The organism is Janibacter sp. FSL W8-0316 (genome assembly GCF_038004165.1).
Classification (GTDB): Bacteria; Actinomycetota; Actinomycetes; order Actinomycetales; family Dermatophilaceae; genus Janibacter; species Janibacter indicus.
In genome coordinates this window covers 2,761,467-2,872,677 of record NZ_JBBOQX010000001.1, presented here as the reverse complement: position 1 = coordinate 2,872,677, position 111,211 = coordinate 2,761,467, and the positions used below count along the sequence as shown (strand labels likewise).

115 protein-coding genes and 4 tRNA genes (2 of these 119 only partly in view) are annotated in these 111,211 nt (G+C 70.6%); 26 read left to right on the top strand and 93 right to left on the bottom strand.

Annotation, left to right across the window (positions count from 1 at the left end; genetic code table 11):
* Positions 1-696, top strand: partial view of an exodeoxyribonuclease VII large subunit gene (gene xseA / locus NYE39_RS14165; RefSeq protein WP_341013026.1) — the 3' portion only. Its footprint begins 537 nt before the window's first position; 696 of the gene's 1,233 nt are visible here — the last part of the coding sequence; its start codon lies off the left edge, out of view; the stop codon is at positions 694-696.
* Positions 697-722: 26 nt separating this feature from the next.
* Positions 723-956, top strand: coding sequence for an exodeoxyribonuclease VII small subunit (locus tag NYE39_RS14160; protein WP_185221590.1), 234 nt, complete (start codon positions 723-725; stop codon positions 954-956).
* Between the two features lie 183 nt (positions 957-1,139).
* Here NYE39_RS14160 and NYE39_RS14155 read toward each other — a convergent pair whose 3' ends face one another.
* The gene (locus tag NYE39_RS14155; RefSeq protein ID WP_341013025.1) at positions 1,140-1,832 is read right to left on the bottom strand and encodes a DUF4245 domain-containing protein; all 693 of its coding nucleotides are present in this window, start codon (positions 1,830-1,832) and stop codon (positions 1,140-1,142) included.
* 98 nt (positions 1,833-1,930) lie between these two features.
* On the opposite strand from NYE39_RS14155, the gene glpX reads away from it, so the two are divergent.
* Positions 1,931-2,950: a class II fructose-bisphosphatase gene (glpX, locus tag NYE39_RS14150; RefSeq protein WP_341013024.1), complete on the top strand. Its 1,020-nt coding sequence runs from the start codon at positions 1,931-1,933 to the stop codon at positions 2,948-2,950.
* Between the two features lie 4 nt (positions 2,951-2,954).
* Positions 2,955-3,917: a PfkB family carbohydrate kinase gene (locus NYE39_RS14145; protein WP_341013023.1), complete on the top strand. Its 963-nt coding sequence runs from the start codon at positions 2,955-2,957 to the stop codon at positions 3,915-3,917.
* A gap of 10 nt (positions 3,918-3,927) precedes the next feature.
* On the opposite strand, the gene NYE39_RS14140 is transcribed toward NYE39_RS14145, so the two are convergent.
* Genes NYE39_RS14140 through NYE39_RS14125 form a run of 4 tightly spaced genes read right to left on the bottom strand, consistent with a single transcriptional unit; the run spans position 3,928 to position 8,320 of the window.
* Positions 3,928-5,181, bottom strand: coding sequence for an ABC transporter ATP-binding protein (locus tag NYE39_RS14140; RefSeq protein ID WP_341013022.1), 1,254 nt, complete (start codon positions 5,179-5,181; stop codon positions 3,928-3,930).
* A 31-nt stretch (positions 5,182-5,212) separates the two neighbouring features.
* Positions 5,213-6,070 carry a carbohydrate ABC transporter permease gene (locus tag NYE39_RS14135; protein WP_341013021.1) on the bottom strand — a complete coding sequence of 286 codons (858 nt, stop codon included), beginning with the start codon at positions 6,068-6,070 and terminating at the stop codon, positions 5,213-5,215.
* A gap of 1 nt (position 6,071) precedes the next feature.
* Positions 6,072-7,013 (bottom strand): carbohydrate ABC transporter permease, encoded by a 942-nt coding sequence (locus NYE39_RS14130; RefSeq protein ID WP_433955653.1) that lies wholly within the window; start codon positions 7,011-7,013, stop codon positions 6,072-6,074.
* Entirely contained in the window at positions 7,010-8,320 is a 1,311-nt protein-coding gene (locus NYE39_RS14125) for an extracellular solute-binding protein (protein ID WP_341013020.1), read from the bottom strand. The genes NYE39_RS14130 and NYE39_RS14125 overlap by 4 nt, the downstream gene beginning before the upstream one ends.
* A gap of 164 nt (positions 8,321-8,484) precedes the next feature.
* On the opposite strand from NYE39_RS14125, the gene NYE39_RS14120 reads away from it, so the two are divergent.
* The 3 genes from NYE39_RS14120 to NYE39_RS14110 all read left to right on the top strand — a co-directional run bounded on the left by NYE39_RS14120 (position 8,485) and on the right by NYE39_RS14110 (position 10,488).
* Entirely contained in the window at positions 8,485-9,000 is a 516-nt protein-coding gene (locus tag NYE39_RS14120; RefSeq protein WP_341013019.1) for a beta-class carbonic anhydrase, read from the top strand.
* A gap of 64 nt (positions 9,001-9,064) precedes the next feature.
* A complete protein-coding gene (locus NYE39_RS14115; RefSeq protein ID WP_341013018.1) occupies positions 9,065-10,138 on the top strand; it encodes a Glu/Leu/Phe/Val dehydrogenase dimerization domain-containing protein in 1,074 nt (357 codons plus the stop codon).
* Positions 10,135-10,488, top strand: coding sequence for a nuclear transport factor 2 family protein (locus NYE39_RS14110; protein WP_072623799.1), 354 nt, complete (start codon positions 10,135-10,137; stop codon positions 10,486-10,488). Before NYE39_RS14115 ends, NYE39_RS14110 begins: the two co-directional genes overlap by 4 nt.
* Positions 10,489-10,579: 91 nt before the next feature.
* Here NYE39_RS14110 and glmM read toward each other — a convergent pair whose 3' ends face one another.
* Complete coding sequence (glmM, locus tag NYE39_RS14105) at positions 10,580-11,929, bottom strand: phosphoglucosamine mutase (RefSeq protein ID WP_341013017.1); 1,350 nt, start codon at positions 11,927-11,929, stop codon at positions 10,580-10,582.
* A gap of 115 nt (positions 11,930-12,044) precedes the next feature.
* Between glmM and NYE39_RS14100 the strand changes: the two genes are divergently transcribed.
* On the top strand, positions 12,045-13,181 hold the full coding sequence (locus NYE39_RS14100; protein WP_341013429.1) for a glutamate--cysteine ligase: 1,137 nt from the start codon (positions 12,045-12,047) through the stop codon (positions 13,179-13,181).
* A gap of 116 nt (positions 13,182-13,297) precedes the next feature.
* Here NYE39_RS14100 and rpsI read toward each other — a convergent pair whose 3' ends face one another.
* On the bottom strand, positions 13,298-13,807 hold the full coding sequence (gene rpsI, locus NYE39_RS14095) for a 30S ribosomal protein S9 (protein ID WP_341013016.1): 510 nt from the start codon (positions 13,805-13,807) through the stop codon (positions 13,298-13,300).
* Between the two features lie 30 nt (positions 13,808-13,837).
* A complete protein-coding gene (rplM, locus tag NYE39_RS14090) occupies positions 13,838-14,281 on the bottom strand; it encodes a 50S ribosomal protein L13 (protein WP_072623795.1) in 444 nt (147 codons plus the stop codon).
* Between the two features lie 230 nt (positions 14,282-14,511).
* On the opposite strand from rplM, the gene NYE39_RS14085 reads away from it, so the two are divergent.
* Together NYE39_RS14085 and lepB are read left to right on the top strand one after the other, a co-directional pair.
* The gene (locus NYE39_RS14085) at positions 14,512-15,075 is read left to right on the top strand and encodes a winged helix-turn-helix domain-containing protein (RefSeq protein WP_341013015.1); all 564 of its coding nucleotides are present in this window, start codon (positions 14,512-14,514) and stop codon (positions 15,073-15,075) included.
* 20 nt (positions 15,076-15,095) lie between these two features.
* Positions 15,096-15,791 (top strand): signal peptidase I, encoded by a 696-nt coding sequence (gene lepB, locus NYE39_RS14080; RefSeq protein ID WP_341013014.1) that lies wholly within the window; start codon positions 15,096-15,098, stop codon positions 15,789-15,791.
* A gap of 1 nt (position 15,792) precedes the next feature.
* Here the strand turns inward: lepB and truA are convergent, their stop codons facing one another.
* The 8 genes from truA to infA all read right to left on the bottom strand — a co-directional run bounded on the left by truA (position 15,793) and on the right by infA (position 20,663).
* The gene (gene truA, locus NYE39_RS14075) at positions 15,793-16,620 is read right to left on the bottom strand and encodes a tRNA pseudouridine(38-40) synthase TruA (RefSeq protein WP_341013013.1); all 828 of its coding nucleotides are present in this window, start codon (positions 16,618-16,620) and stop codon (positions 15,793-15,795) included.
* A 136-nt stretch (positions 16,621-16,756) separates the two neighbouring features.
* Positions 16,757-17,269, bottom strand: coding sequence for a 50S ribosomal protein L17 (gene rplQ / locus NYE39_RS14070; protein ID WP_341013012.1), 513 nt, complete (start codon positions 17,267-17,269; stop codon positions 16,757-16,759).
* Between the two features lie 59 nt (positions 17,270-17,328).
* Positions 17,329-18,363 (bottom strand): DNA-directed RNA polymerase subunit alpha, encoded by a 1,035-nt coding sequence (locus NYE39_RS14065; protein ID WP_084450031.1) that lies wholly within the window; start codon positions 18,361-18,363, stop codon positions 17,329-17,331.
* Positions 18,364-18,511: 148 nt separating this feature from the next.
* Positions 18,512-19,120 carry a 30S ribosomal protein S4 gene (gene rpsD / locus NYE39_RS14060; RefSeq protein ID WP_072623790.1) on the bottom strand — a complete coding sequence of 203 codons (609 nt, stop codon included), beginning with the start codon at positions 19,118-19,120 and terminating at the stop codon, positions 18,512-18,514.
* Between the two features lie 29 nt (positions 19,121-19,149).
* On the bottom strand, positions 19,150-19,548 hold the full coding sequence (gene rpsK / locus NYE39_RS14055; RefSeq protein WP_007928041.1) for a 30S ribosomal protein S11: 399 nt from the start codon (positions 19,546-19,548) through the stop codon (positions 19,150-19,152).
* Positions 19,549-19,622: 74 nt separating this feature from the next.
* Entirely contained in the window at positions 19,623-19,994 is a 372-nt protein-coding gene (gene rpsM / locus NYE39_RS14050) for a 30S ribosomal protein S13 (RefSeq protein ID WP_341013011.1), read from the bottom strand.
* Positions 19,995-20,221: 227 nt separating this feature from the next.
* Positions 20,222-20,335 carry a 50S ribosomal protein L36 gene (gene rpmJ / locus NYE39_RS14045; RefSeq protein ID WP_007928044.1) on the bottom strand — a complete coding sequence of 38 codons (114 nt, stop codon included), beginning with the start codon at positions 20,333-20,335 and terminating at the stop codon, positions 20,222-20,224.
* A 106-nt stretch (positions 20,336-20,441) separates the two neighbouring features.
* Positions 20,442-20,663: a translation initiation factor IF-1 gene (gene infA / locus NYE39_RS14040; RefSeq protein ID WP_007928045.1), complete on the bottom strand. Its 222-nt coding sequence runs from the start codon at positions 20,661-20,663 to the stop codon at positions 20,442-20,444.
* Positions 20,664-20,876: 213 nt separating this feature from the next.
* On the opposite strand from infA, the gene NYE39_RS14035 reads away from it, so the two are divergent.
* Positions 20,877-22,550, top strand: coding sequence for a BCCT family transporter (locus tag NYE39_RS14035; RefSeq protein WP_341013010.1), 1,674 nt, complete (start codon positions 20,877-20,879; stop codon positions 22,548-22,550).
* 67 nt (positions 22,551-22,617) lie between these two features.
* The gene (locus tag NYE39_RS14030) at positions 22,618-24,144 is read left to right on the top strand and encodes a CPBP family intramembrane glutamic endopeptidase (RefSeq protein WP_341013009.1); all 1,527 of its coding nucleotides are present in this window, start codon (positions 22,618-22,620) and stop codon (positions 24,142-24,144) included.
* A 12-nt stretch (positions 24,145-24,156) separates the two neighbouring features.
* Here NYE39_RS14030 and meaB read toward each other — a convergent pair whose 3' ends face one another.
* The 37 genes from meaB to rpoB all read right to left on the bottom strand — a co-directional run bounded on the left by meaB (position 24,157) and on the right by rpoB (position 57,437).
* Entirely contained in the window at positions 24,157-25,152 is a 996-nt protein-coding gene (gene meaB / locus NYE39_RS14025; RefSeq protein ID WP_341013008.1) for a methylmalonyl Co-A mutase-associated GTPase MeaB, read from the bottom strand.
* The gene (gene scpA / locus NYE39_RS14020; RefSeq protein WP_341013007.1) at positions 25,145-27,355 is read right to left on the bottom strand and encodes a methylmalonyl-CoA mutase; all 2,211 of its coding nucleotides are present in this window, start codon (positions 27,353-27,355) and stop codon (positions 25,145-25,147) included. Before scpA ends, meaB begins: the two co-directional genes overlap by 8 nt.
* Complete coding sequence (locus NYE39_RS14015; protein ID WP_072623784.1) at positions 27,352-29,226, bottom strand: methylmalonyl-CoA mutase family protein; 1,875 nt, start codon at positions 29,224-29,226, stop codon at positions 27,352-27,354. Before NYE39_RS14015 ends, scpA begins: the two co-directional genes overlap by 4 nt.
* 172 nt (positions 29,227-29,398) lie before the next feature.
* Positions 29,399-30,247, bottom strand: a complete 849-nt coding sequence (map, locus tag NYE39_RS14010; RefSeq protein WP_072623783.1) for a type I methionyl aminopeptidase — start codon at positions 30,245-30,247, stop codon at positions 29,399-29,401.
* A 3-nt stretch (positions 30,248-30,250) separates the two neighbouring features.
* Positions 30,251-30,814: an adenylate kinase gene (locus NYE39_RS14005; protein WP_072623782.1), complete on the bottom strand. Its 564-nt coding sequence runs from the start codon at positions 30,812-30,814 to the stop codon at positions 30,251-30,253.
* Positions 30,814-32,136: a preprotein translocase subunit SecY gene (secY, locus tag NYE39_RS14000; protein WP_072623781.1), complete on the bottom strand. Its 1,323-nt coding sequence runs from the start codon at positions 32,134-32,136 to the stop codon at positions 30,814-30,816. Before secY ends, NYE39_RS14005 begins: the two co-directional genes overlap by 1 nt.
* Positions 32,137-32,339: 203 nt before the next feature.
* A complete protein-coding gene (rplO, locus tag NYE39_RS13995; protein WP_341013006.1) occupies positions 32,340-32,825 on the bottom strand; it encodes a 50S ribosomal protein L15 in 486 nt (161 codons plus the stop codon).
* A 2-nt stretch (positions 32,826-32,827) separates the two neighbouring features.
* Positions 32,828-33,010 carry a 50S ribosomal protein L30 gene (gene rpmD / locus NYE39_RS13990; protein WP_072623779.1) on the bottom strand — a complete coding sequence of 61 codons (183 nt, stop codon included), beginning with the start codon at positions 33,008-33,010 and terminating at the stop codon, positions 32,828-32,830.
* Positions 33,010-33,675, bottom strand: coding sequence for a 30S ribosomal protein S5 (gene rpsE, locus NYE39_RS13985; RefSeq protein ID WP_072623778.1), 666 nt, complete (start codon positions 33,673-33,675; stop codon positions 33,010-33,012). The genes rpmD and rpsE overlap by 1 nt, the downstream gene beginning before the upstream one ends.
* A gap of 34 nt (positions 33,676-33,709) precedes the next feature.
* The gene (gene rplR, locus NYE39_RS13980; RefSeq protein ID WP_072623777.1) at positions 33,710-34,084 is read right to left on the bottom strand and encodes a 50S ribosomal protein L18; all 375 of its coding nucleotides are present in this window, start codon (positions 34,082-34,084) and stop codon (positions 33,710-33,712) included.
* A 3-nt stretch (positions 34,085-34,087) separates the two neighbouring features.
* Positions 34,088-34,624, bottom strand: coding sequence for a 50S ribosomal protein L6 (rplF, locus tag NYE39_RS13975; protein WP_072623776.1), 537 nt, complete (start codon positions 34,622-34,624; stop codon positions 34,088-34,090).
* Between the two features lie 12 nt (positions 34,625-34,636).
* Positions 34,637-35,035, bottom strand: coding sequence for a 30S ribosomal protein S8 (rpsH, locus tag NYE39_RS13970; RefSeq protein WP_072623775.1), 399 nt, complete (start codon positions 35,033-35,035; stop codon positions 34,637-34,639).
* 121 nt (positions 35,036-35,156) lie between these two features.
* On the bottom strand, positions 35,157-35,342 hold the full coding sequence (locus tag NYE39_RS13965) for a type Z 30S ribosomal protein S14 (protein ID WP_007924699.1): 186 nt from the start codon (positions 35,340-35,342) through the stop codon (positions 35,157-35,159).
* A 1-nt stretch (position 35,343) separates the two neighbouring features.
* Complete coding sequence (rplE, locus tag NYE39_RS13960; protein WP_072623774.1) at positions 35,344-35,916, bottom strand: 50S ribosomal protein L5; 573 nt, start codon at positions 35,914-35,916, stop codon at positions 35,344-35,346.
* Positions 35,917-35,918: 2 nt separating this feature from the next.
* Positions 35,919-36,257: a 50S ribosomal protein L24 gene (gene rplX / locus NYE39_RS13955; RefSeq protein WP_341013005.1), complete on the bottom strand. Its 339-nt coding sequence runs from the start codon at positions 36,255-36,257 to the stop codon at positions 35,919-35,921.
* Between the two features lie 3 nt (positions 36,258-36,260).
* Positions 36,261-36,629, bottom strand: a complete 369-nt coding sequence (rplN, locus tag NYE39_RS13950; RefSeq protein WP_068315433.1) for a 50S ribosomal protein L14 — start codon at positions 36,627-36,629, stop codon at positions 36,261-36,263.
* A 109-nt stretch (positions 36,630-36,738) separates the two neighbouring features.
* On the bottom strand, positions 36,739-37,002 hold the full coding sequence (gene rpsQ / locus NYE39_RS13945) for a 30S ribosomal protein S17 (RefSeq protein WP_257786372.1): 264 nt from the start codon (positions 37,000-37,002) through the stop codon (positions 36,739-36,741).
* Positions 37,003-37,025: 23 nt separating this feature from the next.
* Positions 37,026-37,253 (bottom strand): 50S ribosomal protein L29, encoded by a 228-nt coding sequence (rpmC, locus tag NYE39_RS13940; RefSeq protein WP_072623771.1) that lies wholly within the window; start codon positions 37,251-37,253, stop codon positions 37,026-37,028.
* Positions 37,253-37,672 carry a 50S ribosomal protein L16 gene (gene rplP, locus NYE39_RS13935; protein ID WP_072623770.1) on the bottom strand — a complete coding sequence of 140 codons (420 nt, stop codon included), beginning with the start codon at positions 37,670-37,672 and terminating at the stop codon, positions 37,253-37,255. Before rplP ends, rpmC begins: the two co-directional genes overlap by 1 nt.
* 1 nt (position 37,673) lies before the next feature.
* Positions 37,674-38,492 (bottom strand): 30S ribosomal protein S3, encoded by an 819-nt coding sequence (rpsC, locus tag NYE39_RS13930; RefSeq protein ID WP_072623769.1) that lies wholly within the window; start codon positions 38,490-38,492, stop codon positions 37,674-37,676.
* Positions 38,492-38,869, bottom strand: coding sequence for a 50S ribosomal protein L22 (gene rplV / locus NYE39_RS13925; RefSeq protein ID WP_418268673.1), 378 nt, complete (start codon positions 38,867-38,869; stop codon positions 38,492-38,494). Before rplV ends, rpsC begins: the two co-directional genes overlap by 1 nt.
* 32 nt (positions 38,870-38,901) lie before the next feature.
* Positions 38,902-39,183: a 30S ribosomal protein S19 gene (gene rpsS / locus NYE39_RS13920; protein WP_007924678.1), complete on the bottom strand. Its 282-nt coding sequence runs from the start codon at positions 39,181-39,183 to the stop codon at positions 38,902-38,904.
* 15 nt (positions 39,184-39,198) lie between these two features.
* Positions 39,199-40,035 (bottom strand): 50S ribosomal protein L2, encoded by an 837-nt coding sequence (gene rplB / locus NYE39_RS13915; protein WP_072623767.1) that lies wholly within the window; start codon positions 40,033-40,035, stop codon positions 39,199-39,201.
* 19 nt (positions 40,036-40,054) lie between these two features.
* Entirely contained in the window at positions 40,055-40,372 is a 318-nt protein-coding gene (gene rplW, locus NYE39_RS13910) for a 50S ribosomal protein L23 (RefSeq protein WP_226282960.1), read from the bottom strand.
* Entirely contained in the window at positions 40,369-41,022 is a 654-nt protein-coding gene (gene rplD, locus NYE39_RS13905) for a 50S ribosomal protein L4 (RefSeq protein ID WP_072623766.1), read from the bottom strand. The genes rplW and rplD overlap by 4 nt, the downstream gene beginning before the upstream one ends.
* Position 41,023: 1 nt before the next feature.
* On the bottom strand, positions 41,024-41,680 hold the full coding sequence (gene rplC, locus NYE39_RS13900; RefSeq protein ID WP_072623765.1) for a 50S ribosomal protein L3: 657 nt from the start codon (positions 41,678-41,680) through the stop codon (positions 41,024-41,026).
* Between the two features lie 11 nt (positions 41,681-41,691).
* A complete protein-coding gene (gene rpsJ, locus NYE39_RS13895) occupies positions 41,692-42,000 on the bottom strand; it encodes a 30S ribosomal protein S10 (protein ID WP_007924661.1) in 309 nt (102 codons plus the stop codon).
* Between the two features lie 394 nt (positions 42,001-42,394).
* Positions 42,395-43,489, bottom strand: a complete 1,095-nt coding sequence (locus NYE39_RS13890; protein ID WP_192911483.1) for a YihY/virulence factor BrkB family protein — start codon at positions 43,487-43,489, stop codon at positions 42,395-42,397.
* A 374-nt stretch (positions 43,490-43,863) separates the two neighbouring features.
* Positions 43,864-45,057, bottom strand: a complete 1,194-nt coding sequence (gene tuf / locus NYE39_RS13885; protein ID WP_192911482.1) for an elongation factor Tu — start codon at positions 45,055-45,057, stop codon at positions 43,864-43,866.
* Positions 45,058-45,167: 110 nt separating this feature from the next.
* On the bottom strand, positions 45,168-47,291 hold the full coding sequence (gene fusA, locus NYE39_RS13880; RefSeq protein ID WP_192911481.1) for an elongation factor G: 2,124 nt from the start codon (positions 47,289-47,291) through the stop codon (positions 45,168-45,170).
* Positions 47,292-47,379: 88 nt separating this feature from the next.
* Positions 47,380-47,850, bottom strand: coding sequence for a 30S ribosomal protein S7 (rpsG, locus tag NYE39_RS13875; RefSeq protein WP_072623757.1), 471 nt, complete (start codon positions 47,848-47,850; stop codon positions 47,380-47,382).
* Complete coding sequence (rpsL, locus tag NYE39_RS13870; RefSeq protein ID WP_007930014.1) at positions 47,850-48,224, bottom strand: 30S ribosomal protein S12; 375 nt, start codon at positions 48,222-48,224, stop codon at positions 47,850-47,852. Before rpsL ends, rpsG begins: the two co-directional genes overlap by 1 nt.
* Before the next feature lie 273 nt (positions 48,225-48,497).
* Positions 48,498-49,028 (bottom strand): GNAT family N-acetyltransferase, encoded by a 531-nt coding sequence (locus NYE39_RS13865; RefSeq protein ID WP_192911480.1) that lies wholly within the window; start codon positions 49,026-49,028, stop codon positions 48,498-48,500.
* Entirely contained in the window at positions 49,028-49,315 is a 288-nt protein-coding gene (locus NYE39_RS13860; RefSeq protein ID WP_072623755.1) for a hypothetical protein, read from the bottom strand. Before NYE39_RS13860 ends, NYE39_RS13865 begins: the two co-directional genes overlap by 1 nt.
* Before the next feature lie 88 nt (positions 49,316-49,403).
* Positions 49,404-49,679 (bottom strand): HU family DNA-binding protein, encoded by a 276-nt coding sequence (locus NYE39_RS13855; protein WP_072623754.1) that lies wholly within the window; start codon positions 49,677-49,679, stop codon positions 49,404-49,406.
* Positions 49,680-49,934: 255 nt separating this feature from the next.
* Positions 49,935-53,816 carry a DNA-directed RNA polymerase subunit beta' gene (locus tag NYE39_RS13850; protein WP_192911479.1) on the bottom strand — a complete coding sequence of 1,294 codons (3,882 nt, stop codon included), beginning with the start codon at positions 53,814-53,816 and terminating at the stop codon, positions 49,935-49,937.
* Positions 53,817-53,954: 138 nt separating this feature from the next.
* Complete coding sequence (gene rpoB / locus NYE39_RS13845) at positions 53,955-57,437, bottom strand: DNA-directed RNA polymerase subunit beta (protein ID WP_072623752.1); 3,483 nt, start codon at positions 57,435-57,437, stop codon at positions 53,955-53,957.
* Between the two features lie 367 nt (positions 57,438-57,804).
* On the opposite strand from rpoB, the gene NYE39_RS13840 reads away from it, so the two are divergent.
* Positions 57,805-59,061 (top strand): phospholipase D-like domain-containing protein, encoded by a 1,257-nt coding sequence (locus NYE39_RS13840; RefSeq protein WP_341013003.1) that lies wholly within the window; start codon positions 57,805-57,807, stop codon positions 59,059-59,061.
* 84 nt (positions 59,062-59,145) lie between these two features.
* Here the strand turns inward: NYE39_RS13840 and rplL are convergent, their stop codons facing one another.
* The 7 genes from rplL to NYE39_RS13805 all read right to left on the bottom strand — a co-directional run bounded on the left by rplL (position 59,146) and on the right by NYE39_RS13805 (position 63,286).
* Entirely contained in the window at positions 59,146-59,538 is a 393-nt protein-coding gene (gene rplL / locus NYE39_RS13835) for a 50S ribosomal protein L7/L12 (RefSeq protein ID WP_007929164.1), read from the bottom strand.
* A gap of 73 nt (positions 59,539-59,611) precedes the next feature.
* The gene (rplJ, locus tag NYE39_RS13830) at positions 59,612-60,232 is read right to left on the bottom strand and encodes a 50S ribosomal protein L10 (protein WP_072623749.1); all 621 of its coding nucleotides are present in this window, start codon (positions 60,230-60,232) and stop codon (positions 59,612-59,614) included.
* 310 nt (positions 60,233-60,542) lie between these two features.
* Positions 60,543-61,286, bottom strand: a complete 744-nt coding sequence (gene rplA, locus NYE39_RS13825; protein ID WP_072623748.1) for a 50S ribosomal protein L1 — start codon at positions 61,284-61,286, stop codon at positions 60,543-60,545.
* A 151-nt stretch (positions 61,287-61,437) separates the two neighbouring features.
* Complete coding sequence (gene rplK, locus NYE39_RS13820) at positions 61,438-61,872, bottom strand: 50S ribosomal protein L11 (protein WP_072623747.1); 435 nt, start codon at positions 61,870-61,872, stop codon at positions 61,438-61,440.
* 85 nt (positions 61,873-61,957) lie between these two features.
* Positions 61,958-62,827: a transcription termination/antitermination protein NusG gene (gene nusG / locus NYE39_RS13815; protein WP_072623746.1), complete on the bottom strand. Its 870-nt coding sequence runs from the start codon at positions 62,825-62,827 to the stop codon at positions 61,958-61,960.
* A gap of 73 nt (positions 62,828-62,900) precedes the next feature.
* A complete protein-coding gene (secE, locus tag NYE39_RS13810; RefSeq protein ID WP_072623745.1) occupies positions 62,901-63,158 on the bottom strand; it encodes a preprotein translocase subunit SecE in 258 nt (85 codons plus the stop codon).
* 55 nt (positions 63,159-63,213) lie between these two features.
* Positions 63,214-63,286: transfer RNA gene (locus tag NYE39_RS13805), tRNA-Trp, on the bottom strand.
* 158 nt (positions 63,287-63,444) lie between these two features.
* Here NYE39_RS13805 and NYE39_RS13800 point away from each other — a divergent pair.
* The 4 genes from NYE39_RS13800 to NYE39_RS13785 all read left to right on the top strand — a co-directional run bounded on the left by NYE39_RS13800 (position 63,445) and on the right by NYE39_RS13785 (position 67,914).
* Positions 63,445-64,746 (top strand): aminotransferase class I/II-fold pyridoxal phosphate-dependent enzyme, encoded by a 1,302-nt coding sequence (locus tag NYE39_RS13800; protein WP_341013002.1) that lies wholly within the window; start codon positions 63,445-63,447, stop codon positions 64,744-64,746.
* A 2-nt stretch (positions 64,747-64,748) separates the two neighbouring features.
* A complete protein-coding gene (locus NYE39_RS13795; protein WP_072623743.1) occupies positions 64,749-65,237 on the top strand; it encodes a DUF5709 domain-containing protein in 489 nt (162 codons plus the stop codon).
* A 65-nt stretch (positions 65,238-65,302) separates the two neighbouring features.
* Entirely contained in the window at positions 65,303-66,283 is a 981-nt protein-coding gene (locus tag NYE39_RS13790; RefSeq protein ID WP_445667076.1) for an adenosine deaminase, read from the top strand.
* Between the two features lie 137 nt (positions 66,284-66,420).
* Positions 66,421-67,914, top strand: coding sequence for a S8 family peptidase (locus tag NYE39_RS13785; protein WP_341013001.1), 1,494 nt, complete (start codon positions 66,421-66,423; stop codon positions 67,912-67,914).
* A 61-nt stretch (positions 67,915-67,975) separates the two neighbouring features.
* Here the strand turns inward: NYE39_RS13785 and NYE39_RS13780 are convergent, their stop codons facing one another.
* The 9 genes from NYE39_RS13780 to NYE39_RS13740 all read right to left on the bottom strand — a co-directional run bounded on the left by NYE39_RS13780 (position 67,976) and on the right by NYE39_RS13740 (position 73,092).
* A complete protein-coding gene (locus NYE39_RS13780) occupies positions 67,976-69,049 on the bottom strand; it encodes a UDP-N-acetylmuramate dehydrogenase (protein WP_072623740.1) in 1,074 nt (357 codons plus the stop codon).
* The gene (locus NYE39_RS13775; protein ID WP_072623739.1) at positions 69,049-69,474 is read right to left on the bottom strand and encodes a MaoC family dehydratase; all 426 of its coding nucleotides are present in this window, start codon (positions 69,472-69,474) and stop codon (positions 69,049-69,051) included. Before NYE39_RS13775 ends, NYE39_RS13780 begins: the two co-directional genes overlap by 1 nt.
* A 2-nt stretch (positions 69,475-69,476) precedes the next feature.
* Positions 69,477-69,923, bottom strand: a complete 447-nt coding sequence (locus NYE39_RS13770; RefSeq protein WP_072623738.1) for an FAS1-like dehydratase domain-containing protein — start codon at positions 69,921-69,923, stop codon at positions 69,477-69,479.
* 92 nt (positions 69,924-70,015) lie between these two features.
* Positions 70,016-70,186 carry a 50S ribosomal protein L33 gene (gene rpmG / locus NYE39_RS13765; protein WP_072623737.1) on the bottom strand — a complete coding sequence of 57 codons (171 nt, stop codon included), beginning with the start codon at positions 70,184-70,186 and terminating at the stop codon, positions 70,016-70,018.
* A 164-nt stretch (positions 70,187-70,350) separates the two neighbouring features.
* A tRNA-Met gene (locus tag NYE39_RS13760) sits at positions 70,351-70,424 on the bottom strand.
* Positions 70,425-70,463: 39 nt separating this feature from the next.
* Positions 70,464-70,536 (bottom strand) — tRNA-Thr (locus NYE39_RS13755).
* 119 nt (positions 70,537-70,655) lie between these two features.
* The gene (locus tag NYE39_RS13750) at positions 70,656-72,413 is read right to left on the bottom strand and encodes a choice-of-anchor I family protein (protein WP_341013000.1); all 1,758 of its coding nucleotides are present in this window, start codon (positions 72,411-72,413) and stop codon (positions 70,656-70,658) included.
* 57 nt (positions 72,414-72,470) lie between these two features.
* Positions 72,471-72,902: an acyl-CoA thioesterase gene (locus NYE39_RS13745; RefSeq protein ID WP_205703096.1), complete on the bottom strand. Its 432-nt coding sequence runs from the start codon at positions 72,900-72,902 to the stop codon at positions 72,471-72,473.
* A 104-nt stretch (positions 72,903-73,006) separates the two neighbouring features.
* Positions 73,007-73,092 (bottom strand) — tRNA-Tyr (locus NYE39_RS13740).
* 68 nt (positions 73,093-73,160) lie between these two features.
* Here NYE39_RS13740 and NYE39_RS13735 point away from each other — a divergent pair.
* Positions 73,161-73,655: a YajQ family cyclic di-GMP-binding protein gene (locus NYE39_RS13735; protein WP_072623735.1), complete on the top strand. Its 495-nt coding sequence runs from the start codon at positions 73,161-73,163 to the stop codon at positions 73,653-73,655.
* 61 nt (positions 73,656-73,716) lie between these two features.
* Here the strand turns inward: NYE39_RS13735 and NYE39_RS13730 are convergent, their stop codons facing one another.
* The 10 genes from NYE39_RS13730 to NYE39_RS13685 form a co-directional block, all read right to left on the bottom strand.
* Positions 73,717-75,066, bottom strand: coding sequence for an MFS transporter (locus NYE39_RS13730; RefSeq protein ID WP_072623734.1), 1,350 nt, complete (start codon positions 75,064-75,066; stop codon positions 73,717-73,719).
* Positions 75,067-75,170: 104 nt separating this feature from the next.
* Positions 75,171-76,832 (bottom strand): AMP-binding protein, encoded by a 1,662-nt coding sequence (locus NYE39_RS13725; protein ID WP_341012999.1) that lies wholly within the window; start codon positions 76,830-76,832, stop codon positions 75,171-75,173.
* Positions 76,833-76,847: 15 nt separating this feature from the next.
* Positions 76,848-80,045, bottom strand: coding sequence for a carboxyl transferase domain-containing protein (locus tag NYE39_RS13720; protein ID WP_341012998.1), 3,198 nt, complete (start codon positions 80,043-80,045; stop codon positions 76,848-76,850).
* A 16-nt stretch (positions 80,046-80,061) separates the two neighbouring features.
* Positions 80,062-81,258, bottom strand: a complete 1,197-nt coding sequence (locus tag NYE39_RS13715; protein WP_341012997.1) for an acetyl-CoA C-acyltransferase — start codon at positions 81,256-81,258, stop codon at positions 80,062-80,064.
* Positions 81,259-81,317: 59 nt separating this feature from the next.
* The gene (locus NYE39_RS13710; protein ID WP_341012996.1) at positions 81,318-82,421 is read right to left on the bottom strand and encodes an acyl-CoA dehydrogenase family protein; all 1,104 of its coding nucleotides are present in this window, start codon (positions 82,419-82,421) and stop codon (positions 81,318-81,320) included.
* Entirely contained in the window at positions 82,418-83,605 is a 1,188-nt protein-coding gene (locus tag NYE39_RS13705; protein WP_341012995.1) for an acyl-CoA dehydrogenase family protein, read from the bottom strand. The genes NYE39_RS13710 and NYE39_RS13705 overlap by 4 nt, the downstream gene beginning before the upstream one ends.
* Entirely contained in the window at positions 83,598-84,815 is a 1,218-nt protein-coding gene (locus NYE39_RS13700) for an acyl-CoA dehydrogenase family protein (protein ID WP_341012994.1), read from the bottom strand. Before NYE39_RS13700 ends, NYE39_RS13705 begins: the two co-directional genes overlap by 8 nt.
* Before the next feature lie 17 nt (positions 84,816-84,832).
* Positions 84,833-86,359: a class I adenylate-forming enzyme family protein gene (locus NYE39_RS13695; protein WP_341012993.1), complete on the bottom strand. Its 1,527-nt coding sequence runs from the start codon at positions 86,357-86,359 to the stop codon at positions 84,833-84,835.
* Positions 86,356-87,174: an SDR family oxidoreductase gene (locus tag NYE39_RS13690; RefSeq protein WP_236953423.1), complete on the bottom strand. Its 819-nt coding sequence runs from the start codon at positions 87,172-87,174 to the stop codon at positions 86,356-86,358. Before NYE39_RS13690 ends, NYE39_RS13695 begins: the two co-directional genes overlap by 4 nt.
* Positions 87,174-87,935: an SDR family oxidoreductase gene (locus NYE39_RS13685; protein WP_192911468.1), complete on the bottom strand. Its 762-nt coding sequence runs from the start codon at positions 87,933-87,935 to the stop codon at positions 87,174-87,176. Before NYE39_RS13685 ends, NYE39_RS13690 begins: the two co-directional genes overlap by 1 nt.
* A 107-nt stretch (positions 87,936-88,042) precedes the next feature.
* Between NYE39_RS13685 and NYE39_RS13680 the strand changes: the two genes are divergently transcribed.
* Positions 88,043-88,513 (top strand): MaoC family dehydratase, encoded by a 471-nt coding sequence (locus NYE39_RS13680; RefSeq protein ID WP_072623725.1) that lies wholly within the window; start codon positions 88,043-88,045, stop codon positions 88,511-88,513.
* Here the strand turns inward: NYE39_RS13680 and NYE39_RS13675 are convergent.
* Genes NYE39_RS13675 through NYE39_RS13665 form a run of 3 tightly spaced genes read right to left on the bottom strand, consistent with a single transcriptional unit; the run spans position 88,503 to position 90,975 of the window.
* Positions 88,503-89,012, bottom strand: a complete 510-nt coding sequence (locus tag NYE39_RS13675; RefSeq protein ID WP_341012992.1) for a thioesterase family protein — start codon at positions 89,010-89,012, stop codon at positions 88,503-88,505. The genes NYE39_RS13680 and NYE39_RS13675 overlap by 11 nt on opposite strands.
* Entirely contained in the window at positions 89,009-89,962 is a 954-nt protein-coding gene (locus NYE39_RS13670) for an NADPH:quinone oxidoreductase family protein (RefSeq protein WP_341012991.1), read from the bottom strand. Before NYE39_RS13670 ends, NYE39_RS13675 begins: the two co-directional genes overlap by 4 nt.
* Positions 89,963-89,973: 11 nt before the next feature.
* Complete coding sequence (locus NYE39_RS13665; protein WP_341012990.1) at positions 89,974-90,975, bottom strand: NADP-dependent oxidoreductase; 1,002 nt, start codon at positions 90,973-90,975, stop codon at positions 89,974-89,976.
* Between the two features lie 135 nt (positions 90,976-91,110).
* Here NYE39_RS13665 and NYE39_RS13660 point away from each other — a divergent pair, with 135 nt between their 5' ends.
* Positions 91,111-91,896 (top strand): SDR family oxidoreductase, encoded by a 786-nt coding sequence (locus NYE39_RS13660; protein ID WP_341012989.1) that lies wholly within the window; start codon positions 91,111-91,113, stop codon positions 91,894-91,896.
* Positions 91,897-91,946: 50 nt separating this feature from the next.
* On the opposite strand, the gene NYE39_RS13655 is transcribed toward NYE39_RS13660, so the two are convergent.
* Genes NYE39_RS13655 through NYE39_RS13640 form a run of 4 tightly spaced genes read right to left on the bottom strand, consistent with a single transcriptional unit; the run spans position 91,947 to position 95,583 of the window.
* Positions 91,947-92,627 (bottom strand): TetR/AcrR family transcriptional regulator, encoded by a 681-nt coding sequence (locus NYE39_RS13655; RefSeq protein ID WP_341012988.1) that lies wholly within the window; start codon positions 92,625-92,627, stop codon positions 91,947-91,949.
* 10 nt (positions 92,628-92,637) lie between these two features.
* Positions 92,638-93,669, bottom strand: a complete 1,032-nt coding sequence (locus tag NYE39_RS13650; protein ID WP_341012987.1) for a phosphotransferase family protein — start codon at positions 93,667-93,669, stop codon at positions 92,638-92,640.
* Positions 93,654-94,874, bottom strand: coding sequence for an acyl-CoA dehydrogenase family protein (locus NYE39_RS13645; protein ID WP_192911463.1), 1,221 nt, complete (start codon positions 94,872-94,874; stop codon positions 93,654-93,656). Before NYE39_RS13645 ends, NYE39_RS13650 begins: the two co-directional genes overlap by 16 nt.
* Positions 94,875-94,914: 40 nt before the next feature.
* Positions 94,915-95,583: an HAD family hydrolase gene (locus NYE39_RS13640; protein WP_072626090.1), complete on the bottom strand. Its 669-nt coding sequence runs from the start codon at positions 95,581-95,583 to the stop codon at positions 94,915-94,917.
* Positions 95,584-95,644: 61 nt separating this feature from the next.
* On the opposite strand from NYE39_RS13640, the gene NYE39_RS13635 reads away from it, so the two are divergent.
* From NYE39_RS13635 to NYE39_RS13625, 3 genes are read left to right on the top strand one after another with little or no spacing between them, the layout of a single operon-like run.
* Entirely contained in the window at positions 95,645-97,024 is a 1,380-nt protein-coding gene (locus NYE39_RS13635; RefSeq protein ID WP_341012986.1) for an MFS transporter, read from the top strand.
* Positions 97,025-97,032: 8 nt separating this feature from the next.
* Complete coding sequence (locus NYE39_RS13630; protein ID WP_072623718.1) at positions 97,033-97,845, top strand: enoyl-CoA hydratase-related protein; 813 nt, start codon at positions 97,033-97,035, stop codon at positions 97,843-97,845.
* 31 nt (positions 97,846-97,876) lie between these two features.
* The gene (locus NYE39_RS13625; RefSeq protein WP_072623717.1) at positions 97,877-98,479 is read left to right on the top strand and encodes a dienelactone hydrolase family protein; all 603 of its coding nucleotides are present in this window, start codon (positions 97,877-97,879) and stop codon (positions 98,477-98,479) included.
* 3 nt (positions 98,480-98,482) lie between these two features.
* Here NYE39_RS13625 and NYE39_RS13620 read toward each other — a convergent pair whose 3' ends face one another.
* From NYE39_RS13620 to NYE39_RS13610, 3 genes are read right to left on the bottom strand one after another with little or no spacing between them, the layout of a single operon-like run.
* Positions 98,483-99,442 carry a phosphotriesterase family protein gene (locus tag NYE39_RS13620; protein WP_072623716.1) on the bottom strand — a complete coding sequence of 320 codons (960 nt, stop codon included), beginning with the start codon at positions 99,440-99,442 and terminating at the stop codon, positions 98,483-98,485.
* Between the two features lie 55 nt (positions 99,443-99,497).
* Complete coding sequence (locus NYE39_RS13615) at positions 99,498-100,838, bottom strand: MFS transporter (protein WP_192911461.1); 1,341 nt, start codon at positions 100,836-100,838, stop codon at positions 99,498-99,500.
* Between the two features lie 28 nt (positions 100,839-100,866).
* Positions 100,867-101,391 (bottom strand): methylated-DNA--[protein]-cysteine S-methyltransferase, encoded by a 525-nt coding sequence (locus NYE39_RS13610; protein ID WP_072626089.1) that lies wholly within the window; start codon positions 101,389-101,391, stop codon positions 100,867-100,869.
* 79 nt (positions 101,392-101,470) lie between these two features.
* On the opposite strand from NYE39_RS13610, the gene NYE39_RS13605 reads away from it, so the two are divergent.
* Positions 101,471-102,460 carry an NADPH:quinone oxidoreductase family protein gene (locus tag NYE39_RS13605; RefSeq protein ID WP_341012985.1) on the top strand — a complete coding sequence of 330 codons (990 nt, stop codon included), beginning with the start codon at positions 101,471-101,473 and terminating at the stop codon, positions 102,458-102,460.
* Positions 102,461-102,537: 77 nt separating this feature from the next.
* On the opposite strand, the gene pepN is transcribed toward NYE39_RS13605, so the two are convergent.
* Positions 102,538-105,015 carry an aminopeptidase N gene (pepN, locus tag NYE39_RS13600; protein WP_341012984.1) on the bottom strand — a complete coding sequence of 826 codons (2,478 nt, stop codon included), beginning with the start codon at positions 105,013-105,015 and terminating at the stop codon, positions 102,538-102,540.
* A 134-nt stretch (positions 105,016-105,149) separates the two neighbouring features.
* Between pepN and NYE39_RS13595 the strand changes: the two genes are divergently transcribed.
* Positions 105,150-107,468, top strand: coding sequence for a molybdopterin cofactor-binding domain-containing protein (locus tag NYE39_RS13595; RefSeq protein WP_341012983.1), 2,319 nt, complete (start codon positions 105,150-105,152; stop codon positions 107,466-107,468).
* Between the two features lie 10 nt (positions 107,469-107,478).
* The gene (locus NYE39_RS13590; protein ID WP_072623712.1) at positions 107,479-107,955 is read left to right on the top strand and encodes a (2Fe-2S)-binding protein; all 477 of its coding nucleotides are present in this window, start codon (positions 107,479-107,481) and stop codon (positions 107,953-107,955) included.
* 24 nt (positions 107,956-107,979) lie between these two features.
* Here NYE39_RS13590 and htpX read toward each other — a convergent pair whose 3' ends face one another.
* The 3 genes in view from htpX to NYE39_RS13575 are tightly spaced (at most 24 nt apart) and all read right to left on the bottom strand, a layout consistent with a single transcriptional unit that may run on beyond the window.
* On the bottom strand, positions 107,980-108,831 hold the full coding sequence (htpX, locus tag NYE39_RS13585) for a zinc metalloprotease HtpX (protein ID WP_072623711.1): 852 nt from the start codon (positions 108,829-108,831) through the stop codon (positions 107,980-107,982).
* A gap of 24 nt (positions 108,832-108,855) precedes the next feature.
* Entirely contained in the window at positions 108,856-110,352 is a 1,497-nt protein-coding gene (locus tag NYE39_RS13580) for a proton-conducting transporter transmembrane domain-containing protein (RefSeq protein WP_341012982.1), read from the bottom strand.
* A protein-coding gene (locus tag NYE39_RS13575; protein WP_341012981.1) for a complex I subunit 4 family protein crosses the window boundary here: on the bottom strand, positions 110,349-111,211 show its 3' portion. 622 nt of this gene lie beyond the right edge of the window; only the last 863 of its 1,485 coding nucleotides appear in the window; the start codon falls outside the window, past its right edge; its stop codon occupies positions 110,349-110,351. The genes NYE39_RS13580 and NYE39_RS13575 overlap by 4 nt, the downstream gene beginning before the upstream one ends.

Sequence of the window (111,211 nt, the reverse complement as noted above, 5' to 3'; positions counted from 1 at the left end):
GAGATCCGTCAGGTCGCCGTGCAGGGGCCGACGGCCGTGACCGAGGTCAGCGCGGCCATCGCCGAGCTCGACGCGATCGACGAGGTCGACGTCATCATCGTCACCCGCGGCGGCGGGTCGGTCGAGGACCTCCTGCCCTTCAGCAACGAGACGATGGTCCGGGCGGTCGCCGACGCCCGCACCCCCGTCGTCAGTGCCATCGGGCACGACGTCGACACCCCGATCCTCGACCTGGTCGCCGACGTGCGCGCCTCGACGCCCACCGACGCGGCCAAACTCGTCTGCCCCGACGCCGCCGCCGAGCGTGCCGGGGTGCTCGAGGCGCTCGGTCGTGCCCGGTCCGCACTCGCCGGGCTCGTCGAGCGCGAACGCCGCGGCCTGGTCCACCTGACGAGCCGTCCCGTGCTCACCGACCGCACCGCCTTCGTGAGGGCGCAGCGCGAGGTGGTCACCTCCCTTCGCCGCCGTGCGCACGGCCGGGTCGAGGCCCGGCTGCACCGCGAGCGCGACCGGGTCTCGCACCTGCGGACGCAGGCGCGGGTTCTCTCGCCCGCCTCCACCCTCGAGCGCGGCTATGCGATCGTCCAACGGCCCGAAGGGGAGGTCGTCGCCTCCCGCACCGACCTCGGGGTCGACGACCTGCTGCGGGTGACGGTCGCCGACGGCGACTTCGCCGTCCGGGTCACCGACTCGTGACCCCGCCCCCACCTAGAGTGGTCGCCATGGCCACCGACCCGCAGCCCGAGCAGGAGCAGCCCGACGTCGCCGACTTGTCCTACGAGGAGGCGCGGCAGGAGCTCATCGAGCTCGTGGCCCGGCTCGAGGGCGGCCAGGCCGGTCTCGAGGAGTCGATGCGCCTGTGGGAGCGGGGCGAGGCCCTGGCCGCGCACTGCGAGGCCTGGCTCGACAAGGCCGAGGCGAGCCTGGGGTCCGAGGGCACGTCCGACGAGGGCTGAGCCTGCCGTGACCGAGCGCCTGCACCGCGTCGCGATGGGGCTGCTCGTCGTCGACGGGCGGGTGCTGCTCGCACACCGTCCCGCTCATCACCGCGGCCCTGAACCACTGAGCAAGAGAAACCCCGGCTGCGCAAGGGTTTGAGACTCTTGCGAAGCCGGGGACGTTATCGGGTCACCCGGACATCATGAGGCGGGTGAGGTGCTGGCGCTCGGGCTCGACCCCGCCTTCGTCACCTTCGCGGGGGTGAGGTGCTCGGCGAACTCCTCGAGCTGCTCCCACGACCCGGTGCCGGTGACGAGGGTGGTCAGCTCGGTCCTGTCGTCGGGGACGTGGACGAGGCTGCGCTGGACCTTGCCCTCGCGGTCGCGCTGGACCCAGCGGGTGCCGTCCTCGGTCTCGATGCGCCCGATGACACGGCCCTGGTTGGTCTGGGTGTCGACCCAGTCCTGGCCGGGGTCGACGGCCTGCTGCACCGAGACGTACTGCGCGTCCGGGGTCGTGTAGCCGGCGTTCCACACCATGACATCGCCCTTGGACCGGGCATAGCGGACACTGGTCGCGACCCAGCCGTCGGGCAGGTCCTCGGCGTAGGCGAAGGGCTGACCGGCCTGACCCCCGCGGTACTGGGCGGCGGAGGCGACGTCGACCGACTCCGGCGTCACGCTGTTGGGGCGTGCGGTGACGAGGAAGAGCGCGAGGCCGATCCCGACGATGACGAGCATCGAGCGCATCATGTTGGCGCTCGTGCCCTTGGCATAGTGGCTCGCTCCCCGGGCCGGGACGCCCTGCTGGGCCGCGAGCTCCGCCGGGGTCGGCTCACGCTCGGGCGCCGACGTCGTGGGGGTCTCGGCCTGGTCGCCGGGGGCAGAACTCATGACGTCCATGGTCGCACGCGCCACAGGCGCGCCCGGACACCTCCCGGCGACCCGGCAGATAGGCTCGGCTCGTCGAGCCGCCGTCCCGGAGGAGAAGCATGAGCCAGGCCCAGACGTCCGCCCCCAGCGCCGGGGTGATGCACCCCGACCGCAACCTCGCGATGGAGCTGGTGCGGGTCACCGAGGCCGCGGCCCTGGCCGGTGGCCGCTGGGTCGGCCGCGGTGACAAGAACACCGCCGACGGCGCCGCGGTCGACGCGATGCGCTCGATGATCTCCAGCGTGCAGATGAACGGCGTCGTCATCATCGGCGAGGGCGAGAAGGACGAGGCCCCGATGCTCTACAACGGCGAGGAGGTCGGCGACGGCACCGGCCCCTCCTGCGATGTCGCCGTCGACCCCATCGACGGTACGACGCTCACGGCGAAGGGGATGACCAACGCCGTCTCCGTCCTCGCCGTCGCCGACCGGGGCACGATGTACGACCCGAGCGCGGTCTTCTACATGGACAAGCTCGTCACCGGCCCGGAGGCTGCCGACGTCGTCGACATCCGCCTCCCGGTCAAGGAAAACATCAAGCGGATCGCCAAGGCCAAGGGTCAGCAGCCCGAGGACGTCACCGTCGTCATGCTCGACCGCCCGCGCCACGCCGACCTGGCCGACGAGGTCCGCGCCGCGGGCGCGCGCATCCGCTTCATCTCCGACGGCGACGTCGCCGGCGCGATCATGGCCGCCCGTCCCGAGACCGGCATCGACCTGCTCCTCGGCGTGGGCGGCACCCCCGAGGGCATCATCACCGCCTGCGCGATCAAGTGCCTGGGTGGTGTCATCCAGGGGCGCCTGTGGCCGCGCGACGACGAGGAGCGCCAGCACGCGATCGACGCCGGCCACGACCTCGGCCAGGTCCTCACGACCGACGACCTCGTGCAGACCGACAACTGCTACTTCGTCGCCACCGGCATCACCGACGGCGAGCTGCTGCGCGGCGTGCGCTATCGCGCCGGGGGCGCGACCACCCACTCGCTCGTCATGCGCAGCAAGTCCGGCACGATCCGCACGGTCGAGGCCCACCACAACCTCACCAAGGTCCAGCGCCTCTCCCCCGAGCTGTCCTCCTGATCCGATGCCGGGCCGCCGCCGCTCCACACCGCCCGCCCCGACGCTCGTCATCGGCGAGTCCCTCGTCGACGTCGTCGTCGGGGCGGACGGCACGCGCAGCGAGCACGTCGGCGGCAGCCCGCTCAATGTCGCCGTCGGCCTCGCCCGGCTCGACCACCGGGTGACGCTGGCGACCCACTTCGGGCGTGACGCCCACGGCGCGGCCATCGGCGAGCACCTCGCCGAGGCCGGGGTCGACCTCGTGCCGGGCAGCGACCGGGCCGTCGACACCTCGGTCGCGACTGCCACGCTCGACGAGAGCGGCGCCGCGACCTACGACTTCGACATCGACTGGCGCCTGCCCGCGTTGCCGCAGGTGCCGGGCCATGTGCACACCGGGTCGATCGGGGCGCTGCTGCGGCCGGGATGCGTCGACGTGCTCTCGGCGATGTCCGGCGCGGCCCGCACCCACACGGTCTCCTACGACCCCAACTGCCGCCCGGCGCTCTTCCCCGACCCCGAGACCGCTCGCACCGAGATCGAGCGCCGGGTCGCCGTGAGCGACGTCGTCAAGGCGAGCGACGAGGACCTCGAGTGGCTCCTCGGGCGGCCCCTCGGCCACAACGACATCGCCGAGGTGCTGCGCTCCTGGTGCGACCTCGGCCCCTCCCTCGCGGTGTGCACCCTGGGCGCCGCGGGAGCCCTGGCGATCCTCCCTTCGGGCCGCCGGACCCTGCTGCGCGGCCGGCGCGTCGACGTCGTCGACACCGTGGGTGCCGGCGACTCCTTCATGTCCGGCCTGCTCTCCGGGCTGCTCGACGCGGGCCTGCTCGGCAGCGGCGACGTCAAGGGACGACTGCGCAAGGCGCGGGGCCGGGTCGTCTCCGCCGCGATCGAGCGCGGCATCGAGGCCTCGGCGATCACCGTGACGCGCGCCGGCGCACAACCACCGAGCCGCGCCGACCTCGGGGTCGACGCGGCTCGCTAGCGGTGCTGGATCAGCCGGCGTTGGCCGCCTCGCGGGCACGGGCCCGCTCGAGGCCGCGCTGGCGGTCCTCCTCCGACTGACGGGCGATATCGGCCGCCTTGGCGTCGTCACGGGTGAGGCAGTCACCGGTCTCCGGGTCGAAGACGTGCATCAGCGCGGGGTCGAAGACGAAGTGCCCGTCGTCGCCCTCGCGCACCCGCGAGCGCGGGTCGAGGTTGATGACCATCTGGGTGCGCATGCCCTCACCGTCGAGCTCCTTGTCGAGCTCGTCGAGCTTGTCCTTGACCGGCCCCTCGACGGTGAAGGGCACGTAGGCGTACTGCTCGTTGCCCAGCCACTCCGTCTGGTCGACGGGCGCGTCGAAGCGGATGCCGTCCGCCGGCACGTCACCGAGGTCGGAGTCCTTGATGTGCTCCGGGCGGATGCCGACGATGAGCAGGTCAGCGCTGCCCGCCCGCTCCCGCACGGCCGCGGGCACGGGCACGCGGCAGAAGGGCAGGACGAGCTCGTCGCCCTCGACCGAGGCCGGCAGGAAGTTCATCGGCGGGGTGCCGATGAAGCCGGCGACGAAGAGGTTGACCGGCTGGTCGTAGAGCTCGCGCGGACTGGCGCACTGCTGGAGCACGCCCTTCTTGAGCACCGTGACCCGGTCACCGAGGGTCAGCGCCTCGGTCTGGTCGTGCGTGACGTAGATCGTCGTCGTGCCCATGCGGCGCTGCATCCGGGCGATCTCGGTGCGCATCTGCCCGCGCAGCTTGGCGTCGAGGTTGGACAGCGGCTCGTCGAAGAGGAAGGCGTCGGCGTCGCGCACGATCGCCCGCCCCATCGCCACCCGCTGCCGCTGGCCTCCGGAGAGGTTGGCCGGCTTGCGCTCGAGGTGCTCGTCGAGCTCGAGCATCGAGCTGGCCATGCGCACCTTCTGGTCGATCTCCTCGTTGCTGTGCTTGCCCTTGGCCAGGCGAAGGGGGAAGGCGATGTTCTCGAAGACGCTCAGGTGCGGGTAGAGGGCGTAGTTCTGGAAGACCATCGACAGGTTGCGGTCCTTGGGCGACAGGTCGTTGACCCGCGAGCCGTCGATGAGGAGCTCACCGCTCGTGATGTCCTCGAGCCCGACGACCATGCGCAACAGCGTGGACTTACCGCAGCCGGACGGGCCGACGAAGATCATGAACTCGCCGTCCTTGATGTCCAGGCTCACGTCGTTGACCGCGGGGAAGCCGTCGCCGTACTTCTTGACGATGTTCTTGAGGGTGATCTCAGCCATGGGAGGTACTCCAGTTCTGTGAAGGCGGGGGTCAGCCCTTGACGGCGCCCGAGGTCAGGCCGGCAACGATCCGGCGCTGGAAGATCAGCACGAGGACGACGACGGGGATGGTCACGACGACCGAGGCCGCCATGATCGCGCCCGTCGGCTGCTCGAACTGGCTGGCACCGGTGAAGAAGGCGAGCGCGGCCGGGACCGTGCGCGCCTGGTCGGAGGTCAGCGAGATCGCGAAGACGAAGTCGTTCCACGCGGTGAAGAAGGTGATGATCGCCGTGGTGAAGACGCCCGGGGTCGCCAGCGGGATGATCACCTTGCGGAAGGCCTGCCAGCTGCTGGCGCCGTCGACCTGCGCGGCCTGCTCCATCTCCCACGGGATCTGCTGGAAGAAGGCCGACATGGTCCAGATCGACAACGGCAGGGTCAGCGCGAGGTAGGGGATGATCAGACCGGGGATGGTGTCGAAGAGCCCGACGCGGCTCCACACGTCGAACAGCGGCGTGACCATCGCGACCACGGGGAAGAAGCTGACCGCCAGGGCGGTCGTGAGGATCATCTTCTTGCCCTTGAACTCCAGCCGCGAGATCGCGTAGGCGCAGAACATCGCGAGCACGACCGAGATGAAGGTCGCGAGCAGGCAGACGATGAGCGAGTTGCGCAGCGCCGGCATGAAGAGGTCGCTCGCCCCGCCGCTGAAGATCAGCCGGTAGTTGTCGAGGGTGGGGTCCTTGGGCCAGAAGTTGCCCAGGACCGCGGCCTCAGGGTTGGCGAGGTCCTTGGCGCTCTTCAGCGACAGCGACAACATCCACAGCAGTGGCAGGACGGTCCAGATCATGATCGGGATCGCGAGCACCGTCCAGATGCCCGTGCCCTTGGCGGACTCCTTGGCCATGTCAGTTCCTCCCCTGCGTCAGGTCGACCTTGAACCCCTTGACGAACAACGCCGCGATGACGAGCACGCACAGGAAGAGGACCACCGACAGCGCCGACCCGAGGCCGATCTCGGTCCGGTCGATGGTCTGTCTGAAGATGAGCCCGGAGAGCGAGTTCGTCCCGTTGGCGCCTCCGGTCATGATGAAGATGTTGTCGAAGATGCGGAAGGCATCGAGGGTGCGGAAGAGCAGCGCCACCATGATCGCCGGCTTCATGTTCGGCAGGATCACCTTGGTGAGCACCTGCATCCACGAGGCGCCGTCGACCTTGGCGGCCTCCTCCATCGAGGTGTCGACCTGCGCGAGGCCGGCAAGAAGCAGCAGCGACATGAAGGGCGTGGTCTTCCAGATCTCCGACAGGCAGATGACGAAGATCGAGGACCAGAAGCCGCCGAACCAGTCGTAGTTGTCGCTCACGCCGGGGAGCCAACTCGTCCAGCGGTTCACGAAGCCGGTGTCGGTCTGGTACATGAAGAGCCAGGTGAAACCGGAGACGACCGTGATGATCGAGTACGGGATGAGCACGACCGTGCGCAGCGTCCGCCGCGGGAGCACGATCCGGTGCATCACCAGGGCGATGATGAAGCCAAGGACGAGCTCGACGACCACCGTGATCAGGGTGATGAGCACCGTCGCCCACATCGCGCTCCAGAAGACCGAGTCGCTGAAGGAGACGATGTAGTTGTTGAGCCCGACGAACTCGCGGTTGTCCGGGTCGGTGAGCCGGTAGACGAAGAAGCTGTTCCACACCGCCTGGAGGATCGGGTAGGCGGTGACGAGGAGCATGACGACGAAGGCCGGCATCGCCAGCTTCCAGCCGAGCCGCTGCTCGGCCCGGGCCCGGTCGGACAGGCGAGGCTTCTCCCCCTTCGTCCGTGGGGTGGTGTCGGTGGAGGCACTCACAGCAATGCATCTCCGTTCAGGACGTCCTTGAGCAGCTGCGTGGTCTGCTCCGGGGTCTTGTCGGGGGTGACCGAACCGGGCGGGCTGTACTCGCGCTGGATGCCCGAGGAGACGTCGCCGTAGTACTGCGTGAGCGGCCGCGGACCGCTGGAGTCGAGGGACTGGCGGATGAGCGCCGCCATCGGGAAGTCCTTCTTGATGTCGGCGTCGTCGTAGACCGCCTTGCGGGCGGCCGGATTGCCGGTGCCGAGCATGTAGGCCTTCTGGCTGTCCTGCGAGGTGAGGCACTCGACGGCCTCCCACGCCTGCTCCTGGTTCGACGAGGACTGGGCCACGCCCATCTCGATCCCGCCGAGCGGAGGCTTGGACTCGGTGCCCTCGGTCGTCTGCGGGTAGCGCGTCCACGCGAGGTCCTTGATCCAGTCGACCTCGGCGCCCTTGAGCGCCGCGTAGACGTAGGGCCAGTTGACCATGAAGCCGGCCTGCTCGTTCTGGAACATGTCGAGCGTCGACGTCTCGTCGGTCGAGCCCAGCGCCGGCCCGCCGACGCCGTCGTCGTTGAGCTTCTGGATGATCTCGGCGGCCTTCTTGCCGCCCTCGGACTCGAGACCGAACTTCAGCTCCGGGCCGTCCGCCCCCGGATTTTCGACGATGTGGTCACCGCCGCCCTCGACGAGGGCGTTGATCCACACCATGTAGCCCTCGTAGCGCGAGGCCTGGACGCCGATGTTGCTGTCGGTCTTCTTCGCAGCGTCGATGACCTGGTCCCAGGTGACCGGCTTGGTCATGTCGAGGCCGGCCTCCTTCGCCACCGACTTGCGATACCAGAGGACCTGGGTGTTGGCCCAGAAGGGGGCCGCGACGAGCTCGTCCTTCCACGTGGCGTTGGTGACCGCCGGGTCGACGACGTCGTCGGTGAAGGTGGAGACCTTGTCCTCGGGGACCGGCGCGAGATAGCCGGCCTCGGCGAACTCGGCGACGAAGACCGGGTCGATCGACATGATGTCGACGCCCTTGTCCTGCGAGGCCAGGCGCCGCAGCAGCTGCTGGCGCTGGTCGCTCGCGCTGTTGGGCAGCAGCTGGATGCTGATGTCGTAGGCGCCGTCGGAGGCGTCTGAGCACTCCTTGGCCAGCTGCGCCTGCCCGCCACCGGCCGGGTCGGAGCCACCGCCGTCGGGGTTGATGTACCAGGTCAGGCGAGCCGAGCCGCCTGACGAACCGTCGTCACCGCAGGCCGCCAGGCCGAGGCTCGCGGCCGTCGCCGCGGCGGCCATGAAGGCGATCCGACGTCGTCGTCGTGTCTCCACGTCGTTCCTTTCGTCCGCGGGGCACGACGTGGGCGTGAGCCCGACGCCGCCTCCCAGACACGTGTCTACACCTCCGCTGTGCCCCACGTCACGAATATGGGGTCACGAGTTGGCAGCCTTCCCCGCGGGGCTACTGTGCAAGCACTCCCCGAAAGGACTCCCCCATGAATGCACCCACCGGCCACGATGCCGACTTCACCGACCTGCTCGAGGCCAACCGCGCCTTCGCCGACGACTTCTCCCTCGGCGGCTTCGACGGCATCGCCCAGGCCGGCGTCGCGATCGTCACCTGCATGGACAGCCGCATCGACCCGCTGGGGATGCTCGGGCTGAAGCCGGGCGACGCCAAGATCTTCCGCAACCCCGGCGGCCGCGTCACCGCCGCAGCCCTCGAGGCCCTCGTCCTCGGTGTGCACCTGCTCAACGTCAAGCGCGTTCTCGTCATCCCGCACACCCGGTGCGCGATGACCAGCTCGACCGAGGTCGAGCTGCGGCAGAAGGTCGGCGAGTCCGCCGGTCAGGACGCGTCATGGCAGGGCTTCCACGTCGTCACCGACCAGCTGGACTCCCTTCGTCAGGACGTCGCCGCGGTGCGCTCGCACCCGCTCATCGCCGACCGTGCCGCCGTGGGCGGGTTCGTCTACGACGTCGACACCGGCCTGATCAGCCAGCACTACTGAGTCTTCCGCCCGCGACGACCGGGGTCGGTGACGGGGGTCACAGCCGCAGTGCCACCATGGGCTCATGACCACCGTCACCCACCCCGTCCCGACGTCCGACGCCATCGCCACACCCTGGGCGAGCGAGCAGACGATCACCTGCCGCGACGACCGCGTCGGCCTCCGCGCCGTCATCGCGATCGACGACACGACCCTCGGCCCCGGCTTCGGCGGGGTGCGCTACCGCGCCTACCCGTCCACCGAGGCCGCCGCCCGTGAGGCCCAGCGACTCGCGGCCGCGATGACCCTCAAGCACGCGCTCGCCGAGCTGCCCTACGGCGGGGCGAAGTCCGTCGTCGTGCTCGACGGTGCCGCGCCCGCTCCCGGCAGCCCGGAGCGCCGCGCCCTCTTCGCCCGCTTCGGCCAGATGATCGCCCGCACCGCCGGCTCCTACGTGCCCGGCGTCGACATGGGCACCCTCCTCGAGGACATGCAGACCATTCGCGACGACGGCGGTGCACGGGCCTTCTGTGACGAGGTGAGCCCCTCCCCCTTCACCGCCCGTGGCGTCTACGCGGCGATGCGGGCCGCGGCCGTCCACCACCACGGCGAAGGGGGTCTGTCCGGTCTGCGCGTCGTCGTCCAGGGCGTCGGCAGCGTCGGCGAGGAGGTCGCCCGGCTCGCCCACGGCGACGGCGCCCGCGTCACGCTCGCCGACATCGACACCGCCCGCGCGCAGGCCCTGGCCACCGAGCTCGGCGGCGACACCGTCCCCACCGAGGCCGCCCCCTTCACCGAGGCGGACGTCTTCGCGCCCTGTGCGGTCGCGCGCGTGGTGACTCGCGACAACATCGACCGCATCCCGGCACGGATCATCGCCGGGGCGGCCAACGACACCCTCGACTCCCCCGACTGCGCCGATGCCCTGCAGGCGGCGGGCATCACCTTCGTCCCCGACTTCGTCGCCAACGCCGGCGGCGTCATCCAGGTCCACGGCGGCGTCGCGGGCTGGTCCGACGAGGAGACGCTCGCGGCGATCGACCGCATCGGCGAGCGGGTCACCGGCCTGCTCGAGGCGGCCGAGGCCGAGGGCATCACGCCCGTCGAGGCCGCTTTGCGGCGTGCCGACGCCGCCCTCGGACGGACCGTGGCCCGATGAGCGCCGAGCAGGCGGTGCGCCGTTACTACGCGCTCGTCGACGCAGGCGACGTGACCGGCGTCGTCGACTGCTTCGCGCCCGACGCTACCTACCACCGTCCCGGCTACGACCCGATGGTCGGGCACGCAGCACTCACCGACTTCTACGGCGGGGAGCGCGTCATCGCCGACGGGCGGCACGAGCTCGACGAGCTCGTCGTCGACGGCCGGCGGGTGGCGGTCCACGGGCGCTTCGTCGGCACGCTCAAGGACGGCAGCGCCGCGCGGGTCGGCTTCGCCGACTTCTGGGTCCTCGACGACTCCGGGCGGGCCGTCACCCGCCGTAGCTTCTTCGACACCCCCGCCGTCTGACCCGACCGGAGCCCGCATTGCCGTATGGCAATGCGGCCCACCCGGCCCCGATTGCGCATTGCCGTAGGGCAATGCGGTCTCGGGGGCGGCGTCAGAGGGCCAGGCGCTCCTTGACGACGACGGACAGGCGCTCGGCCGACTCCTGCGCGCGCTCGTGGGTCGCGGCCTCGACCATGACCCGCACGACCGGCTCGGTACCCGACTTGCGCAGCAGGACCCGCCCCTCGTCGGCGAGCGAGGCCTGGACCTCGGTGACCGCGGCCTGCACGCCCTCGTCGCCGTCGACCCGGTGCTTGTCGACGCCCTTGACGTTGATGAGCACCTGCGGCATGCGGGTCATCGCGCCGGCCAGCTCGGCCATCGAGCGACCGGTCTCGGCGACCCGCGCGGCGAGCATCAGGCCGGTGAGGACACCGTCACCCGTGGTCGCGTGCTCCTGGAGGATGACGTGCCCGGACTGCTCGCCACCCAGCGAGAAGCCGCCCTTGCGCATCTCCTCGAGGACGTAGCGGTCGCCGACGCCGGCCTGCACGACGGTGATGCCGGCGGACTCCATGGCACGCAGCAGACCGAGGTTGCTCATGACCGTCGCGACGAGGGTGTCCTGGGCGAGCTCGCCGTGCTCCTTGAGCGCGATCGCGAGGATCGCCATGATCTGGTCGCCGTCGACCTCGCGGCCCTGCCCGTCGACCGCCAGGCAGCGGTCGGCGTCGCCATCGTGCGCAATGCCGAGGTCGGCGCCGTGCTCGACGACGGCGGCGCGCAGGCCCTCGATGTGCGTCGAGCCGACACCGTCGTTGATGTTGAGCCCGTCGGGGCGGGCGCCGATGACGTGCACCTCGGCGCCCGCGAGGCGGAAGGCCTCGGGCGAGACCTGGCTCGCGGCGCCGTGGGCGCAGTCGAGGACGATCGTCAGGCCGTCGAGACGCTGCTCGACCGCGTCGAGCAGGTGGCGCACGTAGCGGGCGCCCGCGTCGTCCATCGGCGTGACCCGCCCGACGTCGATGCCCGTCGGGCGGTCGGGCGTCTCGTCCATGGCCGCCTCGATGGCGTCCTCGACGGCGTCGGGGAGCTTGTGGCCCCCCTTCGCGAAGAACTTGATGCCGTTGTCGGGCATGGCGTTGTGCGAGGCCGACAGCATGACGCCGAAGTCGGCGTGCAGCTCGGCGGTGAGGAAGGCGACGGCGGGCGTCGGCACGACACCGGCGTCGAGGACGTCGATGCCGCTGCTGGCGAGCCCGGCGACGACGGCGGCGGAGAGGAACTCGCCCGACGCGCGGGGGTCACGGCCCACGACCGCGACCGGCCGGTGGCCCTGCAGGCCCTCGGGGTCGCGCAGGACGCGCGCGGCGGCCTGGGCGAGGGCGAGGGCGAGGTCTGCGGTGATGACCTCGCCGTTGGCGAGGCCGCGAACACCGTCGGTGCCGAAGAGTCGGGACATGTGCGTGCTGAACCTTCCGTGGGGGGCCCGCCGCATGACACACGAGAGACGGGCTCGTGCGACGATACCCGCTGGTTAGGCTGGGAGACCGTAGGTGCGACGTCGAGAGGCCCTCATGATCGAGTTCATCCCGTCAGACGGCCCCACCCTCGGGGTCGAGTGGGAGATCGCCCTCGTCGACGGGGAGACCCTCGACCTCGTGCCGCTCGCCGACTCCGTCGTCGAGCCGCTGGCCGCGGAGGACGGCCTGGCCCCCAAGGTCCACCGCGAACTGCTCACCAACACCGTCGAGCTCGTCACGGGCATCTGCCGGGACGTTCCCGAGGTCGTCGCCGACCTCTCCGACAGCCTCTCGAGGCTGCGCGGGGTCACCGACGGCCTCGGGCTGGAGCTCATCAGCGCCGGCACCCACCCCTTCGCCAGGTGGGAGTCGCAGCAGGTGAGCGAGGGCGAGCGCTACGCGACGCTCATCGACCGCACCCGGTGGTGGGGGCGGCAGATGGTCATCTACGGCGTGCACACCCACGTGGGCGTCACGCACCGCGACAAGGTCCTGCCCCTGCTCGGGGGGATGCTCAGCTATGCGCCGCACCTCCAGGCCCTCGCGGCCTCGTCACCGTGGTGGGGCGGGGTCCCGACCGACTACGCGAGCAACCGCGCCCTGCTCTTTCAGCAGCTGCCGACCGCCGGGCTGCCCTTCCAGTTCGAGACGTGGGCCGAGTACGAGCGCTATGTCGACGACCTGCTCGTCACCGGCGTCATCGACGAGCTCAAGGAGGTGCGCTGGGACCTGCGTCCGGCGCCGCACCTGGGCACCCTCGAGGTGCGGGTGTGCGACGGCGTGCCGACGCTGCACGAGATCGCGGCGCTGACCGCCCTCACCCAGTGCCTCCTCGTGCACCTCGACGACCGGCTCACCGACGGCGGCACGATCCCGACGCTGCCGCCGTGGCACGTGCAGGAAAACAAGTGGCGCACCGCGCGCTACGGCATGGACGCCATCATCATCCTCGACTCGCGCAACCGCGAGCGCCTCGTCACCGATGAGCTGCACGACCTGCTCGAGCGCCTCACCCCGATCGCCCGCCGCCTCGGCTGCGAGCGCGAGCTGGCCGGCGTGGAGGACATCATCCGGGCCGGCGCGAGCTACCAGCGACAGCTGGCCACCGCCGACGCCCACGGTGGCGACCTCGTCGAGGTCACCCGGTCGCTCGTCGCCGAGATGCGGTCCGGGCGCCCGCTGACGGTCTAGCGGGGCACGACCCTTCGAGGCTCCTTCCTCGCACCTCAGGACAACGCGAAGGGCGGCGCCCACCGTGAGGTGAGCACCGCCCTTCGTGGTCTCGAAGACCAGCGTCGATCCGTGGATCAGCGCTTGCTGTACTGCGGCGCCTTGCGGGCCTTCTTGAGACCGGCCTTCTTGCGCTCCGGGACGCGGGCGTCACGGGTGAGGTAGCCGGCCTTCTTCAGGGTGGCGCGGTTGAGCTCGGGGTCGACGCCGTTGAGCGAGCGGGCGACGCCGAGACGGACGGCACCGGCCTGGCCGGAGGGGCCACCGCCGTGGACGCGCACGAGCACGTCGTAGGCGCCGTCGAGCTCGAGCGCGACGAGCGGCTCGTTGACGATCTGCTGGTGGACCTTGTTGGGGAAGTAGTCCTCGAGCGCACGCCCGTTGACCTTCCACTCGCCGGTGCCCGGGACGATCCGGACGCGGGCGATGGCCTGCTTGCGGCGGCCGGTCGCGGATCCGGGAGCGGACGCGGAGGGGCGGCGCACGGGCTCGTCGGCGCCGACGGGGCCCTCGGACTCGGAGGTGTAGGAGCTCAGCTCGGGCTCGTCGCCCTCGAGCACCTCGATGTTGTCGGTGGTGTCAGCCACAGTGGTTCCTCAGTTCCTTGTCGGCGGCGCTTACTGCGCGACCTGGGAGATCGTGTAGGGGGTGGGCTGCTGAGCGGCGTGCGGGTGCTCGGCACCGGCGTAGACCTTGAGCTTGCTCAGCTGCTGGCGGCCGAGGCTGTTGCGGGGCAGCATGCCGCGCACGGCCTTCTCGACGGCGCGCGTCGGGTGCTTCTCCAGCATCTCGGTGTAGTTCATCGAGGACAGACCGCCCGGGTGACCCGAGTGACGGTAGGCGCGCTTCTGCTCGGCCTTGGCGCCGGTCAGCGCGATCTTGTCGGCGTTGATGATGATGACGAAGTCGCCGGTGTCCACGTGGGGGGCGAAGGTCGTCTTGTGCTTGCCGCGCAGCAGGGTCGCGGCCTGGCTCGCGAGGCGGCCGAGCACGACGTCCGTGGCGTCGATGATGTGCCACTGACGGGTGATCTCACCGCCCTTGGGGGTGTACGTGCGCATGTCAATGCCTTCTGCTCGTCGTTCGCTTGCCCCTGCGGGGGCGAAGGGGAGGCGCCGCACGTCGCGAGGACCGGGCGCCGCTGGGTTCAATTCTACGGACCGCCCACGTCCCGCCGAAATCCGCACAACAGCCCCAAAACCCTTGGTAGGCCGGGCATCTCGCACGATCTCGGGGCGTCCACGACGGCCACCCAGCGGCGATTGCACAAAACTTGTGCAATCGTGGAGGGGTGACGGACTCCCCTTCGACCGCGCCCTGGCGACTGCTCGCCCACCCGCTGCGCTCGCGTATCCTGGCCCACCTGCGGCTGCACGGTGGGGCCACCGCCGCCGAGCTCGCCCGCGCGCTGGGCACCAACACCGGCGTCACGAGCTACCACGCCCGGGTGCTCGCCGACGCGGGGCTGCTCGAGGACACGGGCCTGGGCGACGGCCGCTCCCGCGTGTGGGCCGCGGCCGAGGAGGACGAGGAGCGCGCCGTCGACACCTCCGTCGCCGTGAGCACGATCGACGACGCCGACGACCTCGCCGACGCCCTGTGGCTCGCCCATGACCTCGTCGACCACCACGCCCAGCGGATGCACGGCTGGGTCGACGCGCAGGTGTCGTGGCCCCTGGTCTGGCAGGAGGAGTGCGGTCTCGACGACCGCGAGGTCCTCGTCGACGAGACCCAGCTGGCCGCGCTGCGGGCCGAGCTCGGCGCGGTGCTCGATCGCTACCGACGACGCGGCGCCGGCACGCCGGGCGCGCGCCGGGTCTCCGCGGTCGTCGCCCTCACCCCCCTGCCCCGCTGACCCGACCTAGGCTGGCGCGCGTGAGCGAGGGCACCGAGGGCGAACGGCACTGGCTGTGGGGCGTGCTGCTGCGCATCACGATCGCCTTCGCGGTCCTGGCGCTCGTCACCCACACGCTCGTGCGGCCCTTCGTCATCCCGAGCGGGTCCATGGAGCCGACCCTCATGACCGGCGACCGCGTCTTCGCCCAGGTCGCCGGTGTCGACGGCGACGACCTCGAGCGCGGTGACGTTGTCGTCTTCGGCCACGGCGAGACCTGGGGCGACGCGCGCCTCGACGAGACCCACCCGGTCAAGGACGTCCTGCGCTACGCGGGCGACCTCCTCGGCGCCGGCCCCAGCCACACGGCCCACACGGTCAAGCGGGTCATCGGTCTGCCCGGTGAGACGCTCTCCTGCTGCGACGCACAGGGGCGCGTGCTCGTTGACGGCGAGCCCCTCGACGAGCCCTACGTCCGCCACGACCTGCCCTTCTTGCGGGACGCCGACTGCAGCCGTGAGGGTGCCCCGCAGCGCTGCTTCCCCGAGGTGACCGTCCCCGACGACTCCTACCTCGTCCTCGGCGACAACCGCGCCAACAGCGCCGACTCGGTCATGGGCTGCCGTGGCCGCGGCACCGGACCCTGCGAGGCCCGCTTCGTGCACGCCGACCGGGTCGTGGGCACCCTCGGCTGGCGCTGGTGGCCGCTGCCGCCGGGCGGCGCCGAGCGCGACTGAGCTAGTCCCGCCGGGCCCGCGCCTCGTGCGCTCTCGCGGCGAGCGCGTCGTCGGCCGGATAGCTCACCTCGACGAGGCACAGACCGTGCGCCGGCATGACCTTGACCCGCGGGTCGCGGGCCCCGGCGGTGAGCACCTCGGCCGGGAAGCCGGCACCCCGGTGCCCGGCCCCCACCGGCACGAGCGCCCCGATGAGCGCCCGGACCATCGAGTGGCAGAAGGCGTCGGCGACGACCGTCGCCTCGAGCAGCCCGTCGTCGCGTCGGGTCCAGTCGTAGCGCAGCAGGGTGCGCGTCGTCGTCGCCCCCTCCCGCTTCTTGCAGAAGGCCGCGAAGTCGCGCAGCCCGAGCAGCTCCTGGGCCGCCGCGTGCATCGCGTCGACGTCGAGCGGGCTGCGCAGCGCTACCACCTCACGACGACGAAGGGGGTCCACCCGGGCCGGGTCGTCACCGACGAGGTAGCGGTAGCGCCGGCTCGTCGCGGAGAAGCGGGCGTCGAAGCCCTCGGGCGCCCGCGCCACCCGGTGGACGACGACGTCGGGCGGCAGCACACCGCGCAGGCGGGTCGCGAGGGCCTCCTCGGGTGCGCGGTCGGAGTGCCCGCGGGCACGCTCGAGCTCCTCCGGCGCGACGTCGACGTGGACGACCTGGCCGGCGGCGTGGACACCGGCGTCGGTGCGACCGGCGACGGTGAGGCGCGCCGGTTCCGCCAGGCGCAGGACCGTCGTCAGGCCCGCCGACAGCTCCCCCTCGACGGTCCGCAGACCGGGCTGCGCGGCCCACCCGTGGAAGTCGGTGCCGTCGTAGGCGAGGTCGAGACGCAGCCGCATGCGGGTCAGCGTAGGCGAGGCACGACGAAGGCGATGTCCTGAGGCGTGAGGCCACCCGCGGCCGAGCACACGAAGGGGCGCCGCCCACCCGGTGGGGTGAGCGGCGCCCTTCGTGCTGCGGGGGTCGAGCGGGGCCTCAGGCCTCGTCGGACTCCTGCTGCTTGACCTCGTCGGTGGTGGTCTCCTCGACCGCGCTCTCCTCGGCCGGGGCCTGCTCGGCCTCGTCCTTGGCGGAGCGCTGGGTGGCGGCCTCGGCCTCGGCGACGACGGCGCGCTTCGGCTTGGCGTCGACGGGCTCGCGGACGAGCTCGATGACGCACATCGGGGCGTTGTCACCCTTGCGCGGGGCGATCTTGGTGATGCGCGTGTAGCCGCCCTGGCGCTCGGCCATGTCGGGAGCGATCTCGACGAAGAGGCGGTGGACGACGCTCTTGTCCTGGACGGTCGTCATGACCTTGCGGCGCGCGTGCAGGTCGCCGCGCTTGGCGAAGGTGATGAGGCGCTCGGCCAGGGGACGCAGACGCTTGGCCTTGGCCTGCGTCGTCGTGATCTGGTCGTGCTCGAAGAGCGCGGTGGCGAGGTTCGCGAGGATGAGCCGCTCGTGAGCTGGGCCGCCACCGATACGGGGACCCTTGGTGGGGGTGGGCATGGTGTTCTCCTTGGAGGTTCTGACCTACCGCGTCGGCGGTGAGGTCGGGAAGCGGTGGGTCAGAGCTGCTCGTCCTCGGCGAACGAGGCGTCCTCGTCGCCGGACTCGTCGTAGTCGTCCTCGCCGTAGCCGGGGATGGCCGTCGGGTCGAAGCCGGGAGGGCTGTCCTTGAGGGCCAGGCCCATCTCGTGCAGCTTGGCCTTGACCTCGTCGATCGACTTCGCGCCGAAGTTGCGGATGTCGAGCAGGTCGGCCTCGCTGCGACCCACGAGCTCACCCACGCTGTGGATGCCCTCGCGCTTGAGGCAGTTGTACGAGCGGACCGTGAGGTCCAGGTCCTCGATCGGCAGGGCCAGGTCGGCGGCGATCGCGGCGTCGGTCGGCGAGGGGCCCATGTCGATGCCCTCGGCCTCGACGTTGAGCTCACGGGCCAGGCCGAAGAGCTCGACGAGGGTCTTGCCGGCGGAGGCCAGCGCGTCCCGGGGGGCGATCGAGTTCTTGGTCTCGACGTCGACCACGAGCTTGTCGAAGTCGGTGCGCTGCTCGACACGGGTCGCCTCGACCTTGTAGGTCACGGCGAGGACCGGCGAGTAGATGGAGTCGACCGGGATGCGGCCGATCTCCTGGTCACCGGTCTTGTTCTGCTGCGCCGAGACGTAGCCGCGGCCGCGCTCGACGGTCAGCTCCATCTCGATGGAGCCCTTGTCGTTGAGGGTGGCGATGTGCAGGTCGGGGTTGTGGACCTCGACACCGGCCGGGGGGTTGATGTCGGCGGCGGTGACCGCGCCGGCACCCGACTTGCGCAGGTACATCACGACCGGCTCGTCGTTCTCGCTCGAGACGACGAGGGACTTGATGTTGAGGATGATCTCGGTGACGTCCTCCTTGACCCCGGGGATCGTGGAGAACTCGTGGAGCACGCCGTCGATCCGGATCGAGGTGAGGGAGGCACCCGGGATGCTCGAGAGCAGGGTGCGACGCAGCGAGTTGCCGATGGTGTAGCCGAAGCCGGGCTCGAGGGGCTCGATGACGAACCGCGAGCGGTTGTCGGCGATGACCTCTTCGCTGAGGTTGGGGCGCTGTGCGATGAGCACGTCTGTTTCCTTCCCACGGGCGACCGCTATATGACGCCTCGTGAAGGTGCCGGTCTGGTGGCCGGCGGTTGGTGCGCCTCTGTCCGTGCACCAACCGTGAGGCTCCTGCCCCCTTCGCACGAGGCGAAGGGAGCAGGAGCGACGGTGATCAGTTCTTCGAGTAGAGCTCGACGATCAGCTGCTCGGTGAGCTGGGTGTCGATCTGCTCGCGGGTCGGCAGCTGGTGCACGAGGATCTTCAGGCTGCCGGGGACGACGTGGAGCCACGCCGGGACCGGACGCTCGCCGAAGGTCTCACGCGCGAGCTGGAAGGGGAAGGCCTCCACCGACTGCTTGCGGACCGTGATGATGTCGTACTGCTCGACGCGCTGGCTCGGGACATCGGTGCGGACACCGTTGACCTCGAAGTGGCCGTGCGTGACGAGCTGGCGGGCCTGACGACGCGTGCGGGCCAGCCCCGCGCGGTAGATGACGTTGTCGAGGCGCGACTCGAGGATGGTCAGCAGGTTGTGACCGGTCTGGCCGGGGCGGTTGGCCGCCTCCTTGTAGTACCGGACGAACTGCTTCTCCATGACGCCGTAGGTGAAGCGGGCGCGCTGCTTCTCCTGCAGCTGGGTGAGGTACTCCTTCTCCTGGATCCGCCGACGGCCGTGCTGGCCCGGGGGGAAGGGACGGAGCTCGAAGTTCTTGTCGCCGCCGACGAGGTCGAGCTTGAGTCGACGCGACTTCTTGGTGATGGGGCCGGTGTAACGAGCCATGTCTTATCTGTCTCCCGTATCTCTGCTGCTCAGACGCGACGGCGCTTGGGCGGGCGGACACCGTTGTGCGGGCTGGGCGTGACGTCCTGGATCGCGCCGACCTCGAGGCCGGCGGCGGTCAGGGAGCGGATCGCGGTCTCGCGACCGGAGCCCGGGCCCTTGACGAAGACGTCGACCTTCTTCATGCCGTGCTCCATGGCACGACGTGCAGCGGCCTCGGCAGCCATCTGGGCGGCGTACGGGGTGGACTTGCGCGAGCCCTTGAAGCCGACCTGGCCGGCGGAGGCCCACGAGATCACGGCACCGGTGGGGTCGGTGATCGAGATGATCGTGTTGTTGAACGTGCTCTTGATGTGGGCCTGGCCCACGGCCACGTTCTTCTTGACCTTGCGACGCACCTTGGCGCCGGAGCGGGTCTTGGGGGGCATGTTTCTCCTACGAAGTTCTTCGGTGTGTGGTGATCACCGCGCGGCGCGAGCCGGCAGCGGTGAGCCGTGGTGTGTCAGGCCTTCTTCTTGCCTGCGACGGTGCGCTTCGGGCCCTTGCGGGTCCGGGCGTTGGTCTTGGTGCGCTGACCGCGGACCGGGAGACCGCGGCGGTGCCGCAGGCCCTCGTAGGTGCCGATCTCGACCTTGCGGCGGATGTCGGCGGCCACCTCGCGGCGGAGGTCACCCTCGAGCTGGACGTTGGCCTCGAGGTAGTCGCGGAGGGCGACGAGCTGGTCGTCGCTGAGGTCCTTCACGCGGGTGCTCGGGTCGACGCCGGTCTCGGCGAGGGCCTTGCTTGCGGTCGTGCGTCCCACACCGAAGATGTAGGTCAGGGCGACCTCGACGCGCTTCTCGCGCGGCAGGTCGACTCCAACAAGTCGTGCCATGTGCTGGCTTCCTTCTCGTGATTCGGAGGTCTGGTGCACCACCGATCCGGCGGTGGTCCCCGCCGATGGGGGCGGGCCGCTCGGTCCCCGGCCTCCGAGCCGGGGGTGACGTCCTGCTCCGCGAAGGGGGCAGGGGCCGGGTGGTGCGTGCTTCTTGATGTTGGCGTTGCTCGAGGATCTGTGGCGATGAGCCAAGGTCCCCGCCGTGCGGGCCGTGGTGGCCGCGATCAGCCCTGGCGCTGCTTGTGGCGCAGGTTGTCGCAGATCACCATGACCCGACCGTTACGGCGGATCACCTTGCACTTGTCGCAGATCTTCTTGACGCTCGGCTGAACCTTCATTGCCGTCTCGCATCTTTCATCGATCTGTCCCGACCCACGGGTGGTGGATGCCGGGTCGTGCGGGAGTTGCGTCCCTCGTCGGTCGCCGGGTCGACGACCGCCTCGGTCAGCGGTAACGGAAGACGATCCGGCCGCGGGTCAGGTCGTACGGGCTGAGCTCGACGACAACCTTGTCCTCGGGGAGGATTCGGATGTAGTGCTGCCGCATCTTGCCCGAGATGTGGGCGAGAACCTTGTGACCGTTGGTCAGCTCGACCCGGAACATTGCGTTCGGGAGCGCTTCGACGATCGTGCCCTCGACCTCGATGACACCGTCCTTCTTGGCCATACCCTCTCAATCCGTTGGTGGTCGCCTCCTGGGTGGAGGCCACCGGGTCCGGCACGCGGGCGATGGCCTCCTCGCGAGCGGGAAGGCATGACACACGTGACCGACGATCAAGAATAGTGGACGAAGACGCCGGGGGCGAAATCCACCCGCGGGCGTCCCGATATTGCCAGACTCGAGGATCCGGATGCTGACCCCCTCCGAAAGGATCACACCGTGGACGCACTGGCTCGCAAACTGGGACTGCGCACCCACCCCACCATCTTCTTCGTCTCGGCGGGCCTCATGGCCCTCTTCCTCCTCGTGCTGCTGGTCTTCCCCACCCAGCTGAGCTCGGTCTTCGGCAGCGGGCGCGAGTGGATCGTCACCAACCTGGGCTGGTACTTCATCTTCGGCGTGACCGCGTGGGTGATCATGCTCCTCGCCGTGGCCTTCAGCCCCTACGGTCAGGTCCAGCTGGGCCGCAAGGAGACACCCCCCGAGTACAGCTTCGCCTCGTGGTTCGCCATGCTCTTCGCCGGCGGCATCGGCACCATCCTGATGTTCTGGGGCGTCGCCGAGCCGATCTCGCACTTCAGCGAGCCGCCTCGGTCCGGGGTCGAGCCCTACACGGTCGAGGCGGCCCAGGACGGCATGAACTTCGCGCTGTACCACCTGAGCCTGCACACGTGGGCGATCTTCTGCCTGCCGGGTCTGGCCTTCGCCTACTTCATCCACCGCTACGAGCTGCCCGTGCGGGTCAGCTCGGTCTTCTACCCGCTGCTCAAGGACCGCATCTACGGCCCGATCGGTCGCGCCATCGACATCCTCGCGATCCTTGGCACCCTCTTCGGCGTGGCCGTCTCGATCGGTCTGGGAACCTCGCAGATCGGCGCCGGCCTGGGCGAGCTCTTCGGCTGGTCCAACGACACGACCCTGCAGGTGCTCATCATCGTCGTACTCACGACCGTCGCGACGACGTCGATCGTGCGCGGCCTCGACAAGGGCGTCAAGCTGCTGTCGAACATCAACATCGGCATGGCCATCGCGCTGATGATCTTCGTCCTGCTCACCGGCGGGATGACCCTCTTCCTCATCCGCGAGATGTTCGAGACCACCGGAAACTTCGTCGCCGCGCTGCCCGAGCTCATGCTGTGGAACGACGCCCTCGCCGACGTCACCAAGGACGACGGCTGGGGCTGGCAGGGCGGCTGGACCGTCTTCTACTGGGCGTGGACGGTGAGCTGGGCCCCCTTCATGGGGATCTTCCTCGCACGCATCTCCAAGGGCCGCACCGTCCGTGAGTTCGTGCTCGGTGTCCTCTTCGCCCCGACGCTCTTCACGATCATCTGGTTCGTCACCTTCGGCTGGTCGGCCCTGCGCATCGACGGCATGGACGGCAGCGAGGGCCCGATCGCCGCGGCCGTCAGCGAGTCGGTCCCGCTGTCGATGTTCGCCTTCTTCGAGAACTACCCGCTGACGACGATCGTCCAGGGCTTCGCGGTGCTCATCGTCGCGATCTTCTTCGCGACGAGCTCCGACTCCGCATCGCTCGTCGTCGACATGCTGTGCACCGGCGACGGCGACGCCGGCCCCACCCGTCAGCGGGTCTTCTGGGGAGTGAGCGAGGGCGTCCTCGCGGCCCTGCTCATCGTCCTGGCCGGCGACAAGGGCCTCGAGGCCCTGCAGGAGGTCATCACCGTCATCGGGCTGCCGATGTTCACGTTGATGTTCCTCGCCGGCATCAGCTTCCTCGTCGCACTGCGCAAGGAAGACCTGCAGTACGTCACGAAGGTCAGGGGCGTCCCCGACGAGGCCGTCTCCGCCGGCGAGGAGGCCCGCGAGCGTGGAGAGATCGTCGACCTCGGCGCGGACGAGCCCGAGGACGAGCGGGAGACCGCCCGGGCCTGACCGGTCCCGACGGCCTCGGGGCGCGCACCCTGTCGGGGTGCGCGCCCCGGGCACGTAGGCTCGACGCATGACCGGCCTGACCATCGCACTCGTCGGCGCGCCGGACTGGCCGGACGCCCCCTTCGTCGCCCGTGCCGTGGCCGCACTGGCCCCCGACGCGAGCGTGCGGTGGTTGCCCGCAGGGGCCGCCCTCACTCCCGACGTCGACGGCGTCTGGCTCCTCGCGCCGCCGGCACAGGCACCGGCGACGACCCACGACACGACGACCGGCTGGGCCCTGCAGCTCGGCGTCCCGGTCCTCGGCCCCCTCCGCACGGACGAAGGGGGGAGCCTCACCCCCTCCCCCGGCAGCCGCCTGGCGGCCATCGGCGGCGAGGCGCCGGTCGACCTGCCGACGCACACCGGCTCCGCCCGTCCCGGGCGCGACTACGTCGCCGCCCCGGGGACGATCTGGTTCGCGCAGGCCCACCGGGGCGCCGAGCCCGCCGTCGTCACCGCGGGGGGATCCCCCTTCGCCACGCTCACCGACTTCCCCGCGGCGACCGCCGACGGGGTGCACCCGCTGGCCCTCGACCTCGTCGCGGCTGCCCGCGAGCGCGCCGCCAGCCGCCACGCCCCCGCGGTCGCGCCGAGCTCCGGCTCCTCGCTCGCGCCGCTGCCCGACGACGAGCCGCGCAGCTATGTCCACCAGATGCGCACGGCCGGCTACCGCTGGTGGCGCCCCTTCCTCGCGCTGGGGGCGGGCATCGCCACGTGGTTCGTCCTCGCGATGGCCCTGAGCATCGCGTGGTTCGTCCTCGACCCCTCGCTGCTCGAGAGCGGCGGCAGCACCGCCGACATCGACCCCGCCGACCCGGTGACGATGCTCATCAGCAACCTCACCCTCGCCGCGCTCATCCCCGCGACGCTCGTCGCCACCCGGGTCGGCCACTGGCGGCCGATGGGCCGACTGTGGTCGGTCGCCGGGCGCATCCGCTGGCGCTGGCTCGCCGTCGCCTCGGCCGTCACCCTCGTCATCTGGGGCGGCTACCTCGCCGCGGCCTGGGTGCTCTCCGGCGAGCAGCCCACCGAGCGGCCCGCCCACTGGCCCTGGCTGCTCGTCATCACCCTGCTCACCACGCCGCTGCAGTCGGCCGGCGAGGAGGTCGCCTTCCGTGGCGGGATCCTCCAGGGCGTCGGCGCGTGGATCAAGCGGCCGGTCGTCGCCCTCGTCGTCGGCACCGTGCTGTCCGCGGCGACCTTCGCCCTGGCGCACACCTCGCTCGACCCGTGGGTGCTGCTCGACCTCGGTGGCATGGCGGTCGCCTGCTGCTACCTCACGTGGCGCACGGGCGGGCTCGAGGCCGCCATCGTGCTGCACGTCGTCAACAACCTCGTCATCATCCTCGGCCTGACGATGCTCGGCGGCCTGTCCGACGCCTACGTCACCGAGGAGACGACGAGCACCGCTGCCTCGGGTGGCCTCGGGGTCGCGGCGACCTTCGTCATGACGGCGATCCTGCTGTGGCTGGCGCGCCGGACCGGGGTGGCCCCCAAGGGCTTCGGCCGCCCGGCCCTCTCCCCCGGTGCGACCCCCGAGTCCGCATCTGCCTGAGGTCGCACTTCCTCAAGGTCGTGCGGCCAGGTCGCTCGAGAAGGCAGCGATGATCCGGGCGGCACCGTCGACGGCGCTCACCTCGCCGGTGCGCAGGCCTGGGGTGATCTCGGCGAGCAACTCGCGCACCTGCGGCGAGCGACGCACGGCGTCGCGCAGCTCGGCGTCGACCATCGCCCACATCCACTCGCGCTGCTGCTCGGCCCGGCGGGCGTGCAGCGAGCCCTGGGCCTCGAGCCACTCGCGGTGCTCGAGCACCGCGGCCCACACGTCGTCGAGACCGTCGCCGGTCTGCGCGCTGCAGGTGAGCACGGGGGGACGGCGGGCGTCGGGGTCGGAGTTCATCAGCCGCATCGCGCCGGAGAGCTCCCGGGCGGCGACCCGCGCATCGCCGGCGTGCTCGCCGTCGGCCTTGTTGACCGCGATGACGTCGGCCATCTCGAGGATGCCGCGCTTGATGCCCTGCAGCTGGTCGCCGCCGCGGGCGAGCGCCAGCAGGAGGAAGGTGTCGACCATCTCGGCGACCGCGACCTCGGACTGACCGACGCCCACGGTCTCGACGAGCACGACGTCGAAGCCCGCGGCCTCGAGCACGAGCATCCCCTCACGGGTCGCGCGGGCGACCCCACCGAGGTGCGCGCCCGACGGCGACGGCCGCACGAAGGCATCCTCGCTCGCCGTCAGCTGCGCCATCCGGGTGCGGTCACCGAGGACCGACCCGCCGGTGCGGGAGCTGCTCGGGTCGACGGCGACGACGGCGACCCGGTGACCGCGCTCGATAAGCCGGGTGCCGAGCGCGTCGATGAAGGTCGACTTGCCGGCCCCCGGGATACCCGAGATGCCCACGCGCATGCCCTGCCCGGTGTCGGGCGCGATGAGCGCGAGCAGCTCGCGAGCCCGCTCCCGGTGGTCCGGGCGCGAGGACTCGACGAGCGTGATCGCCCGGGCGATGTGGGCGCGCGAGCGCTCCCGCACCCCCCGGGCGAGGTCGGCGACCGACTCAGGCATCGGTGCCGGCGGCCCGCTCCCGCAGGCGGTCGACGAGACGGCCGGCCGCCTCGGCGATGACCGTGCCCGGCGGGTAGATGTCGTCGGCCCCGGCGGCACGCAGCTCGTCGAAGTCCTGATCGGGGATGACGCCACCCACGACGATCATCAGGTCCTCTCGGCCGAGGGAGTCGAGCTCCTGGCGCAGCGCCGGCACGAGGGTCAGGTGACCCGCGGCCAGCGACGACACCCCGACGACGTGCACGTCGCCCTCGACGGCCTGACGGGCCACCTCGCCGGGGGTCTGGAAGAGCGGGCCCACGTCAACGTCGAAGCCGAGGTCGGCGAAGGCGGTCGCGATGACCTTCTGGCCGCGGTCGTGGCCGTCCTGGCCCATCTTGGCGACGAGGATGCGGGGGCGGCGCCCCTCGGCCTGCTCGAAGTCGTCGACCTTGGCCAGGACCTCGTCCACGGCGCCACCCTTGCCAGCCTCGTCCCGGTACACACCCGAGATCGTACGGATCTGCGCGGTGTAGCGGCCGTAGACCTCCTCGAGCGCGGACGAGATCTCGCCGACGGTCGCCTTGGCCCGGGCCGCGTCGATCGCGAGCGCGAGCAGGTTGGTCTCCATGGTGCCGCCGTCGGCCTTCGCCGCCTCGGTGAGCGCTGCGAGGGCCGCGCGGGTCTCCCCTTCGTCGCGCTCGGCACGCAGCCGCTCGAGCTTGGCGATCTGGGAGGCCCGGACCGCGGCGTTGTCGACCTTGAGGATCTCGATGGCCTCGTCGGCGGTGCTCTCGGTGACGGGGTAGGTGTTGACGCCGATGACCGGCTGCTGGCCGGAGTCGATGCGCGCCTGGGTGCGGGCGGCCGCCTCCTCGATGCGCATCTTGGGGATGCCGGCCTCGATGGCCTTGGCCATGCCGCCGGCGGCCTCGACCTCCTCGATGTGGGCCCAGGCCCGCTGCGCGAGGTCGTGCGTCAGGCGCTCGACGTAGGCGCTGCCGCCCCACGGGTCGATGACGCGCGTCGTGCCCGACTCCTGCTGGAGGACGAGCTGGGTGTTGCGGGCGATGCGCGCGGAGAAGTCCGTCGGCAGCGCGATCGCCTCGTCGAGCGCGTTGGTGTGCAGGCTCTGGGTGTGGCCCTGGGTGGAGGCCATCGCCTCGACGCAGGTGCGCACGACGTTGTTGTAGACGTCCTGGGCGGTGAGGCTCCAGCCGGAGGTCTGCGAGTGGGTGCGCAGCGACAGCGACTTGGCATTGCCCGGCTCGAAGTTCTCCTTGACCAGACGCGCCCACAGCAGGCGGGCCGCGCGCAGCTTGGCCACCTCCATGTAGAAGTTCATGCCGATGGCCCAGAAGAAGGACAGTCGCGGCGCGAAGGAGTCAACGTCCATGCCCGCGGCCTTGCCCGCCCGGATGTACTCGATGCCGTCGGCGAGCGTGTAGCCGAGCTCGAGGTCCTGCGTCGCCCCGGCCTCCTGCATGTGGTAGCCGGAGATCGAGATCGAGTTGAAGCGCGGCATCCGCTGGCTGGTGAAGGCGAAGATGTCGGAGATGATCCGCATCGAGGGAGCCGGCGGGTAGATGTAGGTGTTGCGGACCATGAACTCCTTGAGGATGTCATTTTGGATGGTGCCGCTCAGCTGCTCCGGGCTCACCCCCTGTTCCTCGGCCGCGACGACGTAGAGCGCGAGGACCGGCAGGACCGCGCCGTTCATCGTCATCGACACGCTCATCCGGTCCAGCGGGATCCCGTCGAAGAGCGTGCGCATGTCGTAGATCGAGTCGATGGCGACACCGGCCATGCCGACGTCGCCGGACACGCGCGGGTGGTCGCTGTCGTAGCCGCGGTGGGTCGCTAGATCGAAGGCGACCGACAGGCCCTTCTGCCCGGCCGCGAGGTTGCGCCGGTAGAAGGCATTGGACTCCTCGGCGGTCGAGAAGCCGGCGTACTGCCGGATCGTCCACGGCTGGTTGACGTACATCGTCGGGTAGGGCCCGCGGAGGAAGGGGGCCGCGCCGGGGGCGGTCTCGAGGAAGTCGAGGTCGGCGGTGTCGGCCTCGGTGTAGACCGGGGCGACCTCGATCTTCTCCGGGGTCTCCCAGCCGTCGGCCGCACCGGGGGTGGCGTCGAGAGCCTGCTGCCAGCGCTCGGCGGCGTCGGCGGACGGGGCTCCGTCGCCGAGGTCGACGGTGTCGAAGCTGGGGATCTGCGCGCTCATGCGTCTGCTCCTGCCTGCGGGGCGCCCGGGGCGCTCGGGGCGCCGAGGAGATCAAGAAGTTCTGCGAGGAAGTCCACGATATTGATGCCGTCGCGGACCTCGCCGTCGACGGTGGTGTCGCCGAGCTCGGCGGCCTTGCCGGCGACGAGGACCCGGCCGACGCCGGCGGAGCGAAGGGAGGCCACGCTCGCCTCGGCGTGGGCCGAGTAGCCCGCGGCGGACGAGGCGATGATCGCGGCGGGCGCACCCTGGGCCGCGGTCAGGTCGGCGTCGGGACCGTCGACCTCGATGACCTCGGGGCGGATGCCCGCGACGCCAAGGAGGTTGGTGACGAAGGTCAGCCGCGCGGTGTGCTCACGGGCCGGCCCCAGGGCCAGCACCGGGACGCTGACGTCACCGCCGGCCGTCCGCTCGCGCAGCGCCTCGAAGATCTCGGCGTCGCGACGACGGGGCAGACCACCGGTGGGTTCGGTCCGGGGCGTACGGCTCAGCAGGGTCTCCCCGGCCAGCGGGAAGGTCGAGGTGCCGGTGATCGGCAGCGCCCTCGTGGCCAGCGCGACGTCGCGCTCGGCGCTCGTCGCGGCCAGCCGCTCGGCGACGGTGCCGGCGGCCAGGGCTGCCGCCGCTCCCCCGGCGGCGTCGAGCTGCCCGAACCACGTCCAGGCCGCGCGGGCGAGCTCGTCGGTGAGCGACTCGACGTATGCCGAGCCACCGGCCGGGTCGGCGACCCGGGCGACATTGGACTCGGACGACAGCAGGGACTGGGTGTTGCGGGCGACCCTGCGGGAGAAGGCGGTCGGCAGACCGAGCGCGTGGTCGTAGGGCAGCACGGTGATCGCGTCGGCGCCACCGGCGGCGGCCGCGAAGCAGGCGATGGTGTCGCGCAGGATGTTGACCCACGGGTCGGTGCGCGTCTGCATGCGCCACGAGGTGACCGCGTGCACCCACGCGCCGCGGTCGGCCTCGGGGACCTCGATCACCTCACCGACACGCGCCCAGGTGCGGCGCAGGGCACGCAGCTTGGCGATGGTCGTGAACTGGTCGGCGGTCGCGGCCACGCGGAAGTCGATCCGGCGGAAGGCCTCGGCCGGCTCGACACCGGCCTCGGCGAGGTGCCGGACGTAGTCGAGGGCGGTGGCCAGGGCGAGCGCGATCTCGTCCTGGTCGCTCGCGCCGGCATCGTGGTGGACCCGGGTGTCGACGGTGATGGCGCGCACCCCGGTGAAGCGGTCGGTGCACGTGGCGACGGCCTCGGCGAGCGGCGCGAGGTCGGGCGAGCCGCCGACCGTGGCGACCTGGCCGATGGGGTCGTGCCCGAGGCTGCCGCGGACCACGGTGGGGTCGACCCCCTTCGCCTCCCAGGCGGCGACGAGTGCGGCCGCCGCGGCGCTCTGGTCGTCGGTGGAGCTGACGACGACCGGGGCGAGGTCGACCATGACGTCGGTGAGGACCTCGGCGACGTCACCGGGGGCGATACCGTCGGCGCCGACGTGCAGCCACACCGAGCTCACGCCGCGCTCGAGGTCGTCGAGCACGGCCGCGCGGCTGGCGGCGGCGTCGGGGTCGTCGTGCAGCTGGCGCACGTCCCACGGCTGGTCGGGGTTGCGCGGGCCACGGCCGCGGGTGAAGGGCATCGCGCCCGGCAGGCCGAGGGCGGCCCCGGGCTGCGGCCAGTAGATCGGCTCGATGTCGACGCCACCGGGCAGGTGGCTCGCGAGGGCCTCGCGGGCGCCGGCGCCGTCGACCTTGCGGTCGTCGGGTCGCGACTTGTTGACCACGGCGGCGGCCAGGTCGGCCCACGCGTCCGGGGCCACCGGGGCGAAGCCCTCGGCCAGTCCCATGACGTCGTCGCGTGCAGGGGGAAGGGTCATCCTCGAAACGCTCCTCATCGACCCGGCCGCGTCGTCACGGCGTCGGACATGACTGGTCTCGCACCCTACCGACCGAGCCGCCGGGGCGAAGGGAGTGTCCAGCGTCGCGTGGGCCACACCGCTCCGGTCCCTGAGCAGCTTGCTCTGCAAGCGTCTCGAAGGGTGCCCGAGATCAGTCCAGCGGGCCGAAGGGGGCGCCCCGCGCGGTGAGCTCCGCCTCGCCGCCGTCGAGGGCGGTGAGCACCCACAGACCGCGCTCGGTGAGCGCGACGGTGTGCTCCCAGTGGCTGGCGACGGCGCCGTCGTCGGTGGCGACGGTCCACTCGTCGGGCAGGACGTGGTTGGCCTGGTCGCCGAGGGTGACCATCGGCTCGATGGCCAGGGTCGTGCCGACGGGCGTGCGCGGCCGGCGGCCGGGCTCGCGGTAGTTGGGCACATTGGGCGGCAGGTGCATGTGCTCGCCGATGGCGTGGCCCGTGTAGTCCTGGACGATCCCGTAGTCGACGCCGTCGGCGCGCGCGTCGTCGGTGATCGAGTCCTCGACCGCGCCGCCGATGTCGTTGAGGTCGCCGTCGGGACGAAGGGCGGCGAGACCGGCCCAGAGGGAGCGCCGGGTGACGTCGTTGAGCCGGACCGCGGCCGGGTCACCGGCCTCGTCACCGCCGACGACGAGGGTGATGGCGCTGTCGCCGTTCCACCCGTCGACCTCGGCGCCGCAGTCGATGCTCAGCAGGTCACCGTCGCGCAGCACCCGGTCGCCCGGGATGCCGTGGACGATCTCGTCGTTGACCGACGTGCACAGCGTGTTGACGTAGCCGGGGACGAGCTGGAAGTTGGGCACTCCCCCGCCGCTGCGGATGAAGTCCTCGGCGAGGGCGTCGAGCTGCCCGGTGGTGACGCCGGCGCGGACCTCGCCGCGCAGCATCTCCAGGGTGCGGCCGGTGAGCAGACCCGCCACGCGCATCGCCCGGATCTGGTCCGGGGTGCGCGGGCGGATCCGCTCACGGCCGAAGAGGGACACGGGTCAGGCGCCCAGGGCGGCGACGATGCGCTCGGCGACCTCGTCGACCTCGCCCTCGCCGTCGACCTGCACGAGCAGGTTGCGCTCGCCATAGGCGTCGGACAGCGGCTTGGTCTCGCGGTGGTAGATGGCCATCCGCTCGCGGATGACCTCCTCGGTGTCGTCGACGCGACCCTCGAGCTCGGCGCGCTTGAGCAGTCGCTGGACGACGACCTCGTCGTCGACGACGAGCTCGAGCACCTTGTCGATCGAGTGGTCGGCCTTGGCCAGCATGGCGTCGAGCGCCGTCACCTGGGCGGTCGTGCGCGGGTAGCCGTCGAGGAGGAAGCCGGGGGCGGCGTCGTCCTGGGCCAGCCGGTCCTCGACGATGGCGTTGGTGATGTCGTCCGAGACATAACCACCGGAGGCGAGGATCTCCTTGACTTGGAGACCGAGCTCGGTCTCGTTCTTGATGTTGGCGCGGAAGATGTCACCCGTGGAGATCGCGGGGATGCCGTAGTGCTCGGCGATCCGGCCGGCCTGCGTGCCCTTGCCGGCACCGGGGGGACCCAAAATGATCAGACGCATCAGCGGAGGAATCCTTCGTAGTGGCGTTGCTGGAGCTGGGACTCGATCTGCTTCACCGTCTCCAGACCGACCCCCACCATGATGAGGATAGAGGTACCGCCGAAGGGGAAGTTCTGGTTGGCCCCGACGAGCACGAGGGCGATGAGCGGGATCAACGAGACCAGAGCGAGGTAGATGGCGCCCGGCACGGTGATGCGGGTGAGCACGTACTGGAGGTATTCGGCCGTGGGTCGCCCGGCGCGGATACCGGGGATGAAGCCCCCGTACTTCTTCATGTTGTCGGCCACCTCGGTCGGGTTGAAGGTGATCGAGACGTAGAAGAAGGTGAAGAAGAGGATCATCGCGGTGAAGACCGCCATGTATATCGGGTGGTCACCCGTGACGAGATAGGTGTTGATCCAGTCGACCCAGGCCGGGTTGTCGCCCGTCGGGTCGGTCTGGAACTGGGCGATCATCTGCGGCAGCGCGAGCATCGAGCTGGCGAAGATCACCGGGATGACGTTGGCCATGTTGACCTTGATCGGGATGTACGTCGAGGTGCCGCCGTACATCTGCCGGCCGACCATCTTCTTGGCGTACTGCACCGGGATGCGGCGTTGGCTCTGCTCGACGAAGACGACCGCGGCGATGATGACCAGGCCGATGGCGATGACGAGGAAGAAGATGTCCCAGCGGCCGTCGCGCTGCTGGATCGCCCACAGCGAGCCGGGGAAGGTCGCGGTGATCGAGGTGAAGATCAGCAGGGACATGCCGTTGCCGACGCCCTTGTCCGTGACGAGCTCGCCGAGCCACATGATCAGGCCCGTGCCGGCGGTCATCGTCAGAACCATGAGGATGATCGAGAACATCGAGTCGCGGTAGAGGATCGGCCCGCACTCGGCGTTGTTGAACAGGCTCGCGGGGTTGCGCGCGAAGGTGATGAAGGTGGCCGACTGCAGCACGGCGAGGGCGATCGTCAGGTAGCGCGTGTACTGCGTCATCTTCGCCTGGCCCTGCTGCCCCTCCTTCTTCAGCTGCTCGAAGCGGGGGATGACGACCGTGAGCAGCTGCACGATGATGCTCGCGGTGATGTAGGGCATGATCCCCAGCGCGAAGATCGACAGCTGGAGCAGGGCGCCACCACTGAAGAGGTTGGCCATCCCGAGGAAGTTGTTGCCCGCGTCGTCACGCGCACCGGCGATGCAGTCCTGCACCGCGGTGTAGTTGACGTTGGGCGTCGGCACGTGGGAGCCGAGCCGGAAGAGCACGATGATGCCCAGCGTGAAGAGCAGCTTGCGCCGCAGGTCGGGCGTCTTGAACGCCCGGGTGAAGACGGAGAGCACGTGGGTTCCTCCAGGACGGTGCCGGGATGCAGATGTGAGCTGCAGGCAGGGAGCCCACCGGCGGCGGGCAACCTGTCAGACGATACCTGCCGCGACTGCGCGGTCGCGACGTGACCCACGGCCCCCTTCGTCAACAGGGGGCCGGGAGACGCGTCGAGGCCGTCCCGGATCGGGACGGCCTCGACACGATGGACCGAAGGGGGTCAGCGAGCGCTGATGCTGCCGCCGGCCGCCTCGATCTTGTCCTTGGCGCTCGCGGAGAAGGCGTCGACCGTGAGGTCGACCTTCACCGTGATCTCGCCGGACCCGAGGACCTTGACCGGGTGTCCGCCACGGACGGCACCCTTGGCCACGAGCTCCTCGACGCCCACGCTGCCACCCTCGGGGAAGAGGGCGGAGATGCGGTCGAGGTTCACGACCTGGTACTCGGCCTTGAAGGGGTTCTTGAAGCCACGGAGCTTCGGCAGACGCATGTGCAGCGGCGTCTGACCGCCCTCGAAGCGCTCCGGCACCTGGTACCGGGCCTTGGTGCCCTTGGTACCGCGGCCGGCGGTCTTGCCCTTGGAGCCCTCACCGCGACCCACACGGGTCTTCGCGGTCTTGGCGCCGGGGGCCGGACGCAGGTGGTGCACCTTGAGCGCGTGGGTCGAACCCTGCTCGGGGTTCGGGGTGGCCTTGGAGTCAGCCATGATCAGTCAACCTCCTCGACGGTCACCAGGTGGCGAACCGTCTGGACCATGCCACGGATCTCCGGGCGGTCCTCCTTGACGACGACGTCGCCGATGCGCTTCAGACCGAGGCTGCGCAGCGTGTCGCGCTGGTTCTGCTTGCCACCGATCTCCGAACGGGTCTGGGTCACCTTCAGCTGAGCCATCACGCACCCGCCTTTGCCTTCTCGGCGGCCTCGGCGCGGCCAGCAGCCTGGGCGCGCAGCATGGCAGCCGGGGCGACCTCGTCCAGGGGCAGACCGCGGCGAGCCGCGACGGCCTCGGGACGCTCGAGGCCGCGCAGGGCCTCGACGGTCGCGTGGACGATGTTGATCGCGTTGTCCGAGCCGAGGCTCTTGGACAGCACGTCGTGGATGCCGGCGCACTCGAGCACCGCACGCACCGGGCCACCGGCGATGACACCGGTACCGGGGCTGGCGGGGCGCAGCATGACGACACCGGCCGCGGCCTCACCCTGGATGGGGTGCGGGATCGTGCCCTGGATGCGCGGGACGGTGAAGAAGTTCTTCTTCGCCTCCTCGACACCCTTGGCGATCGCGGCCGGGACCTCCTTGGCCTTGCCGTAGCCGACACCGACGGTGCCGTCACCGTCACCGACGACGACGAGGGCGGTGAAGCTGAAGCGGCGACCACCCTTGACGACCTTGGCGACACGGTTGATGGTCACGACGCGCTCGAGGAACTGGCTCTCGTTGCGGTCGCGGCCACCGTCACGACGGTCGCGGCCACCGCCGCGGTTGTCACGACGGTCGTTGTTGGAGCGCTCGTTGGTGCCTGCGGCACCGGCGCCTCGACGCTGGGGTCCGGGCATCAGATGTTCCTCTTCTCGACGTTCTGGGTCTGCATCACAGCGTCAGACCCCCTTCGCGGGCGCCGTCCGCGATCGCGGCGACGCGACCGTGGTAGCGGTTGCCACCGCGGTCGAAGACGACGGCCTCGACACCGGCGGACTTGGCGCGCTCGGCGACCAGCTCACCGACCTTCTTGGCCCGCTCGGTCTTGTCGGCCTCGAGCGCACGCACGTCGGCCTCCATGGTCGACGCGGACGCGACGGTCTTGCCAACCGTGTCGTCGACGACCTGGACGAAGACGTGACGGCTGCTGCGGGTGACCACCAGCCGCGGACGCGCCGCGGTGCCGGTGACCTTCTTGCGCAGGCGCAGGTGGCGACGCCCGCGAGCGGCGCTCTTGCCCTTGGCACGCTTGACGATCTTGGCCATGGGTTACTTACCAGCCTTTCCGACCTTGCGACGGATGTGCTCGCCCTCGTACCGGACACCCTTGCCCTTGTACGGGTCGGGGCGGCGGAGCTTGCGGATGTTGGCAGCGGTCTCGCCGACGAGCTGCTTGTCGATGCCCTGGACGCTGAAGCGCGTGGGGTTCTCGACGTTGAAGCTGATCCCCTCGGGGGCCTCGATCGTGATCGGGTGGCTGTAGCCGAGCGCGAACTCGAGCGAGCCGCCCTTGTTCTGCACGCGGTAACCCGTGCCGTGGATCTCGAGCTTCTTCTCGTAGCCCTCGGTGACACCGACGACCATGTTGTTGATGAGGCTGCGGGTCAGGCCGTGGAGCGAGCGCGACTCGCGCTCGTCGTCGGGACGCTTGACCTCGACGCCGGCCTCGGTCTTCTCGACCGTGATCGGCTCGGTCACGATGACCTGCAGCTCGCCCTTGGGGCCCTTGACCTTGACGGTCTGGCCCTCGATGGCGATGTCGACACCGCTGGGGATGGCGACCGGGAGTCGTCCGATTCGCGACATGTCTGCTTCCCCTTACCAGACGTAGGCGAGGACTTCCCCGCCCACACCCTTGGTTGCGGCCTGCTTGTCGGTGAGGAGGCCGGAGGACGTGGAGATGATCGCCACGCCCAGGCCGCCGAGCACCTTCGGCAGGTTGGTGGACTTCGCGTAGACGCGCAGACCGGGCTTGGACACCCGGCGCACGCCCGCGATGGAACGCTCACGGTTGGGGCCGTACTTGAGGTTGATCGTCAGCGTCTTGCCGACGGTCGCCTCCTCGACCTCCCACCCCGCGATGAAACCCTCGGCCTGGAGGATCTCCGCGATGTGCGACTTGAGCTTGGAGTACGGCATGGAGACAGCGTCGTGGTGCGCCGAGTTGGCGTTCCGGACGCGGGTCAGCATGTCCGCGATCGGGTCGGTCATGGTCATGGGCTCTGCCTGCCCCTTCTCACCGCGGTTTCCCCTGGGGACCTTCGGTGTCGTGGTGTTGAAACGTGGTGGCCCGCTGCAGGGTTCTGCGCGAGCAAAGCGAGCTGGTGGCTCCGGGCGGTTACCAGGAGGACTTGGTGACGCCCGGGAGCTCGCCGCGGTGGGCCATCTCCCGAAGGCACACGCGGCACAGGCCGAACTTGCGGTAGACCGAGTGCGGTCGGCCGCAGCGCTGGCACCGCGTGTACCCGCGGACCTTGAACTTCGGCTTCTTGTTCGCCTTGTTGATCAGGGCGGTCTTCGCCATGTCAGTTCTCCTTGAAGGGGAAGCCCAGCTGCTTGAGCAGCGCGCGGCCCTCGTCGTCGTTCGTCGCGGTCGTGACCACGGTGATGTCCATGCCGCGGACGCGATCGATCTTGTCCTGGTCGATCTCGTGGAACATCGACTGCTCGGTCAGACCGAAGGTGTAGTTGCCGTTGCCGTCGAACTGCTTGGGGTTCAGGCCACGGAAGTCGCGGATACGGGGCAGCGCGATCGCCGTGAGGCGGTCGAGGAACTCCCACATGCGGGCGCCGCGCAGCGTGACGTGGCAGCCGATCGGCATGCCCTCGCGCAGCTTGAACTGCGCGATGGACTTGCGGGCCTTGGTGACCTGCGGCTTCTGACCGGTGATGGCGGTCAGGTCGCGGATCGCGCCCTCGATGAGCTTGCTGTCCTTGGCGGCGTCGCCGACGCCCATGTTGACGACGACCTTGACGACGCGGGGGACCTGCATCGCGTTGCCGTAGCCGAACTGCTCCTGCAGCGCGGGCACGACCTGGTCGCTGTACTTGCCCTTGAGGCGCGGGGCCTCGACGGTGGTCTCGATGGTGTCAGTCATGCTCAGAGGTCCTTGCCCGAGCGGCCCGCGACGCGGGTGCGGCTCGCCTTGGTGCGACCGTCGCTCTCGACGGTCTCGACGCGGGTCTTGATGCGGGTCGGCTTGTTGTCCTCCGGGTCGACGATCGCCACGTTGCTCACGTGGATCGACGCCTCGGAGACGACCAGGCCACCGGCCTGGCCGCCGAAGCCGGCCTTGGTGTGGCGGGTGACCCGCTGGACACCCTCGACCACGACGCGCTCGGTCTCGGTGTTGACCGAGATGACCTTGCCCTGCAGGCCCTTGTCCTTGCCGGACAGCACCTGGACGAGGTCGCCCTTCTTGATCTTGAGCTTGGCCATGGATCAGATCACCTCCGGTGCGAGCGAGACGATCTTCATGAACTTCTTGTCGCGCAGCTCGCGACCGACCGGGCCGAAGATGCGCGTCCCGCGCGGCTCGCCGTCGGCCTTGAGGATGACGGCGGCGTTCTCGTCGAACTTGATGTAGGAACCGTCGTTACGACGACGCTCCTTGGTGGTGCGGACGATGACGGCCTTGACGACGTCACCCTTCTTGACGTTGCCACCGGGGATGGCGTCCTTGACGGTGGCGACGATGGTGTCGCCGACGCCGGCGTACCGGCGGCCGGAGCCACCGAGCACACGGATGCACAGGATCTCCTTGGCACCGGTGTTGTCGGCGACGCGCAGTCGCGACTCCTGCTGGATCACTTCTCACTCCTGTCGTCGAGCTGGTTCTCGCTCGCGGCGAGCCTGGCCGAACTGATGTGGTCTATGCCGGTGCGAAGGGGGCGGGGCCCCCTTCGCGTCCGGGGTGGCCTTACTTGGCCTTCTCGAGGATCTCGACGATGCGCCAGCGCTTGTTGGCCGACAGCGGTCGCGTCTCCATGATGAGGACGTGGTCGCCGATGCCGGCGCTGTTGTCCTCGTCGTGCGCCTTGACCTTGGAGGTCTTGCGCATGACCTTGCCGTAGAGCGCGTGCTTGACGCGGTCCTCGACCTCGACGACGACGGTCTTGTCCATCTTGTCGCTGACGACGTAGCCACGACGCGTCTTGCGGTCGTTGCGCTCGGAGGTGGTCACGGTCTCATCCTTCACGTTCTCACTCACTTCGACGCTCCGATCCCGAGCTCGCGCTCACGCATCTCCGTGTAGATCCGAGCGATGTCCTTGCGGACCGCGCGGAGGCGGCCGTGGTTCTCCAGCTGGCCGGTGGCCGACTGGAAGCGGAGGTTGAACAGCTCCTCCTTGGCCTTGCGCAGCTCGTCGACCAGGCGGTCGTCGGTCAGCTCACGCAGCTCGGCCGGGGTCAGGTCCTTGGATCCGACTGCCATCAGTTGACACCACCCTCACGCACGACGAAGCGGCACTTCATCGGCAGCTTGTGCATCGCCAGGCGCATGGCCTCGCGTGCGACGGTCTCGTCCACACCGGAGATCTCGAACATGATCCGGCCCGGCTTGACGTTGGCGACCCACCACTCGGGCGAGCCCTTACCGGAACCCATGCGGGTCTCAGCCGGCTTCTTGGTGAGCGGGCGGTCCGGGTAGATGTTGATCCAGACCTTGCCGCCACGCTTCATGTAGCGCGTCATGGCGATACGAGCCGCCTCGATCTGGCGGTTGGTGACGTAGGCCGGCTCGAGAGCCTGGAGGCCGTAGTCACCGAAGGAGACGGCGGTGCCGCCCTTCGCCATGCCGGAGCGCTTGGGGTGGTGCTGCTTGCGGTGCTTGACCCGTCGGGGGATCAACATCTCAGGACTCTCCCTCGGTCTTGGCCGGGGCCTCGGCAGCGGGAGCCTCAGCGGGGGCGGCGGCCTGGGCCTGGCCCTCGTTGCGGTCGCCGCGGCGGGCGCGGGCGGGACGGTCGTCGCGGTCGCGACGCGGGCCACGACCACGGGGAGCGGCGGTCGCCTGCTGGGCCGCGAACTCCTTCTCGGTCATGTCGCCCTTGTAGATCCAGACCTTGACGCCGATGCGGCCGAAGGTCGTGCGGGCCTCGTAGAAGCCGTAGTCGATGTTGGCGCGGAGCGTGTGCAGGGGCACGCGGCCCTCGCGGTAGAACTCCGAGCGCGACATCTCGGCGCCGCCGAGGCGACCGGAGCACTGGATCCGGATGCCCTTGGCACCGGCGCGAAGGGAGGACTGCATCCCCTTGCGCATGGCGCGACGGAAGGTCACGCGGGCAGCGAGCTGCTCGGCGATGCCCTGGGCGACGAGCTGGGCCTCGATCTCGGGGTTCTTGACCTCGAGGATGTTCAGCTGGACCTGCTTGCCGGTGAGCTTCTCGAGCTCGCCGCGGATGCGGTCGGCCTCGGCGCCACGGCGACCGATGACGATGCCCGGGCGCGCGGTGTGGATGTCCACACGCACGCGGTCACGGGTGCGCTCGATCTCGACGCGGGCGATGCCGGCGCGCTCCATGCCCGTGGACATGAGCTTGCGGATCGCCACGTCTTCCTTGACGTAGTCGCGGTAGCGCTGACCCTCCTTGTTGGAGTCGGCGAACCAGCGGCTCTTGTGGTCGGTGGTGATGCCCAGACGGAAGCCGTGCGGGTTGATCTTCTGACCCATCAGCGGGTCCCTCCCTTCGCGGCCTTCTCAGGCTTGCTCGTCACGAGGACGGTGATGTGGCTGGTGCGCTTGTTGATCCGACCGGCGCGGCCCTGGGCCCGCGGACGGAAACGCTTCATCGTGGGGCCCTCGTCGACGAAGGCGGAGGTGATGACGAGGTTGCGCTCGTCGAAGGGCTCCCCGGCCTCGTCGGCCTTGACGCGCAGGTTGGCGATGGCGCTCTGCAGGACCTTGAGGGTCGGCTCGGCCGCACCCTGGGGGGCGAACTGCAGGGTCGCGATCGCGGTCTGGGTGTCCTTGCCGCGGATCATGTCGACGATGCGACGCGCCTTCTGCGGCGTGACCCGCACGTGGCGGGCGGAGGCGCGGGCGACCAGCGTCTCCTGCTCGGTGGTCTCGGTGGCAGGCATCAGCGACGACGTCCCTTCTTGTCGTCCTTCACGTGACCGCGGAAGGTGCGGGTCGGTGCGAACTCGCCGAGCTTGTGACCGACCATCGCCTCGGTGACGAACACCGGGACGTGCTTGCGGCCGTCGTGCACGGCGAAGGTGTGGCCGAGCATGTCCGGCGAGATCACCGAACGGCGCGACCAGGTCTTGATGACGTTCTTGGTGCCCGCTTCGTTCTGGACGTCGACCTTCTTCTGAAGGTGGTCGTCGATGAAGGGGCCCTTCTTCAAACTACGAGGCATGTCCAAAGGCTCCTATCAGCGCTTCTTGCCGGTGCGGCGGCGACGGACGATGAGCTTGTCGCTCGCCTTGCCGGGACGCCGGGTACGGCCCTCGGGCTTGCCCCAGGGCGAGACGGGGTGACGACCACCGGAAGTGCGGCCCTCGCCACCACCGTGCGGGTGGTCCACGGGGTTCATCACAACACCACGGACGGTCGGGCGCTTGCCCTTCCACCGCATGCGGCCGGCCTTGCCCCAGTTGATGTTCGACTGCTCGGCGTTGCCGACCTCGCCGACGGTGGCGCGGCAGCGCACGTCGACGCGACGGATCTCACCGGAGGGCATGCGCAGGGTCGCGTAGGGACCCTCCTTGCCCAGCAGCTGGATGCTGGTGCCGGCGGAACGAGCGAGCTTCGCTCCCCCACCCGGACGCAGCTCCACGGCGTGGATCGTCGTACCGGTCGGGATGTTGCGCAGCGGCAGGTTGTTGCCCGGCTTGATGTCGGCCGAGGGGCCGTTCTCGATGACCGTGCCCTGCGTCAGCTTGTTCGGCGCCAGGATGTAGCGCTTCTCGCCGTCGGCGTAGTGCAGCAGCGCGATGCGGGCGGTGCGGTTGGGGTCGTACTCGATGTGAGCGACCTTCGCCGGGATGCCGTCCTTGTCGTGGCGACGGAAGTCGATGACGCGGTAGGCGCGCTTGTGGCCACCACCGATGTGACGGGTGGTGATGCGACCGGAGGCGTTGCGGCCACCGGACTTGGTGAGCGGGCGAACGAGCGACTTCTCCGGCGTGGAGCGCGTCACCTCGACGAAGTCGGCGACGGAGCTGCCGCGACGACCCGGGGTGGTCGGCTTGTACTTACGGATTCCCATGTTGTCCTTGTCCTCTCCGTCAGCCCTGGCCGCCGAAGATGTCGATCGTGCCCTCGCGGAGGGTGACGATCGCGCGCTTCGTGTCCTTGCGCTTACCGGTGCCGAACCGCGTGCGTCGGGCCTTGCCGACACGGTTCATCGTGTGCACGGAGTCGACCTTGACGTCGAAGATCTGCTCGACGGCGATCTTGATCTCGGTCTTGTTGGCCCGCGGGTCGACGATGAAGGTGTACTTGCCCTCGTCGAGCAGGCCGTACGACTTCTCCGACACGACGGGACGGATCAGGATGTCGCGCGGGTCCTTGATCTGGGCCGCACTCGAAATGGACTCAGTCACTTGTCCGTCCCCTCTGCAGTCTTGGGCGCGGGCCCGGCGAGGAAGGCCTCGAGAGCCGCCTGGGTGAAGACGACGTCGTCGGCGCACAGCACGTCGTAGGTGTTGAGCTGGTCAGCGGCCAGGACGTGCACGTCGGCGAGGTTGCGCACTGACTTCCACGCGGTGTCGTTGTCGCGCTCGATGACGACGAGCAGGTTGTTGCGCTCGCTCAGGCCACCGAGGACGCTCGCGACGTTCTTGGTGGAGGGGGTGTCCCCGTCCACCAGCGCGCTGAGCACGTGGATGCGGCCGTGACGCGCCCGGTCGGAGAGGGCACCGCGCAGGGCGGCGGCCTTCATCTTCTTGGGGGTGCGCTGCGCGTAGTCACGCGGCTGCGGACCGTGGACGGTGCCACCGCCGGCGAACTGCGGCGCACGGGTCGAACCCTGGCGGGCGCGGCCGGTGCCCTTCTGGCGGTAGGGCTTGCGGCCACCACCGCGGACGTTGCCGCGGGTCTTGGTCGCGTGCGTGCCCTGGCGCGCGGCGGCGAGCTGGGCGACGACGACCTGGTGGATCAGCGGGACGTTGACCTGCACGTCGAAGATCTCGGCGGGCAGCTCGACGGTGCCGTTGGCAGCGCCCTGCGGGCTGATGATGTCGATGGTCGGCACGTCAGGCTCCCTTCACCGCGGTGCGGACGAGGACGACGCCGCCGCGGGGGCCGGGGACGGCGCCCTTGACGAGCAGCAGACCCTTGTCGGCGTCCACGGCGTGGATCGTGAGGTTCTGGGTGGTCTGGCGCACGCCGCCCATGCGGCCGGCCATGCGCATGCCCTTGAAGACGCGACCCGGGGTGGCGCAGCCACCGATCGAGCCGGGCTTGCGGTGGTTGCGGTGGGCACCGTGCGAGGCGCTGACACCGGCGAAGCCGTGGCGCTTCATGACGCCGGCGAAGCCCTTGCCCTTGGTCGTGCCGGTGACGTCGATGGCCTGCCCGGACTCGAACAGCTCGACGGTCACCTCCTGACCCAGGGAGTACTCGGAGGCGTCGGCGGTGCGCAGCTCGACGAGGTGACGGCGCGGGGTCACGCCGGCCTTGGCGAAGTGGCCGCTCTTGGGCTGGCTGACCTTGCGGGGGTCGATGGCGCCGTAGGCGATCTGGACGGCGTCGTACCCGTCGGTCTCCGCGTTGCGGACCTGGGTGACGACGCACGGGCCGGCCTGGATGACGGTCACGGGCACGAGGCGGTTGTCCTCGTCCCAGACCTGCGTCATGCCGAGCTTCTCGCCGAGCACGCCCTTGACGGTCTTGGTGGCAGTGGTAGTCATCTCGTTCAGCCTCAGAGCTTGATCTCGATGTTGACGTCAGCCGGGAGGTCGAGACGCATCAGCGAGTCGACGGCCTTGGGCGTCGGGTCGATGATGTCGATGAGGCGCTTGTGGGTGCGCATCTCGAAGTGCTCGCGGCTGTCCTTGTACTTGTGGGGCGACCGGATGACGCAGAACACGTTCTTCTCCGTGGGCAGCGGCACGGGGCCCACCACCGTCGCGCCGGCACGGGTCACGGTGTCGACGATCTTCCGCGCCGAGTTGTCGATGACCTCGTGGTCATACGACTTCAACCGGATGCGGATCTTCTGTCCCGCCATCTTGTGTCCGTCTCTCTCTCGCCGTCTTGCCTTGGTCTGTGTCGGTCGGCCTGGCCTCCGACCCACGCGGTCGGGTGTGTCGCACCCGCTCCGCGACGCGACGACATGCCGAAGGGCAGGTCGTGCGATCTGGTCGTCGACCCGGTCGAACCGGATCGTGCTTCGTGTCCGATGTGTCGCCCCGCCTCAGGCGGTTCGATGCGTTGTCATCGGGGGAGGCGGTGGCACCTGGCGACCGGGGCAAAGTCCGATCGCCGCGTCACCGCACAACAAGCAACCTGAACAGTGTGCCAGAGCCTGCAGGCTCAGTCCAAATCGGGCCGGGGCGGTGCTTGACAGCCCCGGCTCCGGCGCTCCGGCGCGGTCGGCCGGGGTCGCACCCGACCGACCGGAGTCAGTCCTGCTCGGCGAGGTCGGCGGTCGATTTGCCCTGGTCGCGCAGCCCGTCGATGCGCAGGGAGCGGGCCTCCTCGCGCACCTCCACCTCGGCCTCGGCGGCCGCATCGGACTTCGTGGTGTCGCGCAGCGGGAGGAGCAGGTCCTCCTCGGCCGCCATGCCGGCCTGCAGCTGGCGGGAGCGCTCGATCTCGGAATCGAGCTCGGCACCCAGGAGCAGCACGTTGTTGAGGATCCACAGCCACAGCAGGAAGACGATGACGCCGGCCAGCGAGCCGTAGGTCGCGTTGTAGGAGCCGAAGTTGGAGACGTAGAAGCCGAAGGCCACGGACGCGACGATCGCCACGACGATCGCGACGGCCGCGCCGGGGCTGAGCCAGCGGAACGTCGGATGCTTGACGTTGGGCGTGGCCCAGTAGAGCAGGCCCACCATGAAGGTGACGACGAGCAGGATGACCGGCCACTTGGCGAGGTTCCACGTCATCACCGCGGCCTCGCCGAGGCCGATGGTGTTGCCGATGGCCCGGGCCACGTCACCGCTGACGGCGACGGACAAGATCGTGGCCGCGGCCAGGACGAGCAGCACCGCGGTGACCGCGAGCTGCATGGGCCGCAGCTTGACGAAGCCACGCCCCTCGGGCACCTCGTAGATCCTGTTGAGGGCCCGGCCGAAGGCTCCGACGTACCCCGAGGCCGACCACAGCGCACCCGCGATACCGGCGACGAGGCCGAGGCCGGCCCCGCTGGAGTTGACCATCTGGTCGATCGGGCCCTCGAGGATGTCGACGACGTTGTCCTGGCCCAGCTGGCCGATGACGTCGAGCAGGGTCTTCTTCGTCTCGTCGGGGTCGCCCACGAGACCGATGATCGAGACGAGCGCCAACAGCCCGGGGAAGATCGACAGCACCGCGAAGTAGGTGAGCGCGGCGGCCAGGTCGGTGCACCCGTCAGCGCTGAACTCCTTGATCGCCCGCTTGAAGGCGAAGACCCAGCTGCGCTTCTTCATCTGGCGCAGGGTCGGCTTGGCCACCTCGTCGAGGCCCTCCTCCTCGGGGGCGAGGTCCTCGGTCGTGGTGCTCTCGTCGCTGGCCATATGGCGTGGTCTCCGTGGTCGGGTGCAGCGGTCGTCACCACCATAGGCCGAAGGGGGCCGACCCTCCCGTTGTCACACGCCAGCGCACCTCCTTGGACAAGGCGGGGCTCTCTCTGCGGACAGGCGCGGGTCAGGTGCGCCGAACGGATGCCACGGCCGGGTCCAGGGTCCTCCCCCGGGTGAGCGACTCCCTGTCAAGGCACTCGCGCGCGAGATCAGGGACACTCCCGCCGCCGCGCCACCTCCGCTCGGGGGCGATCCGACCAGTCGGCGAGGTAGCGGCCGCCCGTGACCCTCCGGGCACGACGCAGGGCCCGCCTCCCCTGACGGGGAGACGGGCCCTGCGTGGATGCTGACTCGAGGTCAGCCCAGGATCACTTGATGATCTTGGTGACGCGACCGGCGCCGACGGTGCGGCCACCCTCGCGGATGTTGAACTTCAGGCCCTCCTCCATGGCGATCGGCTGGATGAGCTCGACCTTCATGTCGGTGTTGTCGCCGGGCATGACCATCTCGGTGCCCTCGGGCAGGGAGACGACGCCGGTGACGTCGGTGGTCCGGAAGTAGAACTGCGGACGGTAGGAGTCGTAGAACGGCGTGTGACGGCCGCCCTCCTCCTTGGACAGGATGTAGACCTGCGCCTCGAACTCGGTGTGCGGGGTGATCGAGCCCGGCTTGCAGATGACCTGCCCGCGCTCGACGTCCTCGCGCTTGGTGCCACGGAGGAGCAGACCGACGTTCTCACCGGCGCGACCCTCGTCGAGCAGCTTGCGGAACATCTCGATGCCCGTGACGGTCGTGGTCGTCTTCTCCTCGCGGATACCGACGATCTCGACCTCCTCGTTGACCTTGAGGATGCCGCGCTCGATACGACCGGTGACGACGGTGCCACGACCGGTGATCGTGAAGACGTCCTCGACCGGCATCATGAACGGCTTGTCGAGGTCACGCTCCGGCTCGGGGATGTACTCGTCGACGGCCGTCATGAGCTCCATGATCGACTCGCCCCACTGGGCGTCGCCCTCGAGCGCCTTGAGCGCCGAGACCTTGACGACCGGGACGTCGTCGCCGGGGAACTCGTAGGAGGACAGCAGCTCGCGGACCTCCATCTCGACGAGCTCCATGATCTCCTCGTCGTCGACCATGTCGGCCTTGTTGAGGGCCACGACGATGTAGGGGACGCCGACCTGGCGGGCCAGGAGGACGTGCTCCTTCGTCTGCGGCATCGGGCCGTCGGTGGCGGCGACCACGAGGATCGCACCGTCCATCTGCGCCGCACCGGTGATCATGTTCTTCACGTAGTCGGCGTGACCCGGGCAGTCGACGTGCGCGTAGTGACGCGACTCCGTCTGGTACTCGATGTGCGCGATCGAGATCGTGATACCGCGCTGCTTCTCCTCGGGGGCCTTGTCGATCGTGTCGAACGCCGAGGCCTCGTTGAGGTCGGGGAGCTTGTCGTGCAGCACGCGGGAGATCGCGGCCGTCAGCGTCGTCTTGCCATGGTCGATGTGACCGATGGTGCCGATGTTGACGTGCGGCTTGCTCCGCTCGAACTTTGCCTTCGCCACTGTGTTGTCCTCCTCAGGACGTCTTCTTGGTTACGCCTTTGCCCGGCAGGGTGGCGTCGTTTGTGGGTGTGTGTGGTTGGTCCGTGTCGGGATCCCGGTAATGCTACCGGTCACTCGCCTCGGGTCTTCTTGATGATCTCCTCGGCGACCGCCTTGGGGACCTCCGCGTAGGAGTCGAACTCCATCGAGTAGTTCGCGCGGCCCTGGGTCTTGGACCGCAGGTCACCGACGTAGCCGAACATCTCGGACAGGGGCACGAGGCCGGTGACGACCTTGGCGCCGCTGACGTCCTCCATGGACTGGATCTGCCCACGGCGAGAGTTGATGTCGCCGATGACGTCGCCCATGTAGTCCTCGGGCGTACGCACCTCGACCTTCATCATCGGCTCCATGAGCACCGGGTCGGCCTTGCGGGCGGCCTCCTTGAAGGCCATCGACCCGGCGATCTTGAACGCCATCTCCGAGGAGTCGACGTCGTGGTAGGCACCGTCGATGAGGGTGGCCTTGACACCGACGACCGGGTAGCCGGCGAGCACGCCGTACTGCATGGCGTCCTGGATACCGGCGTCGACGCTCGGGATGTACTCACGCGGGATGCGACCACCGGTGACGGCGTTCTTGAACTCGTAGAGCTCGCCGTCGGTGTCCTCGGACGCCTCGAGCGGCTCGAAGGTGATCTGCACCTTGGCGAACTGACCGGAACCACCGGTCTGCTTCTTGTGCGTGTAGTCGTACTTCTCGACCGCGCGACGGATCGTCTCGCGGTAGGCCACCTGCGGCTTGCCGATGTTGGCCTCGACCTTGAACTCGCGCTTCATGCGGTCGACGAAGACGTCGAGGTGCAGCTCGCCCATGCCGGCGATGATCGTCTGGCCGGTCTCCTCGTCGAGGCTGACCTGGAAGGTCGGGTCCTCGGCGACGAGCTTCTGGATCGCGGTGCCCAGCTTTTCCTGGTCGCCCTTGGTCTTGGGCTCGATGGCCACCTGGATCACCGGGGCCGGGAAGGACATCGACTCGAGGATGACCTGGTCGTTGACGTCGCTCAGGGTGTCACCCGTGGTCGTCTCCTTGAGACCGATGACGGCGTAGATGTGGCCCGCCATCGCCTCGTCGACCGGGTTCTCCTTGTTGGCGTGCATCTGGAAGAGCTTGCCCAGACGCTCCTTCTTGCCCTTGGTCGAGTTGATGACCTGGGTGCCCGGCGTGATCTTGCCCGAGTAGACCCGGATGAAGGTCAGCGTGCCGAAGAAGGGGTGCGCGGCGATCTTGAAGGCCAGCGCGGAGAAGGGCTCGTCGACGCTGGGCTTGCGCAGGACGACCTTCTCCTCGTCGCCGGGGGCGTGGCCCTCCATGGCCGCGACGTCGAGCGGGCTGGGCAGGTAGTCGCGGACCGCGTCGAGGACGGGCTGGACGCCACGGTTCTTGAAGGCCGAGCCGCAGAAGATCGGGTAGAGCTCGGAGTTGACCGTCAGCTTGCGCACGCCGGCCTTGATCTCCTCGACCGTCAGGTCCTCCCCACCGAGGTACTTCTCCATGAGCTCATCGTCGGACTCGGCGACGCGCTCGACGAGGTGGTTGCGGTACTCCTCGGCCTTGGCCTGCAGGTCCTCGGGGATCTCGCGGGTCTCGTAGGAGGCACCCAGGGTGACATCACCCTTGGCGTCGCCGGGCCACACGAGGGCCTTCATGTGCACGAGGTCGACGACACCGACGAAGTCGTTCTCGGCACCGATCGGCAGCTGCATGACCAGGGGCTCCGCACCGAGGCGGTCCTTGATGGTGTCGACGGTGAAGTAGAAGTCCGCGCCGAGCTTGTCCATCTTGTTGACGAAGGCGATGCGGGGGACGTCGTACTTGTCCGCCTGGCGCCACACGGTCTCGGACTGGGGCTCGACGCCCTCCTTGCCGTCGAAGACCGCGACCGCACCGTCGAGGACGCGCAGCGAGCGCTCGACCTCGACCGTGAAGTCGACGTGACCCGGGGTGTCGATGATGTTGATCTGGGTGTCGTCCCAGAAGGAGGTGACCGCGGCGGACGTGATCGTGATGCCGCGCTCCTTCTCCTGCTCCATCCAGTCGGTGGTGGAGGCGCCGTCGTGCGTCTCGCCCAGCTTGTGGTTGACGCCGGTGTAGAAAAGGATGCGCTCAGTCGTCGTCGTCTTGCCGGCGTCGATGTGCGCCATGATGCCGATGTTGCGAACCTTGGTGAGGTCCGTCAGGACGTCCTGTGCCACTCGTTATCTCATCTCGCTCGTTGCGGTCGTGTCTGCCCGGGAAGGGCGGTGGTGGTCGGGGCCGGCGGCTGCCGGCCCCGACCTGCTGTCACCAGCGGTAGTGCGCGAAGGCCTTGTTGGACTCGGCCATCTTGTGCGTATCCTCGCGACGCTTGACTGCGGCACCCAGGCCGTTGCTCGCGTCGAGGATCTCGTTCATGAGGCGCTCGGTCATCGTCTTCTCGCGACGCTGACGGGCGTAGCCGACGAGCCAGCGCAGCGACAGGGTCGTGGCGCGGCCGGGCTTGACCTCGATCGGGACCTGGTAGGTCGCACCGCCGACGCGGCGGGACTTGACCTCGAGGGAGGGCTTGACGTTGTCGAGCGCGCGCTTGAGCGTCTGGACCGGATCGGTGCCGGTCTTCTCACGGCAGCCCTCGAGGGCGTCGTAGACGATGGACTCGGCGATGGACTTCTTGCCGTCGAGCAGGATCTTGTTGACCAGCTGAGTCACCAGCGGGGACTGGTAGACCGGGTCGACGACGAGGGGGCGCTTCGGAGCAGGACCCTTGCGAGGCATTACTTCTTCTCCTTCTTCGCGCCGTAGCGGCTGCGGGCCTGCTGGCGACCCTTGACACCCTGGGTGTCGAGCGAACCGCGGACGATCTTGTAGCGGACACCGGGCAGGTCCTTCACACGACCACCACGCACGAGCACGATGGAGTGCTCCTGCAGGTTGTGGCCGACACCCGGGATGTACGCGGTGACCTCGATGCCGGACGTGAGGCGCACACGGGCGACCTTGCGAAGGGCAGAGTTCGGCTTCTTGGGGGTGGTCGTGTACACGCGGGTGCACACGCCACGGCGCTGCGGCGACCCCTTGAGGGCCGGGGTGGCGGCCTTGGACGGCTTGTCCTGCCGCCCCTTGCGCACCAGCTGGTTGATGGTAGGCAACCTGTTCTCCGTACGTCGGTGATGTTGTCTGCACCCGCCGGGACGAACCCGGCCGATGCTCCTTGGATGCCGCCGACGACCCCCGCACTCGGGTGTGTCGCCTACGGTGCTCTCCCCTGCACTCCCCGTCACGGTCGAAGACCGTGACTCGGGCGCCCGGCGAGAGGGCGAGGAAGGTCGTCACCGATCTTCCTCTGCGCGCGTCACGGCACAGCCGAGCCACGCACGCTGATCAACGATACCGGCGCGCCGATGCCCTCACAAATCGTTACCTCAGCCCAGGCGGTCGAAGGCCGGCGCGTACCGGAAGTCACCGGCCATCTGCGGGCGCCAGGCCCGCAACGGCTTGGCTTGGAAGTTGCGGTCCTCCCACTCCCCCGGGGACGCGATGCCCAGGCCGGAGGCCGGCACGAAGCCGAAGAACCCGTAGTACTCCGGGTCGCCGAGCAGGACGACGGCCGGCTCTGCCTGCTGCTCCGCGCTGGCGACGACGGCCATCATCAGGGCCGCGCCGATCCCCTGCCGCTGGTGGTCGGGACGCACGCCGATCGGTCCGAGGCCGACGCTCGGCTCCCCCGCGAGGCTGCCGCGACTGCACACGACGTGGCCCACGACCTCGCCGTCGAGCTCGGCGACGAAGGTCAGCTCGTCGATGACCGAGCCGTCGGCCCGCAGCCCGCGCAGGAGCTCTCGTTCGACGGACTCGCTCCTGCCGTCGGGGACGCCGAAGGCGGCGTCGTGCAGGGCCTCGGTGGCCGCGGTGTCGTCCGGCGTCTCGCGTCGGATGATGAGGTCGTCGCGCATCAGTACCTGTCCGTGATCCAGTGGCTGTTGCCGGTGAGGAAGGCCCCGAGGTAGACCCCGGCAACGACGAGGAGCACGACCGAGACGATGGTGGCGTCGCTGCGCGAGCGTCGGGCGAAGGTCGTGACCGCCGCGCCCGCGAGGACGAGCGCGAGCAGCTTGCTCACCCCACCGGGCTTGAGGAGCAGCACGAGTGCGCCGACCGCCAGGATCGTGCCGAGCGCCCAGCGCGCCGCGGTGGCACGCACCGACATCGGCTGGCTGGAGTCGTGGTCAGGGGCGGGCACGCCCCCCATCCTCTCTCACCTGCCGGATACGACGAAGGGGGCTGGTCACCGTGCGGTGACCAGCCCCCTTCGGGCAGTGCTGGGGCAATCAGCCCTTGGCCGCGGCCTTGAGGGCGCTGCCGGCGGTGAGCTTGGCGGCGTAGCCACCGGGGATGGTCATCTCCTCACCCGTCTGCGGGTTGCGGCCCTTGCGCTCGGCGCGCTCGACGCGCTCGAGGCTGAAGAAGCCGGGGACGGTGACCTTCTCGCCCTTGGCGACGGAGTCGGACAGGACCGCCTGGAGGGCGGTGATGACCTCGGACGCCGCGGAAGCGGACACGCCAGCCTTCTCGGCGACGGCGCTGGCGAGCTCGGACTTGTTCATAGTGGGATCTCCATCCTTGAAGTTCGTAGGTCGAACAGGGACCAATCAACCACGAATCCCCAGCCGCCGTCGACTTGCCCGTCGGCGTGTTTCCCTTGATTTTCCGGCGATCTTCGCCCCTGCACCCTCCCTGACCACATCCGTCACGTCCGTCGCCGGACGACGAAGGGGGTCGCCTCCCTCGCGGGAAGCGACCCCCTTCCTTGTCAGGCGCTTGCAGAGCAAGCTCCTGAAGGAAACGGTGAGTGCGGCGACTCAGACGTCCAGGTCCAGGTCGTCGAGGCGGATCGCCTCGCCGGAGCCGGGACCGAAGACCGGGTAGGCGTACTCGTCGTAGTTGGGCAGCGAGTACATCGCGGCCTTGGCCTCCTCGGTGGGCTCGACGTCCACGTTGCGGTAACGGGGCAGACCCGTACCGGCGGGGATGAGCTTTCCGAGGATGACGTTCTCCTTCAGGCCCAGCAGCGGGTCGGAGCGGCCCTCCATCGCGGCCTCGGTGAGGACGCGGGTCGTCTCCTGGAAGGAGGCGGCGGAGAGCCAGGAGTCCGTGGCGAGCGAGGCCTTGGTGATGCCCATGAGCTCCGGACGACCCGAGGCCGGGCGACCGCCCTCGGCGACGACGCGACGGTTCTCCGACTCGAAGCGCGCACGCTCGGCGAGCATGCCCGGCAGGAGGTTGGCGTCACCCGACTCGAGGATGGTGATCCGGCGCAGCATCTGCCGGACGATGACCTCGATGTGCTTGTCGTGGATCGACACACCCTGCTGGCGGTAGACCTTCTGCACCTCGTCGACGAGGTGCTTCTGGGCGTGGCGCGGGCCGAGGATGCGCAGAACCTGCTTGGGGTCGATGGCGCCCTGGACGAGCTGGGTGCCGACGGCGACCCGCTCGCCGTCCTCGACGAGCAGGCGCGAACGCTTGCTCACCGGGTAGGCGTGCTCCTCGCCGTCGCGGTCCGCGACGAGCAGGATGCGGCGGCCCTTGTCGGTCTCCTCGATGGTGATCCGACCGTCGGCCTCGGCGATCGGGGCGACACCCTTGGGGGTACGCGCCTCGAAGAGCTCGACGACTCGCGGCAGACCCTGCGTGATGTCGTCACCGGCCACACCACCGGTGTGGAAGGTACGCATCGTCAGCTGGGTACCGGGCTCACCGATCGACTGGGCCGCGATGATGCCGACGGCCTCGCCGATGTCGACGAGCTGGCCGGTGGCCAGGCTGCGGCCGTAGCACTTGGCGCAGGTGCCCACCTTGGACTCGCAGGTGAGGACCGAACGGATCTTCAGCTCGTCGACGCCGGCCTTGTAGAGCTTGTCGATGACGACATCGCCCAGGTCGGAGCCGGCCTCGGCCAGGACGGTGCCCTCGTGCTCGACGTCGGTCGCGACGCAGCGCCCGTAGACCGTGAACTCGACGTCGTCGTGCTTGCGACGGGTGCCCGTGAGCTCGTCGAACTGCGCGATCGGCATCGTCAGGCCACGCTCGGTCCCGCAGTCGTCCTCGCGGATGATGACGTCCTGGGAGACGTCGACGAGACGACGGGTCAGGTAGCCCGAGTCGGCGGTACGAAGGGCGGTGTCGGCCAGACCCTTGCGCGCACCGTGCGTCGAGATGAAGAACTCGACGACGGACAGACCCTCACGGAAGTTCGTACGGATCGGGCGCGGGATGATCTCACCCTTGGGGTTGGCCATGAGGCCACGCATACCGGCGATCTGGCGCAGCTGGAACCAGTTACCACGAGCACCCGAGTTGACCATCCGGAAGATGGGGTTGTCCTTCGGGAAGTTCTGCTGCATCTCGGCAGAGACCTCGTTGGTCGCCTGGGTCCAGATCTCGATCTGCTCCTGACGACGCTCGTCGTCGGTGATCAGACCGCGCTCGTACTGCTTCTGGACCTTGGTCGCCTTCTCCTCGTAGGTCGCGAGGATCTCAGGCTTGCGCGGCGGCGTGACGACGTCGGAGACGGCAACCGTCGTGCCCGAACGGGAGGCCCAGTGGTAGCCGGCCTCCTTGAGGGCGTCGAGCGATGCCGCGACCTCGACCTTGGTGTAGCGCTCGGCGAGGTCGTTGACGATCGTCGACAGACGCTTGCGGTCGACCGGCTCGTTGACGAAGGGGTAGTTCTCCGGGAGCGTCTCGTTGAAGAGCGCCCGGCCCAGCGTCGTCTCGGCGGTCCACGTCGCGAGCATGCCGCGCTCGTCGAGCTCGGCACCCTCGGGCAGCTCGTGGCCGATCGGCGGGACGACGTCGGTCAGCCGGACCTTGATCGGCGTACCGATCTTGATCTCGCCGGCGTCGAAGGCCATGCGGGCCTCGGCCGTCGTCGCGAAGGCGCGACGGTGCTCGGTCTCCAGCGCCACCTCGGAGGAGAGGTGGAACAGGCCGATGACCATGTCCTGCGTCGGCATGGTGACGGGTCGACCGTCGGCTGGCTTGAGGATGTTGTTGCTCGAGAGCATGAGGATCCGGGCCTCGGCCTGGGCCTCCGCGCTCAGCGGCAGGTGGACGGCCATCTGGTCACCGTCGAAGTCGGCGTTGAAGGCCGTGCAGACGAGCGGGTGGATCTGGATGGCCTTGCCCTCGACGAGCTGCGGCTCGAAGGCCTGGATGCCCAGACGGTGCAGCGTGGGCGCACGGTTGAGCAGCACGGGGTGCTCGGTGATGACCTCTTCGAGGACGTCCCACACGACCGAGCGCTGACGCTCGACCATGCGCTTGGCCGACTTGATGTTCTGGGCGTGGTCGAGGTCGACGAGCCGCTTCATGACGAAGGGCTTGAACAGCTCGAGCGCCATGGCCTTGGGCAGACCGCACTGGTGCAGCTTCAGCTGCGGGCCGACGACGATGACCGAACGGCCGGAGTAGTCGACGCGCTTGCCGAGGAGGTTCTGACGGAAGCGACCCTGCTTGCCCTTGAGCATGTCGGACAGCGACTTCAGCGGGCGGTTGCCCGGGCCGGTGACCGCACGACCGCGACGACCGTTGTCGAAGAGGTTGTCGACGGCCTCCTGCAGCATCCGCTTCTCGTTGTTGACGATGATCTCGGGCGCACCGAGGTCGAGCAGTCGCTTGAGGCGGTTGTTGCGGTTGATGACGCGGCGGTAGAGGTCGTTGAGGTCGGAGGTGGCGAAGCGGCCACCGTCGAGCTGGACCATCGGGCGCAGGTCCGGCGGGATGACCGGGACCGCGTCCAGGACCATGCCGGCCGGCTTGTTGTCGGTGGTGAGGAAGGCGGTGACGACCTTGAGGCGCTTGAGGGCGCGGGTCTTCTTCTGCCCCTTGCCGGTGGCGATGATCTCGCGCAGCTTGTCGGCCTCGGCCTCGAGGTCGAAGGTCTCGAGGCGCTTCTGGATCGCCGCAGCGCCCATGCCGCCCTCGAAGTACAGACCGAAGCGGTCACGCATCTCGCGGTAGAGGACCTCGTCGCCCTCGAGGTCCTGGACCTTGAGGTTCTTGAAGCGGTCCCAGACCTGCGCGAGGCGCTCGACCTGCTGGTCGGCCCGCTTGCGGATCTGGTTCATCTCGCGCTCGGCGGAGTCGCGGACCTTGCGCTTGGCGTCGGACTTGGCGCCCTCGGCCTCGAGCTCGGCGATGTCCTTCTCGAGCTTCTGGGCGCGGGTCTCGACGTCCGCGTCGCGGCGGTTCTCCAGCTCGCGCTTCTCGGCCTCGATCTGGGCCTCGAGCGAGGGCAGGTCGCTGTGACGCTGGTCCTCGTCGACGCTCGTGATCATGTAGGCGGCGAAGTAGATGACCTTCTCGAGGTCCTTCGGCGCCAGGTCGAGCAGGTACCCGAGGCGGCTCGGGACGCCCTTGAAGTACCAGATGTGGGTGACGGGGGCGGCCAGCTCGATGTGACCCATCCGCTCACGACGCACGCCGGCGCGGGTGACCTCGACGCCGCAGCGCTCGCAGATGATGCCCTTGAAGCGGACTCGCTTGTACTTGCCGCAGGAGCACTCCCAGTCCCGGGTGGGGCCGAAGATCCGCTCGCAGAACAGGCCCTCCTTCTCGGGCTTGAGGGTGCGGTAGTTGATGGTCTCGGGCTTCTTGACCTCGCCGTGGCTCCAGTTGCGGATGTCCTCCGCGGTGGCCAGGCCGATGCGCAGCTCGTCGAAGAAGTTGACGTCCAGCACTTCGTGCTTCCTTCTCTCGTTGTCGAGGATGACTCGATAAGTTCTGTGGCCCGGTGACGATCACGAAGGGCGACCGTCTGGGCTTGTTGAGGGTGCTCGGGGGACCCGGACCGGGGCGGGCCCGGGTCCCCCGGGCTCTCAGACCTCTTCGACCGAGCTCGGCTCGCGCCGGGACAGGTCGATGCCGAGCTCCTCGGCGGCGCGGAAGACGTCGTCCTCGTTGTCGCGCATCTCGATGGTGCCGCCCTCGGAGTTGAGGACCTCCACGTTGAGGCAGAGGGACTGCATCTCCTTGATGAGCACCTTGAAGGACTCCGGGATCCCCGGCTCGGGGATGTTGTCGCCCTTGACGATGGCCTCGTAGACCTTGACGCGACCGGTCACGTCGTCGGACTTGATGGTGAGCAGCTCCTGGAGCGCGTAAGAGGCGCCGTAGGCCTCGAGGGCCCACACCTCCATCTCGCCGAAGCGCTGGCCACCGAACTGGGCCTTACCACCCAGCGGCTGCTGGGTGATCATCGAGTACGGACCCGTGCTGCGGGCGTGGATCTTGTCGTCCACGAGGTGGTGCAGCTTGAGGATGTACATGTAGCCGACGGACACCGGGTCCGGGTAGGGCTCACCGGTACGGCCGTCGAAGAGGTTGGCCTTGCCGGAGCGGTCGATGAGCCGCACACCGTCGCGGGTCGGGGTCGTCGAGTCGAGCAGACCGGTGATCTCCTCCTCGCGGGCACCGTCGAAGACGGGGCTGGCAACGCGCGTGTTGGCCGGAGCCTGGCGCGCGTCGTGCGGGATCATCTCGGCCCACTCGGGCTCGCCCTCGATCTGCCATCCGCGGCTGGCGGCCCAGCCCAGGTGCAGCTCGAGGATCTGGCCGATGTTCATGCGGCCGGGGACACCGAGCGGGTTGAGCACGACGTCGACCGGGGTGCCGTCCTCGAGGAAGGGCATGTCCTCGACGGGCAGGATCTTGGAGATGACGCCCTTGTTGCCGTGACGGCCGGCGAGCTTGTCACCATCGGTGATCTTGCGCTTGTTGGCGACGTAGACGCGCACCAGCTGGTTGACGCCCGGGGGCAGCTCGTCGCCCTCGTCCTTGTCGAAGACCTTGACGCCGATGACGGTGCCGGTCTCGCCGTGGGGGACCTTCATCGAGGTGTCGCGCACCTCGCGCGCCTTCTCGCCGAAGATCGCGCGGAGCAGGCGCTCCTCGGGGGTCAGCTCGGTCTCGCCCTTGGGCGTGACCTTGCCGACGAGCAGGTCGCCGTCGCGCACCTCGGCACCGATGCGGATGATGCCGCGCTCGTCGAGGTCCGCGAGGACCTCCTCGGAGACGTTGGGGATGTCGCGGGTGATCTCCTCGGGGCCGAGCTTGGTGTCGCGGGCGTCGACCTCGTGCTCCTCGATGTGGATCGAGGAGAGGACGTCGTCCTGCACCAGACGCTGGCTGAGGATGATGGCGTCCTCGTAGTTGTAGCCCTCCCAGGGCATGAAGGCCACGAGAAGGTTGCGCCCGAGGGCCATCTCGCCGCCGTCGGTCGCGGGACCGTCGGCGATCAGCTGACCGGCCTCGACGCGGTCACCCTCGGAGACCATGACGCGCTGGTTGTAGCTGTTGCCCTGGTTGGACCGGGAGAACTTCATCATCTTGTACGAGCGCGAACCGCCCTCGTCCTGCGTGACGGTCACCAGGTCGGCGGAGACCTCGGTGACGACACCCGCCTTCTCAGCACGGACGACGTCGCCCGAGTCGAGCGCTGCACGGTGCTCCATGCCGGTGCCGACGAAGGGGGCCTCGGCCTGGACGAGCGGCACGGCCTGACGCTGCATGTTGGCGCCCATGAGCGCGCGGTTGGCGTCGTCGTGCTCGAGGAAGGGGATCATCGCGGTCGCGGCGGAGACCATCTGTCGCGGCGAGACGTCCATGTAGTCGACGTCCTCGGCCGGGATCTGGTCGACCTCGCCACCCTTGGTCCGGGCGAGGACCCGCTCCTCGGCGAAGGTGCCGTCGTCGAGGAGGACGGCGTTGGCCTGGGCCACGATGACCTTGTCCTCCTCGTCCGCCGAGATGTAGACGATCTCGTCGGTGACCCGACCGGCCTCGACCTTGCGGTACGGCGTCTCGATGAAGCCGAAGGCGTTGATCCGGCCGTAGCTGGCCAGCGAGCCGATCAGACCGATGTTGGGACCCTCAGGGGTCTCGATCGGGCACATGCGGCCGTAGTGCGACGGGTGGACGTCACGAACCTCCATCTGCGCGCGGTCACGGGAGATACCGCCCGGGCCCAGCGCGTTGAGGCGACGCTTGTGCGTCAGCCCCGACAGCGGGTTGTTCTGGTCCATGAACTGCGACAGCTGGCTGGTGCCGAAGAACTCCTTGATGGAGGCGACGACCGGCCGGATGTTGATGAGCGTCTGGGGCGTGATCGCCTCGACGTCCTGGGTCGTCATCCGCTCGCGCACGACGCGCTCCATCCGCGACAGGCCGGTGCGGACCTGGTTCTGGATGAGCTCGCCGACCGAGCGCAGACGACGGTTGCCGAAGTGGTCGATGTCGTCGGTCTCGACCGGCACCTCGAGGGGCTCGCCGTCGCGGACACCCGGGAGCGTCGGCTGGTCGGCGTGCAGGGCGACGAGGTACTTGAGCGTCGCGACGATGTCCTCGAGCGTGAGCACCGAGGAGTCGAGGTCGGCCTCGACACCGAGCTTGCGGTTGACCTTGTAGCGGCCGACCTTGGCCAGGTCGTAGCGCTTGGGGTTGAAGTAGAGGTTGTCGAGCAGGTTCTGCGCGGCCTCACGGGTCGGTGGCTCGCCGGGGCGCAGCTTGCGGTAGATGTCGAGCAGCGCGGCGTCCTGGTCCTCGACGGTGTCCTTGTCGAGGGTGGCGCGCATCGACTCGTAGTCGCCGAACTCCTCGAGGATCTCCGCGGAGGTCATGCCCAGGGCCTTGAGCAGGACGGTGACCGACTGCTTGCGCTTGCGGTCGACGCGGACGCCGACCATGTCGCGCTTGTCGACCTCGAACTCGAGCCACGCACCGCGGCTCGGGATGACCTTGGCCGAGTAGACGTCCTTGTCGGAGGTCTTGTCGGGGGTGCGCTCGAAGTAGACGCCCGGGCTGCGCACGAGCTGCGAGACGACGACGCGCTCGGTGCCGTTGATGATGAAGGTGCCGCGCTCGGTCATGAGCGGGAAGTCACCCATGAAGACCGTCTGGCTCTTGATCTCGCCGGTCTCGGCGTTCATGAACTCGGCGGTGACGAAGAGGGGCGCGGAGTAGGTCTGGTCGCGCTCCTTGCAGTCGTCGACGGAGTACTTCGGCTCCTCGAAGCGGCTCTCCCGGAAGGAGAGGCTCATCGAGCCGGAGAAGTCCTCGATCGGGGAGATCTCCTCGAAGATCTCCTCCAGCCCCGGGTGCTCGGGGACGTCACGTCGACCGGCGTCGAGAGCGTCGGCGAGACGCTCCTGCCACTTCTCGTTGCCCAGGAGCCAGTCGAAGCTCTCCGTCTGGAGGGCCAGGAGGTCGGGGACCTCGAGGGGCTCGCGGATCTTTGCGAAGGACAGACGGCCACTGGCCGTCCGTGCGGTGGACATCGGGGAAGCGGTGCGCGAGGCAGCCAAGGATGGATCCTTCCACGGGCCTTGAGAGTCGGGCGGTGCCACCGGGTCCGGATCGCGTCCCGGCGGGGCTCTCGACACCCTCGGGAACGAGGGGATGTGAGCGGTCCGACGGGGTCGCGACAGGAACAAGGCAGCGCAAAGCGACAGCGTAGTCCACAAACACACAAGTGTCCAACCCGGTCGAGCCGACGGCTCGACGGTGGTCCACGGCCCCTCTCCCGCAGACGCGGTGGGGCCGGATCAATCGACGCCATGAGGATGGACGACGGGAACCGCCACGTCAAGGCACGTCCCCGGCGGGTCGCGAGCCGGTGCCCGGACCGGGCCGGCGGGATCCCCCCTTCGGCCCGGGCCCTAGGATGGGACCATGAATGCACGCTCGATCCGCCGACGCCGACGCCGGCTCGAGGTGCGACGTGCGGTCCGGCGCACGGCCGGCGCCGTCGTCGCGACCCAGCTGCTCACTGTCGCAGGCCTGCTCGTCTTCGACAGCCAGCGCCGCAAGGACCGTCCGGACAAGGAGTTCCCGCACCAGCAGGGCGGTCCGGTGCCCGTCCCCGGCGGCGACGTGCGCATCTACACCTTCGGCGAGCACCTCTTCGAGGAAATGCTCGCCGACATCGACGCGGCGCGGGAGCGCATCTACTTCGAGACCTACATCTGGAAGGACGACGCCATCGGGCAGCGCTTCCGGGACGCGCTCGTCGCGGCCCACGAGCGCGGCGTGCGCGTCTTCGTCGTCTACGACACCTTCGCCAACCTCGTCGTCCCACGCCGCTTCTTCCAGTCGCTCCCGGAGGGCATCCACGTCAAGCGACACCCGCTCGTCACCGGCGGGGTGGCCTTCCTCAGCCCGCGGCACTGGGGACGCAACCACCGCAAGCTCCTCGTCGTCGACGAGACGGCCGCCTACCTCGGCGGCTACAACATCGGCCAGGACTACGCCAACCGCTGGCGCGACACCCACGCCCGCTATGCCGGCGACATGGTCGTCGAGCTCGAAAATGCCTTCATCGACTACTGGAACATCTACGACGGCAGCCCCGCGCTCCCCCAGCCGCGGCGCCGCACGTGGAGCCGCGACATGCGCATCCACCGCAACCTGCCGGCCGACATGGTCTACCCGATCCGCAACATGTACCTCGAGGCGATCGACCGGGCCAGCGAGCGGGTGTGGCTGACGACCGCCTACCTCATCCCCGACGACGCCTTCATCCGCAGCCTCGTCAACGCCGCCGAGCGCGGGGTCGACGTGCGCGTCATCGTGCCGCACTTCAGCAACCACATCGTCGCCGACTGGCTCAGCCGCACCCTCTACGAGCGCCTGCTGCGCGGGGGTGTGCGGCTGCTGCGCTTCGAAAATGCCATGGTGCACGCCAAGACGGCGACGATCGACGGCCTGTGGTCGACCATCGGCACCGCCAACATCGACCGGCTGAGCCTCGCCGGCAACTACGAGATGAACATGGAGATCCTCGACGCGGACGTCGCGGCGCGCATGGAGGAGGTCTTCGCCCTCGACTCCGGCAACTGCACCGAGCTGACCCTCGACGAGTGGACCCGACGCCCGCTCATCAGCCGGGTCACCGAGGGCATCCTCTCCCCCTGGCGCCCGCTGCTCTGACGAGGCACACGCCGAAGGGCGGGTCGCACCAGGTGGTGCGACCCGCCCTTCGGCAGATCAGTGCTCGTCAGTGACGAGCCGAGATCACTTGAGCTCGACGGTGGCGCCGGCGCCCTCGAGGGCCTCCTTGGCCTTCTCCGCGGCGTCCTTGTCGACCTTCTCGAGGACGGGCTTGGGGGCGCCGTCGACGAGGTCCTTGGCCTCCTTGAGGCCGAGGCTGGTGAGCGCACGGACCTCCTTGATGACCTGGATCTTCTTGTCGCCGGCCGCGGCGAGGATGACGTCGAACTCGTCCTGCTCGGCGGCGGCGTCGCCACCGGCGTCGCCACCGGCGGCCGGGGCGGCACCCGCAACGGCAACCGGGGCCGCGGCGGTGACCTCGAAGGTCTCCTCGAACTGCTTTACGAACTCGGAGAGCTCGATGAGGGTCATCTCCTTGAAGGCCTCAAGGAGCTCGTCGGTGCTGAGCTTCGCCATGATGGGCGTCCTTTCTGATCAAACGTGTGTGCCGAAAGTGGCGGGGTCGTGCAGTGGCCGAAAGGCGGGCGCCTCAGGCCTCGTCGCCACCCTCGGGGGTGGTCTCGGTGGAGGCGACGGCCTCGGCGGCCGGCTCCTCGGTGTCCGCAGCGGGGGCGTCGGTCGCGACCGGGCCCTGCTCCTCGACCTTCGCGCGCAGCGCGTCGACGACGCGAGCCGTCTGCGCGAGCGGCGCGTTGAAGAGGTACGCGGCCTGGGTGAGCTGGGCCTTCATGGCGCCAGCCAGCTTGCCCAGGAGAACCTCGCGGGACTCGAGCTTCGCGAGCTTGTCGATCTCCTCCGGCGTGAGCGGGTTCCCGTCGAGGATTCCGCCCTTGATCACCAGGAGAGGGTTGTCCTTGGCGAAGTCACGCAGACCCTTGGCAGCCTCGACGGGGTCGCCCTCGACGAAGGCGATCGCGTTGGGGCCGACGAGCTGGCCCTCGAAGGCGGACTCGACGCCCGCCTCCTTGGCAGCGCGCTCGGTCAGCGTGTTCTTCACCACGGAGTAGGTGGCGTTGCCACGGAGCTTGCTGCGCAGCTCGCCGAGCTGCGCCACGGTCAGACCGCGGTACTCCGTGATCACGGCCGCGCTGGAGCTGCGGAACTTCTCCGCGAGCTCGGCGATGGCGGCGTCCTTCTGGGGGTTCGCCATGCGGGCCTCCTTCTCGTGTGGTGCCACCGGGGCCCGGAACGAGAAAAGGAGCCCCGGCGCAGGCACGGGACTCCGGCACGCACGTCACGAGGACGGGTGCGAATCAAGTGGCCTGCGCGGGTCGCCCGCTCTCGCGGAACCTTGGGTCACGATCACGTGGATCACGACAACCGGCGGTCAATGGTCGGAAGCAACAGTACGGCAGGTGCGCCGGTGGGACAAATCGTCGCCGGCGCAGCCTGGCGGACATGACGAAGGGGGTCGCACCCGGGTGGGTGCGACCCCCTTCGAGGTCACGCGAAGGCGTGGGTCACTCCGAGGCGGGGACCTCGTCGGCCGCCACCGGGGCGGTCTCCTCGAGGAGGTTCTTGACCCGCGAGGAGTCCAGGACGATGCCCGGGCCCATGGTCGTGCTCAGCACGGCCTTGGTGATGTAGCGGCCCTTGGAGGCGGACGGCTTGAGACGCAGGATCTCCTCGAGCGCCGTCTGGTAGTTCTCCACGAGCTGCTTCTCGTCGAAGCTCGCCTTGCCGATGATGAAGTGCAGGTTGGCGTGCTTGTCGTTGCGGAACTCGATCTTGCCGCCCTTGATGTCGGCGACGGCCTTGGCCGTGTCCATCGTGACGGTGCCCGTCTTGGGGTTGGGCATGAGACCACGGGGGCCCAGGACCTTGCCGAGACGGCCGACCTTGCCCATGAGGTCCGGGGTGGCGACGACGGCGTCGAAGTCCATCCAGCCGCCCTGGACCTTCTCGAGCATGTCGTCGGACCCGACGAAGTCGGCGCCGGCCTCACGGGCGGCGTCGGCCTTGTCGCCGTTGGCGAAGACGAGGACGCGGGCGGTCTTGCCCGTGCCGTGCGGGAGGTTGACCGTGCCGCGGACCATCTGGTCGGCCTTGCGGGGGTCGATGCCGAGACGGAAGGCGACCTCGACGGTCTCGTCGAAGGTCTTCTTCGCGCCCTCCTTGGCGAGACGGACGGCCTCGAGGGGGGCGTAGGCGAGATCGCGGTCGACCTTGTCCGCCGCGGCGCGGTAGCTCTTGCTGCGCTTCATGGGTACTCCTTGGGTGGTGGTGGAGGTGTGGTGCGGGCCAGCGCAGGCCCTCCCACTGTTGTGGCCGTGTCAGACGCTGAGTTTCCTCGGGCGTCCTCCTCGGCCCTCCGAGCCTCGCTCGCGAGAGCTCGCTCGGATTGTCGGGCTGTCGTCAGACGCCCGGGGTCTCGATGCCCATCTGACGCGCCGTGCCGGCGATGATCTTCATCGCGGCGTCGATGTCATTGGCGTTGAGGTCGGGCATCTTGGTCTCGGCGATCTCGCGCACCTGGTCCTTGGTCAGCGAGGCGACCTTGACCTTGTGCGGCTCACCGGAGGCCTTCTTCACGCCCGCGGCCTTCTTGATCAGCTCGGCGGCCGGCGGGGTCTTGGTGATGAAGGTGAAGGAGCGGTCTTCGTAGACCGTGATCTCGACCGGGACGACGTTGCCACGCTGGTCCGCCGTGGCGTCGTTGTACGCCTTGACGAACTCCATGATGTTGACGCCGTGCTGACCCAGCGCCGGACCGACCGGCGGGGCAGGGGTGGCGGCACCAGCCTGGATCTGCAGCTTGATGTAGCCGGAGACCTTCTTCTTGGGGGGCATGCGATGTTCCTACTTCCGTGTTGTGGGCCGACGCCGTGGGCGATGACCCGGTTGCAGATGCGCCGCCAGTCGGCGACGCGGCTTCTCAGAGCTTGGCGACCTGGTGGAAGCCGAGCTCGACCGGGGTCTCCCGGCCGAAGATGGAGACGAGGACCTTGAGCTTCTGGCTCTCGGGGAGGATCTCGGAGATCGTCGCCGGCATGGTCTCGAAGGGGCCGTCCATGACGGTGACCGACTCGCCGACCTCGAAGTCGACGTCCACCGGGGCGGCGGGGGCGGACAGGCCGTCCTGCGTCGGGGCGGCACCGGCGGCCGCCGGGGCGGCGGCCTTCTCGAGGTCCGCGGGCTTGATCATCGTGAAGACCTCGTCGAGGCTCAGCGGCACCGGGTCGTGCGCGTTGCCCACGAAGCCCGTGACGCCCGGCGTGTGCCGCACGGCGCCCCAGGACTCGTCGGTGAGGTCCATGCGCACGAGGACGTAGCCGGGCATGCGCGGCTGCTTGCGCACCTTCTTCTGGCCGGACTTGATCTCGGTGACCTCGTCGATGGTGACGGCCACCTCGAAGATGTAGTCCTCCATGTCGAGGTTGGCGACACGGGTCTCGAGGTTGTGCTTGACGCGGTTCTCGTAGCCCGCGTAGGTGTGGATGACGTACCAGTCGCCGAACTTGCCGGCGAGCTCGTCCTTGAAGGCCTGGACCGGGTCGGCGCTGTCCTCGGGGAGCACGTCGCCGTCGGCGTCGCTCTCGCGGGTCTGCGGCTCGGCGGGGGCCTCGTCGGCCTCCTCCGCGGCGGCCTCCTCGAGGGCCTCGTCGGCGGCGCGGGCGTCGTCGGCCTCCTGTGCCGAAGGGAGGTCCGCCGGCGGCTGCGCAGCGTGCTCGGCCTGCTCGGCGGCGATGACGCTCGAGGTGCCCTCGGTGTCCTGGGACTCGGGGGTCGGGGCCTGCTCGGACATGACCTGTTTCCTCACTTCAACTTCGTACGTCGGCGCGGGAGCGCGCCCGGTCTGCGGGTGTGGTGCGGCGGCGTCAGCCGCCGAACACCCAGAGCACTGCCCGGGTGAACGCCGCGTCCAGGCCCGAGACGATGAGCATCATCACGGAGACGAAGACGATGACCACGAGCGTGTAGTTGATCAGCTCGGACCGGGTCGGCCGGACGACCTTGCGGAGCTCGTCGAGCACCTGAGCAAGGAAGAGGCCGATGGAGCCGAAGAAGCGAGAGATCGGGTTGCCGCCCTTCGGCTCGCGCCGCGCCTTGGTCGGCTGCGCTCCGAGCTGGCTCACGTCGTCTCTTCTCCGTCGGGGTCTCACCTGGCTGCGCAACGGGTGTCGTGCAACGCAGGGCAGGAGGGACTCGAACCCCCAACCGCCGGTTTTGGAGACCGGTGCTCTACCAATTGAGCCACTGCCCTTCGGAAGGTCGCGTTGGGGGCGGCCTCCCGTGGCCGGCTCGGACCATCTCCCCCGATGTGCGGGCACGCCGGAGAGTCTGGTCCAAGTCAACCGAGGGATCACTGTACGTCACGGAGGCACCGCACCGCGAACCCACGTGAGGTGGAAGACTGACGGCGTGACTTCGACGCCCGACGCTCGCCCCCTGTCCGACCTCTCCGCGCAGGAGCTGCACGCCCTCGCGCAGACCCAGCGCGAGGCCCACGCCGCGCAGGCCGCCAAGGGCACCAAGCTCGACGTGACGCGCGGCAAGCCGAGCTCCGCACAGCTCGACCTCGCCGACCCGATGCTCTCCCTCCCTTCGGCCACCACGGACCGCGCCGGCACCGACGTGCGCAACTACGGCGGCCTCACCGGGCTGACCGAGCTGCGCGAGATCTTCGCCGAGCTGCTCTGGGTCGAGCCCGAGCAGATCGTCGCCGGCGGCAACTCCTCGCTGACGATGATGCGCGACGTGCTCGTCGACCTGCTCCTCTTCGGGGCCATCGACTCCCCGCGCCCCTGGGCCAAGGAGGACAAGGTCACCTTCATCTGCCCGGTGCCCGGCTACGACCGCCACTTCGCGCTCCTCGAGGACCTCGGCATCGAGATGGTCACCGTGCCGATGACCGACGAGGGCCCCGACGTCGACGAGGTCGCCCGCATCGCCGGCTCCGACCGGTCGGTCAAGGGCATCTGGATCGTCCCGACCTACGCCAACCCGACCGGTGCGGTCGTCAGCCACGAGGTGGCCAGCCGGCTGGCGGGCATGGAGACCGCGGCGCCCGACTTCAAGATCTTCTGGGACAACGCCTACGCGGTGCACCACCTCACCGAGGACGAGGCCAAGAGCGCCGACATCATCACGCTGGCCTCGGGCGCGGGCCACCCTCACCGCGCGGTGATGTTCGCCTCGACCTCCAAGATCACCTGGGCCGGCGCGGGCGTGGCCTTCCTCGCCTCCTCGGTCGAGCAGGTCGCCTGGTACCTCGAGCACCTCGGCAAGGGGTCGATCGGCCCGGACAAGATCAACCAGCTGCGCCACGTCGAGTTCTTCGGCGACGCCGACGGGGTGCGGGCGCACATGCGCAAGCACGCCGAGATCATCGCCCCGAAGTTCGCCGAGGTCGACCGGGTGCTCACCGAGCGCCTCGGCGGTCTCGGGGTCGCGACGTGGAACCGCCCGACGGGCGGCTACTTCGTCAACCTCGACGTGCTTCCCGGCACGGCCTCCCGTGTCGTCGCCCTCGCCAAGGAGGCCGGCCTGTCGCTGACCCCCGCGGGTGCCTCCTTCCCCCACGGGCAGGACCCGGACGACACCAACATCCGCCTGGCGCCCACCATGCCGCCGATGTCCGAGCTCACCGAGGCCATGGAGACGGTCGCCACGTGCGTCCTCATCGCGGCCGCGGAGCAGCTGGGCGCAACCACCAAGGAGTGACCATGTCCGAGCGTGAAGACCTCGACACCGACCTGACGAGCTACAGCCTCGACGACGAGGACCAGCTGCAGCCCGGCGACAGCCTCATGGGCACCGGCGCCGAGGACGAGGACCCGCTCGACGCGGGCTACTCCCCGCCCGACTCGGCCCGCGGCTCCTACGCCCACGGAGTCACCGCGGCGGAGCAGCGCGAGGGCGAGAGCATCGACCAGCGGCTCAAGCAGGAGGATCCGGACACCACCTGGGAGGTCGACGAGCCCGGCCGCATCGGTGGTGACGACCCGGACGCCATCGCCGCCGAGGACGACTGGATCGGCGACAGCGAGGTCGGCGACGCCCGCGCCGGGCGGCTTGTCAGCCCCGACGAGGGGGCCCACGACGACACGGACGACCAGGCCTGGGGCCGCGACGTCGGCGTCGACGGTGGCGCGGCCTCCGCCGAGGAGGCCGCCGTGCACGTCATCGACGGACGGGCCGAGGAGGAGGACTGACCTCCCCGACCCGCGACCTGCGGGCCCTGCCCAAGGCCCACCTGCACCTGCACTTCACCGGCTCGATGCGGGTCGAGACTGTCCGGGACATGGCGGCAGCGCAGTGCCTGCGGTTGCCCGACTCCCTTCGCTCGGCCTATCCCCCACGACTGTCCGCGGCCGACGAGCGGGGGTGGTTCCGCTTCCAGCGGCTCTACGACGCGGCCCGCCACTGCGTGCGCGGCGAGGCCCAGATGCGCCGGATCGTGCGCGAGGCGGCCCTCGACGACGGCGCCGAGGGCTCGCGCTGGCTCGAGATCCAGGTCGACCCGACGTCGTACGCCCCCTTCGTCGGTGGCATCACCCCCGCGATGGAGGTGGTCCTCGACGAGGCCCGCTCCGTCAACGCCACGGCGGACGAGACGGGGTCGGCGCGGGTCGGCGTCGTCATGGCGGCCAGCCGCATCCGCCACCCCCTCGAGGCGCGCACCCTGGCCCGGCTCGCGGCCCGGCTGGCCGACCGAGGGCCAGAGGGGGTCCTCGGCTTCGGCCTGTCCAACGACGAGCGCCGCGGGTCCACCCCCGACTTCGCCCCGGCCTTCCGCATCGCCGAGCGGGCCGGGCTGATGCTGGTGCCGCACTCGGGCGAGCTGCTCGGCCCGGACGCCATCGCCGAGACCCTCACGAGCCTGCGCCCGCAGCGGCTCGGGCACGGCGTGCGCAGCACCGAGGATCCTCGCGTGCTCGAGGCGCTCGTCGCCGCCGATGTGGCCCTGGAGGTCTGCCCCGGGTCCAATGTCGCTCTCGGGGTCTACCTCGAGGAGCACGCCGTGCCGCTGCGCACGCTGCTCGACGCCGGCGCCACGGTCGCGCTCGGCGCCGACGACCCGCTGCTCTTCGACTCGCGCCTCCTCGCGCAGTACGAGACCGCTCGCACGGTCCACGGCCTCACCGACCCCGAGCTCGCCGAGGTCGCCCGCGGCTCCTTCCGCGCCAGCCGCGCGCCCGAGGAGGTCATCACCACCGCCCTCGCGGACATCGACGCCTGGCTGGGGGCGCCGGCCTGAGGCCACCCCCTTCGCCGATCCGACGGCGTGACCGCAGATCCTGCGGCGTTCGACGCGCACGAAGCGTGATCTTCTGCCAAGATCGCCGGTGCCGCGGCTCGATCCCCGGCCCGCGGTCACCAAGGGAGGAAATGCACATGGCTTCACGCATGCGACCGCGCGGCGCTCGACTGGCGGCTGCTGCCGCCGTCGTCGGCCTCGGCGTCATCGGCGCCCAGTCGGCCACCGGAGCGACCCAGGACGAGCCGGTCTCGACCCCGGTCCCGATCTCGACCCCCGAGGGCCAGATCTCCAGCTACGTCATCAACACCAAGATCGTCAGCCCCGGTCAGGTGCGCAAGGTCGAGCGTGCGGTCCAGTCCGCCGGCGGGGTCGTCGTGCAGTCCTGGCCGCAGATCGGCGTCGTCGTGGCCCACTCGACCAAGGCCGACTTCCGCACCACCGTCGTCGCCGCGGCCCGCAATGCGGTCGAGTCGGTCGGCCCGACCCGGTCGGTCGCCGTCAGCGAGGGGACCCCGGCGGGCGCCCAGGCCCCGTGGGGCCCGGGCAAGGGCCAGCTGAAGAAGGCCCTGACGAAGAAGGGCGACGTCTCCGAGGGCACCGCCGCCACGAGCACCGACCCGCGCGAGGGCGAGCAGTGGGACATGCAGATGATCAACGTGCCGCAGGCGCACCAGATCACCACCGGCTCTCCCGACGTCACCGTCGGTGTCCTCGACTCCGGCATCGACCCCGACCACCCGGACCTGGCCAACCAGATCGACCGCGCCAGCTCGGTCGGCTGCACCGATGCGGGCCGCCCGGCGACCGGCGAGTCCGCCTGGGCCCCGACGACGAGCGACCACGGCACCCACGTCGCGGGCACGATCGGCGCCGAGCGCAACGGCGTCGGCATCGTCGGCATCGCCCCCGGGGCGAAGATGGCCTCGGTCAAGGTCGTCAACGACGACGGGTTCATCTATCCCGAGTACGCGGTCTGCGGCTTCATGGAGGCCGGCCTCAAGGGCATGGATGTGACCAACAACAGCTACTACGTCGACCCCTTCGAGTTCTGGTGCGGCGACCAGCCCGAGCAGGCCCCCGCCCTGGAGGCCGTGCGTCGCGCGGTCGACTGGTCGACGAAGCAGGGCTCCGTCCACGCGGCGGCCGCCGGCAACAGCGCCTACGACCTGTCGAACAAGACGACGAACGCATCGAGCCCCAACGACGGGACCTCGGTCGAGCGCACGATCAACAGCTCGTGCAAGGACATCCCGACCGAGCTCGACGGTGTCGTCACCGTCTCGTCGATCGACCGCCAGGGCAAGCTGTCCTCCTTCTCCAACCGCGGCCTCGGCTCGATCGACGTCGCCGCTCCCGGCAGCTCGATCCTCTCGACGATCGTCCGGGACAACGGGTGGGGCCTCAAGAGCGGCACCTCGATGGCCTCGCCGCACGTCGCCGGCGTCCTGGCCCTGATGAAGTCGGCCCACCCGACGTGGGGCCCGGAGAAGATGATCAGCGAGCTGCGGTCCCAGGCCACCGACACCCCGTGCTCGAGCACCACGCGAGGCGCCGCGTGCGTCGGCACCCCGCAGGAGAACTCCTACTACGGCGACGGCATCGTCGACGCCTACGCGGCCGTGCGCTGACCCGCACGCACGACGCACGCCGACGGGCCCACGGTCGACCTGACCGTGGGCCCTTCGGCACCTACAGCTCGTGCCCGACGAAGACCGGCTCGTTGACGAGCGTCACGCCGAAGGCGGACTCCACCCCGTCGCGCACCTCGCGGGCCAGGGCCGCGATGTCGGCCGCCGTCGCCGTGCCGCGGTTGGTCACCGCGAGGGTGTGCTTCGTCGACAGGGCGGCCGGCCCGGGCATCGCGTGCCCCTTGCCGAAGCCCGCCTTGTCGATGAGCCAGGCCGCGCTGGTCTTGACCAGCCCCTCCCCCGCGGGGAAGACCGGTGGGGTCGGTCCCTGCGGCCCCAGCCGCTGGGCGGCGCGCTCGACGAGCTCGTCGAAACGCTCGGCCGGCAGGATCGGGTTGGTGAAGAAGGAGCCACAGCTCCACGTGTCGTGGTCGGTCTCGTCGAGGACCATGCCGCGGTTGCCGCGCTGCACGAGCACGGCGTCACGGGCCGCGGCGAGCGGCACCCGGTCCTCCTGCTCGACCCCGAGCTGGCGTGCCAGGTCGGCATAGGCCACCGGCGCCGACAGGCCACCCCGGCCGAGGCGGAAGGTCACCTCGAGCACGACGTGACGGCCCGTCTCCTTGAAGACCGAGTGGCGGTAGGTGAAGGCGCATTCCTGCGCCGTGAAGGTGCGCTCGCGCCGCTCGTCGCGGTCCCAGACGCGCACGCGCGTGATGGTCTGCGCGACCTCCTGGCCGTAGGCGCCGACATTTTGCACCGGCGTCGCCCCGGCCAGCCCGGGGATGCCGGAGAGCGCCTCGATGCCCGACCAGCCCTCGGCGACGGCGCGGGCGACGACGTCGTCCCACACCTCTCCGGCGGCGACGACGACGTCGACGTGCTCGTCGTGCGTGGACTCGACGCGGACCCCCTTCGTCGCGATGCGGACGACGGTGCCGCGGAAGCCGTCATCGGCGATGACGAGGTTGGAGCCGCCGGACAGGAGCAGCAGGGGCGTGCCCGCCTCGTCCGCGGCCCGGACGGCGGCGACGACCTCGTCGAGGGTCTCAGCGGTGACGAGGGTGTCGGCCGGCCCGCCGACGCGCATGGTCGTGAGCGGCGCCAGCTCGACGCCGCGCTCGGTCGCGCCCATCAGTCGAGCCGGGCCACGGCGCGGCAGCGGCCGAGCACCTTGTCGTCGCCGCAGGTGACGGTCAGCTCGACGGTCGCCTCACGGGTCTGCTCGTCGAGGGACTTCACGACGCCGGCGACGGCGATCTCCGCCCCGGCGCCGTGCGGGACGACGACCGGCTTGGTGAAGCGGGTGCCGTAGTCGACGATGCGCCCGGCGTCCCCGACCCAGTCCGTGACGACCTGGACCGCCGCACCCATCGTCCACATGCCGTGGGCGATGACGTCGGGCAGCCCGACCGCCTGCGCGGTCCGCTCGTCCCAGTGGATGACGTTGCGGTCACCGGAGGCGCCGGCGTAGTGCACGAGGTGGGCCCGGGTCACGGGGATGGTGCGGGGCGGGAGGGACTCCCCTTCGCTGACGTCCTCGAAGCGGCGCACGGTCATGCTCACTCTCCTCCTCGGATGACGATCGTCGACAGGCTCGTCGCGACCGGCTGGTCCTGGGCGTCGACGATCTCGCTGCGCATCGTCACCATCTGGTGCCCGCCCGCGGCACGGATCGCGTCGACGTGCAGGACGCCGCGCAGCTCGTCGCCGGCGACGATCGGGCGGTGGTGGGTGAAGCGCTGCTCGCCGTGGACGACGCGCGAGTAGTCGACGCCCGCCTCGGGGTCGGTGACGAGCTGCGCGTCCGTGCGCTGCCCCGGGATGACGGCGAAGGTCGGCGGCGCGACGAGGTCCGCGTAGCCCGCGGCCCGGGCGGCCTCGACGTCGTGGTGCACCGGGTCGGTCGCCCCGACCGCCGCGGCGAAGTCGCGGATGTGCTCGCGGCCCACGCTGAAGGGGGGCGTCGGGTCGTAGGTGCGCCCCTGGAAGTCCTCGTTCACGGCCATGCGATCAGTCTAGGAGCGACGCCGCCGGCACGACGAAGCGGCCGTCGAGCAGGTGCTCGGCGGCCGCTTCGGTGCAGATGCGCTGCGCTCGGTCAGCGGGTCTCGCGGTGCAGGGTGTGCTGGCGGTCCCGCGGGCAGAACTTCATGAGCTCCATGCGGTCGGGGTTGTTGCGGCGGTTCTTCTTGGTGATGTAGTTCCGCTCCTTGCACTCCGTGCACGCCAGGGTGATCTTGGGGCGGACGTCGGCGCTCTTGGATGCCACGGTAAGAACCTGCTCTCGACAACTTCGGGTGGTACTCGCCTGCGCCGGTCTGCGCTGGGCGGGAGGTGCGTGTGGTGCTGCAGCGTGCAGCACGGCGACGCACAAGGACAGTCCACGGGCGGCCCCCACCGGAAATCGGTGGTGGTCGCACCCGTGGCACTGCGTAGCGGGAGCGGGACTCGATCCCGCGACCTCACGATTATGAGTCGTGCGCTCTAACCAGCTGAGCTACCCCGCCGTGGCGGTCAACCTGCGCGCGCGGCGCGGGCCGAACCCGAGCCCCCTGTCGGAATCGAACCGACGACCTTTTCCTTACCATGGAAACGCTCTGCCGACTGAGCTAAGGGGGCAGGCCCTCCGGACCGGAGTGATCCGGTGGACAACCTCGGGAGAGATTACACGGCAAGTGCCGTGGTCATGAAATCGGGGACCCGACGAGGTCGCCGGGCCCCCGATCAGCGCCGCTCGATCAGAGCAGGTCCGTCTCGACGACGGGGCCGCGCACCGGCTCGTCGGTGTCGTCGCCGTCGTCGGTCGGGCGCGAGGTCGGCTCGTCCGTCGAGTCGGCCGTCGGCTCGTCGGTGGGGTCCGTCGGCTCGGTGGGGTCGGTCGGCTGGGTCGGCTCGGGCAGCGCACCGGGGGCGTCGACCTGCCAGATCGTCGTCGTCCCGGAGACCTCGTTGCCGACGAGCAGCAGCGGCTCGCCCGTCGGGCTGTCCACCGCGGGGATGAAGTGCACGCCCTCGGGACCCAGGTCGCCGGCCGTGCCGGCCTCCGGGTCACCGGAGAAGTCGCGGTTCTTGGCATACCCGACGATCTCGGCGCCGGTCGGGTCGGTGACGTCGACGACGGCGATGCCGGAGTCGCGCTCGAGCCCGACGAAGGCGTAGCTGCTGCCACCGATCGTGCCGATGTCCAGGCCCTCCGGCTCCGGCCCCTTGGCATCGCTGCGGCTGTCGAAGGAGTCGTTGTCGTCGTGGCCGGAGTTGAAGTGCTCGGGGTCGCGCTCAGCGACGAGCTGCTCGAGCGCGTCACCGCTGTCCCAGACCTGCGAGCCGTCGGCGCCGAGGATGCTCACGGAGCGCCCGCCGAAGGAGTGCAGCTCCGTGTACCCCTCGTCGCTGCGCGGCGAGGTGGTCGTCACCGTGAGCCGGCCGAGCGACTCGTCTGCCTGGACCGCCTCGGCGTCGGGGAAGGCCGTCGGGTCGAGGTCGAGGTCCTTGACCCGCTCCTCCTCGGCGAAGCAGTCGTACTCGCGCGCGTCGCCCTCGTTGGCCGTGACGACGTACTCGGCGCCGTCGCCGGCGCTGTAGGCCACCGCCCCGTCAGGCATGTACATGCCCTTGACCGGGTGGGAGTCGATGGCGATCGCGTCGTCCTTGTCGGACGCGTCGATGCCCTGCCCCTCGGCCGAGTGGTCCTTGAGTCCAAGCGGGACGATCTTCGTCACCCGCGCCGCCTGCAGGTCGACGACGGCGACCGAGTTGGCCTCCTGCAGGGTGACCCAGGCGGTGCGGCCGTCAGCGCTCGTCGCGACGTACTCGGGCTCGAGGTCCTGGGCGACGGTCGCGTGGGGGCCGAAGAGGCGGACCCCGGCCGCCTCGAGCTTCTTGGCCCGGCCGTTGAAGGAGGTGAAGTCGGCGGTGCGCACCTTGGCGCGGGCGACCCCCTTCGACACGTCGATGACCGAGATGCTGCCCTCGGGGTCGACCTGACCAGCGCAGTAGCCCTCGGGCTCGCCCTCGTTGGCGACGACGACGCGCCGGCCGTCGGGGGTGAAGGTCACCATGTCGGGCAGCGAGCCGACGGTGACGGTGCGCTCGGTCGTGAGGGTCTCGGCGTCGAAGAAGGAGACGGTGCCGGCGTCGGTCCTGGTGTCGGCCTGCTCGGCGACGACGACGAGGCCGTCATGGACGTCGACCGAGTTGGCCCCGGGGGTGTCGAGGGTGCCGACCTTGGTCGGGTCGCTCGGGTCGGCGATGTCGAGCACGTCGACCGTGCCCGCCTGCGCGTTGACGACGAAGGCGCGCTGGGTCTGCGGGTCGTGGGCGACGATCTCCGAGGCCCCCTCGTCGAAGGCGCCGGTCGAGAAGGTGCCGAGCGGGGTGAGGGTGACGTCGTCGCCGGGGGCAGCGGAGGCGAGGCTCGCGCCGAAGGGGGCGACGAGGGCGGTGGACATGACGAGGGCCAGCGCTGCGGTGCGCGGCCGGGGCAGGGGTGCGGTCATGGCGGGGAACCTAGGCAGCCCCTCCCCTTCGCAGCCGACGCGTGGATGAACGAGCGCTTAAGCCTCGGCGACCAGTGAGTCCAGATGTGGTCGCAGGTCGGTCGGGATCTGCACCGGGCGTCGCGACACCGCGTCGACGAAGACGTGCGCCCCCGTCGTCAGGGCGACGAGCTCGCCGTCGCTCGCCCGCAGCAGCGCGCACTCCCAGCGCACACTGGTCCGGCCGACGGACAGCGTGCGCAGCCCGACCTCGAAGGAGTCCGGGTAGGAGATCTCGGCGAGGTAGCGGCAGCCGGTCTCGGGGATGAGGTTGATGACGTCACCGCCGGCCGCGACGTCGAAGCCGTGCGCCTTGAGCCAGTCGTTGATGACCGTGTCCATCACCTCGTAGTGCACGGCGTTGTTGACGTGGCCGAAGACGTCGTTGTCGTTCCACCGGGTCGGCACCGTCGTCCAGTGGCCGTAGGCAGTGCGGTCGAAGGGGGTCACCCGGCCCATCCTGCACCCGCCGGCGCCGTCGTCTCGAGCGGCACCGTCCCGACACGACGCGAGCCCCGGGCCGGGTACCCGGCTCGGGGCTCGCTGTGCACTGCTGGTGGCAGGTGAAGGATTCGAACCTTCGTAGGGATAACCCGACGGATTTACAGTCCGTTTCCATTGGCCGCTCGGACAACCTGCCGTGTGCGTCTGAGAGAATAGCAAGTCGATCGCCCAACAGCAGAATCCACCCCGAGGAGCGCCCCGGACATGGCCAGCAGCAGCTTCGACATCGTCAGCAAGGTCGACCGCCAGGAGGTCGACAACGCCCTCAACCAGGCGGCCAAGGAGGTCTCCCAGCGCTACGACTTCAAGGGGGTCGGCGCCTCCATCGCCTGGAGCGGCGAGAGCATCGTCATCAAGGCCAACACCGCCGAGCGGGTGCTCGCGGTCCTCGACGTCTTCGAGTCCAAGCTCGTGCGCCGCGGCGTCTCGCTGAAGAACATCGACTTCGGCGACAAGGAGCCGCAGGCCTCCGGCAAGGAGTACGTCCTCTCCGGCCCGACCAAGGAGGGCATCGACCAGGACAACGCGAAGAAGATCTCCAAGATCATCCGCGACGAGGGCCCCAAGGGGGTCAAGCCGCAGATCCAGGGCGACGAGCTGCGGGTCACCGGCAAGTCCCGCGACGAGCTCCAGGAGGTCATCTCGCTGCTCAAGGGCAAGGACCTCGACGTCGCGCTGCAGTTCACCAACTACCGCTGACGCCACCACGCGCGACGGCCGGCCACCCCACGGGGCGGCCGGCCGTCGCGCGTCGTGCGGGTCAGACCGTGACGGGGGCGACGTCCTCGTCGGGGTCGACCACCGGGTGCTTCGCGTCGTGCGTGGCGAGCAGCACCTTGAGCAGCGGCACGCAGAGCAGCCCGAGCGTCGTCGCCGCGATGAGCACCCACAGGCCGGCCGAAGGCGAGCCCGTCGCATTCTCCGCGAGGCCGAAGGCGTAGGGCCCGACGAAGCCACCGGTGAGACCGATGGTGTTGACGAAGGCCAGGCCCGCTGCCGCCGCCACTCCCCCGAGCCGCGCCATGAGCGTGGACCAGTAGAGCGGCTGGACGCCGACGATGAAGAGCATCGTCGCGCTGAGGATGATCATCTGCGCCACGCCGTTGTCGACCACGACGAAGGCCAGGGCCATGACGATCGCGCCCGCCGTCGCGTAGCCGATGAGCCGCACCTCGGTCCCGGGGTTGCGCGCCAGGACGCGCGGCACGACGAGCAGACCGATGACGGCGCCGATGCCAACCACCGCGGAGATCAGGCCGATCATCACGCTGTCGGTGACGTCCATCGCCTCGACGATCGAGGGCACGAAGAAGATCACGCCGTAGGTCGCGATCTGGTTCATGAAGTAGATCGCCGCGATCGTCAGCAGGAAGGGCTTGGACATCGCGCTGCGCACGATCGCCCCGGGCCGCTCGACGTGCGCCTCCTCGCCGACCGCGCGCCGGGTCAGCTCGCTCGCCTCGTCGTCGCTCAGCCACCTCGCCCGGCTCGGCGAGTTGGGCAGGACGAGGAAGATGAGGATGCCGAGCAGGACCGTCGGGATGCCCTCGAGGACGAAGAGCCACTGCCAGCCGTGCAGGCCTCCGACGCCGTCCATCTTCATCAGTGCGCCGCCGATGGGGTTGGCGACGATGAAGGCGATCGACCCCGCGAGCAGGATGAAGCTGACCGCCTTGGCGCGGTCCTTCTGCGCGAACCACGTCGTGATGAGGTACATGATCCCGGGGTAGAGGCCGGCCTCGGCCGCACCGAGCAGCAGACGCAGGACGTAGAAGATCGCCGGGCTGGAGATGAACATCATCGCCATGGTGATCAGGCCCCAGGTGACGGCGATCCGGCCGATCCAGACCTTCGCGCCGATCCGGTGGAGGATCAGGTTGCTCGGCACCTCGAAGGCCGCGTAGGTGAGGAAGAACAGCCCGGCCCCGAGCCCGTAGGCCGCGGCGTCGATGCCGGCGTCGACCTCGAGCGAGGACTTCGCCAGGCCGACGTTGGTCCGATCGACGAAGGCCATGAAGTAGGCCGCCATGAGCAGCGGGACCAACCGCACGAAGGCCTTGCGGGTGGCTCGCGCGTGCACCGCGTCCGACGCCGTTGTCGGTGATGTCATGTGAACTCCTGTATCTGAAGGATGATTCACATTCATATTGAACTTGGATTCAAGTCGTGTCAAGGGTCACATCGGTCAGCGGTCGGCCCGTGGGACGAAGGGGGTCACCCCCGGGCCGCGACGACCTCGCCGGCCCGCTCGAGCAGCTCGCCCTTGCGGATCTTGCCGGTGTCGGTGAGTGGGAAGGCGTCGAGCACCTCGACGAGCGGGACCTTGTAGGTGGCCATCCGCCCGCGCGCCCACTCCTCGATCTCGGGCCCGCTCGCACCCGACGCGGTCACGAAGGCCACCGGGCGCTCGCCGGTCTCGGGATCCGGTGCCGGCACCACGGCGACCGTGGCGACATCGGGGTGGTCGACGAGCAGGGTCTCGACCTCCGCCGGGAAGACGCTCATGCCGCTCACCTTGATCATGTCCTTGGCCCGCGCCAGGTAGTGCAGGCAGCCGTCGTCGTCGAGGTAGCCGGTGTCCCCCGTGTGCAGCCAGCCGTCGCGCAGCTGTCGCGCCGTCGCCTCGGGGTTGCGCCAGTAGCCGGTCGTGATCGAGGGGCTGCGCAGGATGATCTCGCCCGGCTCCCCGAGCGGCATCGGCTCGGCGGTCACGGGGTCGACGACGAGGACGTCGGTGCCGGGGACGGGCAGCCCGCAGAAGACGGGCGTCGTCGTCAGGTCGTGGTCATCGGCCTGGAAGCCGTGCGGCACGACGTCGATGGTGTGGCTCTCGGTGAGTCCGTAGGACCCCTCGCGCAGCACCGAGTGCCCACCGACGACCTCCGCCCACCGGCGGCGCACCTCCGGCGTGAGCTTGCGGATGAAGGACATCGCCATCGGCGAGGTGAAGCTCGACAGGTCACGATCGGCGATGTCGGGCAGGTCGAGGATCGCGAGGTAGCTCTCGACCGTCGCCGCGGTCGTCGTCACGCCGTGGCGCTCGACGAGGTCGACGACCGTCGCCGCGTCCCACCGCGAGAGCAGGATGCTCGTGCCGCCCATGACGAGCGGGATGAGGATGCCCAGGTCCTCACCGGCGATCCAGAAGACGGGGACGAAGCACAGCGAGACCACCTCGCGCCCCAGCGCATTGGCCCCGGCGCCGCTCACCGCCGTGTAGACCATGTGCCGCTGGGTGTGCTCGCACCCCTTGGGCAGGCCGGTCGTGCCGCCGGTGTAGTTGAGCGCGGCGAGCGCATCGAGGTCGCGGGCCGGCTCGGGCAGCGGGTCCGCCGTCAGTGCGTCGACCCAGGCCACGACCTCGACCCCAGCCTGCCGAAGGGAGGAGACCTCACCTCCCACGACGACGACCGTGGACACTCCGGCCTCGGCCGCGGCCGGCAGGAGTCGCTCGGCGAGCGTCACGTGGGTGACGACGACGCGGGCAGCGCTGTCGGCGAGCTCGTGGACGAGCTCGGCGTGCTGGAACATCGCGTTGACCGGGACGTGGACGCACCCGGCACGCAGCGTGCCGAGGAAGGCGAGCACGAACTCCGTGGAGTTGCCCAGGTGGACGCCCACGCGCTCGCCGGGGGCCACCCCCTTCGCCCGGAGCCACCCGGCCCAGCGGCCGTGCTGCGCGGCGACGTCGGCGTAGGTGAGCACCTCCTCCCCCATGACCACGGCGTGGTGGTCCGGCTGCTCGACCGCCCACCGGTCGACGTACTCCGGGACGGTCAGCTCCCCGAAGGGGTGGGCGACCTCGCGGGGCGTGTCGGCGGGACGCACCCGCTCCTGCCGCGCGCGGACGTCGGCGAGGTGCTGCGTGTACTCCATCAGGCACTCCTAGGCTCACCAGGTGTCGACGTATCCCCGTGGCACGTCGGTTTGGTCGACCTCGCCCAGTGCCGTGGTGATCCACTGCCGGGTGTCGATCGGGTCGATGACGTCGTCGAGCTCGACGACGGCTGCGGCGTTGACCGCGCGCCCGCGCTCGTACATCTGCGCGAGCAGCTGCGCCTCGAGCTCGGCCCGCTCCGCGGGGTCGGCGACCGCCTCGAGCTCGCGACGGAAGCCCAGCCGCACGGCACCTTCCAGGCCCATGCCGCCGACCTCGCCGGTCGGCCAGGCGAGCGTCGCGGCAGGTCTGTGGAAGCCGCCGGCGGCCATCGCCTGCGCCCCGAGGCCGTAGGCCTTGCGCAGGACGACGGTGACCATCGGCACCCGCAGGTGCGAGCCGATGACGAAGAGCCGCGCGAAGTGCCGCACCGTCGCGGTGCGCTCGTGGTCGGGGCCGACCATGAAGCCCGGTGTGTCGCAGAGGGACACGACCGGCAGGCCGTGCGCATCGCACAGCTGGAGGAAGCGCGCGAGCTTGTCGGCGGCGGGGGTGTCGATGGCGCCGCCGAGGTGGCGTGGGTTGTTGGCCACGAGCCCCATGGGTCGTCCCTCGATGCGCACGAGTGCGGTGACGATGCCCGGGGCGAAGCCGGCCCGCAGCTCGAGCACGGAGTCGTCGTCGGCGAGCGTCTCGATCGCGCGGCGCACGTCGTAGGCGCGCACCCGGCTTTCCGGCACGACGTGGCGCAGGCGCCGCTGGTCCGGCGCGCTCCAGTCCCCGCGCGGCCCCTGGAAGTAGCCGAGGTAGCGCCGGGCGATGGCGACCGCCTCTGCCTCGTCGTCGACGACGACGTCGACGACGCCGTTGCTGCCCTGCACCTCGATGGGGCCGACCTCCTCGGGGGCGAAGACGCCGAGGCCGCCGCCCTCGATCATGGCGGGGCCGCCCATGCCGATCGTCGAGTCACGGGTGGCGATGATGACGTCGCAGCAGCCCAGCAGGGCGGCGTTGCCGGCGAAGCAGCGCCCGGCGGCGATGCCGATGGTCGGCACGAGCCCGCTGAGCCGGCCCATCGTCGCGAAGGTCGGCACGTCCAGCCCGCTGGCGACGGTGGTGTCGGTGTCTCCGGGGCGACCGCCACCCCCTTCGGCGAAGAGGACGACGGGCAGCCGCTGCTGCTCGGCGATCTCGAGCATCCGGTCGGTCTTCTTGTGGTTGAGGTAGCCCTGGGTGCCGGCGAGGACCGTGTAGTCGTAGGCGAGCACCGCCACCCGCGGGCTCGTCCCCGGCGCCGTCGTCACCCGCCCGATGCCGGTGATGATGCCGTCGGCCGGGGTGGTCGCCACGAGCTCCTCCTCGCTGCGTCGCGCCCGCTGGGCGGCGACCGCCAGCCCGCCGTACTCGACGAGGGTGCCCTCGTCGAGCAGGTCGGCGAGGTTGTCCCTCGCGGTCCGCTGCCCCCGCGCGTGCCGTTTGGCGACCGCCTCGGGGCGGGCCGCGTCGAGCCGCCGCGCCTGCCGCTCGCGCAGACGGGTCAGGTCGGCCCGCTCCGTGTCGAGGTCGGGTCCCTCGTCGACGGCAGCGGCCTCCTCGCCCACGGACGAAGGGAGCAGCCGCACGAGCAGGTCCCCGGCAGCCGTCGTGGCCCCCGGCCGGGATCGCACCTCCGTCACCGTGCCGGAGACCGGGGCGGTGACGACGTGCTCCATCTTCATCGCCTCGACGACGAGCAGGGGCGCGCCGAGGGCGACCTCGTCACCGGCCCCGACGAGGACCTCGAGGACGGTGCCGGTCATCTCGCCGCACACCTCGCCCGGGGCCGCCTCGTCCGCCGACACCCCGGCGTCGACCGTCGTCAGCACCCCTGAGGACTCGATCCACCCGGTCGTCACCTGCCAGCCTGCGAGGTCGTCGTGGGCGAGCAGCTCGCGCAGCAGGGGCAGGGTCGTCTCGACACCGTCGATCGAGCACTCGAGCGCGGCCCGGCGCGCCTTGTCGAGCGCGCCGGCGAGACCGCCGTGGCTGTGGGTGACGACCTTGGCGACGAGGGAGTCGAAGGCCCCCTCGACCCGGGAGCCCTCGACGAGATGGGTGTCGACCCGCACGCCGGGGCCGCTCGGCCAGGTCAGGCCGGTCGCCACCCCGTGCGCGGGCAGGAGCGCGCCGTCGGAGCCGACCCGCTCGGCCGCGACGCGCAGCTCGACCGCGGAACCTCGCACGGCGGGCGGGTCGGCCAGGCCGAGGTCGCCGAGGGTGCGGCCGGTGGCGAGCGCAAGCTGGGTGAGGACGAGGTCGACCCCCGTGACCAGCTCCGTCACGGGGTGCTCGACCTGCAGGCGCGGGTTGACCTCGATGAACCACCAGCGGGTCGGGTCGTCGGCGTCGAGGAGGAACTCCACGGTCGCCAGCCCGCGGTACCCACGACCGACGAGCAGCCGCACGGCGGCCTCGTGCAGGGCCGCGCGCACGTCGTCGGGCAGGTCCGGTGCGGGGGCGACCTCGACGACCTTCTGGAAGCGGCGCTGGAGGGTGCAGTCGCGCTCGCCGAGGTGGGTGACTCCCCCTTCGCCGTCGGCCCCGACCTGCACCTCGACGTGCCGGGCGCGCTCGACGTAGAGCTCGGCGAAGAGGTCACCGGAGCCGAAGCTGCGCTCGGCCTCGGACCGGGCGCGCTCGAGCGCCGGGGCGACCGGCTCCCCCGCCGGCACGGCCCGCATGCCGCGGCCGCCACCACCGGCGGCGGCCTTGATCATCACGCCGCCGGGCAGCTGCGCCCGCGCGAAGTCCTCGACCTCGGCGACGCTCGCCCCGACGTCGGTGGCCGGCAGGACCGGCACGCCGGCCTCCTGCGCGGCCGCGCGCGCCCGCCCCTTGTCGCCGAAGAGCTCGAGCAGCCCCGCGTCGGGGCCGACGAAGGTCACGTCGGCATCGGCGCAGGCCCGCGCCAGCTCCGGCGACTCGCTGAGGAAGCCGTAGCCGGGGTGAAGCAGGGTGCACCCGTGCACCCGGGCCCCTGCGACGAGGGCTGCGGCGTCGAGGTAGGCCGCCGGGCCCTCGCCGGGGAGCACGTGGACACCCGACGCCAGGCGCGCGGCGAGGCCGTCGGCCTCGGCCCGTGTCACCGCGACGACCGCCTCCAGCCCGGCCTCCCGGGCCGCCCGCACGATGCGGACGGCGATCTCACCGCGGTTGGCGACGAAGACGCCCACGTGTACTCCCTTCGGCTCAGAAGATCTCGAAGAGGCCGGCCGCGCCCATGCCGCCGCCGACGCACATCGTCACGACGCCGTAGCGGGCCCCGCGCCGCTTGCCCTCGATGAGGACGTGGCCGGCCATCCGGGCGCCGCTCATGCCGTAGGGGTGACCGATGGAGATCGCCCCGCCGTTGACGTTGTACTTCTCCGGGTCGATCCCGAGGGTGTCGCGGCAGTAGAGCGCCTGGACCGCGAAGGCCTCGTTGAGCTCCCACAGGCCGATGTCGTCGACGGTCAGGCCGTGCTGCTTGAGCAGCTTCGGCACCGCGAAGACCGGGCCGATGCCCATCTCGTCCGGCTCGCAGCCAGCGACGGCCATCCCGCGGAAGGCGCCGAGCGGGGTGAGGCCGCGACGCGAGGCCTCCTCGGCCTCCATGACGACCGCGGCGGACGCGCCGTCGGACAGCTGCGAGGCATTGCCGGCGGTGATGGAGAAGCCCTCGCTGCCGTCCTTCGCGAGGACCGGGCTGAGCTTGCTCAGGTCCGCCAGCTGGGTGCCGGGGCGGTTGCCCTCGTCCTTGGTCAGGGTCACCTGCTGCGAGCCGACCTCGCCGGTCGCCTTGTCCTTGGTGAGCATCGTCGAGGGCAGCGGGACGATCTCGTCGTCGAAGGCGCCGGCCTCCTGCGCCGCAGCGGTGCGGCGCTGCGACTCCAGGGCGTACTCGTCCTGCGCCTCGCGGCTGATGCCGTAGCAGCGGGCGACGACCTCGGCGGTCTCGAGCATCGACATGTAGGTCGCCGGCACGTGCTCGACGAGCCACGGGTCCTGGGCGCGGTAGGTGTTCATGTGCTCGTTCTGCACGAGCGAGATCGAGTCGACACCGCCGCCGACGGCGACCTGCTGGCCGTCGAGGATGACCTGCTTGGCCGCGGTGGCAATGGCCATGAGGCCGCTGGCGCACTGGCGGTCGACGGACATGCCGGCCACGCTCACGGGCAGGCCGGCCCGCAGGGCGGCCTGACGGCCGATGTTCATCGCGGTCGAGCCCTGCTGGAGGGCGGCGCCGATGACGACGTCCTCGACCTGCTCGCCCTCGACGCCGGCGCGCTCGACGGCGTGCCGCACGGCGTGGCCGATGAGCTCCTGGGCCTGGGTGTCGTTGAAGGCGCCGCGGTAGGCCCGGCCGATCGGGGTGCGGGCGGTGGAGACGATGACGGCTTCGCGCATGGTCACTCCTGGTCTGTGGGTGGGGGTGGTCGAAGGGGGTCGCAGGTCGAGTCTGTCGCTCAGCACGCCGGCAGGTCCACGAGTTCCGCGAGGTCGCTGCGGTGCCGGTCGGGGGTGCCCAGCGCCAGCTGGTCGGACTTGGCGCGCTTGAGCCGGGTGTGCACCGCGGCCTCCCACGTCATGCCGATGCCGCCATGAAGCTGCAGGGCCTCCTCGGCGGAGCGCACGGCGGCGTCGGAGCAGAAGGCCGCCGCAGTAGCCGTGGCGATCCGTCCCTCCACCGCGTCCTGAGGTGCGACGGAGGAGCCTCGAAGGGCGCCATCGGCCATCGTGCCGGCGGCATGACGTGCCGCAGCCTGCGCGCCCACGAGCAGCAGGTAGAGGTCGGCCAGGCGGTGCTTGATCGCCTGGAAGGAGCCGATCGGCCGGGCGAACTGCACCCGCGTCTTGGCGTACTCGACCGTCGTCTCGAGGCACCACTGCGCCACGCCGAGCTGCTCGGAGGCGAGCAGGGCCGCGCCGGCCGCCAGGCCGGCGTCGACGGCGGCGCGCGCCGTATCGCCGGAGGCGATCTCGGTGCCCTCACCGGTGAGCGTCACCCGGGCGAGCGGCCGGGTCATGTCGAGCGAGGTGATCTGCTCGAGCTCGACCTCGTCCCGGCCCACCGCGCGAAGGGAGGTCACTCCCCCTTCGTCGGTGACGGGCACGAGGAAGAGGTCGGCGGTCAGCGCACCGGCGACCGGGGAGACCACGTGCTCGACCGGGGTCCACGCGCCACGGCGCGCGGTCCACGGCAGGGCGAGGGTCGCGACGACCTCGCCGGACGCCAGGCGCGGCAGGTGCGTCTCGTCGCCGGCCGAGAGCAGGGCGCTCGTCGCGACGACGGCGCTGGTGAGGAAGGGCGTGGGCGCGACCGCGCGGCCGAGCTCCTCGAGGACGACGGCAGCCTCGCGGGCACTCGCGCCGACCCCACCGAGGGACTCGGGCACGAGCAGGCCGGCGACGCCGAGCTGCTCGGCGAGGGTGTGCCACAGCGCGGTGACATCGGTGTCGGGCTCGTCGGCCAGACGGGCGGGCAGCCCCTCGTCGAGGGATCGCTGGAGGGTCGAGCGGACGCTGTCGCGCAGCGACTCCTCGACGTCGGTGTAGAGCAGGTCGGTCATCGCGGCACGTCCTTGAAGGCGACGCCCTTGTCGGGGCGGTGGTCCGGGGGCAGGCCGAGCACCCGCTCGGCGACGACATTGCGCATGATCTCGCTCGTGCCGCCCTCGATGGAGTTGCCCTTGGCCCGCAGGTAGCGGTAGCCGGGGCCGTGGCCGAGGAAGGAGCCGCCCTCGGGGCGGACCATGGTCCAGTCGTGGTACTCGAGCCCCTCCTCGGGGGCGAGCTCGAGGGCGAAGCCGCTCACCTGCTGGGCCTGGTGGGCAAAGGCGAGCTTCATGGCCGAGCTCTCCGGCCCGGGCTGCCCGGCCTCGAGGCCCTGGCGCAGTCGCTCGCCGGCGAGCCGGGTCACCTCGGTCTCGACCCACCAGTGCATGAGCTCGGCGTGTGTGCCGGGGGTGCGCACCGTGGGGTCCTCGCGCCAGCGCTGCGTGACCAGGCCGATCTGGCCGGCCTCGCGCTCGGTGCCGGCGCTGATGGCGACCCGCTCGTTGTTGAGCGTCGTCGTGGCGACGCGCCACCCCTCGCCGACCTTGCCGACGCGGTTGCGGTCGGGCACGCGCACACCCGAGAGGAAGACCTCGTTGAACTCCGCCTCGCCGGTGATCTGGCGCAGCGGGCGCACCTCGACGCCGGGGTCGGTCATGTCGACGAGGAAGTAGGTCATCCCGGCGTGCTTGGGCACCGAGGTGTCCGTGCGGGCCAGGAGGATCGCGAAGTCGGCGTTGTGCGCACCGGAGGTCCACACCTTCTGCCCGTCGACGACCCAGTCGTCGCCGTCGGGCACCGCGCGCGTGGCGACCCCGGCGAGGTCGGACCCGGCCCCCGGCTCGCTGAAGAGCTGGCACCAGATCTCCTCGCACGCGAAGAGCGGCCGCAGGTAGCGCTCCTGCATCTGCGGGGTGCCGAAGGCGAGGATCGTCGGGGCGGCCATGCCGAGGCCGATGCTGTTGCGTCCGACGTCGGGACGCGGTGCGCCCGCCGCCTCGAGCAGGGCGTCGACCTCGAGCTGTCGGCCGCGGGCCAGGCCCAGGCCACCGCGCCCCTGCGGGAAGTGCACCCACGCGAGGCCGGCGTCGAACTGCGCGCCGAGGAAGTCAGCGGGAGGCGTCGTCTGCGGGTCGTGGCTCGCGAGGAGCTCCTCGACCCTGCGCTGCAGGTCAGGGCTCTGCTGCTGATCAGGCATGTGCGGTCATCCTCCGGATCTCGTGACGGGCCAGGGCGTTCTTGTGGACCTCGTCGGGGCCGTCGGCGAAGCGCAGGGTGCGCACCTGGGCGTACCACTCCGCGACCGGGAAGTCCTGGCTCAGACCACCGGCGCCGTGGGCCTGCACCGCCTTGTCGACGATCCACTCGACCGTCGCCGGGGCGGCGATCTTGATCGCCTGGATCTCGGTGTGCGCGCCCTTGTTGCCCACGGTGTCCATGAGCCAGGCGGCCTTGAGGGTGAGCAGCCGCAGCTGCTCGATGCGCACCCGGGACTCGGCGATCCAGTCGCGGATGACGCCCTGGTCGGACAGCGGCTTGCCGAAGGCGACCCGGCTCGCCGCCCGCTCGACCATGAGCTCGAGCGAGCGCTCGGCGATGCCGATGAGGCGCATGCAGTGGTGGATGCGGCCAGGGCCGAGACGGGCCTGGGCGATGGCGAAGCCCGCGCCCTCCTCACCGATGAGGTTGCTCGCCGGGACGCGCACGTCGATGAAGTCGATCTCGGCGTGACCGCCGTGGTCGCGATCGTCGTAGCCGAGGACCTTCATGCCACGGCGCACCTCGACGCCGGGGGTGTCCCGCGGCACGAGGATCATCGACTGCTGCCGGTGACGGTCGGCCGACGGGTCGGTCTTGCCCATGAGGATCAAGACCTTGGCGTTGGGGTTCATCGCGCCGGAGATGTACCACTTGCGGCCGTTGATGACGTACTCGTCACCGTCGCGCACGATCGAGGTCTCGATGTTGGTCGCGTCCGAGCTGGCCACGCGGGGCTCGGTCATCGCGAAGGCCGAGCGGATCTCGCCGGCGAGCAGCGGGGTGAGCCACTGCTCCTGCTGCTCGGGGGTGCCGAACATGTGCAGCACCTCCATGTTGCCCGTGTCGGGCGCGGCGCAGTTGGTCGCCACCGGGGCGATGTGCAGGCTGCGACCGAGCACCTCGCACAGCGGGGCGTACTGGAGGTTGGTCAGGCCGGCGCCGTCCTCGCCGGGGAGGAAGAGGTTCCACAGCCCCTGGCTGCGGGCGGCCTCCTTGGCCGGCTCGATGATCGGCGGTGGCGCCCACACGTCGGGCGCGGCGTCGAGCTGCTCCTGGTAGGACGCCTCGATCGGGTAGACGTGCTCGTCCATGAAGGCGGTGAGCTGCTCACGCAGCTCGAGGGTCCGGGCGTCCAGCGCGAAGTCCACGGGTCGCTCCCTTCGGGTCAGGTGGTGGGGGCGGCGGCCCGGGCGGGCCGCTCGCCGGAGGTGGCGATGGTCGGTCGGTCGAGGGCCCGCTTGAGGATCTTGCCGGTGGCCCCCTTGGGCAGCTCCTCCACGAGCTGGTAGATCCGGGGGACCTTGTAGGCGGCGAGCCGCTCCTCGAGCCAGGCACGCAGGGCGGCGGGCTCGATGTGAGCACCGGGCTGCGGGGTGACGACGGCAGCGATCTCCTCGCCGAGTCGCTCGTCGGGCACGCCGATGACGGCGGCCTCGCGGATGTCGGGGTGGCCGTAGAGGACCTCCTCGATCTCGCGGGGGTAGACGTTGTAGCCGCCGCGGATCACGAGGTCCTTCTTGCGGTCGACGATCCACAGGTCGCCGTCCTCGTCCATGCGACCGATGTCGCCGGTGAGGAACCACTCCCCCTCGAAGACCGCGGCGGTCGCGTCGGGGCGCTGCCAGTAGCCGCTCATGACGTAGGGGCCGGCGATGGCCACCTCGCCGGTCTCGCCGGGAGGCAGCTGGTTGCGGTCGTCGTCGAAGATCGCGAGCGCACCGCCGGGCAGGGCCCGGCCGACGCTCATCTCCTTGCGCGGGAGGTCGGCCCGGTTGAAGGTCGCGGCACCCGCGGTCTCGCTCAGGCCGTAGCCGTCGAGGACGACCGCGCCGAAGCGCTCGCGGAAGGCCTTGGCCACCTCGAGCGGCAGCGCCGCGCCTCCCGAGCAGGCCAGGCGAAGGGAGGTCAGCTCCTGCGGGGTGACATCCGTGTCCGCGTGGAGCATGGCATTCCACATCGTCGGGACCCCGGCGACCGCGGTGAGCTGCTGGTCGGCGGCCATGCGCAGCAGGCCCGCCGGGTCGAAGGGCCGCTGCAGCGACAGGCACCCACCGGCCGTGTAGACGGTGAACATCACCGAGGACTGGCCGAAGACGTGGAAGAGCGGCAGGGCCGTGCCCATGCTCTCCCGCGGCCCGAGGTCGAGCGCCTCGGCGAGCGAGGCACCGCAGCCGAGGAGGTTGCCGTGGGTGAGGATCGCGCCCTTGGGAGCACCCGTCGTGCCCGAGGTGTAGAGCAGCACGGCCGGGTCGTCGGTGCCGACGGACGCCGGGTCGGGTGCCCCCTCGGGCGGCGGCACGCACCCCGGCTCGAGGACCCAGGTGTCGAGCCGGCACTCCCCCGCGGTCGCGGTGAGCGCCTGCGAGCCCTCGTGCCAGCCGATGGCAAAGGAGCAGCCCGCGTCCTGCACGAAGTGGGTCAGCTCGCGCTGGGTGCACAGCGGGTTGACCGTCACCGCGGTCGCCCCGAGGGCGAGGACGGCGTGGTAGGTGAGGACGAACTCGGCACTCGTCGGGACGACGACGAGGACCCGGTCACCGGGGTGCACACCCCGGCGGGTCAGCTCCTCCATCGCGCCGCGGATCCCCGTGCGCAGCTGCTCGAAGGTCCAGGCGCGCTCGCCCTCGCGCAGGGCGGGAGCGTCGGGCGTCGTGTCGGCCCAGCGCCACAGCAGCTCGGCGGTGCCGGTCATCGGGTGCTCTCCCTCAGGTGGCGCTGATAGCGCTGCATGCCGCCGATCCACCGGTCGTGGTCGTCGACCTTGCGCCGGAGGAACTCGCGCACGTCCTCGTGCGGGGTGATGAGGAAGCGGCCCTCGGTGACGGCGGCGAGCACCTGGTCGGCGACATCGCTCGGGGCAAGCACCTCTCCGGCGCCGGTGACCGCGGCCGCGGCGACCCGGCCCTCTGCGTCGTCGCCGGAGGTCATGCCGCTGCGCAGCAGGTCGGTGTCGACACCCATCGGGCACAGGCAGCTGACGCCGATGCCGTCGTCGCCGTAGGTGACGGCGAGCCACTCGGCGAAGGCGACGGCACCGTGCTTGGAGACGGAGTAGGTCGCCGACCCGATCTGCGTGAGCAGCCCTGCGGCAGAGGCGGTCGAGACGAAGTAGCCCGTGCCGCGCTCCACCCAGCCGGGCACGAGCTGGCGGGCGGCGCGCACGTGCGCGAGGAGGTTGACGTCGAGCGCGGCCTGCCACTGGGCGTCGGTGGCCGAGAGACCGAGGCCGTCGCCGATGCCGGCATTGGCGAAGAAGAGGTCGACCGGGCCGTGGGCCTGCTCGGCGGCAGTGATCATCGCGGCGATGGCCTCGTCGCTCGAGGCGTCGCCGGCCACGGCGACCGCGCCGAGGCGCTCGGCCGTCGCGACCACGCGGGCCTCGTCGACGTCGGAGACGACGACGTGCGCACCCGCGTCGACGAGGGCCTGCGCGACGGCGGCACCGATGCCGCCGGCGGCGCCGGTGACGACCGCGACCTTGTCCTGGAGCTGCATCGGGACGCCCATCAGTCGCACGGCCCGCCGGCGACGTAGAGGACCTGACCGGTGGTGAAGCCGGCCCCCTCGCTCGCGAAGAAGGAGACGGCGTGGGCGATGTCGGCCGGGACGCCCGTGCGGGCGACCGCCGCGGCCGCGCTCGCCTGCGCCTTGAGGTCCTCGAAGGAGATCCCGATGCGTTCGGCCGTCTCTGCGGTCATCTCGGTCTCGATGAAACCCGGGGCGATGGCATTGGCCGTCACGCCGAACTTGCCGAGCTCGATGGCCAGGGTCTTGGTGAAGCCCTGCATGCCGGCCTTGGCCGCCGAGTAGTTGACCTGGCCGCGGTTGCCCTGGGCCGAGGTCGAGGAGAGGTTGACGATGCGGCCGTGACGCTCGGCCGTCATGTGCGCCTGGCAGGCGCGCGTCATGAGGAAGGCCCCCCGCAGGTGGACCGCCATGACCGAGTCCCAGTCGGCGACCGACATCCTGAAGATCAGGTTGTCGCGGATGATGCCGGCGTTGTTGACCAGGACCGTCGGCGGGCCGAGCTCGTCGACGATGCGCTCGACGGCCGCGGCGACCTGCTCCTCGTCGGAGACATCGGCCCCGACGGCCAGGGCCCGACCCCCGGCGGCGGCGATCTCCTCGACGACCGGCGCACAGGCGCTCTCGTCGAGGTCGAGGACGGCGACGGCCATCCCGTCGGCGGCCAGGCGACGGGCGACGCCCGCACCGATGCCGCGGGCGGCACCCGTGACGACGGCGACGCGCTGCTGGTCTGTGGTCATGTGAGAACTCCTGTGGTCTCGACTACCGGATGACCTCGACGCTACTTGAAGCCGGGTTCAAGTTCAACTAGGTTCGAGGGACCAGATCGTGACCGAAGGAGCTCACCGTGACCCAGACCGCGCAGCACCGCCCCACGTCCGTGCAGGACCTCAAGGACCTCGTCGGCACCCGGCTCGGCCCGACCGAGTGGCACGTCGTCGACCAGGCGAAGATCGACGCCTTCGCCGACCTCACCGGCGACCACCAGTGGATCCACGTCGACCCGCAGCGGGCGGCCGACTCCCCCTTCGGCTCGACGATCGCGCACGGGCTCTACAGCCTTTCGCGCACGCCGGCCTTCCTCGAGGAGCTCATGGCCTTCGACGGCTTCGCGCACAGCCTCAACTACGGCTACGACAAGGTGCGCTTCATCCACCCGCTGCCCGTGGACTCGCGCATCCGCCTGGTCGCCGAGCTGACGTCGGTCGAGGAGACCGGCCCGGGCGCGGTCAAGGTCGTCACGACCCTCACCGTCGAGGCCGAGGGCATCGACAAGCCGATCCTCGTTGCCGAGTCGATCGGTCGCTTCAGCTCCTGACCCCGATGGCCCCGCACGTCGGGGCCGGCCACGGCAGCGCCGCGTGGGCCGCCACGAGCTCGTCGATCCGCTCGGCGATCGTGGGGGCCCACGCGCATGCCCGGCGGGTCGTCAGGTCGACGTGCGCCTCGAGGACCTCGAGGGAGTTGGCCACGCTGCCGGTCGTGCGGTCGACGACGAAGGAGATCGCGTGCATGACCTTGTCGCCGCGGGCCACCCAGCGCAGGTGCACGCTCACCTCGTGGCCGACGTGCACCTCGCCGAGGAAGCGCAGGTGCTGCTCGACGCTGAACATGCTCCACCCGGTCTCGGCCCGGTAGGCGTCGTCGACGCCGAGCGCCGTGAGCGCCGCCTCGGCGCCGCGCAGGTGCAGGTCGTAGTAGCGGGCGACGTTGACGTGGCCGTTGACGTCCTCCCACTCCGGCGGAGCCGTCTCGACGATCACCGCCGGGAGGGCGAGGACCTCCTGGACCGAAGGGAGCGGCGCTGCGGTCGTCATGGGAGCAGCAGCACCTTGCCGGTGACCTGCCGGGTCTCGAGCGAGGCGATGGCCTCGGCCGCCTCCGCCAGCGGGTAGGTCGCACCGAGCACCGGGTCCAGGGCGCCACTGCGCAGGTGCGGGAGCATCGCCTCCCACTCGGTGCCGATGTGCCCGGGGCGGGACATCGCGTAGGCACCCCAGCCGACGCCGACGACGCTGATGTTGCCCAGCAGCAGCCGGTTGACCTTGACCTCGGGGATGGCACCGGCGGTGAAGCCGATGACGAGCAGGCGACCGTGCTCGCGCAGGGCCCGCAGCGAGTCGGTGAAGCGGTCGCCGCCCACGGGGTCGACGACGACGTCGACGCTCGCCCGGCCCACCGCGTCGAGGAAGCCGTCGGCCAGGACGACCTCGTCGGCACCCGCGGCCCGGGCGATCTCCCCCTTCGCCTCGGTGGAGACGACACCGATGACCTTGCCGGCACCGAAGGCCTTGGCCATCTGGATCGCGGCGGTGCCGATGCCGCCGGCTGCGCCGTGCACGAGGACGGTCTCGCCCTCGGTGAGGTGACCGCGCTCGACCAGCGCGAAGTAGACGGTGGCGTAGTTGAAGGTGAAGGCGGCACCCGACTCGAAGCCGACCTCGTCGGGCAGGTGGAAGGTCAGGTCGGGCTGCGCCTGGGCGACCTCGGCGAAGCCCCCGAGCATCGTCAGTGCCGCGACCCGGTCACCGGCGGCGAACCCGCTGCCCTCGGGCGCCGCGGTGACGACACCGGCCACCTCGGCCCCCGGGACGAAGGGGAGGTTGGGCTTCATCTGGTAGAGCCCGCGGGTCTGGAGCAGCTCGGGGAAGGCCACGCCGGCGGCCCTGACCTCGATCGTCACGAGGCGCGGGTCGGCCGGTGCGGGGACGTCGACGAGCTCCACGGCCTCGGGGCCGTCGAGGGTGGTGATGTGGATGGCGCGCATGGGTGGTCCTCTCAGATCTCGAGCAGCAGCTTGCCGGTGTTGACCCCGTCGAAGAGGCCGAGGAGGGCATCGGGGAAGGCGGCGACGCCGCCCTCGAGGATCGTCTCGGTGGCGACAAGACGCCCGTCGCGGATGAGCTCGCTGATGCCGGCGATCGCCTCGTCGTAGCGGTCCTCGTAGTCCATGACGACAAAGCCCTGCATGCTCGCGCGGAAGACCAGCAGGGCCATGTAGCGCCGCGGGCCCTCGGCGAGGGTCTCGTCGTTGTAGGTCGAGATCGCACCGCAGATGGCGATGCGCGCGCCGTGGGCGAGGTTGGCCAGGGCGGCGTCGAGCAGCTCGCCGCCGACATTGTCGAAGTAGACGTCGACGCCGTCGGGGGCGGCCCGGCGCACCTGGCGCAGCAGGTCACCCTCGCGCCGGTCGATGACCTCGTCGAGGCCGAGCTCGCGCAGCCAGGCGACCTTGTCGGGGCCGCCGGCGACACCGATGACCCGGCACCCCTTGGCCTTGGCCAGCTGGGCCACCGTGGACCCGACGGCGCCGGCCGCGGCCGAGACGAGGACCGTGTCACCGGGCTGGGCCCGACCGACGTCCTCGAGGCCGAACCACGCGGTCATGCCGGGCATCCCGAGCGCGCCGAGCCAGGTGCTCATCGGGGCGACGTCGAGGTCGAGGTGGGTGACCCCCGTGCCGTCCGAGATCGCGTACTCACGCACCCCGAAGGTGCCGCTCACGACGTCACCGACGGCGAAGTCGTCGTGCTGAGACGCGACGACGGTGCCGGCGCCGAAGGCCCGCATGACGGCACCGATCTGCACCGGCGGCAGGTAGGAGCGCACGTCGTTGAGCCAGCCGCGCATCGCCGGGTCGAGCGAGATCTGCTGCAGCTGGACGAGGAACTCCCCCGGCCCCGGCTCGGCGACCTCGGTCGTGGCGAGCTCCCAGGTGCTCGCATCGGGGCGGCCCTGCGGGCGGGCGGCGAGACGGATCTCCTGCGAGGTCCGGGACATGTGAGCTCCTGTGGTCGACGTGCCGGTGTGGCGCCAGCCTGTCACAACGTGAATCTGGCTTCAACTACTGTTGAACCCTGATTCAGGTCACGCTACGGTCGACGGGACAACCCCCCTTCGAGCGTCAGGACCAGCATGGACCTCACCGCACTCTTCTCCCTCGAGGGCCGCGTCGCCCTCGTCACCGGCGGCAGCCGCGGCATCGGCCGGATGATCACCGAGGGACTGCTGGCGCAGGGCGCCACGGTCTACATCACCGCGCGCAAGGAGGAGGCCTGCCGGGCCACCGCCACCGAGCTGTCGCAGCAGTACGGCGAAGGGCGCTGCGTCGCCCTGCCCTGCGACGTCTCGACGACCGCCGGGATCGCTGCGCTGCTCGACGCCTTCCGCGAGCACGAGGACCACCTCGACATCCTCGTCAACAACGCCGGCGCGGCGTGGGGAGCGGGCTTCGACGAGTTCCCCGAGAGCGGCTGGGACAAGGTCATGGACCTCAACGTCAAGGCGCCCTTCTTCCTCACCCAGGCCGCCAGGACCCTGCTGCTCGCCGGCCGCGAGCGCAGCGGCCACCTGGCCAAGGTCATCAACATCGCCTCGATCGACGGGCTCTCGCTCAACCCGCTGGAGACGTACAGCTACCACGCGAGCAAGGCGGGGGTCGTGCACCTGACCAAGCGCCTGGCGGTCCGGCTCGCGCCGGAGGGCATCGTCGTCTCGGCGATCGCGCCGGGCGCCTTCGCGTCGTCGATGAACAAGGAAGCCCGGGACGAGGAGGAGGCGACCGCCGCCCAGATCCCCTCGGGCCGGATCGGGCGCGACGAGGACATGGCCGCCGCCGCGGTCTACCTCGCCTCGGACGCCGGCGACTACGTCGTCGGCAGCACGCTGACCGTCGACGGCGGGGTCAACATCGCACGCTGACCGTCGACGGCGGGGTCAACATCGCCCGGTGAGGCCGCTGGTCCTGCGCGTCAGTCGGCGCGCAGGACCGGCTCGGTCAGGCCGAGGGCATTGGTCCACAGCCGGGTCGCCGTCGCGACGACGTCCTCGACCGTCTCGGGACCACCGATGACGAAGACGTCGTAGGCCAAGCGGGCGACCATGCCCGACAGGGCCATCGCCGCGAGCTCGGGGTCGACGTCGCGGTCGGCGAGGCCGCGCTCCTGCAGGTCGCGGATCGCCCGGGAGTTGCGGGCCACGAAGGCCTCGCTGCGCGCGCGACGCATGTCGCGGAAGCGCGGGTCGACCGCCGCGACCTGCTGGAGCAGGACGTTGAGCTTGGCATTGCGGCGGAAGGCCTCGAAGTAGGCGCGGTTGCTCGCGGCGATGATCGCGATCGGGTCGTCGGTCGCCTCGATCCGACCGGTGCCGGGGTGGAGCATGTCGCTCTGCGCCTCGTGCAGGACGGCCGCCAGGACCTCGTCCTTGCTCTCGAACCACGTGTAGAAGCTGCCGATCGAGCACTTGGCCTCGGCCGCGATGTCGACGAGCCGCGAGTCGACGTAGCCGTCACGCTCGAAGACCGTGCGCGCGGCCGCGATGAGGGCATCGCGGGTGCGCTTGCCCCGCGCGGTCTGGGGCAGGGTCCCCAGCTTAGCCGCGTCGACGAGGTCGGGCACCTCAGGGTCGGCAGGATCGGTCTCGCTGGGCATGGCGGACACCCTAGTCCGCCTCGTCGAGGACGACGTGCGCACACGCGACGAGCTCGTCGACGGCCTCGGCGGGGATGCGCCCCATCGCCGTGAGGTTGCGCGGGTCGTCGAGCTGTCGGCGGCGCACCCCTTCGAGGATGATCGCGAGCTTCCACAGGCCCAGGCCGTGCCAGAAGGGCACGTGGGTGAGGTCGCGGCCGGTGATCTCGGCATAGCGCTCGACGAGCTCCTCCCGCGTGGCGAAGCCTTCGACCATCGAGGCGTCGAAGCGCATCGTCGGCGGGTCGCCCGGCTGCGGCCAGTAGGCGAGCACGGTCCCGAGGTCGGCGAGCGGGTCACCGAGGGTGCACAGCTCCCAGTCGAGGATCGCCCGCACGCTCGCGTCGTCGGGGTCGACGATGAGGTTGCGCAGGTGGCAGTCGCCGTGGACGAGGGCGACCTCTCCCGCCTCGGGCTCGAGCGTCCGCAGCCGCTCGGTGAGCCGCTCCAGCTCGGGCAGCTCGCGGGTGCGCGAGAGCTCCCACTGCCCCGACCACCGCTTGAGCTGGCGGGCGGCATAGGGCTTGTGGCTGGCCAGGTCGGCGAGACCGACGGCCTCGAGGTCGACGCCGTGGATCCGGCCGAGCGTGTCGACGAGCGAGAGCCCGATCGCGTGCCGCGCCGCCGGCGAGAGGGCCTCGGCGTCGGCGCGCTCGTCGACGACCGTGCCGTCGACGTGCGAGACCGCGAGGACCGGAACGTCGGTGACAGCCGGGTCCTCGCACAGCCCGAGCACCCGCGGCAGCGGCACGTCCGTGCCCTGCAGGGCCGCGAGGATCCGGTGCTCCCGGGCCACGTCGTGGGCCGAGGCGAGCAGCTCACCCAGGGGCGGTCGCCGCAGGACGAGACGAGCCCCCTGCGCGTCGGTGACGAGATAGGTGAGGTTGGACTGGCCCAGGCCGACCCGCGCATAGGTCAGGGGCGCCTGCAGGCCGACCCCGAGACCGACGAGCCAGTCGGTCATCGCGGCCTCGTCGATGCCCTCGGTCACTTCTTGCCCCACTCCGGGCTCCGGCGGCGGTACTCGCGGCGGGCGATGGTCATCTTGTGCACCTCGTCCGGCCCGTCGGCCAGACGCAGCGTGCGCATGTGCGCGTACCACTGGGCCAGCGGGAAGTCGTCGCTCACGCCGCCGCCGCCGTGCACCTGGATCGCCCGGTCGAGGACCTTGAGCGCGACCTGGGGCGCGGCGACCTTGATCGCCGCGATCTCCGTGCGGGCCACCTTGTTGCCCACGGTGTCCATCAGGTGCGCGGCCTTGAGCGTCAGCAGGCGGGCCATCTCGATCTCGATCCGCGCCTCGGCGACCCAGTCCATGATGTTGGCCCGGTTGGCCACCGGCTCCCCGAAGGTCACCCGCGACTGCGCCCGGTCGATCATCAGATCGAGGGCGCGCTCGGCGACGCCGATGGCCCGCATGCAGTGGTGGATCCGGCCGGGCCCCAGGCGGGCCTGGCTGATCATGAAGCCGTCGCCCTCACCGGCGAGCAGGGCCTCGCGCGGCACGCGCACGTGGTCGAACTCGACCTCGGCATGCCCCTCGCGGTCCCAGTAGCCGAAGACCGGCAGGCCGCGCAGGATCTTCACGCCCGGGGCATCGATCGGGACGACCATCATCGACTGCTGACGGTGGGTCGGGGCGTCCGGGTCGGTCTTGCCCATGACGATGAGGACCTTGCAGTTCTTGTGCAGGGCGTTGGAGGTCCACCACTTGCGGCCGGTGATGACGTACTCGTCGCCGTCGCGGACCATCCGGGTCTCGACATTGGTCGCGTCGGAGCTGGCGACGGCCGGCTCGGTCATCGCGAAGGCCGAGGCGATCTCGCCCGCGAGCAGGGGCCCCAGGTAGCGCTCCTTGTGCTCGTCGGTGCCGAAGAGCGTGAGCACCTCCATGTTGCCGGTGTCGGGGGCATTGCAGTTGATCGCCTCGGGAGCGATCTCGATGCTGCGCCCGGTGATCTCGGCGAGGTGGGCGTACTCGAGGTTGGTCAGGCCCGGCCCCCACTCGGGGTGGGGGTGGAAGAGGTTCCACAGCCCCTGGCTGCGCGCCTCGGCCTTGAGGTCCTCGAGGACCTGCGGGTGGTGGTTGGCGTCGCCGGAGGCGCGCATCTGCTCGCGGTAGACACTCTCGGCCGGGTAGACGTGCTCGTCCATGAAGGCGAGCAGCCGGTCGCGGTAGTCATGGCCGCGGTCACTGAGGTCGAACATCGTGGGGTCCTTTGGTGGGTGGATCACGGGCGAAGGGGGGTCACGCTGCGGTCGTCGTCGGCAGGCCGAGCGCGGCCCGCACGCGCGGGATGGTCTCGTCGGCGGTGCGGTGGTGGATGCCGTCGATGCCCAGGCGGGCGGCGCCGACGAGGTTGTGCTCGAGGTCGTCGACGAGGACGCACTGCCCGGGGGCGACCCCGAGCCGCTCGCAGGCGATCCGGTAAATCTGGCGCGAGGGCTTGCGCACCCCGACCTGGCCGGAGATGACGGTGACGTCGAAGAGCTCGTCGAGGTCGACGCGGGCGTAGCAGTCGCGGCCGAGGGAGTTGGAGACGAGGGCGACGGGCACCCCTGCCGCGCGGACCTCGCGGACAAGGTCGACCATCGGCTCGTCGAGGTCGAGGTGCTCGGCGAGGCGGGCGAGCAGACCCCGGGGCTCGACGCGGCCCCCGGCCTCGACGAGCGCGGCGGCGAAGGCGTCCTCGAAGCCCTCGTCGTCGAGGCGGCCGACCTCGTGCTCGCCCAGCGCGGTGCGGGCGCCCTCATGGGTGGCGAGGACCCGCAGGCCGGCGTCGGGGTCGAGCCCTGCGTCGTCGGCGAGCGCCCCGAAGGCCCGACGGAGGGGGACGGTGAGCACTCCCCCGAAGTCGATGAGCAGCGCCGCGGCACAGGGAGTCTCGCCCGCTGCGGCATCCGACGTCGTCGTCATGGTGCGCATCCTCTGGTCGGTCGGCTCTGGTCGTCCGTGGTCCTCACAGGTATACTTGAACTTGGATTCATATACAAGCGACGAGGGAGTCGACATCGCCACCGCTGCCGCGCCCGCCACGCCGCGCCCGGCTGCCCTGGCGAGCGCGATCGCCGTGCTCTTCGGCATCACCGGCCTGGGCAGCGCAGCCGTCGCCGTCGCCCTGCCCACGCTCGCGGCCGACCTCGACCTCACCGCGGGCCGCGCCGCCCTCGTCGTCAGCTGCTACTCCCTCGCCCTCGCCGTCGGTAGCGCCGTCTGCGGCCGGGTCAGCGACCTGCTCGGCATCCGGCTGCCCCTGCTCGTCGGGGTGGGCGTCATGGTCACCGCCGCGTGCGCCGGTGCGCTCGTCGACAGCCTGCCGGCGCTCGTCGCCACCCGCACCCTCCAGGGGCTCGGTGCCTCGGCCGTCCCCGCCCTCACCCTCGCCGCGGTTCAGGCCCTCTTCGCCGGCGATGCCCGGGCGCGGGCCCTGGCGACCTATGCCGGGGTGGGCGGCACGGTCAACGCGCTCGGCCCGGTCATCGGGTCAGCGCTCGTCGACCCCTTCGGCTGGCGCCCGGTCGTCGCCATCCCCCTCGTGACGCTCGCCTTCGTCCCGGTCGTCTGGCGCCACCTGCCCACCGATCGACAGCCGGGCGCCACCCTCGACCCGGCGGGCGTCCTGCTCGTCGGGGCCGCCGCGATCGGCGCGGTGATGTCCCTGCAGGCGGCGACGCTCGGGCCGGCGGTCGCCGTCGGCGGCGGCGTCCTGCTGCTCGTCGCCGCACCGGCCGCCGTCCTGCGGGCGCGACGCGTCCCCTTCGGCGTCGTGCCGCAGGCGCTCCTGCGCAGCAGCGCCGCCCGCCGCTCCCTGCTCACCGCGGCGAGCCTGTCGTCGGCGTGGTTCGGCATGCTCGTCGCCGTCCCGACGAGCCTGGCCGCGCGCGGCTGGACCGGCGTGCAGGTCGGCCTGATCCTCCTGCCCGCCGCCGCGCTCGGGGTCGTCGCGCCCCGCATCACCGGACCGGCACTGCTCCGACTCGGTCCCGTCCGGGGCCAGCTCGTGGCGACCACCGGCGTCACCACCGCCGTCCTCGTCGCCACCGTCGGCACCGCGCTCGCCCAGCCGGTCGTCCTCGTCGTCGCCACGCTCGCGCTCATGCTCTCCTTCGGGCTCGGACAGCCGGCGATGACCGCACTCGTCGCCGACTCCGTGCCCACCCGCATCCGGGGCAGCGCCCTGGGCCTGCTCACGCTGTGCTTCCTCCTCGGCGGCAGCCTCGGCGCCGCCGCGGTCGGCGGGCTCGGCGACGTCATCGGCTGGCCCCGCTCGCTGCTGCTCCTCGCCCTGCTGCCGGCGCTCGGCGCGCTCGCCTTCGCCCGCCCCCTTCGTCCCGCCGTACCCGACCCGACCCCGTAGGAGTGCCCATGACCACCCCCACCGACCACGTGCTGCTCGACGTCACCGACGGCATCGCGACGATCACCCTCAACCGGCCCGACCGGCGCAATGCCATGTCGCCGGAGATGGTCGAGCGCCTCGGGGAGCTGCTCGCGCAGACCGAGGCCGACCCCGCGGTGCGCGTCCTCGTGATCACCGGGGCCGGGCGCGCCTTCTGCTCCGGCGGCGACGTCCAGCAGTTCGATGCCGACGGGGGCGAAGGGGGTGGCGCCACCGAGGTCGACCCGGCCGCCGTCGCGGAGCAGCTGCGTCACCAGGAGATGACCGTCGGGCGGATCCACGCCTTCGCCAAGCCGGTCGTCGCCGCCCTGCCGGGCGCGGCCGCGGGCGCCGGGCTGGGCTTCGCGCTCGCCGCCGACCTGCGCATCGGCACCCCGAAGACCGTCGTCGCGACGGCCTTCGCGAGGATCGCCCTGTCCGGGGACTTCGGCGTCGCCTGGCTGCTCGAGCGACTCGTCGGGCCGGCGACCGCCCGCGAGCTGATGTTCTTGGGCCCGCGCCTCGACGGACCGGCCTGCCTCGACCTCGGGCTGCTCAACCGGCTCGTCCCCGAGGAGGAGCTCGAGGTGCGCACCCGCGAGCTCGCCGAGCAGCTGGCGGCCGGCTCGGCCGGCACGCTCGCGAGCATCAAGCGCAACCTCCTCGAGGCACCCGGCCAGACCCTCGCGGAGTCGATGGCGGCCGAGGTGCCGCGGCACAAGGCGTGCGGCCTGACCGCCGACCACGTCGAGGCCGCCCGGGCCTTCGTCGAGAAGCGGCCGCCGGTCTTCACGCGCTGACGCTGCCGGCGCCCGGGTCTACGGTCGGGACATGGCACAGGTACTGCTCTTCCCGTCCGTCCTCGGTGTGCGTCAGGGCATCACCGACCTCGCCGACGCCCTCACCGGCGCCGGCCACAGCGTGACCACCGTCGACCACCTCGAGGGCGTCACCTTCGACGACTACCCGACCGCCGCAGCCCGCTCGCAGGAGATCGGCTTCCCCGCGCAGATGGCCTACGCGCTCGAGGCCGCGCGAGCCGTCGAGGGCGCCTTCGTGGCCGTCGGCTTCTCCAACGGCGCCGCGATGGCCCAGTGGATCGCCGCACAACGCCCGGCCGACGCCCGCGGCGTCATCATGGTCGGCGGCGGCATGCCCATGCGCCACCTCGAGGCTGCGTGGCCGCCCGGGGTGCCGGGGCAGGTCCACGTGACGGCCGGCGACCCCTTCCACGAGGAGGACCGGCAGTTCGACCCGATGGTCGACGAGCAGCTCCAGGACGACGTCGAGCACGCCGGCGGCGCCTACTCCTACGTCGAGTACCAGGGGGACGGCCACCTCTTCAACGACCCGACGCTGCCGGCGGAGTACCAGCCCGAGGAGGCGCGCATCCTCACCCGACGGGTCATCGAGTTCGTCGACGAAGTGGGCTGAGCCTCACTCGAAGTAGCGCCGCGGGTTGTCGACGAGCAACGTGTCGATGTCGGCCTCGCTCGCGCCACCCTCGAGGAGCGCAGGCAGCACGTCCTGGCTGATGTGCCGGTAGTTCCAGCGCGGGACGACCTGCCGCTTCGCCTCCGGGTCGAACCAGTCGATGAAGCACGACGCGTCGTGCGCGAGCACCATGCGCTCGGCATACCCGCGCCGCAGCAGCTCGAGCACCGTCGCGATGCGGTCCTCGAAGGGCAGCAGCACGTCGAGGCCGAAGCGGTCCATGCCCAGGAGGGAGCCGGCGTCGGCGACCTTGCACAGGTAGTCCACATCGGTCGAGTCGCCGCTGTGACCGATGACGACCTTCGTCAGGTCGGCCCCCTCCTCGGCGAGCACCTGCTGGGTGACCAGCCCCGACTGCGTGTGCGGGTTGGTGTGCACGGTGATGGGGGCGCCGGTCTGCACGTGGGCCTGGGCGACCGCGCGCATGACCCGCTCGACGCCGGGGGTCAGGCCCTGCTCCTCGATGGCGCACTTGAGGAAACCGGCGCGGACCCCAGTGTCGGCGATGCCCTCGGTGAGGTCCTTGACGAAGAGCTCGGTGAGCGGCTCCGGCACGTCGAAGAGCAGCCCCGGCCCGGTGTAGTGGAACTGGAAGGGGATCTCGTTGTACGTGTAGACCCCGGTCGCCACGACGACATTGAGGTCGATCTGCTCGGCGACGCGCTGCACGCGGGGCAGGTACCGACCCAGGCCGATGACCGTCGGGTCGAGGATCGTGTCGATGCCCAGGCTCTTGAGCTCGGACAGCTGGGTCACGGCGTCGACGACCTTGGCGTCCTCGTCCCAGTCGGACTGGTAGTTCTGCCGGTACTCCTCCCCCACGACGAAGATGTGCTCGTGGGCCAGCACCCGGCCCAGGTCGGCGGAGTCGATGCTCCCGGTCACGGTGGGGACGACGGCCATGCTGACTCTCCTTCGAGTACGGGTGGCCCGAGACTATGCCCACCTGAACCTCGTTTCAAGTATCGAGCGCGCGTCCTCGCGTCTCGGGCAGGAGGAAGGCCGCCGCGGCCGCGACGACGAAGGCTGCGGTGAAGATCGTGAAGACGAGGACGTCGCCGCCACCTCGCTCGAGGAGCACCGGCACCACCAGCGGCGCGGCGATCGAGGCGAGCCGCCCGAAGCCTGCAGCCGCACCGGCGCCCGAGCCGCGCACCGCCGTCGGGTAGATCTCGGGCGTGATCGCGTAGAGGGCGCCCCAGGCGCCGAGGTTGCAGAAGGAGAGGGCCGAGCCCGCGACGATGATCGACGTCGCCGAGTCCGACTGCCCGAAGAACCACGCGGCCACCGCCGAACCCAGCAGGAAGAGGGCGAGCGTCGAACGCCGACCCCAGGCCTCGACGAGGACCGCCGCGAGGGCATAGCCCGGCAGCTGGGCGAGCGTGATGACCAGCGTGTAGCCGAAGGAGGTCGTCACGTCGTGGCCCCGCGCGACGAGGAGCGAGGGGATCCACAGGAAGGCGCCGTAATAGCTGAAGTTGACCCCGAACCACACGAGCCAGATGCCCAGGGTGCGGCGGCGCAGCCCACGCGACCACAGGCCCGGCGCCGCCTGCGGGTCCGGCTCGGCGACCGCAGCGGGCACCCCCTTCGTGCTCGTGGGCGGCGGGTCCTCCCCCGCCGACTCCTCGAAGCCGCGGACCACCCGCTCGGCCTCCTCGTGCCGGCCGCGGCGCTCCAGCCAGGCAGCCGACTCCGGCAGACCGAAGCGCACGACGAGCGCGTAGACCGCGGGGACCAGCCCGAGGGCGAGGCCCCACCGCCAGCCGTCGTCGCCGCGGGGCACGACGTAGAAGCCGATGACCGCGGCGAGGATCCAGCCGAGCGCCCAGAAGGACTCCAGCGCCACGACGAGGCGACCACGGATGCGCGTCGGGGACAGCTCGCTGACGAGGGTCGAGGCGACCGGCAGCTCGGCGCCCAGCCCGAGGCCGACGACGAGCCGCAGGACGAGAAAGGCCGCGAGCCCGCCGACGAGGGCGGACGCGCCGGTGGCCAGCCCGTAGACGAGCAGGGTCGTCGCGAAGACAGCGCGCCGACCGAAGCGGTCGGCCAGCCACCCGCCGACGGTCGCGCCGATCGCCATGCCGATGAAGCCGACCGTGACGATCCACGACCGCTCGCCCGTCGTGAGGTCCCACTGGTCGGCGAGGACGACGATGACGAAGGAGATCAGCCCGACGTCCATCGCGTCGAGCGCCCAGCCGGTCCCCGACCCGACGAGCAGGCGGGTGTGGCGGCGGGTGTACGGCAGCGCGCCGAGGCGCTCGGCACGCGACGGGGTGGGGGTGGTGCTCATGCGGCGACGGTAGCGCCGACCCAGTGGCTCAGAAGAGCGCGTCCCGCTCGCCGGCGCTCGGCTCCTCGAGCGCGAGCAGGGTCCGCTTGCGGTCGAGCCCGCCGGCGTAGCCGGTGATCGAGCCGTCCGCACCGATGACCCGGTGGCACGGCACGACGATCGAGATCGGGTTGGCCCCGACGGCGCGGCCGACGGCCTGGGCCGCGCCCCCGGTCTCCCGGGCGAGGTCGCCGTAGGTCACGGTCTGCCCGTAGGGGATCCGCTCGAGCAGCGCCCACACCTGCCGGTGGTGCGTGCCGCCGCGCAGCTCGTAGGCGACGTCGAAGTCCGTGCGCTCCCCCGCGAGGTACTCGCGCAGCTCGTCGGCGAGCGCGGCGAGGAGCGGCTCGTCGCCGAGCTCGACCTGCGGGCCGTGGTCGGCGCCGTCGGGCAGCGTCCAGTGACCCGGGAAGTACAGCCCGACGAGGACCGCACCCCCGCCACCGCTCGCCTCGTCGACGACGGCGGTGAGGTCACCGAGGCTCGTGGGCAGGAGGGCGTGCCGCGTGGTCATGGGGTCGATCATCGTGGAAGTGCTCACACCCTGCAGACGCGCCGGCCCGCCAGCGTGTGAGGTCGGTAGCCTCCGCGACATGACGATCCGCGCATGGCAGGCCCAGCAGCTGGGCGACCCCTCCGAGGTGCTTCGCCTCGTCGACCTGCCGGAGCCGACCCCCGGGCCCGGTCAGGTGCGGGTCGCGGTGCGCGCCAGCGCCGTCAACTTCGCCGACACCCTGATGTGCCGGGGCGAGTACCAGGTGCGGCCGGAGCCTCCCTTCGTCCCGGGGCTGGAGGTCTGCGGCGACGTGCTCGAGGTCGGCGAGGGCGTCACCCACGTCGCCGTCGGCGACCGCGTGCTCGGTGGCACCGCGGTGCCCGCCGGGGGCTTCGCGACGCAGTGCCTCATGGACGCGGCGAGCACCTTCGCCGCGCCGGCCGGGCTCGACGACGCCGCGAGCGCGGCGCTGATGATCAGCTACCAGACCGGCTGGTTCGGCCTGCACCGCCGGGCCCACCTGCGCGAAGGGGAGACCCTCCTCGTCCACGCCGCCTCCGGTGGCGTCGGGTCGGCCGCGGTCCAGCTCGGCCGGGCCGCCGGCGCCCGGGTCATCGGCGTCGTCGGTGGCGCGGACAAGGTGACGATGGCCCGCGAGCTCGGCTGCGACGTCGTCATCGACCGCCGCGAGCAGGACGTCATCGAGACGGTCAAGGAGGTCACCGACGGGCGCGGCGCCGATGTCGTCTACGACCCGGTCGGCGGATCGGCCTTCACGCAGAGCAAGAAGTGCATCGCCTTCGAGGGACGGATCATCGTCGTCGGCTTCGCCAGCGGCCGGGTCCCCGAGCCGCGGCTCAACCACGCAATGGTGAAGAACTACACGATCCTCGGGTTGCACTGGAGCCTCTACCAGCAGCACGACCCGCAGTCGGTGCTCGACGCCCACGCCGAGCTCGTGCGCCTGGCCGACGCCGGTCAGATCGCCCCGCTCGTCGCCGAGACCTACGACTTCGCCGACACCCCGGCCGCACTCGCCCGCCTCGCCGGCGGCTCGAGCACCGGCCGGATCGTCATCACCGCCTGAGACCTTCGCATTGCCCTACGGCAATGCGAACCAAGGCTGCATTGCCGTAGGGCAATGCAGCCTTGGTTCGCCATTCCTCAGGGTCGTGCGGCAGGGAAGGCGCGGCGGGAGGCCAGCGCCTCCTCGAGCTCGGACTGCGCGTCGACGATCGCGCGGCGCACACCCTGGTCGATGTCGGTGCGCGCCAGAGTCGCTCGCGACAGCTCGAGGGTGCGCTCGCTGACGAAGCGTGACGGGTAGGCCATCGTCGCGACGCGGGCGAGGGCGTCCTCGCCCAGCCACGCGCTCATCGGCGGGATGTCGGCGAAGTAGCGCTCGACGTAGGGCTCGACGAGGGACCGGTCGGCCGGCCCCCAGAAGCCCGCAGCGATCGCGACGAGCTCGTGGTTGCTGCGCTCGCGGTTGGTCGTGAGGTCGGCCCAGGCCGCGGCCTTGCCGGCCTCGGTGGGGATCGCGGCGCGGGCGGTGAGCGCCCCGAGCTGACCGGTCATCGTGCGGTCCTGCGCGAGCGCCTCGTCGACCTCGTCGCCGGTCAGGATCCCGCGGCGGGTCAGCTGCCCGATGAGGATCCACCGGAAGTCGGCATCGCCCTCGAGCCCGACAGGCAGGTCACGCCCGTGCGCCCACGGCACGAGGCGCCCCTCGACGTCGTCGGTCGTGCGGGCGACGAGCCGCGCGGCATGCAGCGCGAGCGAGGAGCCCGGCTCGGCCGTGGCGAGCACCTGCTCGCCGACCGCGGTCATCCGGGCCCGGGCGGCGTCCTGCTCCTCCTCGGGCAGCAGCACCCGGATGACGCGGTTGGTCAGGTGCATGCCGGCGCGGGAGAAGATCGAGTCGTTGGTCTCGGTGACGAGTGCGGCCTCGCCGAGGTCGACGAGCAGTCGCGGGTCGACCTGACCGAGCGCGGCGCCGTCGCGCAGGCCGACCCAGATGACCGCCCGCGCCTGCGCATCGGTCATCGCCGGCAGTTCCGTGCGCAGCGCGGCGAGCGACTGCTCGTCGAGCAGCGGAGTGGCCCAGGTGCGGTCGCCGGCATTGGGCAGCACGAGCGGTGCGGTCAGGTCGACGCCCGCGACGGGAGCCGAGTCGGTCTCGAGGGTGAGCGTCGTGCGAGAGCTCTCGACCCCGCCCGAGTAGGTCGCGATGTCGAGGGCGTGCGGGCGCTGCGCGGGGTGGTCGGCCGGCGCCCGTCGGGTCACGGTGCCCGCCGCGCGGTCGACGGCGATCGTGTCGACGCCGGAGGTCTCGAGCCAGGCGGCGCTCCACGCCGCGAGGTCCTGGCCGCTGGCACGGGACATCGCGGCGAGGAACCCGGCGAGCGTGCCGTTGCCGAAGGAGTGCTCGGTCAGGTAGTCGCGGATCCCCTCGAGGAAGGCGTCGTCGCCGATGAACTCGATGAGCTGGCGGATGACGGCCGCGCCCTTGGCGTAGGAGATGCCGTCGAAGTTGGCCAGGGCCGACTTCGCGTCGGGCGCCGGCGACCCGGCGACCGGGTGGGTCGAGGGCGAGCGCTCGGCGCCGTAGCCCCAGGACTTGCGCGACATCGTCGAGTCGACCCAGGCCTCGGTGTACTCGGTCGCCTCGACGAGGCAGCGGTGGGCCATGTACTCGGCGAAGGACTCGTTGAGCCACAGGTCGTCCCACCACTGCGGGCTCACGAGGTCGCCGAACCACATGTGGGCCATCTCGTGGCTGATCGTGTTGGCCCGCGTGAGCAGCTCGTCGCGGCCGACGGCCCCACGGAAGAGGTAGGCGTCGCGGACGACGACGCACCCCGGATTTTCCATCGCGCCGGCGTTGAACTCCGGCACGAAGACCTGGTCGTAGTCGTCGAAGGGGTAGCGGATGCCGAAGATCGAGTGGAAGTAGTCGAAGCTGAGTCGGGTCACCTCGAGCATCTCCGGCGCGTGCTCCTGAAGCTGCTGCCGAAGGGAGCGCCGGGCCCACAGCCCGAGGCGGATGCCGTCGTGCTCGTCGGTCACCGAGACATAGGGACCGGCGCACAGGGCCACGAAGTAGGTCGACAGCGGCCGGGTCTGCGCGAGGTGCCACACCCCGCCGTCGGCGATGGTGCCGGAGCCGTTGCCGATGACCTGCCACTCCGGGGGCGCCTTGACGGACACCGCATAGGGCGCCTTGACGTCCGGCTGGTCGATGCACGCGAAGACCGCCGGGGCGGCGTCGAGGAAGAGGTGGCTGAAGACGTAGTCCTCGCCGTCGGCGGGGTCGGTCGCCCGGTGCAGCCCCTCGCCGTCGTGGCTGTAGGCCATCGTCGCCTCGACCTCGACGACGTGCTCTCCGGCCGTGACCGCCAGCGGCAACCTCCCTTCGCGAAGGGAGGTGACGTCCAGGTCCGCGCCGTCGATGGTCGCGCGGTGCAGGGTCTCGGGCTTGACGTCGACGAAGGTCTGACCGTCGCCGCTCGCGGTGAGGTGGATCCGGGTCACCGACCCGAAGGTCTGCGCCCCCCGGTCGAGGTCGAGCTCGACCTCCATGAGCGACACGGTGAGCAGGTCTGCGCGGGCGACGGCTTCGTCGCGGGTCAGGGAAGGCACACCGGCATCCTGTCACCCCCTTCGCCCGAAGGGGGCGGTCACATGGTGGACGTCGTCGGCTCTCCGGTCGCGACGCTCCAGAGACAGGTGTCTACTGCTCGGTAACGACAACGCCGTCGACCACGGGAGGCACCGTGACCGAAGTCCAGCCCACCCCCGAGAGCACCACATCGGGCCCCAGCCGTCGAGCCTTCATGGGCTATGTCATCGCCGGGGCGACCCTCGTCACCGGGGCCGAGATGAGCACCGGCGCACCCTCCGCCGAGGCGGTGGTCCCCACCCCGCCGCAACCGGCGGAGATCCTCGACCTCAACGACCTGCTCACCCTCGCCGCAGCCCCGACGGCCGCGCTCATCACCGTGACGATCGGCACCGACGGGCGCGCCTCCTTCGCCCTGCCGCGCGCGGAGGTGGGCCAGGGCATCGTCACGTCGACCGCGATGATCATCGCGGAGGAGCTCGACCTGCCCGTCGACCGCGTCGACGTCACCCTGGCGCCGGCCCGCCCGGAGCTGCTCTTCAACCAGCTGACCGGCGGGTCCAACACGACGATCTCCACCTACACGCCGATCCGGATCGCGGCCGCCCTCGCCCGGCAGCAGCTGCTCAAGGCGGCTGCGGCGGCCCTGGGCGCCACGCTCGAGTCCCTGACGATCAAGGCCGGTGTCATCACCGACGCCCTGGGCAATGCGCTGACCTTCGGCGAGCTGTCCAGCAAGGCGGCCGCCACGACGACGACCCGTGCCTCGGTGACCCTCAAGGACGCCTCCGACCGCACCGTCGTCGGCACCCCGCAGGGGCGCACCGACGCCCGGGCCGCGGTGACCGGCACCAAGACCTTCGCCATGGACGTCAAGGTCCCCGACGCGCTGCCGACGATGGTCTGCCGCCCACCGACGCACAACGGTCGGCCGGTCGCCCTGCGCAATGCCGCCGAGATCGAGGCCATGCCCGGCGTCACCGACGTCGTCAAGGTCGCGACCGGCATCGCCGTCCGGGCACGGACCTTCGGTCAGTGCATCGATGCGATCCAGCGGATGGACGTCGAGTGGGAGGGCGGCAAGCTCGCCGGCGAGTCCGACACCACGATCCTCGAGGGCCTGAAGAAGGCCCAGCTGCCGATGCTCACCCCGAAGGTCTCGCTGATCGCCAAGAAGCTCGACGCCTCCTTCACCTTCCACTTCCGCAGCAACTCCTCGCTCGAGCCCAACTGCGCGATCGCAGACGTGCGCTCGGACTCGGCGACGGTCTGGGGCTCGCTGAAGTCACCGGTCGTCGCCCAGGAGAACATCGCACTCGAGCTCGGCCTGCCCGTCTCCAAGGTCAAGGTCCACGTCACCCAGGGCGGTGGCTCCTTCGGGCGCAAGCTCTTCCACGACGCGGCCCTCGAGGCCGCGCGCATCTCCCAGGCGATGGGCAAGCCGGTGCGCCTCATGTGGCACCGGGCCGACGAGCCGCGCCAGGGGCGCCTGCACCCGATGGCGACCTCCCGGATCCGGGCGGCCTACCTCGGCGGCGAGGTCCTCTCCTTCGAGCAGAAGCACACGAGCGTCACGACCGACTTCGGCCACGGCCTCGGCGACATCATCACCAACCACGCGGCCAAGCTGCCCGTCGGCCAGCTGACCTTCGCGCAGACGATCTTCGCGCTCACCCAGGAGCTGCCGTACAACTTCGGCGTGGTGACCCAGTCGCTGCAGGAGACCGACTCCCGCTTCAACACCGGGAGCATGCGACAGATCTACTCCCCCGACGTGCGCTGCGCCAACGAGCTGGTCATCGACGAGCTCGCGCGCAAGATGCGCCTGGACCCGCTGGCCTTCCGGCGCAAGTTCCTCCGGGACAAGCGGGCCGAGGCCGCCCTCGACAAGGTCGCCGAGATCGGCAACTGGGGCCGCTCGATGCCCGAGGGCACGGCGCAGGGCATCGCGATCCACAAGGAGTACAAGGGGGTCACCGCCTGCCTCGTCGAGATCGACTGCCGTCCCGAGACCGTGGGCCGCACGATCCGCGATGCCGTCACGGGCCCGCGCGTCACCAAGGTCGTCTTCGCCGTCGACGCCGGCCTCGTCATCAACCCCACGGGCATCGAGGCCCAGATGCTCGGCGGGGTCATGGACGGCATCGGGCTGGCGCTCACCTCCAGCTGCCACCTCGACGAGGGGCACTTCCTCGAGGCCAGCTGGGACAACTACTTCTACACCCGGCAGTGGAACGTCCCCCCGGAGATCACCGTCGAGATCATGCCCTCGGACTCGGAGCAGCCGGGCGGCGCCGGGGAGGCGGGCGTCGCGTCGAGCTTCGCCGCGATCGCGTGCGCCTACGCCCGGGCGACCGGCCGGATGCCCACCGAGTTCCCCATCAACCACGCCGACCCGATCACCTTCGACGTCAAGAGCTTCGTGCCGTCGGCGCCGCAGTCGCCGACCGACGGCCTCGACCACACCCGCTGAGGAGCCCGCCATGCCCAGTCACACCTTCGTCCTCAACGGCGAGAAGGTCACCGTCGACGTCGAGCCCGGCGTGCGTCTGCTGTGGGTCCTGCGGGACGTGCTCGGGGTGACCGGCCCCAAGTACGGCTGCGGGATCAACGTCTGCAAGGCGTGCACGTCGCACATCAACGGCAAGGCCTTCAACCCCTGCGCCGTCCCGGTCGACCAGATCAAGGAGACCGACGAGGTCACGACGATCGAGGGACTCGCCGACACCGTCGACGGCGATCTGCACCCCATGCAGGAGGCCTGGATCGAGCACGACGTCGCGCAGTGCGGCTACTGCCAGCCGGGCCAGATCATGGCCGCGGTCGCCCTCGTGCGCAAGGTCCAGCGTGAGGGCCGCGCGGTCACCGAGGCCGACCTCGACACGATCCGCAATGTCTGCCGGTGCGGGACCTACCCGCGCATCCGCGACGCGATCAAGGACGGCGCGCAGCGGATGTGACCCTCCGGTCGCGTCCCCGGCGGGTCACCGCAGGTGGTGTCCCCCGGCCATGCGCTCGAGCCGGGCGATCCGCTCGGCCATCGGCGGGTGCGTCGACAGCAGCTTGGAGACGTCGGCCGCCCGGAAGGGGTTGGCGATCATCATGTGGCTGGCATTTTGCACCTGGGGCGTCGGCTCGAGCGGTGCCGCCTGGACCCCGCGCTCGAGCTTGCGCAGCGCCGAGGCGAGGGCCAGCGGGTCTCCGGTGAGCGCGGCGCCGTCCTCGTCGGCGTCGTACTCGCGGGTGCGCGAGATCGACATCTGGATGACCATCGCGGCGATCGGCGCGAGCAGGGCGATGGCGATCGCCGCAATGGGGTTGCGGTCACGGTCGCCGAACCACAGCGCGATCGAGGCGACCGAGGAGATGACACCGGCGATGGCCGCGGCGATCGAGCCGGTGAGGATGTCGCGGTTGTAGACGTGCATGAGCTCGTGGCCGAGGACGCCGCGCAGCTCGCGCTCGTCGAGGATCTGCAGGATGCCCTCGGTGCAGCACACCGCGGCATTGGCCGGGTTGCGTCCGGTGGCGAAGGCATTGGGCGCCGCCGTCGGGCTGACGTACAGGCGCGGCATCGGCTGGCCGGCGCGCTGGCTCAGCTCCTGCACGATGCGGTACATCTGCGGGTACTGCTGCGGGTCGGCCGGCTGGGCCCGCATCGAGCGGATCGCCAGCTTGTCGGAGTTCCAGTAGGAGTAGGCCGTCATGCCCACACCCAGCAGGGCGAAGACCCACACGTAGCGGGCCCCGCCGATGGCGTAGCCGACGAGGACGAGGAGACCGATGATGCCGCCGAAGAGCGCGGCGGTCTTCAGCCCGTTGAAGTGGTTGTGCATGTCACGACCAACGCCGGGAGGGGGTCACGGCGTTCCCGTTCCCAGCAACATCACAGGGAAGACGGTCGCGGCGAGCAGGACCAGGCCCGTGACGACGGCCAGGGCGCTCGCCGCCCGCTCGGTGCGCTCTGGAGGGGTGGCCACCTCCGGCGGCAGGAGGATCAGCGCGACCCACCGCAGGTAGACGGCCAGCCCGATGACGGCGGCGACGACGGCCGGCAGCGCCACCCACCACAGGCCGCCCTCGGCGAGCGGGCGCAGCGCGAGCACCTTGGCGAGGAGCCCGGCGACCCCCGGAGGCAGCCCGGCGAGGGTGAGCAGCGCGAGGGTCAGCACCGCGGCGTGCACGGGCCGACGGCGCAGCAGACCTCGGTCGTCCTCGAGGCGGCGGGCCCCGTCGGTGGACAGCGCCGCGACGACGGCGAGCGCGGCGACGACCGCGACGACGTAGACGGCGAGGTAACCGACGGCGGCCGCGGTGTCGCCGGCCACGAGCGGGGCGAGGACCCACCCGCCCTGGGTGACGCCGGACCACGCGATGAGCCGAAGGGGGTCCTGCGCCCCGAGCGCGAGCACGGCGCCGCCGATCATCGAGACCACGGCGAGGACGCCGAAGGCGGGGATCGCGGCATCGCGCACGCTGGCCGCACCGTCGGCGACGGCGACGAGCGCGGCCGCGGCCGCGACGGTGGAGACGCCGGCGAGGAGCATCGTCACCTCGAGCCCGGCCCGTGGGTAGGTCGCGGGGGCCCAGGCGTGGAAGGGCACGAGCGAGAGCTTGAAGCCGACCGCTGCGAGGAGCATGACGACCCCGAGCGTGAGGATCGCGCGGGAGCCGTCGTCTTGGCCCGCGGCCCAGGAGGCGACCCCACCGAGGCGCAGGCTGCCGGTCGCGGTGACCCACAAACCGCACCCGAGGACCGCGACGGCGAAGGAGACCACCGAGGTCGTCACGAGCTGCATCGCGCCGCTGTCGCGGCCGCCGCGCAAGACCGCGAGCGCGACGATCGGCAGGGTGGCCAGCTCGAGACCGACGAGCCAGGTGCCGAAGTCGTGGGCCACCGCGACGGCGCTGGCGCCGGTCACGGTCGCGAGGAGCAGCGCCACCTCGACCCCCGGGTCGGGCCGGTGAGTCCGGTCGTCGTCCTGCGAGGGCACGCCGCGCTCGCGTGCGAGCAGGACGAGGACGACCAGCCCGGCCGCGGCGGCCAAGGCCTGCAGCAGCGCCCCGGACTGACTGACGCGCAGCAGGCCCTCGCTGGCCACCATCCCGGGCGGCGCGGTGACCGCGAGGGCGGGGTCGCCGGGCAGGCACAGGGTGGAGATCTCACCCCCACCGGACGCCCGCACCCGCAGCCAGATCGCCGAGGCGAGGGAGAGCAGGAGCGCGAGCGCGGCGAGCAGTGGCGCCGGCAGCCGCCGACGGGGGGCCACGACGTCGACCGCCAGGACGGCGATCGCCCCGAGCGCGGGCGCGAGGACGGGCGCGGCGACGGCGACGTCGAGCTGCGGCGCGCTCATCGGGTCACCACCGCGCCCAGAGCAGGATCGGTCACGGCGAGGACGAGACCGGGGGCGACGCCGAGGGCGACGACGACCAGCGCGAGGACCGCGCCGGGGACGAGCTCGCTGCGGGCGAGCTCTGCGCGGCTCGTCGCGGGTCGATCGGCGTCGTCGCTGCCCTCGCCGAGCCAGACGAGCCGGGCGACCCGCAGCGAGTAGGCGGCGGCAAGGGCTGCGCCGACGGCGGCGACGACGGCACAGCCGACGAAGAGCGGGACCGGGCGCCCGTCGGCCGGTGACAGCGCGGCCACGACCGCGACGGTCTCGCCCCAGAAGCCCGCGAGCCCCGGCAGCCCGAGCCCGGCGGCCAGTCCGGTGAGCAGCAGCAGCCCGGTGACCGGCGCCTGCTCGCGAAGGGGGGACCGCGCCGTGCCGAGGCCGTCGTCGCCCCAGCGGTGCTTGAGCCCGCCGACGACGAGGAAGAGCAGGGCCGAGATCACCCCGTGCGCGAGGTTGGCGTAGAGGGCGGCCGCCACGCCGGTCGCGCTGCCGGTGGCCAGCGCCAGCGCGACGAAGCCCATGTGCGCGATCGACGACCAGGCAATGAGCCGCTTGAGCTCGCGCTCGACGAGGCAGACGAGCCCACCCCAGATGATGCCGACCGTCCCGCACACGGCCAGGACGGGCGCGACCCGGGCGAAGCCCTCGGGCACGGTCGCGAGCGGCAGCCGGACCAGACCGTAGGTACCCATCTTGAGCAGGACGGCGGCCAGGACCATCGACCCGGCGGTCGGTGCCGTCGTGTGGGCCATCGGCAGCCAGGAGTGGAGCGGCCACACGGGGACCTTGATCGCCAGGCCGAGGGTGAGCAGCACCG

Coding starts and splice junctions, on each gene's coding strand:
- meaB (WP_341013008.1), bottom strand. CDS start 25,152: ATGCCTGAGTCGGTCGCCGACCTCGCCCGGGGGGTGCGGGAGCGCTCG.
- rpsM (WP_341013011.1), bottom strand. CDS start 19,994: ATGGCACGACTTGTTGGAGTCGACCTGCCGCGCGAGAAGCGCGTCGAG.
- rplQ (WP_341013012.1), bottom strand. CDS start 17,269: ATGCCCACCCCCACCAAGGGTCCCCGTATCGGTGGCGGCCCAGCTCAC.
- NYE39_RS13655 (WP_341012988.1), bottom strand. CDS start 92,627: ATGCCCAGCGAGACCGATCCTGCCGACCCTGAGGTGCCCGACCTCGTC.
- nusG (WP_072623746.1), bottom strand. CDS start 62,827: ATGTCCGAGCAGGCCCCGACCCCCGAGTCCCAGGACACCGAGGGCACC.
- rplC (WP_072623765.1), bottom strand. CDS start 41,680: ATGACTACCACTGCCACCAAGACCGTCAAGGGCGTGCTCGGCGAGAAG.
- rpmJ (WP_007928044.1), bottom strand. CDS start 20,335: ATGAAGGTTCAGCCGAGCGTCAAGAAGATCTGCGACAAGTGCAAGGTG.
- NYE39_RS13840 (WP_341013003.1), top strand. CDS start 57,805: ATGAATGCACGCTCGATCCGCCGACGCCGACGCCGGCTCGAGGTGCGA.
- NYE39_RS13890 (WP_192911483.1), bottom strand. CDS start 43,489: ATGGCCAGCGACGAGAGCACCACGACCGAGGACCTCGCCCCCGAGGAG.
- NYE39_RS14155 (WP_341013025.1), bottom strand. CDS start 1,832: ATGAGTTCTGCCCCCGGCGACCAGGCCGAGACCCCCACGACGTCGGCG.
- rplF (WP_072623776.1), bottom strand. CDS start 34,624: ATGTCGCGAATCGGACGACTCCCGGTCGCCATCCCCAGCGGTGTCGAC.
- NYE39_RS13675 (WP_341012992.1), bottom strand. CDS start 89,012: ATGACGACCGCAGCGCCGCTCCCTTCGGTCCAGGAGGTCCTCGCCCTC.
- NYE39_RS13690 (WP_236953423.1), bottom strand. CDS start 87,174: ATGGGCGTCCCGATGCAGCTCCAGGACAAGGTCGCGGTCGTCACCGGC.
- rplE (WP_072623774.1), bottom strand. CDS start 35,916: ATGACTGACACCATCGAGACCACCGTCGAGGCCCCGCGCCTCAAGGGC.
- rpsK (WP_007928041.1), bottom strand. CDS start 19,548: ATGCCCCCCAAGACCCGCTCCGGCGCCAAGGTGCGTCGCAAGGTCAAG.
- glmM (WP_341013017.1), bottom strand. CDS start 11,929: ATGTCCCGACTCTTCGGCACCGACGGTGTTCGCGGCCTCGCCAACGGC.
- NYE39_RS14030 (WP_341013009.1), top strand. CDS start 22,618: ATGACCGGCCTGACCATCGCACTCGTCGGCGCGCCGGACTGGCCGGAC.
- rplK (WP_072623747.1), bottom strand. CDS start 61,872: ATGCCCCCCAAGAAGAAGGTCTCCGGCTACATCAAGCTGCAGATCCAG.
- rplB (WP_072623767.1), bottom strand. CDS start 40,035: ATGGGAATCCGTAAGTACAAGCCGACCACCCCGGGTCGTCGCGGCAGC.
- rplL (WP_007929164.1), bottom strand. CDS start 59,538: ATGGCGAAGCTCAGCACCGACGAGCTCCTTGAGGCCTTCAAGGAGATG.
- scpA (WP_341013007.1), bottom strand. CDS start 27,355: ATGAGCGCGCAGATCCCCAGCTTCGACACCGTCGACCTCGGCGACGGA.
- NYE39_RS14115 (WP_341013018.1), top strand. CDS start 9,065: ATGACCACCGTCACCCACCCCGTCCCGACGTCCGACGCCATCGCCACA.
- rpsD (WP_072623790.1), bottom strand. CDS start 19,120: ATGGCTCGTTACACCGGCCCCATCACCAAGAAGTCGCGTCGACTCAAG.
- NYE39_RS13780 (WP_072623740.1), bottom strand. CDS start 69,049: ATGGGCGCGACCGAGCGCGGCGTCGAGCTGGCGCCGCTCACGACCATG.
- NYE39_RS14015 (WP_072623784.1), bottom strand. CDS start 29,226: ATGACCCTTCCCCCTGCACGCGACGACGTCATGGGACTGGCCGAGGGC.
- NYE39_RS13640 (WP_072626090.1), bottom strand. CDS start 95,583: ATGACGACGACGTCGGATGCCGCAGCGGGCGAGACTCCCTGTGCCGCG.
- NYE39_RS13725 (WP_341012999.1), bottom strand. CDS start 76,832: ATGGAGTACACGCAGCACCTCGCCGACGTCCGCGCGCGGCAGGAGCGG.
- rplO (WP_341013006.1), bottom strand. CDS start 32,825: ATGGCTGACTCCAAGGCCACCCCGAACCCCGAGCAGGGTTCGACCCAC.
- rplP (WP_072623770.1), bottom strand. CDS start 37,672: ATGTTGATCCCCCGACGGGTCAAGCACCGCAAGCAGCACCACCCCAAG.
- NYE39_RS13620 (WP_072623716.1), bottom strand. CDS start 99,442: ATGGCCGTCGTCCCCACCGTGACCGGGAGCATCGACTCCGCCGACCTG.
- rpmC (WP_072623771.1), bottom strand. CDS start 37,253: ATGGCAGTCGGATCCAAGGACCTGACCCCGGCCGAGCTGCGTGAGCTG.
- rplJ (WP_072623749.1), bottom strand. CDS start 60,232: ATGGCGAACCCCCAGAAGGACGCCGCCATCGCCGAGCTCGCGGAGAAG.
- NYE39_RS13750 (WP_341013000.1), bottom strand. CDS start 72,413: ATGACCGCACCCCTGCCCCGGCCGCGCACCGCAGCGCTGGCCCTCGTC.
- NYE39_RS13715 (WP_341012997.1), bottom strand. CDS start 81,258: ATGCGCGAAGCCGTCATCGTCTCCACCGCCCGCACCCCGATCGGCCGG.
- NYE39_RS14100 (WP_341013429.1), top strand. CDS start 12,045: ATGATCGAGTTCATCCCGTCAGACGGCCCCACCCTCGGGGTCGAGTGG.
- rpsG (WP_072623757.1), bottom strand. CDS start 47,850: ATGCCTCGCAAGGGTCCTGCTCCGAAGCGCCCCCTCGTCGTCGACCCG.
- NYE39_RS14005 (WP_072623782.1), bottom strand. CDS start 30,814: ATGCGTCTGATCATTTTGGGTCCCCCCGGTGCCGGCAAGGGCACGCAG.
- NYE39_RS14135 (WP_341013021.1), bottom strand. CDS start 6,070: ATGGCCAAGGAGTCCGCCAAGGGCACGGGCATCTGGACGGTGCTCGCG.
- NYE39_RS14160 (WP_185221590.1), top strand. CDS start 723: ATGGCCACCGACCCGCAGCCCGAGCAGGAGCAGCCCGACGTCGCCGAC.
- rplR (WP_072623777.1), bottom strand. CDS start 34,084: ATGGCCAAGATCGTCAAGCGTGCCAAGGGCAAGAGCGCCGCTCGCGGG.
- NYE39_RS13790 (WP_445667076.1), top strand. CDS start 65,303: ATGCGGGTCGAGACTGTCCGGGACATGGCGGCAGCGCAGTGCCTGCGG.
- rplA (WP_072623748.1), bottom strand. CDS start 61,286: ATGAAGCGCAGCAAGAGCTACCGCGCCGCGGCGGACAAGGTCGACCGC.
- rpsC (WP_072623769.1), bottom strand. CDS start 38,492: ATGGGTCAGAAGATCAACCCGCACGGCTTCCGTCTGGGCATCACCACC.
- NYE39_RS13605 (WP_341012985.1), top strand. CDS start 101,471: ATGACGATCCGCGCATGGCAGGCCCAGCAGCTGGGCGACCCCTCCGAG.
- rpsS (WP_007924678.1), bottom strand. CDS start 39,183: ATGCCTCGTAGTTTGAAGAAGGGCCCCTTCATCGACGACCACCTTCAG.
- rpsE (WP_072623778.1), bottom strand. CDS start 33,675: ATGCCCGGACCCCAGCGTCGAGGCGCCGGTGCCGCAGGCACCAACGAG.
- NYE39_RS13795 (WP_072623743.1), top strand. CDS start 64,749: ATGTCCGAGCGTGAAGACCTCGACACCGACCTGACGAGCTACAGCCTC.
- NYE39_RS13665 (WP_341012990.1), bottom strand. CDS start 90,975: ATGTCCCGGACCTCGCAGGAGATCCGTCTCGCCGCCCGCCCGCAGGGC.
- NYE39_RS14120 (WP_341013019.1), top strand. CDS start 8,485: ATGAATGCACCCACCGGCCACGATGCCGACTTCACCGACCTGCTCGAG.
- NYE39_RS14140 (WP_341013022.1), bottom strand. CDS start 5,181: ATGGCTGAGATCACCCTCAAGAACATCGTCAAGAAGTACGGCGACGGC.
- rplX (WP_341013005.1), bottom strand. CDS start 36,257: ATGGCCAAGCTCAAGATCAAGAAGGGCGACCTCGTCCAGGTGCTGTCC.
- NYE39_RS13710 (WP_341012996.1), bottom strand. CDS start 82,421: ATGACCGACCTGCTCTACACCGACGTCGAGGAGTCGCTGCGCGACAGC.
- NYE39_RS13770 (WP_072623738.1), bottom strand. CDS start 69,923: ATGGCCGTGAACGAGGACTTCCAGGGGCGCACCTACGACCCGACGCCC.
- NYE39_RS13630 (WP_072623718.1), top strand. CDS start 97,033: ATGACCACCCCCACCGACCACGTGCTGCTCGACGTCACCGACGGCATC.
- rpsH (WP_072623775.1), bottom strand. CDS start 35,035: ATGACCATGACCGACCCGATCGCGGACATGCTGACCCGCGTCCGGAAC.
- NYE39_RS13670 (WP_341012991.1), bottom strand. CDS start 89,962: ATGCGCGCCATCCACATCACCACCCTCGACGGCCCCGAGGCCGTGGAG.
- NYE39_RS13660 (WP_341012989.1), top strand. CDS start 91,111: ATGGACCTCACCGCACTCTTCTCCCTCGAGGGCCGCGTCGCCCTCGTC.
- NYE39_RS13625 (WP_072623717.1), top strand. CDS start 97,877: ATGGCACAGGTACTGCTCTTCCCGTCCGTCCTCGGTGTGCGTCAGGGC.
- NYE39_RS13785 (WP_341013001.1), top strand. CDS start 66,421: ATGGCTTCACGCATGCGACCGCGCGGCGCTCGACTGGCGGCTGCTGCC.
- NYE39_RS13735 (WP_072623735.1), top strand. CDS start 73,161: ATGGCCAGCAGCAGCTTCGACATCGTCAGCAAGGTCGACCGCCAGGAG.
- NYE39_RS13580 (WP_341012982.1), bottom strand. CDS start 110,352: ATGAGCGCGCCGCAGCTCGACGTCGCCGTCGCCGCGCCCGTCCTCGCG.
- NYE39_RS13610 (WP_072626089.1), bottom strand. CDS start 101,391: ATGACCACGCGGCACGCCCTCCTGCCCACGAGCCTCGGTGACCTCACC.
- NYE39_RS13730 (WP_072623734.1), bottom strand. CDS start 75,066: ATGACATCACCGACAACGGCGTCGGACGCGGTGCACGCGCGAGCCACC.
- glpX (WP_341013024.1), top strand. CDS start 1,931: ATGAGCCAGGCCCAGACGTCCGCCCCCAGCGCCGGGGTGATGCACCCC.
- rpsJ (WP_007924661.1), bottom strand. CDS start 42,000: ATGGCGGGACAGAAGATCCGCATCCGGTTGAAGTCGTATGACCACGAG.
- htpX (WP_072623711.1), bottom strand. CDS start 108,831: ATGCACAACCACTTCAACGGGCTGAAGACCGCCGCGCTCTTCGGCGGC.
- NYE39_RS13865 (WP_192911480.1), bottom strand. CDS start 49,028: ATGCGCGACGACCTCATCATCCGACGCGAGACGCCGGACGACACCGCG.
- NYE39_RS13775 (WP_072623739.1), bottom strand. CDS start 69,474: ATGACCGTGCGCCGCTTCGAGGACGTCAGCGAAGGGGAGTCCCTCCCG.
- NYE39_RS13695 (WP_341012993.1), bottom strand. CDS start 86,359: ATGACCGGCACCGCCGAGCTGCTGTGGCGCTGGGCCGACACGACGCCC.
- NYE39_RS14110 (WP_072623799.1), top strand. CDS start 10,135: ATGAGCGCCGAGCAGGCGGTGCGCCGTTACTACGCGCTCGTCGACGCA.
- rplM (WP_072623795.1), bottom strand. CDS start 14,281: ATGCGCACGTACACCCCCAAGGGCGGTGAGATCACCCGTCAGTGGCAC.
- rpmD (WP_072623779.1), bottom strand. CDS start 33,010: ATGGCTCAGCTGAAGGTGACCCAGACCCGTTCGGAGATCGGTGGCAAG.
- NYE39_RS13965 (WP_007924699.1), bottom strand. CDS start 35,342: ATGGCGAAGACCGCCCTGATCAACAAGGCGAACAAGAAGCCGAAGTTC.
- NYE39_RS13855 (WP_072623754.1), bottom strand. CDS start 49,679: ATGAACAAGTCCGAGCTCGCCAGCGCCGTCGCCGAGAAGGCTGGCGTG.
- NYE39_RS13685 (WP_192911468.1), bottom strand. CDS start 87,935: ATGACCACAGACCAGCAGCGCGTCGCCGTCGTCACGGGTGCCGCCCGC.
- NYE39_RS13705 (WP_341012995.1), bottom strand. CDS start 83,605: ATGCCTGATCAGCAGCAGAGCCCTGACCTGCAGCGCAGGGTCGAGGAG.
- NYE39_RS14145 (WP_341013023.1), top strand. CDS start 2,955: ATGCCGGGCCGCCGCCGCTCCACACCGCCCGCCCCGACGCTCGTCATC.
- truA (WP_341013013.1), bottom strand. CDS start 16,620: ATGCGGCTGCGTCTCGACCTCGCCTACGACGGCACCGACTTCCACGGG.
- NYE39_RS13590 (WP_072623712.1), top strand. CDS start 107,479: ATGCCCAGTCACACCTTCGTCCTCAACGGCGAGAAGGTCACCGTCGAC.
- infA (WP_007928045.1), bottom strand. CDS start 20,663: ATGGCCAAGAAGGACGGTGTCATCGAGGTCGAGGGCACGATCGTCGAA.
- NYE39_RS13615 (WP_192911461.1), bottom strand. CDS start 100,838: ATGAGCACCACCCCCACCCCGTCGCGTGCCGAGCGCCTCGGCGCGCTG.
- NYE39_RS13645 (WP_192911463.1), bottom strand. CDS start 94,874: ATGTTCGACCTCAGTGACCGCGGCCATGACTACCGCGACCGGCTGCTC.